The following is a 112,151-nucleotide window of genomic DNA, read 5'->3' as shown; positions in this document are numbered from 1 at the left end:
GCCGACGTCGGCCGTGCACCAGTAGACATCCGTTTCGGGGTGCAGGTCGAAGACGGCCTTGTGGGTGTAGGCGCCCTGGGTGAGGTAGCCGCCGGTGGTGTGCAGGATGCCCTTGGGCTTGCCGGTGGTGCCGGAGGTGTACAGGATGAACAGGGGGTGCTCGGAGTCGTGTCCCACGGCCTTGTGCTCGGCGGAGGCCAGCTCAACGGTGTCCGCCCACCAGTGGTCCCGGCCTTCGTGCCAGTCCACGTTCTGGCCGTTGCGCTTGACCACCACAACGTTCTGGACCGTGTGCCCGTCGGCGGAGAGGGCGTCGTCCACGGCGGTCTTGAGCGCGCTGGGCTTGCCGCGGCGGTAGGTGCCGTCGGCGGTGACAACGAGTTTGGCTTCGGCGTCCTCGATCCGGGAGCGCAGGGCGTCGGCGGAGAACCCGCCGAACACCACGGAGTGCACGGCCCCGATGCGGGCGCAGGCCAGCAGCGTGATGACGGCTTCGGGGATCATGGGCAGGTAGACGGCCACCCGGTCTCCCTTGCCAACGCCGAGGGACTCGAAGGCGTTCGCAGCCTTCTTCACTTCTTCGGTGAGCTGGGCGTACGTGTACGTGCGGGTGTCGCCGGGTTCGCCCTCGAAGTAGATGGCCACCCGGTCCCCGAGTCCGTTCTCCACGTGGCGGTCCAGCGCGTTGTACGCGGCATTGACTTCGCCGCCCACGAACCACTTGGCGAACGGCGGGTTGGACCAGTCCAGTGCCTGGTCGAAGTCTTTGCTCCAGGTGAGCAGCTCGCGGGCCTGCTTCGCCCAGAAAGCCGGGCGGCCGGCGTCGGCCTCTGCGTAATCAGCTGCGGTGACAACGGCGTCGGCAGCGAATTCGGGGCTGGGGGCGAAAGTGCGGTTTTCGTGCAGCAGGTTTTCAAAGGCGTCGCCCTGCTGGTCGGTCTGCACGGAAGCTGCGGGGGCGGTGGCCGTGGAGCCGGGAGTGTCCTGAGACATGGTGAACCTCATCATTCATCGGTCTTTTCAGCGGCTGCCGTCGCCCGGCCGTGCTCCGCCGCTTTGCGCGGCATTGGGCAGCGGCCGATCACGGACATTCCGCAAAGAGCTGTTCCGGAATCAAGCCTAATACGCGCCGGGGCCGCGATGTGTTCGCTGTCACAAAGGCGCCCGCGAACGGCATTTATTTAGCGGTGAATGGTTAAAGGACCCTGATCGCTGGCGTCCCGCCGCTGCGGATGAGCTAGTGATCGGCCATGCGGTTGGCTAGGCTGAGATTGAATTGTGACTTTCTACGGAGCTGTCGGATCCGGTGCATCACTGCCGGGCCTGGCCGTTGCCGCCGTTTCGGACGGCACAGTTTTTGGGACGGAACCGTCCCGGTGCCGCCACGCTAAGGAGTACAGAATGAACCAGCAAAGCTTCGGCCAGAAATTTGGCCGCGCAACCGAGGCAGGGCCTGGCACCACCCCGGGGGAGGGCTCGGCGAAGGGCGTGCAGAAGCCGGCCGGCGCCAAGCCAGGCACCACCAATCAGGCCGTGCTGGGTCCGTTCACGCTACGGGACCTGACGGTTTTCGCCGCCACCCTCATTCTCCTGGTCGCCTCGCTGCTGCCCATCTTCTTCGGCCGGTTTAATCTCTGGAATGCAGGCAGCCTGTTCTTCCTGGGCCTCGGCATTGTGCTGCCGCTGATTGTCACGGCACTCTTTGTTGCCCGCCGGCTCGCTCCCGCCACGAAGGTCCGCATCGGCTCGCTGTCCGTAGACCAGTTCGCGTCTGTGGTGGCTTCCTTCTCGCTGGCGTTCTTCTTCGTTTCCACGGCCGCTGCCTATGTGCCCAGCCTGTTGGTGGGCCTGGTCGGTTCCGTCGTGCTGTTCGCGGGGACCGTGCTGAGCCGGTTCATTCCGTACTTCGCCGGCGACTTCCTGAGGCGCGACGAAACCCCGGCCCACGTGATGGCGCGCGACTCGGCCGTCCCGCTGCCCAGGCCGCACACGCCCAAGGAACCGAAGCCCACGGCCGCGCCCGTCCCGGCGGCTTCCGCGCCTGCGGCCACTTCTGCAGCAACTTCTGCGCGTGCCGCCACCCCCGCCGCTTCGGCCGGGGCCTTTTCCGCCCAGACTGCCTCCGCGTCTGCCTCCTCTCCGGCCGCCACCTCCTCTCCGGCTGCGTCAGCAGCCGTCTCCTCCGCCCCGGAGGTCAACGAGTGGACCGCTGCCGGCGACCCCAGCCCCGCAACCCAGGCGGCCGACGTCGTGCCTTCCCCTTCAGCGACGGGCACCTCCGCGGCGCCCGCCGTTGCGGAGACTACTGCGGGTGACATCCCGACGGCGGCTCCTGCTGCATCTTCGCCGGCCGCTGCAGCGTCCGCCCCCGCTGCCCCTGAAGCGGCAACCCACGACGCCGGCACAGGCGTCCCTGCCTCGGCACGCCAGTCTGCCGCGGAACCTGCAGCGACGGCCGTGCATCAGCAGGTGCGCCGCGTGGAGCCCATCGGCGCCACCGTGGATCCGGCTTCCAGACCGGAAGAATCGTACGAAGAGCCGGCGCATGAGGCGTTCTGGTTTGCCGTGGCCCAGCACCGGACCGCGGTGGACCCCCAGACCGGCGCCCCCGCCTTTGTGATTGAACCGGGCGGCTGGGTGCTGGCCCTGGAAGACCGGGGCCACGAATTCCTGGTCCAGCACACCGACGGACGGGTGGGCGTGCTGCGCGACCTCAGCAACATCGAGCGCGGCTAGCCGGCCCCGTGGCCACGTCCCGTAGACCCGGATCCGGTCCGGCCACAACAGCCCCGGAGTCTTTGCTGGCGTTGAAGCGCCGGGCGCGGCGGATCAACAAGGCCCTGGCGGAGAAGTATCCCTATGCCCACGCGGAGCTGGATTTCCGGAACCCGTTCGAGCTGGTCGTGGCCACCGTGCTGTCGGCCCAGACCACCGATGTGCTGGTCAACCAGGTCACCAAGATCCTGTTTGCACGGTACCCGGACGCCCGGGCCATGTCAGAGGCCGATCCCGCCGAGCTGGAAGCGATCCTGCAGCCCACCGGCTTTTTCCGGGCCAAAACGAAGAACGTGCTGGCACTGAGCACGCGCCTGGTGGACGAGTACGACGGCGTGGTCCCCGGCCGGCTGGAGGACCTGGTGACGCTGCCGGGAGTGGGGCGTAAGACCGCCAACGTGGTGCTCGGCAACGCCTTCGGCGTCCCAGGGATCACTGTGGATACCCACTTCGGCCGGCTCGCACGGCGCTTCGGCTGGACCACGTCCGAGGACCCGGTACAGGTCGAATTCGACGTCGCTGAACTGTTTGAGCCCAAGGACTGGACCATGCTCTCGCATCGGGTGGTGTTCCACGGGCGGCGGGTGTGCCACTCACGGAAGCCAGCCTGCGGCGCGTGTCCGGTAGCGAACTGGTGCCCAAGCTATGGGTTGGGCGAGACCGACCCCGTCAAAGCTGCCAAACTCCTTAAATACGAGTTGGCGCCCGGGAGCGAGAGCCTACTGGAACGGTTGCTGGCCGAGACGCACCGTGCCGCTGAAATCCGGATGGAATCGCAGAGGCGGCTCCCGTGAGCGCGCGCCAGGACCTGATCGACCTGGTGCGCAGATCGGACAGCGGCGACGTCACGGCGCCAAACACTGCCTGGGCGGCCCTGACCGTGGATGAAACCATAGCCCGCAAGGCGGCAGTCCTGATGCTTTTTGGTGTGCTGGACGACGTTCCTGCAGCCTCCGGCAAGCCCCTGGCCGCGGCGGATCTTGATGTCCTGCTGCTGGAACGCGCGCACACCCTGGATTCCCATCCCGGCCAGGTCGCCTTTCCCGGAGGTTCCATCGACGGGGACGAAACCCCGGTTGCCGCAGCCCTCCGGGAAGCCGAAGAGGAGACCGGGCTGGACTCCGCCGGGGTGGAGATCCTGGGCGTGCTGCAGGAGCTTGGCCTGGCGCGCAGCAATTTCCTGGTGACGCCGGTGCTCGGATGGTGGGCATCGCCGTCGCCGGTGCACGTGGTGGACTACGCCGAATCCGCCCAGGTTTTCCGGATCCCCGTCCGGGACCTGCTGGACCCGGCCAACCGGGTAACAGCCACGGTCAGCCGCGATGGCAGGACCTTCAGCAGCCCCGCCTTCGCGGTCAGCGGCGTGCTGGTCTGGGGCTTCACCGGGATCATTCTGGATGGACTCTTTGAGCAGCTGGGCTGGGCCGTGCCGTGGGACCGGACCCGGCTCCACGAGGTGGTCTTCTAGACGATAGAGCTCGTATGGTCGGTGTGGCCCTGCGGGACTGAGCCCGCCGGGCTTGCACATGCGTGTGCGCCGGCTGAGCTGGCGCACACCGGCTCAGCTGGCGAGCGGCTGCTGCCGAAGATCAACAACAATGCCGGTGGCCGCGTTTTCACGGAGTGCATTGATGCCGTCCTTCAATGCACCGAGATGCTTGAAGTCGGGCGAAACCGCCACGGTATTCCCGTTTGAGTCGGTGAGCCTCAGCCGATAGCACTCGTCACTTACACGATATATTTCAAATCTGCCCGCCATATGCCGGACCTCCCCTGATATGCCTCTTTGCATGAATAGCTGAACCGTCTGCTTCAGTCCTGCTCTGATGTAACCATGGTCACAGCGCTTCGACCAGCTACTCCCGGGTAGGTTTCTTCCTGCTACCCGTGGGCCGTTGCTACTTTGCGTTGTCGTAGGAGTCCACGACGGCCACGCTGACAGGGAATTCCACCGGGATGGGGCCGAACAGCAGTTCCTTCGCGGCGGCGGCAGCCTCCTCGATGGCCCGGATGCAGGCCTGGACGCCGGCCTCGGAGGCGTGGACCATCACCTCGTCATGCAGGAAGAACACCAGCTCCGCCTGAACGGAACCGTCGGCACGCAAGGCCCGCAGCCGCCGTCGTAATTCCGCCAGCCAGCACGCCGCCCAGTCAGCGGCGGATCCCTGCACCACAAAGTTGCGGGTGAAGCGGCCGCGGGAACGGGCAATTGATTCTGCCCTGCGCTGCTCCTCTGCGGTGGCCGACTGCTGGCTCCGGAACCACCCTTCCGGCGGGGGCGGGCTGCTCCGGCCGAGCCGGGTGGTCACGGTGCCGCCGGCCTCGCCGTCGCGTGCCGCCTGCTCCACAAATCCGACGGCGCGGGGGTAGGTCCGTGCCAGCTGCGGCATCAGGCGCCCGGATTCGCCCGTGGTGGCGCCGTAAATGGCGCCGAGGAGGGCGACCTTCGCCTTGGCGCGGTCGCCGCCGAAACCCTGGGCGGCGATACCGGCGTACAGGTCCTTGTCGCGCGCTGCTTCCGCCATTTTGGAGTCCTGTGCCAGCGCCACCAGCACACGGGGTTCCAGCTGGGAGGCGTCCGCGACGATGAGCTTGTGGCCGGGATCCGCATGGACCGCGCCGCGGATCTGCCGCGGGATCTGGAGGGCCCCGCCGCCCCGCGAGGCCCAGCGGCCGGAGACCACGCCGCCCACAACATACTCGGGCTGGAAGCGGCCGTTGGCTACCCACGCGTCCAGCCAGGCCCAGCCGTTGGCGGTGTGCAGGCGGGACAGTTTCTTGTAGGCGAGGAGCGGTTCGATGGCGGGGTGGCTGGACTCCATCAGCTCCCACTGCCGCGTGCTTTTCACCTCGATGCCGTTGCGGTGCAGGGCGCGCATCAGTTCCTGCGGCGAGTCCGGGTTCAGCCCGGGCGAGTTGAGCAGCCCCCGCAGTTCTGTGTTCAGGGCCTCCAGCTTCGCGGGGCGGTGACCGGACGGAGGGCGCGGCCCGAGGTGGTCGGCCAGGATCTTCTCGTGCAGGTCCTCGCGCCAAGGGACGCCGGTGTGCTGCATCTCCGCGGCGATCATGGCGCCGGCGGACTCGGCGGCCAGCAGGAGCTGGAGCCGCTTCCGCTTGTTTTCTGCCGGAGGCGCATCGGCCAGGGCCGCCTGCTGCGCGGCATATTCGGCGCGGAGCTCCGCCAGGGTGTGACGCGGTGTCCGCTGGCGGACGTCGTCAAAGAGCGCTCCTTGCTCCGCCGGCGGGGGCGGCGGCTGCAGGGCGCGGGGCAGCTCCTGGGGATCGTCCAACGATTCCTTGTCGGCGTTCCGGGCGTACTCCGTGTGGGCGGTGAACTGCGAATACGCCAGGATACTGCCGCACAGGCTGAGGTCATAGCAGCGGTCCACCTCCACGCCCGCCGCCAGCAGCGCGGGGTACCAGTCCTGGGTCCGGTGCCAGATCCACCGGGGCGGCGCCTCGCGGGGCCGGTTTTCCAACTGGCGTACGACGCCGGCCAGCTCGCTTGCGCTGATGAGGCGAGGTTCGGGGCGGTCGGGGTGGGGGTCGCCCGCCTGGGTGACCTGCTGGAGGGCTGCGCCGTAGGCGTGGGCGGCGAGCAGCAGATACATAGGTCCAATTCTGCCCTGTGGTGGGGGCGCGAGTGGACCGATGGGGTGGGGCGTGTGCCGTGGTGTGGCTGTAGTGCGGGCTGTGACGTCAGCGCCATCGATTTGGCGGCACGTCAACATATGTTGACGTGCCTTCCAGTGTCAATTAAACTTGACGAATGGAGGTAGAGCGGATGAAAGCGCTGGTCGCATCAATGGACGGGAAAGGCCCCGCTGAAGCGCTGTACGCAGTGGCGGAACTGCAGAAGGAGGTCGGCCGCACCGAAGCAGCTCTGGTCCGCAAGGCGAGGCAGACCGGTCTGTCTTGGGAGGCCATTGCCCTGTGCCTTGGGGTCAGCAAGCAGGCCGTCCACCGCAAATACGGGAAGCAGTAACCGGTCCGGCCGTTCGGCCACGTCTTTCTGTCCGGCCTTTCGGCCGGGTGGGGGAGTTGTCCACATACGGTGGCATGGCCCTGTTTCTCCCCCTTGAGTTCGGTGGAGAGTTGCTGCATGAGCAGGCACCAGCTATCGCCACCCCCTTCCGAGCGGCCTTCCACCCAGCTGTCCCGTGCCCGGCCCTCCCCTCCCCAAGGATCTGAATCCGGTGGTTCCCAGGCCCGTGGTTCCATGTCCCGGGCGCCTGCCTCGGCACAGGCCGCGGGAGCCTGGCTGCCGGACCCCGCTGGTGCCGAGGTTCTCCTGGTCACCGGCTACGACTTTCTGCAACGCGAAGTGGAGCGGATTGTGGCTGCCGCTGGCGGCCAGCTGCGGGTGGTGGCGGACGTGGCTGATGCCGCCAAGTACTGGGACGCCGCGGCCGCAGTATTGGTGGGGAGCGATGTCCGCGAGCTGCCGCCGCGGCGACGGGCCCCTGCCGTGTTAGTGGGCCTGAACGGGGAGGGGGACAGTCTCTGGCACCTGGCCACAGCCCTGGGAGCGGAGCGGGTAGCGGTGCTTCCGGATGCCGCGGCCTGGCTGGCGGAGTACCTGAGCCTGTCGCGTTCGCCGGAAGCGGGAGGGCTGGTCCTCGGGATAACAGGCGGCTGCGGCGGTGCCGGTGCCACCACCGCCGCAATCTGGATCGCCCAGGCGGCCGCCGGGCTGGGTGTTCGCGTATTGCTGGTTGATGGGGACCCGTGGGGTGGTGGGCTGGAACTGGCGCTGGCGGCTGAGGAGACGCCTGGGCTGCGCTGGCCTGACCTGTCGGACGCGAGCGGAAGCATCGATCCCGGGCAGCTGGCCGATTCACTGCCGGTCGCCGGTGGGTTTTCCTTCCTGTCCTGGCCCGGCAGCCGCGACCGTCAGGCACCGGTGGATGCCGCCACCACCGGCAGCGTACTGGATGCGGCCCGGCGGGGCTATGAACTGGTGGTGGTGGACATCGGTCGGGGCGCCGAACCCGTGCGCATGTTTGCGTGGGACTGTGACCGCATCCTGGTGGTTGTGCCGGCGCAGCTGAAGGCCGCGGTGGCCACGGCCCGGCTGCTTCACGAACTTCCGCCGGTTGAGGCAGCCCTCCTGATCCGGGGCAAGGCCGGTGCCGCGCTGGACGCCGGACTCATTGCGGACGCCGTCGGGCTGCCCGTCCAGGGCCGCGTACCGGAGCTGCGCGGCGTTACGGCGGCCGGGGAAAACGGACGGCTCCTTGACGTTGGCAAACGGCGGAGCGTCAGGCATTTCGCCGCCTCAGTGCTCGATCTGCTGGACGGCGACATTCCCGTCGGAGACCTGCCGTGAGCGCGCGGCAGCCAGTCCCGCCGCCGTCGCCCCCGGACCAGCGGACCGGGGCACGCCGTCGGCAGGCCCGCGTCTTGGATCCGCGCTTTTTGGATTCGGCGCTGTTGGAAACGGTCCGTGAATCCGTCATGGCTGACGCCGGACCTGTCACCCCTTCCCGGGTGGCCGCCGCCGTCCAGGCCACCGGGCGGCTGCTGGGGACCGCCGGCTCCCTCGCCGCCGTGGAACGGATCAGCGCCGAGCTGAACGGGCTTGGCCCGCTCCAGGAACTGACGCGGGATGTCCACGTCACCGATATCTTCGTCAACGCCCCGGACTCGGTGTGGATCGACCGGGGTCAGGGCATCGAACCGGCAGGGGTTTCATTTTCCGGCGAGGCACAGGTGCGGGCTCTGGCATCGCGGCTCGTGGCCGCCGGCGGCAGGCGGCTGGACGACGGGTCCCCGTGCGTTGATGTCAGGCTCGACGGCGGCTACCGCGTCCACGCCGTCCTTCCGCCCATTTCCACAGCCGGCACCCTGGTGAGCGTCCGCATCCGGCGGGAGCAGGTCTTCTCCATGGACGAACTCCGTGCCGGCGGCATGTTCGGCAGCGTGGTCCAGGAGGTCCTTGAACGGGTTGTTGAGCAGCGGCTGAGTTTCCTGATCAGCGGGGCCACGGGTTCCGGGAAGACCACGTTGCTCTCCACCCTGCTGGGGCTGTGCTCCCCGGCTGAACGGCTGGTCCTGATCGAGGACGCGTCCGAACTGAACCCCGTCCATCCGCACATTGTGTCGCTCGAGTCCCGACACGGAAACCTCGAAGGCGGCGGCGAAGTGGACCTCGGCGAACTCGTCCGGCAGGCACTGCGGATGCGGCCGGACCGGCTGGTTGTGGGGGAATGCCGTGGTGCCGAGGTGCGGGAACTCCTGACCGCCATGAACACAGGCCACACTGGCGGGGGAGGGACCATCCATGCGAACGCTGCCACCGCTGTCCCGGCCCGCCTGACAGCTTTGGGAGCTCTGGCAGGCATGGGCCAGGACGCGGTCCGGCTGCAGGTAGCCAGCGCCTTGGACGTTGTGGTCCACGTGGAGCGGTCCGGCCACGGGCGGCATGTCGCCTGCGTTGGCGTGGTGCAGGACGGTCCCGGCGGACTTACCGTGGTTCCGGCGTTGGAGACCAGGCGCGGCCAGCTCGGCACCGGTCCTGCCTGGGAGGCGCTGAGCTCACGGCTGGGGCTGTCCGCCGAGGCGGGTGCCGCCGCATGACACTTCTGCTGGTCGTTGTCCTCGGGCTGGCGGCCGTGCTGCTCTTCAGCCCGCCCGGCGGTGCCTCAGGCCGTTTCCGGCGGGCCGTGGGGAACGCAGGACAAGGCCTCGCCCGTTGGGTTCGCTCCGGGGCTGGTGGCACCAGAACGGGCGGCTCGTGGCGCAAGGTGCTCCGTGCCGGACCGGAACGGAATGACCTGTCACTGACCTTTGTGGTGCAGCAGCTTGCTGCGCTGCTGAAGGGCGGCCGCACTCCGGCACGGCTATGGGATGAACTTTGGCTGGTCCACGGCGGCCGTCCGGAGCCAGGTTCCGCAAAAACGGACGCAGGCTCACGCGCGTCGCGGGACGTTGCCGGAAGGGCTGGACCATCCCGTGGGGCAGCGGACGGGCGCAGCGGTCCGAGCCTCAGCGCAGGTTCCCTGGTGATGCTTGGCGCCGTTCGGGCGGCAGCGTTCCGGGGCGCACCGGTGTCTGAGGCGATCAGGAAGGCCGCGCAATCGGAGTTTTCGCGCGCCGACGGCAGGGAGCCACGGATCTGGTGTGAGCTGGCCGCCTGCTTTGACATTGCCGAAGCCAGCGGCTGTCCGCTGGCGGATGTTCTGGCGAGGTTTGCGGCCCAACTGGAAGTGGAAGACGATGCCGAGGCCGCACGGCAGACAGCCCTCGCCGGACCCAAGGCCACGGTCAGTCTTCTGACGTGGCTCCCGCTGATGGGACTGGGCCTGGGAATAGCGTTGGGTGTGGATCCCCTGGCAATCCTGATCGGAACCCCGCTGGGACTGGCGGCGCTCGCAGCGGGCGTGGGCCTCACCATCGCCGGAAGAATCTGGTCCGCCCGCCTGGTCGGTGCTGCCGCCGGGGCCGGTGTGCCATGACGGACTTTCTTGTGCCGGGGCTTGCCTTGGCCGTTGTTCTGGCTGCTGCCGCTTGCCTTGCTCTTTCGCAGCCAAGCCGGGTCCGAAAGCGATTGCTCAGACTGCGAGGGGACGTGGGTGCCGGGCCGCATGGGACCGATGAAGCACTCACTCAAGGCGGCCCTCTTCACGGATTGCGTGACACGGCCATGATGCTTGAGCTCGTGGCCGCGATGCTGGACGCGGGGTCTGGCATTGGCCGGTCCCTGGAACTCGTGGCGGCCTCGGCCTCCACGGACTACGGCAAGGCGCTGCGTCCGGTGGTGTCTGCGCTCGCCATCGGAGCCGACTGGGAGACAGCCTGGCGCAGTTCCGAAGTCCGGCTTCCTGAAATCCTGGAATTGCGTGACGCACTGGGATTCGCCGCCCTGACCGGAGCGCCGTCGTCGGCCATCCTTTACGCGCAGGCTGCCAGGCTACGCCGGGAGAGGTTCCGCGCTGCGGAGAAACGGGCGGCCTCGCTCGGCGTGAAGCTGGTCATTCCCCTAGGCCTGTGCTCGCTCCCGGCCTTCATCTGCCTGGGCGTAGTCCCGGTCCTGCTGGCACTGGTGCCGTCCGGGTCCTGACCGTGGGATTTGCGCTACGGTCCATTCCTCCACACCCCGTCCCGTCCTCCACAATTCACTCAAAGCGGCGCTTATCCACTTACGGGATGTTTGCACTTACTGAGATCTGCGGAGCCGGGAAGAGTCGAATCAGCCGGCAACTCGGCCGGAGCACAGAAGGGAAACCGTCACCATGACCATCATCCAAAACAGCCTTTTCTCCGCCCTTGCGCCGGAGCTCAGTACTGGAGTTGCTGGTACCCCAGCAGGGGACTCCTTAGCACTTGCCAATGCAGGATTGGACGCGTGTACCTGCCAACGACAGGAGGCCCCAGAGTTCGCTGGCAACGTGGTGGAGCTGTACCCCGGTGCCAGCGAACTGAAGAAGCGCCGCCGCCGGCTCTCCGGTTCAGAAGCCGGAATGGCAACGGCCGAATATGCCATAGCCACCCTCAGAGCAGTCCCACGGGGCCTGCGGCAGCGAGACGCCTAAGTGTTGGGGAACTGCGTCTTGGCTTCGCCTCCGGGGCAGCGGTCCACATCGGTGCCGTCCACGGTCACTGTCGCGGACCAACTGAACTTGTCACCGAGTCCGGCGAGCTGTGCGAGCGGGTACCGGGCGCTGACCTGCTTGTCGGCTGCCACGGCTCCGTTGGTGATGTTCTCCTGCTTGGCCTTGCTGATGTTGAAGACGAAGTTGTCGGTTTCTTTGCCGTTCTGAAACTTGGTCCCGAACTGGTACCCCGTCTTGCCGTCCGGACTCCAGGCAGTCACCGAATACAGGACCCTGCCCGTCGTCGGAACATCAGCGACGGTGTTGAAGGTCATGAACATCAGTTTGCCGTCGCTGAGCAGCCGGACCTGGTCAATGTCTACAGTCTTGGCTGTTGAATCTGCGGCTTCGTCCTTGCAGATGGACTCGCCAATCTCGGCCTTGGTAGTCGTGGTGGGAGACGGCGCTGGTGTCTTGGCTGATGCCGACGGACTCGCGCTCGTCGCTGTCGCGCACCCCGTCAACGCCAGCACGGACACGGCCAATATCCCCCAAGTTATTCGCATGCGCTCATCCTAGCTCGGCCCAAAGGGCTATTTCGTCTTGAGGTCGGTTAAGCAGACTGCAGCAATGCTGCCAAAGGTATTGTCCTTCACCCTGGGGTCGTTGGCGCTCCCGGGGATGCACTCCAGGATGTCCATCTCGTCGATGCCGTATTCCTGGCGGAACCCTACGAGGACGCTTCCCGCTCGGCTGTAGTTCTCGTCCGTTGCAGCAGTGTCGGTGGCCGCGAACGCATTGCTCATGGCCACTTTGATTTCACTCATCGACGGGCTGCCGTTGAACGAAATCAGCATCTGCTCCAGGGGGTCGGAGGGTGGTGCCTCCTTGGCCTCCGGTTTGGCAGCACAACCGCCAACGAGCAGAGCCAGGACAGACGCGGTCACAATGAATCCCCAATTATTCATGGCCTCAGTATCGCAGGCGGGGCCGACAGATTGTGCCGCAGCCAAACTGCGTGTTCCCCTGAAAATGAAGCCAGGCCACATGGGGTCCGTCGAGGAATCGGCCAGCCCGCGCCAACCACGGCTTCACGGCAGTCGAACCGCAGCCAGCCAAGGAACCCGACGCACCAGCTGACCGAGGACCCGCAAGGGCAAGGTCCGCGAGGAGCGAAGGTCAAGGCCCGCTAGTCCTTTCGAGCCGTAGAAACAGACGCCTCAGGCGTCAACTCTTCTACTGCTCTCGAAAGGAGCACCCCATGAAATTCAAATCAGCTACTGAACGCACCCTGGCACTGGACGCAGCCCAGGAGCTTGTTGGGTCCGCACTCAAAGCCGGACGTAACCTCACCGCCGACGAGGCCGCAGAGGTCGAGGCCACCATCAAAGCAGCCGACGACTTCACCCAGGGCACCAAGGGCCGTGCGCTCCTGGACGCCATCGGTAAGTCAGGCTCCGCACCCGAGCTGGTCCGCACCCCGGACGGTGGCTACTTCACCGACACCAGCGGCCTGGGCAGCGGCGAGGTGGAGTACCTGGACCTCGGCTCCAAGGGCCACTCCAACAGCCTCCTGAACGCCATGAAAGAAAACCGGGGCTACGGCTCCAAGGCCCTCGTGACCAACGGTTCGGTGGTCATTGGGACACCGCTGATCAACCAGACACCAATCACCCTCGGTCGCCCGCTGCGGACCTTCCTGCAGAACATCCCGACCGTGCCCCGGCCCGCGTCCTACTCCTTCCTGGCGCAGGTCAGCCGGACCGACAACGCAGCGGTTGTTCCCGCAGGCGGGCTGAAGCCGACGACCGCAATGGGACTGGAGAAGAAACCCGGCAAGCTGAGCGTCATTGCCACCCTGTCCGAACCGATCGACAAGTTCGTCCTGGAGGACGACGCGGCGCTCGGCGGCTGGGTCGGAATGGAACTCACCCAGTCGGTCGCGGTCGCCCTGGAAACCCAGGTGCTGTCCGGCGACGGCGTAGGCGACAACCTGACCGGGCTGGCCAACACGTCTGGCATCCAGCTCTTCACCTCAGCCGCAGGCAACACCGACAAACTGGTTGAGATGCGCAAGGCGCTGACCAAGCTGGAGACAGTGGGCGAGACCCCGTCGGTGTTCATCCTCAACCCGAACGACTGGGAGGCCATCGCCACCAAGCGCAACACCTCGGGCGAGTTCGACACCGGCAACGCCATCGACGCCGAGAAGCGCACCGCGTGGGGAGTACCGGTAGCCATTAGTACCGCACTGGTACCCAACTCCTACTACGTCCTGGGTGAGAATGCGGTGGCCATCGGTCGCGACGGCGGAATCCGCACCGAGTGGGGAACCCCGGGCGACATGTTCCAGCGGAACCAGGTCCAGGCCCGCACCGAGGGCCGGTTCGGCCTGGAGGTCACCCGCCCGAAGGCGATCGTCAAGGGAACCTTCGTCACCGTCTAACCAGCGGCAAGATCTGGCGGGCTGACAACCCGCTGCGGGAGTCAACCGGGAGTTTGGCATTTGCCCCGGAAGGCCGCGAGAGTTCCTTCTTCGACTCAAAGACCGACCTGCTCCACCACCCCAGGAGACCCCTGGTACCAGCTCAACCGGTACCGGGGGTCTTCCGCGTATGGGAGGCATTGACGCCGCGACAGCGGCCAGTTTGGGGACAGGGCTACCGTGATAGTGTCCTCTCCCTCTCCGGCTTAGATGGGGGACTCATACGCGCGTTCGTACGCGCGAGGAGCAGATCGAACGCGCGTTTGATTGTCCGTAAGGCACTTGGAGCGACACGCGGTCTTTTCCACAACACGCAGGGCGTTAATTGTGGCTAAGTACTCCACAGGCTGTGGATTTCGTTCACGAAAACGGCAGAAAGCCGGGCCTTTTGAGGGTGCCTGCCTGTGGATTAAAAGTGCATTAATCGATGTACTTGTAATACATCATCTTGGGGTTCCGAAGAGCCGTCTGGCTTACAAGTAGTATCGGATGTACAGCAGCAATCCGGCTGCGTGTTAAAGCAACAAACCCCGTCCGAGAAGCCGCCCAGGCTGCAATCCTGGGAAGTCGAGACGAGGTATCCATCAGTCTGGAGAGCGGTTCTAACGATCGCCAACCTAACGGAGGTTATGTTGTACTCCCAAGGTAGTGGTTAAGGATCCCTATAGTCAAAGCCTTTCTTGGACTGTGCAGGAATGCGCAGGAATATCCAGGTATGGCGGCGACGGCCAGGCCCCGCAAGTTACTACTGAAGAGGTCAAATAGTGAAAATGCAATCAGCGCGTAAGAAGCGCACAGAAAACCGCCGCGCCTGGGCAAGGGCCGTTCATGAAGCGGCCGAGACGGCGAAGGACGTCACTGTCCTGGTCGTGTTCCTGAGCCCGATCTGGTTGCTGCTGCTCCAATAGCGGGGAGGTTGCGGGCAAGCCAAACCTCGTGTTCCGATTTTCGGGACGGGGTTTTCGGCCCTCAGCCCGCTGTTCTTCCCCGTCACCTTCCAGTTGCATTGGGCTGCAGCTACAGAAGACCCCCGGTGGCATCACCGGGGGTCTTCTGCTGTCCGGGGCCTCCCGTCGCCCGGTCTTGGTACTACGGAGGACCTCGCGTGGCTTCCGGGGCTACGAGTACCGCCCATGCCGTCCCAGTTCAAGGGAGGCCCGCTCTCGGGTTCCCGCGCAGGCACCACGACCCCTGGTTGTGTGGCTGGCAAACCCAGTGTTCTGATTGGGGTGTAGAACGTTCCCTCGTTCGATCCAGCGGCAGACCCGGCCCGGGGAGTGGTGACCCCGACAAACAGGCCGGGTCTCGTCGTATCTCCGAACTAGTTGCGCCGCACCCAAGACCCGTGCTTTCCTAGAAGTAGGAAGTTACAACCAAGTAACTCCACCGCTGCAACCAAGCAGCCGGTAGCACCGCGAGGTGCGAGTTCCTCGAACTGGTTAATGTCGAGGACGGTGCAAAAGGCACTCCGATCCCAAGGACGACCCACCGTCGTCCCGGTCTGGATCTTGGGGTGCCTTTGTTGTTTCACGGCACCCCTCTCAGGACGAGGGAGCAGTCGAAATGACGACTACACCAACTTCCCACAGCCCAGCCGTGGCCGTGGATTTCACCACCACTACCCAGCACACCTCCATCGAGCGTCTGCTCGAACTCCTGTTCGGGGAGGTGAAGTAATGCCCCGCCAGTACATCCCGAAGACGGACAAGCGCCTCTCGGACGAGACGAAGGCCAAAATCGCGGCTAAGGTCCGTGAGCGGAACGGGACGCCCGAGGCCCGGGCAGCAATCAGCGAGAACCTAAAGGCGTATCACGCCCGCGTCGCAGCAGCCCTTGCTCTGCTTGACGAGCAGGAGGCCAACAATGGTTAGAGCACCCTACGCTGAACCCGTCACCCGGACCCTGGGAGGAGTGGCCCTGGCGCTTGCAGCCCTGGGCTACTGGGTCTTCCCGCTGTGGCCCAACGGCAAAACACCTCTGCTCAGCAAGAAGAACGGCGCGGAGGGCTACAAGGACGCTACGACCGACCCCGGCCAGATCCGCCGCTGGTGGAACGACTACCCAAACGCCAACGTCGGAATCGCGGCTGGCCTGTCCGGTCTGCTTTGCCCCGACCTCGACGTCAAGAACGGCGAGGACGGACCCGGAGAATACGCCAAGCTCGTCGCGGGCTTGGACCTGCCTGATCCAGTCGTCGTAACGACTGCCAGCGGCGGGTTCCACTACTACTACCGGGGACACGCGGGGAGCACAGCAGGAATCCGGCCCGGGGTTGATGTCCGCTCGGACGGTGGTTACGTGGTCGCTCCTGGCTCGGTGGTCAACGGCAAGCGCTACGAGGGGGACCTCCCGCGAGTCGAGGACCTGCCCGAGGCACCAGAGGCCTTGCGGGTTCTGCTGATCCGCGAGAAGGGCCACGGGGTGACGGGGAGTGTCATTGGGCGGGCGTCGGTCGGGGAAATCCTGACCAAGCCACCCACCGAAGGTAGCCGAAACCAAGAACTCGCAAAGCTCTGCGGTCACTACGCGCCTCGGTTCGATTCCGACGAGAAGGACTTCTACCTCGCGACTATCAACACGCTGGTCAAGGACTGGGGCCTGCCGGTGGAGGAGGTCGAGAAGACCGCCGAGAGCATCTGGCACCGAGAACGGGTCAACCGGGCCGAGGTCCTGCCCGCGATTGCTGGCAACAGCCTGCAAGCGATATTCGCGGGTACAGAGGACTTCTGGAACGCCCGTCCCTCGCTCCAGTTGATTAGGCAGGCCGCTATAGGACGGCAGGTCACTCCTTGGCCAACCCTGGGTGCTGCGGCGGTAATGGTCCTGGCGCGGATTTCGCCTGATGTTGTTTTGCCACCGATCGTAGGTGGTGTGGCGTCGCTGAACTCGTTTGTTGCGCTGGTCGGTCCGTCCGGTGCTGGCAAGGGAGCGTCAGAGGCTGTGGCCCGTGACCTGCTTGGGCTGGAACCGGGAGAGCTGACCACCCTGCCGATCGGTTCCGGCGAGGGTATCTCTAAGGCGTTCGCCACCAAAGACGCCAAAACCGGAATACAAACCCAGCACGAGACCCGGGTGTTGTTCACCGCTTCCGAGGTTGACACCCTCACCGCGATTAATGCGCGTGGCGGCTCGACCACCTCAGCCACACTCCGAAAGATGTGGTCCGGGGAGCAGCTCGGAGCGCAGAACGCGGACAACACCCGCGCTGTGATCCTGGACCCGCACAGCTACCGGGCCTGCTTCATTACCGGGGTCCAGCCGGGGAGGGCCGAGGGCCTGCTGAACGACGCTGACGGAGGGACGCCGCAGCGCTTCCTCTGGTTCCCGGTGTTGGATCCAACACTGACCGACGAGGAGTGGACGTCCACTCAGTGGACTGGCGAAATCCTCTCGATTGGTAAGCCTTGGGACGTCCACTTCGGTCAAACTGAGATTCCGCTGCCCGAGTCGGTGATAGCCGGGATCAAGAAGCGCAGGGCCGATGAAGTGCGGGGCAAAGTGGCCGTCATGGGTGGTCACGCCCAACTTACCCGGCTCAAGTTCGCCGTGGCACTTGCCATCATGGACGGCCGGGAGCACGTGGACGAGGAGGACTGGCGGCTCGCCGGAGTGGTCCTGGAAGTCAGCAACCGGACACGGGCCTGGATGCAAGAACAGCTCGCGGAGTCCCAGCGGACCGAGGCGCAGAAGAAGGGCAAGATCGCCGGGGTAATCCGGGAGTCGGCTGTCGAGTCTGCCAAGCGAGAGAAGATCCAATTGACTCAGGACAAGATCCTGGCGCACGTGGACGGCGCAGGGCGTGACGGGATCTTGAAGAGCGAGCTGGTCAACCGCAAGTTCGACAGCGAGACCCGACCCCTGGCACGAGAGCTGGTCGAGTCAATGCTGGCCTCAGTCCCGCCACTGCTGGTCGAGTACTCGGACCGTGGCTCGGCAGTTCGGCTTACACGGTGAGCGGGCCATGTGGTGCGGGGGTGGAGAGGTGAAGCCTCCACCTATCCTCCATACGCCTCGTCACGGGGTGGGGATTTCGGAGACCTTTTATAACTACTACTAAACATACAAAGACCCCGGAAGGACGCGGGCGACGAGTTGAGCCAGTGACAACCATCACAGCGGACCTGCAAACACCCCATAGTGGAGCGGCTCCACCCGCTCCACCTACTCTGCAACCCATCAAGAGAGGCGCGAAAATGAACACAAAAGACCAGGACCCGGCAGCATTCTTCCCGTGGCTGGCAGGACAACCTCGGGCGAGTGTGGCTGGCCGACTGTCTCTGCGGCTCTTCGCGGACCTTGCAGCGGGCAGGCTGGCTCAGGTGCCGACGACCCTGCACGAGGTCAAGGAATGGGCCAGGACGACCCGGCGCGGGGACGCCGAGGTCCAGCAGTGGTTGCCCGTGACGATCAAGTACTGGAAGCAGTGGCTCGCGACCACCACGGTGTCAGCACTGGTCGGGGACGAAGCAAAGTGAGCACTCGCGGAGGGCGGACTGCTTCACATCAGTCCCCCCTCCGCTTCAGCCAACGGACGAACCTATTTGGGAACGAGCGAAAGAACCCGACGAAGAATTTGCCAGCGGCGGTGACCCAATTCACCACCAGCGACCCGACGATGGCCCCGACGATGTTCGAACCAAGGGACGTTTGGCTCCAAGCGAAGAAGCCGTTGATAAAAGAGAAGAAGTCCATAATTTCTATCCGTAAAGCCTGGGGATGTTGCATTTGGCGGCGATAATCCGCCGCCTTGGGGTCCGCACATACTTGTGCCGTGAAAAATTCGCGTGTTTCGATGGAATTTTTTCCCTTGACAGCCAGTCAAAATCACCACCGAGGAGCCGAAAATGACCACCAAGACCCAGACCCCCGCCGAAACCGAACTGGCCACCGGGAGCGGCAACTGCAACTGCGGATGCGGGGAGCTTGTCGGCAGGATGGGCAAGAGCCTCTACCGCCCAGGGCACGACGCACGGCACGCAGGCAACGTGGCCCGGTACGTCGCCGAAACCGGCGACGACACCGCCGTCTCCAGCCTGCCGACCGCAGCGCTCCGCAACAAAGCCGAGAACATGGTGCTGCGGCTCCGGACCAAGGCCCAGGCGCAGGCCGACCGCGAGGCCGCCAAGGCAAACAAGCCCGCCAAGGCCAGCAAGTGGGCCGACGCCGAGCCGGTGAAGCGCGGCCGCTGGACCTACCCAACCCGGACCAACGGCAAGGTCACCCAAATCAATGACAAGCGCGACGGTTCAGGCAGCTGGACCGCACTCTAACCAACCAACACCAGCAAGCCCCGGCGACAGCCGGGGCAGCGCTGTAGGAGAAGCAATGAAGGCAGCATGGTACGGGCGGGTCAGTTCACTCGGGCAGGTGGACCACGGCAGCTCCCTGCAGACCCAGCGGGAGAAGTGTGAAGCCGTAATCAAGGGCCGGGGCTGGAAGCTCGCGGGCGAGTTCGTGGACGAGGGCCTCAGCGGGGCCAAGGACGACCGCCCGCAGTGGCAGGCGCTCCTGGCCGCGTGCCGCTCCGGCGAGGTCCAGGCCGTGGTCGTGGCGTCCCTGGACCGCATGAGCCGCAGCGCCTCCCACGCCATCCGGATCACCGACGAGCTGCACCGCCTCGGCGTAACCCTGTTCGTGATCCGCGAAAACATTGACCTCTCGACCAACGCGGGCAAGCTCACCCGCACCATCCTCGCCGGGGTTGCAGAGATGGAGCGCGACCTGATCCGCGAGCGCAGCATCACGGGACAACGCGCCAAGGTTGCCCGCTCCGGCTGGCCCGGTGGCCAACCCAGCTACGGCTGGCGGCTGGAGGGCAAGGGCAAGGACGCGCGACCCGTCCCCGACACCGCAGAGCGCGACACGCTCCAGTCAATGGTGAAGTCCGCGCTCGCAGGCCGGACCACGGGCGAAATCGCCCGCGAACTAAACAGCCAGGGCGTCCCCACAAGGTCCGGTGCCGACTGGTCCCACACCGTGGTCCGCCGCATGCTCCGGAACCCGGCCCTGGTCACTGGGGAACACCGCTGGGGCCACACCGGCAAGACCGGGGACCGCTACTTCAAGACCCAGGCCGACGCCCGCACCGGCAAGCCCAAGCACGGGGACCCGGTGGTCCTGGAACTGCCCGAGCCGCCGCTGGACCGGGAGACCTTCGACGCGCTGCAGCAGGTCTTGGACGCTGCCCCGAGGTCCGGCCAGCGGCAGGACAACCAGCAGCGGCAGTGGCTCTCCACGAGGGTTCACGGGACCTGCGGGAGGCACTACCTCGGCGTCCTGGTCCTGGAGCGTTCCGGGGTCCGCAGGCCGGTTTACCGCCCGGAGTGCAAGCGCAGGCCCAAGGCAGGCCAGCCGGTGTGCGACTGCCGACAGATCGACGTCGCCAAACTGGATGCAGCGGTCTGGGCCGAGGTCGTCGGCGTCTTGGGCGATCGGGAGCGGCTGCTGAGACTGGCGGCAGAGTGGACCCAGAACGGGACCACGAGTGAGGCGGACGCGCAGGAGGTGGAGCGGCTGGGGGAGCAGTCCCGCAAGCTCACCCGGGCGATCCAAAGGGCCACGGACGAGGCGTTCATGGCGGACGAGCCGGAGGAGCTGCTGGTGCGGGTGGCCCGCTACCGCTCACAGCTCGCAGACGTGAAGGCCAAGCTGGACGCGCTGCAGTCCGCTGGCCCTGGGGCACGGGGCAACGCCCGACAGCTCACCGAGCTTGCTGCCCTGGCCGACCGGGCAGCGGAGCGGCTGCAGCACTTCGGGGACGCCGAGCGGCTGGAGCTGGTGGAGCTGCTGGCCCTGCGCGTGGAGGTGGCCGGACCCCTGGTGGGTGGCCTCCCGGAATCCGTCACCGTCCGTGGTGTCTTGGACCCACGGGCGCAGTAGCAGACCCAGTAGGACAGCTATGCTGGCCGCCGTGGGCTTCGCCGGACTTCTCGTCTTCATTCTCCGCAGCGACGAAGTACGCGGATTCCTGTTGAACCTCATCCGCACGGCGCTGGCCTTGCCATGAGCCTGCCGCCGGTAGCGCTGCAACGGGCCAATGACCGTGGCAGCGGCCGGGACCAGGGCGGGGGCAGCCGCGTGGTGCTGGGTCCGGCGGTCTCGTTCCGTCGCTGGCGCCGTGGGCCGGGGAATGCCCACGGCGCCGTGACGGCGGAGTTCGCGGTAGCGCTGCCGGCAGTTCTGTTGCTCCTCGCACTGCTCTTGGCGGGAGCCTCCGCGGGCGTAACCCAGCTCAGGCTCGAGGAGGCGGCGCGGGCCGGCGCCAGGGCGCTGGCCCGCGGCGAGGACCCGGCCGCAGTGCAGGGGATCGTCACAACCTTGGCTGGGACGTCGGCAACGGCGTCCGTTGCGGCCGAGGGCGAGTGGCTCAGCGTCACGGTGGCTGACGGTGTGGGCGGGCCGCTGGGGGCAACTGTGCCCTGGACACTCACAGCCAGGGCCACCACGCGGAGCGAAAGGCCAGCCGCCGCGGCCACTCCCCGGTTGGAGCCGGTCGTGGCCCCGGAGGAGGCAGCCGCGTGAACAGGCAACTCGAGGAAAATCCGGAGCGCGGTTCGGGAACAGTACTGGCTGCGGGCCTGGCGTTGGTTGTCATCATGGCGATGGCCCTGATGTTGTTGTTCGCACAGTCCGCGGCGATGGCCAGCAGGGCAGCGGCAGCGGCGGACCTCGCTGCCCTGGCCGCGGCCGATGCCCTGCGCGGGATCACGTCCGGAGACCCCTGCACGGTGGCCGCCGAGGTAGCAGCCCGCCATGATGCGGCACTCGTCAGCTGTACGGAAGGGGCCGGCCAGACCGTCATGGTCCGAACGGAGCTGAATGCACGCACACTGGTTGGCGCCGCAACCGGTCAGTCGCGGGCCGGACCGCCGCCCTGAGCGGCTGTGGTGCTGAATGGCTCTGTGTTGGCCAGGAATTCCGCACCGCCGGGAGGCATTTCACGCGCGTCTTTGAGGAGGACGTCGATGAGCGTGACGGCGGCAGCCTTGTCCAGCGGATTGTTCTTGTTCCCGCATTTGGGGGACTGGACGCAGGACGGGCAGCCCGACTCGCATTCACACGCCTTGATGGCGTCGCGCGTCGCGGAGAGCCACACCTTTGCCTTGTCGAAGCCGCGTTCGGCAAAGCCAGCACCGCCGGGGTGCCCGTCGTACACAAAGATGGTGGGCACGCCGGTGTCGGCGTGGATGGCGGTGGACACTCCGCCGATGTCCCAGCGGTCGCTGGAGGCGACGAGCGGCAGCAGGCCGATCGCCGCGTGTTCGGCGGCGTGCAGAGCCCCCGGGAATTGCGCCTCGACCAGCCCGGCGCCTGTCAGCGAACGGTTCTCCACCACAAACCAGACTGCCTTCGTGAACAGGTCCCGGGCGCCCAGCTCCAGCGGCTCCTCGCCCAGGATTTCATTCGAGATCAAGGCCTTGCGTTGAAAGGAAACCACCTGCGTTGTCACTTTCACATCGCCGAAGTGCACAGCGATATCGCCCCAGTGCTCGGTCCGGAGTGTTTCGAGCACTTCGATCTGGGTCACGTCCCGGGCCGTTGTGTAGTAGTCGGGGTTGGCGCGCCGGACCACCACACAGTGGTCGTCTTCGTTCAGGTCCTCCACCACATAGCTGTCGCCCTGGTGCACGTAGATGGCCCCTGTGTGCGCCTGGTAATGCGTCTGAGGCGAGTCCATCGTCCCAAGGAGGGAGCCAGTGTCGGCGTCGACGATGCTCACCGGTCCGCCTCCGTCGGCGCGAAGGTTCACCATGGCCGCAGCGCTCTGGGAGTGCGTCCAGAACCAGCCCGCCGGCCGGCGGCGCAAATAGCCCTGCGCCACGAGCTGCCCCAACAGCTTCTCTGCTGTGCCGCCGAACAGTGCCAGCTCAGCCACGCCCAACGGAAGCTCCGCGGCGGCGGCACACAGATGCGGCCCCAGCACGTACGGATTGGAGGGATCAAAGACGGTGGCCTCCACTGACACGTCGAAAATCGCCTCCGGATGGTTCACCAGGTAGGTGTCGAGCGGATCATCGCTGGCCACAAACGCGGCAATGGCATCCTGGCCCGCGCGCCCTGCCCGGCCGATCTGCTGGAACAGCGACGCCCTGGTGCCTGGCCAGCCCGCCACCAGGACGGCATCCAGCCCGGAAATGTCGATCCCCAGCTCAAGGGCGGACGTGCTGGAGACACCCAGCAGTTCGCCTGACCTCAAGGCCTTTTCCAGGGCCCGCCGTTCTTCCGGAAGGTACCCGGAACGGTAAGCGGCCACGCGTTGGGGAAGGCTGGGATCCACTTCGTCCAAAAGGCGCTTGGTGATCGAAGCGATCGTTTCCGCACCGCGGCGCGACTTGATGAAAGCGATGGTCCGGATCCGGGACGAAACCAGGTTCGCCAGCAGATCGGCCGTTTCAGCAACGGCCGTGCGGCGTTCCTTGGCGCCGTTCTCGCCCTTGAGCTCGGTCAATGCAGGTTCCCAGAAAGCAACGGTGGTGGAACCATGCGGCGAGCAGTCCTCGGCAACGGCCCGGACCGGTGCCCCGATCAGGCGGCCGAACGATGTGCCTGGCTCAGATGCTGTGGCAGACGCGGCGATGAACACCGGACCGGGATGGGTTGTCCCGGCACCGTAGTACGCGCAGATGCGTCGCAGCCGGCGCATCAGGTTGGCCACGTGCGAGCCGAACACCCCACGGTAGCTGTGGGCCTCATCCACAATCACGTACCGCAGCCGCCGGAAGAAGCTGGCCCACCAGGCATGATTGGGAAGGATGCCGAAGTGGAGCATGTCCGGATTCGCCAGGATGAAATTGGCGTGGTCCCGGATCCACCGGCGGGACGCGGGGTCGGTGTCGCCGTCGTACGTCTCGGCCCGCACGGTGGGCAGTTTCAAGGAACGGATGGCTGCGAGCTGGTCGGCAGCGAGTGCCTTCGTGGGGGAGAGGTAAAGCGTCACGGCGCCGTCGTCGTGGATTTTTCCCGGTTCGGACAGGACGCGCAGTTCGGAGCGGTGGATGGCGTCGAGCGCCGGCAGTTGGTAGGCCAAGGACTTACCGGAGGCGGTGCCGGTGGCGATGACCACGTGCTCGCCGCAGTGGGCCAGGTTGGCGGCCTGGATCTGGTGCCGGTAGGGCTTGTGGATGCCCAGGGAGCCATAAGCGGCCACAAGATCCGGATGCGCCCACGCCGGCCACGGTTCGTGGACTGCCTGGCGGGCGGGGATGGTGCGGACATGACGCAGCTGCTCCGGGTCCGGGCCTCGGCCCAGCAAAGGAATCAGGGAGTCATGGGGGTTCACCCAAACATTCTTTCACCCGGGGAAAAATCACCCCACGGAAAGGTCTGCGCCTTCATCAGACGTGGACAGCATCAGTACGCGGCAAACAGTGGACCAGCCCAGATGGGAATACAGCTTCTGGCCGTCGATGGAGGCCAGCAACAGGCCGTTCTCTACATCCGGTCCGATGGCCTGCGCAGCAAGGGCCTTCATGATGAAGCTGCCCAGGCCGCGGCGCTGGAACGCGGGTTGGACCACAATCTTGTCGAACACTGCAGTCTCGCCAACCACAAAAACCCTGCCGCTCGCCGCCACCGTGTCACCCGAGCGGACCACCGCGTGGTGGACGCCGTCGAGTTCGGAGGTGACCATGTTCAGGTCATCGTCGGAGAGCCACGGATCTTCCGTATCCTGGGTGGACATGTCCACAATCATCATGGCCTGCGATGCGGACGTAACGTTCAGTCCGTGCTGTTGGGCCAGTGCCGTGAAGCGGGCGGGATTGTTGCTGAGGATGGTCAGGACCCTGGCCGGAGCCTCCGCGGTCTTCGCAGCCAGGGCCGCGAACTCGTCATCGGAGGGGTCGTGGGCAAAATATTCCCACTCCCCGGTAGTGTCGGCCCGCAGTGCGGCGGGGAAGCGGCCCTCAACCGATATCTGGTAACCGCGGCAGCCGGCCCAGCCAGCTACCCAAACTTCAAGAAGGCGTGTGATGTCTTCAACCAAGGCGTCCGGACTCATGTCATGAGGGTATTCCAGCCCCGACACAAGCAACAGGGGTAGGGTGCCCCGATGTGACTTGATTATGGAATCGTGACCAGACAAGACTGACGGCATGCCCGCCACCAAGGATCTGTCCAAGAACATATTTCCGCTGCCCCTGCTGGTCTGTGTCGCCTTAATGGTGGCCATGGTGGGCGGCGCAAGGTACTGGGAGACGGTGGCGCGGATGCTTTCGCGGTCGCCGCGACGGCCACGGTGGTGCCCTTCGCCGTCGTCGTCCTGGGGTACCGGGCAGGTGAAACCGCCCTGAACAGGCGCGACGCCGCCACCGCAGCAGCGCAGCCTTAGCCCCGGCCAACCGGCGGGTCCGGTGCCCGGCAACCCAGTACCCTTAAATACGTGGCTTTGAACCGAATTGTGCTCTTTTACGGCTTTACCCCCATCGCAGATCCGGACGCGGTGCGGCTCTGGCAACGTGCCCTGTGCGAAAAACTCGGGCTGACCGGACGCATCCTCATTTCCAAGGACGGCATCAACGCCACGGTGGGCGGCGAAATCGGGGCGGTCAAGCAATACGTGAAGACCACACGCGAATACAAGGGTTTCCACGGCATCGACGTGAAATGGTCCGACGGCGGCGCGGAGGACTTCCCGCGGCTGAGCGTTAAGGTCCGGGACGAGATCGTCTCCTTCGGCGCGCCCGGCGAACTCAAGGTGGATGAGCACGGCGTGGTGGGCGGCGGCACTCATCTGAAGCCCGAAGAACTGCACGAACTGGTGGAGGCCACGAAACAGGCCGGCGAGGACGTGGTGTTCTTCGATGGCCGCAACGCCTTCGAAGCCCAGATCGGCAAGTTCAAGGACGCGATCGTCCCCGACGTGGCCACCACCCACGATTTCATCAAGGAGCTCGACTCCGGCAAGTACGACGCCCTCAAGGACAAGCCGGTGGTCACGTACTGCACCGGCGGCATCCGCTGCGAGGTGCTCTCCAGCCTGATGGTGAACCGCGGCTTCAAGCAGGTGTACCAGCTCGACGGCGGCATCGTCCGCTACGGCGAAACGTTTAAGGACCAGGGCCTCTGGGAAGGCTCGCTCTACGTGTTCGACAAACGCATGCACCTGGAATTCAGCGAGGACGCGAAGACCATCGGGGAGTGCGTCCGCTGTGCCGCGCCCACGAGTAAGTTCGAGAACTGCTCCAACCCGAGCTGCCGCACGCTGACGCTGTACTGCGCGGAGTGTGCCGCCAGCCCGGAGACGCTGCGATGCCCCGAAGGCTGCGCGGCCTGAACGGTGCGGCCGGTTCAAAGCTGGCAGGCACAAAAGTTCAGAGCCGGGCCAGCCGGTAGGCGAAATTGGCGGGGGACTGCGCTTCAACCTGGAAATGCAGCACCGTTTCCTTGGACAGGTAGATCACGCTTTCGCGCCGTGATCCGCAGCGGAGGCTGAGGTCCACCATGGTGAATTCGTCATTGCGGACTTTGAAGTCGACGCGCCGCTGGCTCCGGCACACCAGCACGAGGACGTAGGTTCCCGCGGGGACGGGCTCCGTGGCGTCCGCGCGGATTTCCTCCGCGCGCAACAGGCCGAATGTCCTGTGCGCCACCTGCAGGCCGGGCCCCACTTGGGACTCCGTCAGCCAGGCCTCCATTTCAGCCTCGCTGACGGGATCGTTCCGCCACAGCTCAGCGCGCGACCCCGGCACGGTCACCTCCGGCACGGCCGGGGCGTTCTCCGCGGGACGCCACCCTTCGTCGTACGTGTATTCACATCCGGCGAGCGCAGATCCGGCCATCAGGGCGCCCGCCGTCCAGAGCACGACGGCGGCCCTCACTCGGGTGCGCATGGATACCGACCGGGACGGGCAAGCACCCGGACGAGGTACCGCCCTCCGGGGCGGCGGCGCCCCCAGCGTTGCGGGCATACTCCGACTCTATGCCCGGCACGGACCCCAATCCAGAGCCTCGCGGAAGTGAGGGGAGGGCTGGTCGGGGGAGTTAGGGGCTGCTGCTTGCCGGGGCTACGGGGGCCGGACCGGCCAGCGGTCCGGCAGGAGCCTTTTCGATGCGAAGGGCGGCGACCGAGGATTCTCCGCCGCTGGTGGGCGCCAGCGTAGCCGTCACCCGTCCGGCCGTCAGCTGCACGGTGGATTCGAAGGGATCGCCGCAGAGAACCTGAAGGTCCAGGAGCTGGACACTGCCCTGCGAAACGGTGAGCTTCGCCGCGGGGCCGAGACTGGGGCTGCAGGCTACCCGAATGAGATAGGAGCCGTGGTCCGGCACCAAACCCATCAGGCTTGAGCCGGTGTTTCCCATGCCGCCCAGCGTTGACGCCACCCTGCGGTCCGTTTCCGGTCCGAGCTGCGCCTCCACCTCGGCGATTAGTTCAAGTTGGCGGGCCTCTTCTTGGGCACTGGGACTGCCTGGCCCATCGCCAGGAACCGGTGGCAGCGCGGCGGTGCTCGCGCCTGGCAGAGGTTCGGAATCCGCGTACTCGCACGCACTCAAACCGAACGCTGCCACGAGCATGCAGGCGGCCGCCGCAGCTCCCCGCGGCATGGATCGGCGCGCACCGGACTTTCCCCCAAGAAATGCCATTCCCCGAGCCTACCGCCGAGCGGCTGGCAACTAACCCGCGGTTACCAGCTGGTAGGCGTAGATCAGCGGCGCATCGACGCTGGAGGCGCTGAGCTCCAGCGGTCCGGATTCCAGGAGCGTGATCTTGATGGACTCCCGCGCGCCGTAGCAGGCCGCCCCGAGGTCGGCGAGTTCCTTGCCGCCGGACCGCACTGCGAGGAAGGCCTTGCCGCCGCCTTCGCAGACGAGTGTCAGCGTGTACTTGCCTGCCGGCACGTTTTCCGTGTGGTCAATGGGCTGGGCGTTGAGGATCTTGCCGGAATCCTCGGCAACGATGCCGCTGGCCGACGGCATCGCCGTGGCCTTCCAGGCCGGCACATCGGCGTTCTCCACCGAAAGCTGCTGCGCGCAGCCCGAGACGCCGAGGAGGACAGCTGCTGCAGCCACAGCGGAGAGGGCGCGCGCCATGGAGGAAGGAAACGGAACCATGCTTCTAACTTACCGGGCGATCGGGGCCGTCTTCACCCGGCGATCAGCTCCTGTCCTTCGCCGCGGTGCACCGCAAGGTACACCCTGTCCCGCAGGATGTTGGCCTCCCCGTCTGTCAGCGTCCGGTCCAGCGGCTGCAGCACCAGCCGCAGCAAAACGTTGACCTGCCCGGCATCCATCCGGAGGCGCTCGACGGCGGTCGGCGGCAGCTCGGCCGTCGTGGTCACGGCCACGACCTCCAAAGCCGCCAGGACCTCGGCGTCCGGACCGAGGGCGGTGCGGACAAGGTCGCCCAGGAGTTCGACGTCGGCATCGGCGGCGGTGTCCAGCACCAGCGAAAGGTCCCGCCGGATTTCCGGCATGGCGGAGACGGAACGGTACGGCGCTAGGTCAAGCATCTGCGACTGGACGTCCGGATGCCCCGAGCGCAACAGGCGGATGTCCGCGATGCCTTTCCGCAGCATCAGCGCCCGGTCCAGCCCCAAGCCGAGGGCCAGGCCCGCCCAGCGCCGCGGGTCCAGGCCGGAGCCACGCAGGACCGGAGCGGCCGCCAGCCCGCACTCCGCCAGCTCCAGCCACTCGGGGCGCCCATCCGGCTGCGTCATCAGCACGTCCAGCTGCCGTCCTGCTGCGGTATAACTGTGCCGCGCCGCGGTAGAACGCCACTGCACGTCCGGGTACAGCGCCGCGGGGAGCACCGCCTCCACCACCGCCTCCATCATCGCGTCCAGGTCGGAAGGACCAAGCAGCCCGCGCGCCTTGAGCCGCCAGAGGTCCACCTGGTGCGGGGCGCCCACATGCGTTCGGTCGATCGCATCGCGCCGGTACACCAGGCCCGGGAGCACATGCAGTTCGTCGTAGTGGCCCAGCTCGCCGCGGAGCGAATCCAGCAGCGCCGGGATGCCCGCGGACGCATGGCTCCGGAGCATCACCGTGGGGCTCACGTGGCGGGAATAGCGCGAGTCCCGGGTGACGTCGTCGGGCGAGTATCCCAGCCGGTCATAGTTGTCAGCGGTGGCCACGAGCGGGTTGAGCCGGTGCGTCCGGGACGGCACGCCCCAGAGTCGCTCCAGCGCCGCAACCAAGTCGGCCAAGAGCAGCTGCATGGCGTGCGGGCCGGCGCCGGGATCGGAAAGGTCGCGCAGGGAAAGGGCGGAGTTGAGCTGGCTGAGGGAGAGGTAAGTCTTCATGTTCGGGGGTCCTTTGGTGCATCAGGTAGGGGAGGGGGAGATCACCCTCAACCGCTGAGCCGGACGGACCCCGGCAGCGCCAGTCAGGCGCGCGATGGGAAGCCCGTGCGGCCGGTGAGCGGCCGAGGGCTGATAAATCGCTGCTGCCTATGCATGCGTCCATGATACGCCGCACCTTCCTAAGGCTCTTGACCTTGACGCTACGTCGACATCGGCCTGCTCAAGCCCAGCCGCACCGGCCACAACGGTTACCGCTACTACAACCAGGATGCGCTGGTGCAGCTCCAGCGCATCCTGCTCCTACGCGGGCTGGGGCTGGGCCTGCCGGTGATCAGCCAGGTGCTCGACGACGAAACGGACGCCGCCGAAGCCCTTACCGGGCATCTCGAATCTCTCAAGCAGGAACGGGTCAGGCTGGCGCGGCAGATCGCGTCGGTCACACAAACCATCGAAGCAGTGAAAGGAGGTGGCGAAATCATGGCAGAAGACATGTTCAGCGGTTTCGACCACACGCAGTACAAGGACGAAGTGGAAGAACGCTGGGGCAAGGATGCCTACGCGAAGGGGGATTCGTGGTGGCGCGGCATGAGCACCGAGAAGAAGGCGGCGTGGAAGCAGCGCTCGCAGCAGCTGGGCGAGGACTGGATCGCCGCCGCCACGGCGGGTATCGCACCGGACAGCGCGGCGGCCCAGGACATCGCCAGGCGGCACGTCGAATGGCTGACCGGCATCCCGGGCACCCCGGCGTCGGACGCCCGCGGCAAGGGTGACGTCAAGGCATACGTCACCGGGCTCGGCGAAATGTACGTTGCGGACCCCCGGTTCGCGAAGAACTACGGCGGCGCGGAGGGTGCCGGCTTCGTCCGGGATGGCCTGAAGATCTACGCGGCGGAGAACCTGTAGCCCGTCAGGAGGAAGCCTGCCCGCCAATAGACTTGGGCGGTGACTGATTCCACGCATTTCCTGGCCGGCAACACCCCCGATGCCCCGCGCAGCGACCTCCCCGGGCTGCTGACGGCGCTCGCCGCGGACCTGCGCCGGGTGGATTACACGCTCGACGGCGTGGCGGGGCTGCTGGGCGAGTCAGCCTACCGCGCGCTGAACCGGGACCAGATCATCCCGGCGCTGCTAGCCACCGAGAGTGCCACGGAGGGTGAGGCTGCGCACGGTGAGAAGACGACGGCGGCGCTCGCCGCCGTCGTGCGTCTCTGGCTCCTGGCGGAACCGCAGACGCGGGAAACGCTCGACGCCGCCCTGCCGGGAATCCGGGCTGACGGCCTGGTCGAGCTGGGGCTGCTCGAGCCCGTGCCCGGCCCAGATCGGCCCGGCGCTGAGCTGCCCGCCGCCGATCAGCCGGCGCAGGACTTGCTGCAGGCAAAAGCGGATCTGCGGCCGTACGGCTGGGACGCCAATGAGGACGGCAGCGGCGGCGCCGAACTCTGGGTGGCCAGCGACCTCGCCGCGCACCAGCAGGCCGGCATGCTGCGGCACGACCATGTGCTGGGGATCGGGCAGGCGTCCACCACGCTGGTGCAGACCACCGTCCGCCGCCACGTCGCCAAGGCCCTGGACCTGGGCACGGGCTGCGGCATCCAGTCCTTCCACCTCCTGCACCATGCCGAGCATGTGACGGCAACGGACATCTCGGAGCGGGCCCTGGCCTTCACCCGGTTTAACCTCCTACTTAATGCCGCGGCCCTGCACCTGGACCCGGAACACCTGGAGGACCGGGTGAGCCTTCGGCTGGGGTCGCTCCTGGAGCCCGTAGCCGGGGAGGAATTCGAGCTAGTGGTGTCCAACCCGCCCTTTGTGATCACGCCGAGGACCCTGGGCGAAGCCGCGTCCGGACAGTTCACCTACCGCGACGGCGGGCTGCCCGGCGATGACATTGTGTCCTCGCTGGTGGCGGCGCTGCCCGGTGCGCTGGCCCCGGGCGGCACCGCGCAGATGCTGGGCAACTGGGAAATTCCCGCCGGGACCGAGTGGCACGAGAGGCCCAAGAGCTGGATCGGTCCGGACGCGGATGCCTGGTTCATCCAGCGCGAGCAGGTGGGCCCGGAGCAGTACGCCGAAACGTGGCTGCAGGACGCGTCCGAATCCCGCGACCGGAGGCATTACCGAGACGCTTACGCGGCCTACTTGGCGGACTTCGGGTCCCGGAACGTGGCGGGGATCGGCTTCGGGATGATCTGGCTGCGCCGGCCGGCGGGACAGGTCGCCGGACCGGAAGCGGGACCCGGCGCCGCCTCCATCAGCCGTTTCGAGGAAATCACGTACCCCATTGAGCAGCCCATCGGGCCCCACCTGGGCGCCGCCGTCGAGCGTTCCGACTGGCTGGCCGCCAACAGCCTGGCGGACGCGCACCTGCTCGTCGCGGACGACGTCACCGAGGAACGCCATCAGCGCCCCGGCGCCGAGCACCCCGGCGTGATCCTGCTGCGGCAGGGTGCGGGCCTGCGCCGGACCAACCTGCTCAGCACCGAACTCGCCGGATTTGTCTCCGCCTGCGACGGTGACCTCTCCGGCGGCCAGATCATCGGTGCCCTCGCGGCGCTGCTCGGCGGGAGCCTCGCCGGAGAGGACGGGTTCGACGGTGACGCGTTCCGGACCAGGCTGCTCGACGACGTCGCGAACCTGGTCAGCGACGGTTTCCTGGTTCCTTCCGAGCCTGCTGAATAGTGGTTTGGCGGGCACCGGAACACCCCAAATCGGGGTCCCGGATGTGCCTGATGAGTCAACGGGTTTTCCACATGAATGCGCACTATCGTCCAAAATATGGTGAACTAGGCCAATATGGGCTCATCTGCCCGAGCAACCTTTTTCTGTAGGAGCACCGTGCCAAGCAAGGCCAAAACAGGCAAGAAACTCGTGATTGTGGAGTCTCCGGCCAAGAGCAAGACCATCGCCAAGTACCTCGGCGAGGGCTTCATCGTAGAGGCCTCAATCGGTCACATCCGCGACCTGCCGCAGCCGTCTGAGCTCCCCGCAGAACTGAAGAAAACCTCGGTGGGCAAGTTCGCCGTCGACATCGAAAACGACTTCAAACCCTATTACGTGGTGTCCGCGGACAAACGGAAAAAGGTCACCGAGCTGAAGGCCGCGCTCAAGGATGCCGACGCTCTCTATCTCGCAACCGATGGGGACCGCGAGGGCGAGGCCATCGCGTGGCACCTGCTGGAAGTGCTCAAGCCCAAGGTCCCCGTGTACCGGATGACATTCGGCGAAATCACCAAGGAAGCCATCCACCGCGCCATGGACAACCTGCGCGATGTTGATACGGCACTGGTGGACGCGCAGGAAACCCGCCGCGTCCTGGACCGCCTCTACGGCTACGAGATTTCCCCCGTGCTGTGGCGCAAGGTGGCCCGCGGCCTGTCCGCCGGCCGCGTCCAGTCCGTGGTCACGCGCATGGTGGTGGACCGTGAACGCGAACGCATGGCCTTCAAGGCCGCCTCCTACTGGGACCTGACGGGCCAGTTCGGGGCAGGTGCCGGTTCGTTCAAGGCCAAGCTCGCTGCGGTTGACGGCGCCAAGGTGGCCAGCGGCCGCGACTTCAACGACGACGGCGTTCTTACCTCGCGCAATGCGGCGCACCTCAACGAGGAACTCGCCACGTCACTGGCCGCCGGTCTCCAGGATGCGGACTTCCGTGTCCGGTCTGTGGACACCAAGCCGTATACCCGCCGTCCGGCCGCGCCTTTCACCACGTCCACGCTGCAGCAGGAGGCCGGCCGCAAGCTCCGCTTCTCCTCCAAGAGCACCATGCAGGTGGCCCAGCGGCTGTACGAAAACGGCTACATCACCTATATGCGTACCGACTCCTCGGCGCTGAGCGATGAAGCCGTCACGGCCGCCCGCCGCCAGGCCTCCGAGCTGTACGGCCCCGAGTACATCCCGGCGTCGCCCCGCGTGTACACCAGCAAGGCTGCGAACGCGCAGGAAGCCCACGAGGCCATCCGCCCCGCCGGTGACTCCTTCCGCACCCCGGCGCAGGTGGCCAAGCAGCTCTCCGGCGACGAGTTCCGCCTGTACGAACTGATCTGGAAGCGCACCGTCGCATCCCAGATGGGTGACGCCAAGGGTTCGACGGCGACCATCCGCCTGGGTGCAGTTGCCACCGATGGCCGGGACGCCGAATTCTCCGCCTCCGGCACCGTCATCACCTTCCCCGGCTTCCTGGCCGCCTATGAAGAAGGCAAGGACGAAAGCCGCGGGGACGACGACTCCGACGAAGCCCGGCGGCTGCCGAACGTGGCCAAGGACGATGCCCTCACGGCGTCGGACATTGTGGCCGTGGGCCACGAGACCTCGCCGCCGCCGCGCTTCACCGAAGCTTCGCTGACCGCCGAGCTGGAGAAGAAGGGCATCGGTCGCCCTTCAACCTACGCCTCCACTATCTCCACCATCCAGGACCGCGGCTACGTCCGGAAGCAGGGTTCCGCGCTGGTGCCCAGCTGGATCGCCTTCTCGGTGATCCGCCTGCTCGAGCAGCACTTCACGGACTATGTAGACTACGAGTTCACGGCGGACATGGAAGGCGACCTGGACAAGATCGCCAACGGCCAGGCCGTTGGGTCTGCCTGGCTCAAGCACTTCTACTACGGTGAAGATTCCGATCCGGGCCTGCTCAGCATCGTGAACAACCTGGGCGAGATCGACGCCCGGGAAATCAACTCCGTGCCCATCACCGAAGGCATCACCCTGCGCGTGGGCAAGTTCGGTCCCTACCTGGAGAGCTCCATCCCCACGGTGGACGCCAAGACCGGCGAAATCGTGGAGAACTCCCGCGCCAACGTCCCCGAGGACCTGGCGCCGGACGAACTGACGGCGGCGAAGGCCATCGAACTGATGGAAACGGCTGCGCCGGAAGAACGCGTACTGGGCGACGACCCCCACACCGGGCACAGCGTTGTCGCCAAGAACGGCCGCTACGGCGCCTACGTCACCGAAGTCATCCCCGAGATGACCGAGGAACAGCTGGCCAACCAGCCCGTTGAGTACTACAAGAACGGCAAGCCGAAACCGCCGAAAAAGCCGGTCAAGGCCAAGCCGCGCACCGGTTCGCTGTTCGCGTCCATGACCGTGGATTCCGTCACCCTGGACGAAGCGCTGCAGCTCATGAGCCTGCCCCGCGCCCTGGGCGAGGACACCGAAGGCAACCTCATCACGGTGCAGAACGGCCGCTTCGGACCGTACCTGAAGAAGGGCACGGACTCCCGCTCCATCGGCACCGAAGAGGAAATCTTCACCATCACGCTGGAGCAGGCGCTGGAGATCTACTCCCAGCCCAAGCAGCGCGGCGCCCGTGCCGCGGTGGCGCCGCTGGCCGAGTTCGGACCGGACCCCGTTTCCGAGAAGAACATCGTGGTCAAGGAAGGCCGCTTTGGCCCGTACATCACCGACGGCATCACCAACATCACCGTCCCGCGGTCCACATCCTTGGAGGAACTGACCCGCGAACAGGCCGTCGAGCTCCTCGCCGAGAAGCGGGCCAAGGGTCCGGTCAAACGCACCACAACGGCCCGCAAGGCCCCGGCCAAGAAGAAGGCCCCCGCCAAGAAGTAAGTATGGGCGGAATTGCGCCGAGCTCTCCAACGTGGTCGAGTAGATACATGACTGAACAGCCCGGCACAGCCGATCTCACGCCGCTCAACGAACTCGAAGAGAAGCTCGCCCAGGGCGGCCAGCCCGAGGGCAGCCCGGTGGACGTCATCCTGTCCTTCCTCAACAGCGAGGTCTACGTCATCAGCACCGACGGGATCGAGGGGGAGGATTCCCAGGTGGAGCCGCTGGTATTGGCGAACGCCGACGGCGAGCCCGTCCTTGCGGTGTTCTCGCACCCCAGCCGCGTTGACGAGCAGTATCTTGAGGCGGCGCCGAACGTCCTGGGGACCCAGGGTGCAGCCATCATCGCCAACATTGGCGAGGAATTGGGCATGGTGATCAACCCCGGCGCTGCGTATGGGTTTGAGATCAACCCGGAGGGCGTCGCCAACATCAAGCGCGACTTCAAGCGGGCCGATGAGCTTCCCGACGGCGCACCCGAGGACGCCTCCGCAAACTGACATCTTTAGTGCAGGTTGTGAGTAAGGGCCTGGCCGGGGGAATAATGGCAGGATGCGGCTAGGCGTCCTCGATATCGGGTCAAACACTGTCCACCTTCTCCTGGTGGATGCCCACCCTGGCGCGCGTCCGGTGCCTTTCGCGTCGCACAAACGGCCCATATCCCTGGTCCAATACCTGGATGCCGACGGCAACATCACAGACGAAGGGCAGCACGAGCTGACCGAATTCGTCCTTGAAGCCTGGGAGTTTGCCGCCAGGCACAAGGCGGACGACCTGCTGGCTTTCTGTACGTCGGCCATCCGTGAAGCCACTAACGGCCCTGCCGTGCTGGCCCGGGTCAAGCACGAAACCACTGTCACCCTGCAGGAACTGACCGGCAGCGAAGAAGCCTCCATGACCTTCTTCGCCGTCCGCCGCTGGTACGGCTGGGGTGCGGGACCGATCCTGAACCTGGACATCGGCGGCGGCTCCTTCGAAATGGCCTTCGGGCAGGACGAACTGCCCGAAGTGGCCACTTCGGTGCCGCTGGGCGCCAGCCGCCTGACCCGCGACTGGCTGGCTGAGGACCCGCCTTCCGCCAAGAGCGTCAAAGAGCTGCGCCGCTACATCCGGGCCACCCTCGCCCCGGCGGTCAGGCAGTTCGACGGTCTGGGCCGCGCCAACGTTGTGGCCGGAACCTCCAAGACCTTCCGGTCGCTCGCCAGGGTAGCCGGGGCAGCCCCGAGCGCCGCAGGGCCCTACGTGAAGCGCACCCTCAACGCCACGGATCTGGGCGTGTGGGCGCAGCGCATTTCGGCCATGAAGTCCGAGGACCGGCTCTTTCTGCCGGGCGTGTCAGAGGCCCGCGCACACCAGCTGCTCGCCGGGGCTCTGGTGGCCGAGGCTGCCTTGGAAATGTTCAAGTTCAAGAAGATCAGGATCTGCCCGTGGGCGCTGCGTGAAGGGCTGATCCTGCGCCGGCTCGACCAGTTGGTCTTTGCCGGTCCGCTGGATCCGGCCCCGCATATCGTGGAGCCCGCCGCGGCACGCCAGGCTATCGAGGCTTCACCCGCCTGAGGCCCGCCGCGGCTTGATTGAGGCCCGCTATGCCTGCGGCCTGCCTGGCCGAAAGAAACCGTTAACGCGAAAGCGCCGGCGTCCGCAGCAGGAAAATGGGGGAAAACCTGCTGCAAGCCACCGGCGCCTCGGGCAAACATCCCCATGCTTGCCGCATCACTCGCACCCTCAATGAGGTAATAACTACGTTAGGCGGCGAAGTTGTGTGCAAGCTGCAGCGAACATGGGAGTCGGCTGTGAATCGGTTTCGGCGGGTTCCCTCTTTTCCCGATTCGTTCCATTTCTGCAGCCGCCCACCCGAACTGCAATGATGGAAGCATGAGCAACCGAATCGCCTTCCTGGGCTGTGGATCCATGAACGAAGCCATCCTCGCCGGCCTCCTGGGCGGGGGAACCGACCCCGCCGACGTCGTGGCCACAGTCAGGCGTGCTGAACGCGCTGCGGAACTGGCCGTGCGTCACCACGGCATCACGGCCATCGCAGGCGAGGAGGAACCGGACAACAACAAGCAGGCAGCCAAGGGATCCGCCGTCGTAATCCTTGGCGTCAAACCGGTGGGCATCGTCGACCTGGCGCGCGAGATTAGCGGCTCACTGTCCCCGAAGGCCATCGTTGTCAGCGTTGCCGCAGCCGTGTCGCTGGCGCAACTGGAAGCTGCGCTGCCTCCCGGACAGCCGGTGATCCGCGCTATGCCGAACACCCCTGCCAAGCTGGGCCGCGGCGTCGTGTCCGTCTCACCCGGAACCAACTGCACGCCGGAACAGCTCCAGACCGTCAAGGACATCCTTCGGGCCACTGGCACCGTGGTGGAGGTGCGCGAGGATCAGGTGGATGCGTTGTCGGCCATCAGCGGCTCGGGTCCCGCCTACGCGTTCTACCTGGCCGAGGCTATGGCAGCTGCCGGCGTCGAGCTGGGCCTTGATCCCGAGTTGTCGCTGCTCCTGGCGCGGGAGACGGTCGCTGGCGCGGGCTTTATGCTTGCCGAGCCGGGCGCCGATCCTTCGGCCCTGCGCAAGGGAGTGACCAGCCCCAACGGCACCACCGAACGGGCCATCGCCACCTTCGACGACCGGGGCATACCAGCCATCATCGCCGCCGGCGCCCGCGCCGCAGCAGACCGCTCCGCGGAGATCACCAGGCAGCTCGGCTGAGCCCCGGAGCGGAGTTCTACGGCCGGGCGGCGAACCGTTCGAGCAGGTCCACGTGCCCGGACACGATCAGCATGTCGCGGGCGGACACCTTGGTTTCTGGGCGGGCGTAGGTGAAGTCCTCGCCGGGCGATTTCACGCCCACGATGGTCACGCCGTACTTGGAGCGCACCTTGGACTCATCCAGCGTGAAGCCCACAGTCTCGCGCGGCGGGTACATTTTCACGATGGCGAAGTCGTCGTCGAACTCGATGAAGTCCAGCATGCGTCCGGAGACCAAGTGCGCTGCGCGGACGCCGGCGTCCGCCTCGGGGTAGATCACGTGGTTCGCGCCGATCCGGGTGAGGATCTTGCCGTGCGACGGCGTGATGGCCTTGACCCAGAGGTGCTCGATGCCGAGGTCCACCAGGTTCACGGTGATCAGCACGGAGGACTCGATCGAGGTGCCGACCCCACAAACGGCAGAGCTGAACTCCTGTGCACCGAGCTGGCGTAGCGCATCGATATTGGTGGCGTCGGCCTCCACCACGTGGGTGAGGAGCGGTGCCCATTTCTGGACCAGGTTCCGGTCGCGTTCGATTGCGAGCACCTCGCGGCCCTGTTTCACGAGCTGCTCGGCGGTGGACGAGCCGAAGCGGCCCAGCCCGATCACCAGTACCGGCGCGTTGTGGGCGGGGCGGTTGGGGGCGCCTGAGGAATTAGCCAATGATGGGCCTCTCTTCCGGGTAGTGGTACAGCTGGCTGCGTTGGCGCAGGGCCAGGCCAGCTGCAAGGGTGACGGTGCCGACGCGGCCCGCGAACATCAGGGCGGTGAGGACATACACGCCCGACGGCGGCAGTTCGGCACTGAGGTTTGTGCTCAGTCCCACGGTGGCAAAGGCTGAAATGGTTTCGAACAGCACGCGGTCCAGGGATGCGCCGCTGATTTGCAGGAGCAGGAACGCCGAGACGGAGACCAGAGTGGCGCCCGCCACGATCACGGAGATGGCCACCCGCATGGTCCCCTGGGGGATGGTCCGGCCATACACCTTCACGTCGGAGTCGCCGCGGGCCTCCGCGGCGATGGCGAGGAACATCACGGCGATGGTGGTCACCTTGATGCCGCCCGCCGTCGACGCCGAACCGCCGCCGGCGAACATGAGGGCGTCGGTGAGCAGCATGGTGGTGGATTCCATGTGGTTCTGGTCCACCAGGTTGAACCCACCGGACCTCGTCATGACAGACGCAAACAATGAATGGGTGATCTTGTCGCCGAGGTCCATGTGGCCGATGGTCCGCACGTTGTCCCACTCCATCAGGGCCCACAGCACGGTGCCGGCGGCCAGCAGGATGAAGGACACCTGGATGGTCAGCTTGGTGTGGAGATTCCACTTCTTCCAGTTGAGCCCGTTCTGCTGCAGGACCATCACAACGGGAAAACCCAGGCTGCCCAGGAACACGCCGAGCATCAGCGGGATGAGGATCCACAGGTCGGTCTCGTACGGCACAATGCCATCCGAATGCGGGGTGAAGCCGGCGTTGTTAAAGGAGGAAATTGCGTAGAAGAATCCATGCCACACCGACTGCCAGAAGGGCTCGCCCAACGTCATAAACCGGGGGATCAGCGCCAGCGCCAGGACACCTTCGATCACCACGGAGGTCACGATGACGATCCGCAGCAGCGTACCCACTTCACCGAGCCGGCCGGCGTTATTCATGGCTTCCTGCGCGATGAGCTTGCCGCGGACGCCAAGCTTCTTGCTCACCATGAGGGCCAGCAGCGACGCGAGCGTGAGGGTTCCCAAGCCGCCCACGAAGATGCCGATCAGGATGACCAGCTGGCCGAAGAAGGACCAGTGCACCGCCGTCGAAACAACCGTCAGGCCGGTCACGCAGACCGCGGACACCGCGGTGAACAATGCCTGGTGTATCGGAGTGGCCGTACCGGTGGCGGAAGAGATGGGCAGCGAGAGGAAGAACGTGAACACCAGGCAGACCGCGCCGAAGGCGCTCAGGGCAAGCCGGGCGGGCGACGTGTTGGCAATGTCGTCGACGAAGTCGCGTACGCGGGTGAAGATCCAGAGGCCTTCGCGCTCCGGTGCGGCGGGGTGCCAGCTGGCCGGGTTCCGGGGCCTCGTCTGGCGTTGCGTCATGGGGGGCTTTTCCTCGGTTGAAACTGTTTCCTCCAGTAGTAAACCACTAATGCCCGCGTAATGGCCGGGCCGGGGCAGTGGCGTCCTCCGGTAGCCTGTCATTGATGACATTCCTGCCCGGTCTCAGCCAGCCCGCGCCACCAACGATGGTGGTGTGGAATTCGGCCATGACGGCCTACAATTTTGGCCCGGGCCACCCGATGGCTCCTGAGCGCATGGACCTGACCGCCCGGCTGGCCCGCAGCCTCGGCCTGCTGGACCTTGCCCATGTGTCCGTGGAGGCTCCGGAGGTTGCATCCGATGCCGAACTGGAAACCGTGCACTCGCCTGAGTTTGTGGCTGCGGTCCGCCGGGTCAGCGACGACCCGGCCTCGCCGGATGAAGCCCGCGGACTGGGCACCGACGACGATCCGGCCTTCGCCGGTATGCACGACGCCGCCGCGAGGCTCGCCGGCGGATCGCTGGTCGCCGCGGCCGCCATCCTGGACGGATCCGCGCTCCACGCCGTGAACTTCGGCGGCGGCATGCACCACGCTGCCCGTGACCGCGCCAGCGGCTTCTGCATCTACAACGACTCCGCCTTGGCCGTCCAGAGACTGCTCGATGGCGGCATCCGCCGTGTGGCGTACATCGACGTCGACGCGCACCATGGCGACGGGACGGAAAGCATTTTCTGGGACGACCCCCGGGTCCTGACCATCTCCCTGCATGAAAGCGGACTCACGCTTTTCCCCGGGACCGGCTTCGCGAACGAGATCGGCGGTCCGCAGGCTGAGGGCAGCGCCGTCAACCTTGCCCTGCCGTCGGGCACCGGGGATGCCGGCTGGCTGCGGGCTTTCCACGCCGTGGTGCCGCAGCTCGTGGGCGCGTTCCAGCCGGAAGTCATCGTCAGCCAGCACGGCTGCGACTCGCACCGCCTTGACCCGCTGGCCCACCTGAACATCAGTGTGGACGGCCAGCGCGAGGCAGCTACCGCCGTCGGAAATCTCGCTGCCCGGCATTGTGAGGGCCGCTGGATCGCCACAGGCGGCGGCGGGTACAGCGTCACCGACGTTGTGCCGCGCTCCTGGAGCCACCTGATCGCCATCGCCGCCGGGCGTCCCGTTCCGCTCCGGACCCCGGTGCCGGAGGACTGGCGCGCCTATGTTTCGGACAAGTTCGGGATGGAGACCCCGGGCCTGATGGGCGATGACGTGGAGCTCTGGTGGCGGTCATGGGAAGTGGGCTTTGACCCGAACGACGCCGTGGACCGCGCCGTGATGGCCACCCGCAAAGCCGTTTTCCCGCTGCACGGACTTGATCCCTGGTTCGACTGATCCTTCTTCAAGCCGCGTGGGCCGGTCACGGGCGAAATAGTTGATGCCCGGCGGCGTATATGTCGCTAGGGTGGGAGGCATGGTGACAGACGACGTATTTGCCGTCATTGCGGAAGCAACCCGGCGCGACATTTTGGTATCCCTGCGCGCCGGGGACAAGGCAGTGGGCGAGCTGGTGGAAGAACTCTCCGCGAGCCAGCCCACCATTTCCAAGCACCTGAAAGTCCTCCGCGAGGCACAGCTGGTCAGCATGCGGGCGCAGGGCCAGAAGCGCTATTACGCTCTGAACCCCAAACCGCTTGAGGGGATCGTCAGCTGGCTGGAGACGTTCGACGTCGGCCCGGCGGCCACCGTCGCCAAGTCACCCCGCGCGGAGGCGGAAGCCGGCACCGAGCGAGCCGTGGGCACCCCGCTGCCGGACAACGTAGCCGTTGCCGCCGTCCTCGATCGCCCGGGCGCCGAACTGAGCCCCGCCGTCGTGATTCCCGGCGGCACCGTAGCCCCGCTCAGCGACGACACCGTGCCGCAGCAGATCGGCCGCACTGTGGGCCGCGCCGCCACGAAGGCCGCGGACCTGCTCGCCAACCTCCCGAATCTCCCCAAGTTCGGCCGCAAAAAGTAAGCCAGCCACCGGTGATCGAGCCTGGGGCCACGACCGCAGGGTTCCCTGCCCGAGCTTGCGAGGGTGAGGGGGCGGTTGGGGAGCGAGATCCAGGTTACTGACAGGCTCAACCACCGGGCGTGCGCTACTTGTTGAGCAGGCGCACGTGGTCCGGGGTCAGCTCGGAGATCTTGCTGACGCCGAGCAGCGCCATGGTGCGGGCCATGTCCTTCTCGAGGATCTGCAAGGTGCGGTCCACGCCAGCCCGGCCGCCGGCCATCAGGCCGTAGAGGTATGCGCGGCCGATCAGCGTGAAGTCCGCGCCCAGGGCCAGCGCCGCGATGATGTCCGCGCCGCTCATGATGCCGGTGTCCAGCATGATGGCCGCGTCCGAGTTGTCCTTCGTGAACGTTTCCTTGACGCCCGGCAGCAGGTGGAACGGAATGGGCGCGCGGTCCAGCTGGCGGCCGCCGTGGTTGGAGAGCACCACGCCGTCGGCGCCATGGTCCACCACCTTGCGCGCGTCCTCAACGGTCTGGATGCCCTTGACCACCAGCTTTCCCTTCCAGGTTTCGCGCAGCCAGTCCAGGTCCTCAAACGTCAGGGTGGGATCGAACATCGAGTTGATGAGGTCGGCCACTGTTCCGGTGTAACGGGACAGCGAGGCGAAGGTCAGCGGCTCGTGCGTGAGGAAGTTGAACCACCAGGCGGGGCGGTAGGACGCGTCCAGGACGGTCTTGACGGTCAGTGCCGGCGGGATGGTCATGCCGTTGCGGACATCGCGGAGGCGGGCGCCGGCGACGGCCGTGTCCACGGTGACCATGAGGGTGTCGTTGCCGGCTTTGGCGGCGCGCTCGATCAGTTCCAGCGAGCGGTCGCGGTCCGTCCACAGGTAGAGCTGGAACCAGTTGCGGCCGTTCGGGGCGGCGGCGGCCACGTCCTCGATGGAGGCGGTGCCCATGGTGGAAAGGGTGTACGGAATGCCGGCGGCCTCGGCTGCCTGCGAGCCGGCGTATTCGCCCTCGGACTGCATCATGCGGGTGAAGCCGGTGGGGGCGATGCCCACGGGCAGGCGGGAAGGCTTGCCCAGGATGTCAGTGCTGAGGTCGACGCTGGAGACGTTGCGCAGGATGCCGGGCCGGAACTCGATGTCCAGGAAGGCCTCACGGGCGCGGTGCAGGGTGATCTCGCCCTCGGCGGCGCCGTCCGTGTAGTCGAACGGGGCCTGCGGGGTCCGACGCTTGGCCATGTCCCGCAGGTCCCAGATGGTGCTGGCGCGCTTGAGCCGGGCTTCCTTGCTGAATTCGGGCTTCTTGAACTGCATCAGCGGGGCCAGGTCCGAGTACTTGGGGATGCGGCGCTTCAGCGCAGCCGGCACCGCCGAAGCTACCGGCTTCGGCGCAGTGGCTATGGCGGCCGGGACGTCCGTGGCATCCGGGGCCGGCGTGACCTCGGGATTGTTCGGTTGGATGGTGTGGATCATGGCTGCCTCCGTTGGTGGGCCTGGCGCAGGGGATCGGGCTGTGGTCTAACCACACTCTAGGCCATGTGGTCCAACCACATCAACTACGATAGCGATATGCGTACGCACCAACTTGTCCTGACCTGGATCGAAAAGCAGCTCTCCGACGGACAGCTGAGTGTAGGCGGACGCCTGCCCGCGGAGCGGACGCTCGCTGAGCAGCTTGCAGTTTCAAGAACTTCGGTGCGCGAGGCGATCCGCATCCTGGAGGCCATGGGGGTGGTCAGGGCCGGAGTTGGCTCCGGCCCTGAAGCGGGGACGGTGGTGATTTCGGATCCGACGGCGGCGCTCGGCTCGGCGTTGCGGCTCCACGTTGCCACGCAGCATCTGCCCGTGTCCGACATCGTGGAAACGCGCATCCTGCTGGAGACCTGGGCGGCTGCCAGGGCGAAGCCCGACGCTCCGGAACTGGACCTGGCCGCCACGCTCCTGGGCGAGATGGACGCCGTCGAACGCGTTGCCCGGACGGCGGATGACTTCCTGGCCCTGGATATCCGGTTCCATCTGGCCCTCGCGGACGCCGCCGGCAATGCCGTGGTCAGCGCCATGATGGGCTCGCTGCGCGAATCCATCCAGAGGTACACCGCCCGGTTCACGGCCAATCTTCCGGACTGGGATGCCACGGCGTCGCGCCTGCAGGCAGAGCACCGTGACATTCTGGCCGCCATTAGGAACGACGACGGCGCGCGCGCGGCCACGCTGGTCGCTGCCCATATCGAGGGGTACTACCGCGAGGCAGGGGTTGGGCGCCCGGCGGAGGGCTGACCCATGGCAGTTCGCGGCAATGTCAGCGAACAACACTGCCGCGAAGTTTCATGTCGCGCGGGATTGGGCGGCGGTCAGCCGTGGGCCGCAGTACGTGGCGCCTTGGCGGGGCCGCTGCTGGCCCGGATTTCCAGGCGCGGCTGGTACCGGCTGCCCGGGGCGTCGTGGTCTTCCTTGCGGATGAGTGCCCGCAGTTCACGCCAGGCCTGGCCGCCGAGTTCGGCAATGGGAACCGCCGCGGTGGTCAGGGTGGGCGTGGTGTAGCGGGCGAAGGGGATGTCGTCGAAGCCGGTGACGGAAATGTCGCCCGGAACGTCCATGCCACGTTCGTGCAGGCCGCTCATCAGTCCCATGGCCACGAGGTCGTTGAAGGCCAGGATGCCCGTGGCGCCGCTGGCCAGGACCGAGTCCACTGCCCCGTGGCCGGTCTCGAAGTCCGAGCCGCCGTCGAGCATGGTGACGTCCACCTGCGGGTGCCTGGCCTTGAACGCCTCCAGGCCCTCGAGCCGGAGGCCGTTGGAGGCACTGCCTGCCGGGCCGGCCAGGAAGGCCAGGCGCGTATGGCCGAGGCCCACCAGGTACTCGGCGAGGTCCTGGACTCCCTGCCCGTAGTCCACCACGAGGCTCGGAATCCCGGCAGCCGCCGTCGTCCGGTTGATCAGGACCAGCGGGTGCAGCGACGGCGCGATCTCCTCGAGCTCGGCATCGCTCATACGCGGGGCGCAGAGCACCAGGCCGTCGCAGCGCCGGCGGGCCTCGCCGGCCAGGATGGCTTCCTCGCTGGAGACTTCGAAGGAATCGGCAATCAGCACGCGGTAGCCATCCTCCGCCGCAGCCCGGCTCAATCCGCGCAGGATCGCCTGGAATGTGGGGTTGGCGAGGTCCGGCACCACAATGCCGATGGTGTCCGTCTTTCCCAGCGCGAGGCTGCGCCCCACGGGATTGGGCTGGTATTTGAGTTCGACGGCGGCCGCCCGCACCCGTGCCGCGATGTCCGGGTCCACGGTGAAGTTGCCGTTCATGACGCGCGAAACAGTGGCGTGCGAAACACCTGCCTTCACGGCAACGTCCGCAATGCCGATCCTGCCGGTTGCCGATTTCCTGGCCATGGCCCTGCCTTTCGTAAGTCCCGGTACCCGTGATTACCGGCGCCCGTGGGACAGCATACAACGCTCTCGGAAACCGGTTTCCATTCCTTCGGCGCGGCGGATGATGGCTGCGCCACCGCAGAAACAGGCCTTTCAGCCAGAAAGCGCTTTCTCTTAGAAAGGATAAGGGTTGACGGGACGGCGCGCCTATTGATAGAAATCATGTAGCGGCACTGAGAAAACGCTTTCTCACCTACTGCAGCGACTTCCGGACCACGGTCCAGAGCGGCACAGGTTCCAAGCACTACAGTCCAGAGCACCCTCGCCGCTGAAGCCGCGTGTCCGTGCTGGCCGGACCGGCCGGACTGTGACGCGGCGGAAGGTGGTGTTGCCATGGGGCTCCGTTCCTGACCCGGAGGACACTAGGTTGGGCAAGCGCTTTCCCGACTCCAGTGTGCGGCATAACCGCCGTGATAGTCCAGTGTGTCTTGCGGGCCTCGGGAATCCATCGGCCCTTCCCCGTATGACCGGCCCTGCCCCGCACCGTTCGTGCGGGGCAGGGCAGCTGTTCTTCCCGGGCGGAGGCGTAGTGGGACCGTTGCCTGCCCAGTCACATGCGCAGTTACATGCCCAGTGGCGCTGCCCAGTTGCCGTTCCGTCCGCCGCCACTGCCGCCTTCCTGGTACTTACCGCAGCGTGTGCAGCGCCGGTAGCGGCCGCCGTCGTCCGTGGTTTGGATGTGCCAATCGTGGCGCAGGTTCATCTTGCACAGCAGGGTTTTGAGCATGACGTTCTCCGATCCATGACTAGGTGTTCAGTCGGGCCTGATGTTCTGGTTGAGCCTGAAGAAGTTCGTGGGATCGTATGTGCGCTTGAGTGCCTTGAGCCGGTCGTACTTGGCGGCGCCGTACGCGTGCCTGACGCGTTCCTCGCCCTCTTCCATGAGGAAGTTCACGTAGACGCTGGTGTGGTGGGGCGCCAGGGCTGACCAATAGTCCCGCGCCCACTGGCGCTCGCCGTCAAAGCCGTCGGCGGTCCTGCTGTTGCCGTTGATGTTGAATGTGAACCCGGCCTGGCGGCCGTTGAAGGCGGTGGCATCGTCGTCGATCCTTCCCACGGCGCCGCCCATTTGCCAAAGGGCGACGCTGGTGATGGGCGAAGTGATGCGCCTGCCGTGCTCCACCACGATGTCGATGACGTCGTCGCTGAGGGCCGCGACGTCACAGGACCTGACGTAGTAATGCCAGCCGTGCGGGAACGATGGATCAAACGTCTTTTGATGCTCCAGAAACGGCTTGGGTCGGCAAAAATCGAGCACGGACGATCCGAATTCCTTCAGTGGCCGCAGGACCCGTTCGCCGTCCTCGACCGGTCCCGTGTAGCAGGCGGTGACCGCAATGACGAGCCTGCCCACCAGGTCCGGCGGCACGATCGGCAGTGCCGGGGCCCTCCGCTGCACGGCGATGGTCATAAGCTCGTCGGGGCAGTCCGCGATCCAGTCCCGGTAAAAGCGGAGCACTTCTGGGGCATCTTCCATCGGCCAGAAGACGGGACCGGCCATAACGTACGGGCCCACCGGGTTCAGCCGGAACTCGAAATCAGTGACGATGCCGAAGTTCCCGCCGCCGCCCCGTACGCCCCAGAAGAGGTCGGTGTTCTGATGTTCGCTTGCCCTGACCAGCTCGCCGTCGGCGGTGACCACGTCCACGGACAGCAGTTGATCGATCGTGAGTCCGTATTTCCGCATGACCCAGCCGATGCCGCCGCCCAACGTCAGGCCCGCAACCCCGGTATGAGTGACGATTCCAGACGGAACGGCGAGGCCGAACTCCTGCGTTTCGCGGTCGAGTTCGCCCAGCAGTACACCGGCCTGGACACGGACCGTGCGCGCCTCGGGGTCCACCCGGATGCCCTTCATGGGCCCGAGGTCGATGAGCATGCCGTCGTCGCACACTGACAGCCCGGGGAAGCTGTGACCGCCTCCCCGCACGGCGGCCTGCAGGTTCTGCGAGCGGGCGAACCGGATGGCCGCGCGAACGTCCGCGACGCCGGTGCAGCGGGCTATAAGGGCGGGACGGCGGTCAATCGACCCGTTCCACACCTTGCGGTGCTCATCGTAACCAGCGTCAGCCGGGCGGACGAGGTCGCCCCGAAAGGATGTCTGTAATTCGTCGACGGCAATGCCGTCGATCTCCGTGCTTTGTGCCATTGGACTCACGGACCTCTCGCTCCTTCCAGCAGATTCCCACCGTTGGCACGAACTGGCAAGAGGAAATTGCGGGAGCTTGGGCGCCCCTGTCCGAGGCAAGCTGAGCCGCTAGCTGACCGCCTTCTTCACAAGCTCCACGATCTTCGCCTCGTCCGCGGCTGTGAGCTTGGTCAGGGCGTAGGAGGTGGGCCACATGTTGCCCTCGTCGAGGTTAGCGGGGTCGTTGAATCCGAGCGTCGGGTACCGTGCCTTGAACTTGTTCGCGGGCTGGAAGAAACAGACCACCTTGCCGTCCTTGGCGTAGGCAGGCATCCCGTACCAGGTCTTCGGCGCGAGCTCCGGCGCGTTTTCTTTGATGATGGCATGCAGCCGTTCGGCGATGGCGCGGTCCGGGTCCGACATCTCGGCGATCTTCCCGAGCACATCGCTTTCGCCATCCGGCTTAGCGGCGCGGGCACCCTTTCGCGATGCGGCCTTGAGCTCCTGGGCCCGTTCCTTCATTGCGGCGCGTTCGTCCGCATCGAAGCCGTCGTACGACTTGGTGTTGGTGGCTGGCTTCTCCGTCATTTCGGGGTTCCTTACGTTGTGGTCTGGGAACCACCCTAATCTTCAGGGGTTTCGGCAGCTTCTCCAGAACTGCTCGAAGCGGAGATCCCTAGCCGGCGGAGGATCCCGTCGCCGGGCCCGTGCTCTGGCGCACCACCAGTTCGGGAGTGAAGATGACGGCCCGGTGCTTCGGATTCTCGGACTCGAGTTCCTCGGCCAGCAGCTCGATGGCTGTGCGCCCCAGGGCTTCGGTGGGCTGCCGGATGGAGGAGAGGGGGACCACAGCGGAGATGGCGAAGTCGATGTCGTCGTACCCGATCAGCGCAATGTCCTCCGGGATCCGCAGCGTGTGCGTCATGGTCAGGGACTGCATCACACCCAGGGCCAGCAGATCGTTGGCGCAGAAGATGCCGTCCGGCAGATCGGCGCGCCCCCGCTCCACCAGCAGGTTGCCAACGCTGCGGCCTGCAAGCACTGTTTGTCCGTCGGAATCGAGGACTTCAAGAGTGGCGTCCGATTCCTCCCTCACGGCACGTTCTGCGCCTTGGAGTCGGTCCGCCACTTGGCGGATGGAGGTGGGGCCGCCCACAAAGGCGAGCCGACGGCGGCCGGTGTCCAGCAGGTGCCGGGCAGCGAGGTAACCGCCGGCGTCGTCGTCCACTGAGACGGAGCTGTACTTGCTCTCATCGGCGAGCCGGTCCACCAGGACGGTGGGGACGCCGCGCTCACGGAGCTGGTCGATGCGGGCGGTGACATCTCCAACGGGCGAGATCAGGAGGCCCTGCACGCGCTGTTCCTGGAACAAGTCGATGTAGTTGGACTCGCGGCTGGCGTTGTGGCCGCTGTCGCCCAAGAGCACGGCGCTGCCCTGGAGTGCCGCGGCGTCTTCGGCGGCCCGCACCACGGACGTAAAGAACGGGTTGCCCACATCGAGCACAATCAGCCCGATGGTCCGGCTCTGGCCGGCGCGCAGCTGGCGGGCGGCATCGTTCCGGACGAAGCCCAGCTCGTCGATGGCACGCAGGACCCGCTCCTTGGTTCGCTGCGAGACCCTGTCCGGATAGTTCAGGACGTTGGACACCGTGCCCACGGCAACACTGGCATGGTTGGCGACGTCCTTGATGCTGGCTGAGCGATTCATGATTCTCCATGCTGGTATGCCGCGTGCAGTACTTTTCGCCGGTCCAGGACCATGGCTGGGAAATTGCTTGACACCTTCTTGTCTCAAGGGTACTTTGAATCGTAATAATGAAACGATTCAAAGTTTGGGAAGTTCAGGAGAGTTGCAGATGAGGGTGTGTTTCCGCTCCTCGGTCCAGCCAGGGCTGATCGACGAATACCGGCGCCGGCATGCTGCCGTGTGGCCGGAGATGCTCCGTGCATTGAAAGACGCCGGCTGGAACAACTACTCGCTGTTCCTTGGCGAGAACGGGCTCCTCATCGGCTACCTGGAGTGCGACGATTTCGACGCCGTCCGGGCGCGGATGGCGCTGACCGAGGTCAATACCCGCTGGCAGGCCGAGATGGCCGGCCTGTCCATCTCCAAGCCGCTGCTGGAAACCACCGAAAAGGACTGGGACCTGCAGCACAACGTGATGGCCAAGGGCTCCTTCCTGGTCTCCAAGGCCGCGGCGAAGGTCATGATCGCCCAGGACATGGGCGGGGACATCATCTACATCTCCTCCAAGAACTCCGTGTTCGCCGGCCCGAACAACATCGCCTACTCCGCCACCAAAGCCGACCAGGCGCACCAGGTCCGGCTCCTCGCGGCCGAGCTGGGCGAACACGGCATCCGCGTCAACGGCATCAACCCCGACGGCGTGGTCCGCGGCTCCGGCATCTTCGCCGGCGGCTGGGGCGCCAAGCGCGCCGCTGTCTACGGCGTGGACGAGCAGGAACTGGGCAAGTACTACGCCCAGCGCACCCTGCTCAAGCGCGAAGTCCTGCCCGAGCACGTGGCCAACGCCGCCGCGGTCTTCACCAGCAACGAACTGTCCCACACCACCGGACTCCACATCCCCGTGGACGCCGGTGTGGCAGCAGCCTTCCTTCGATGAGCGCCACGCCAATTGCGGATGCCGCACCGGCCAGCGGCGGTAGCGTCTTCGCCGCCGTCGACATCGGTGCCTCTTCCGGCAGGGTCATCCTGGGCCGGGTCACCGGTTCCAGGGTGGAACTGGAAACGGTGCACCGTTTCCCCAATGGTGTGGTGGAGCTCGACGGCGGCCTCCGCTGGGATTTCGACGCCCTGTTCGCCGAGGTGCTGGCGGGCCTGACCGCCGCCGCCACCGTGGCGGCGGCGCAGGACGAAACCATCACCAGCATCGGGATCGACACCTGGGCGGTGGACTACGGCCTGGTCAACACCGCCGGGGAACTCGCGGCGCAGCCCTACAGCTACCGCGATGACCGCAGCCGGGCCGCCGTCGCCCCCGTGCATCAGAAACTGGACCCGGCCCGGCTCTACGGCACCACCGGGCTGCAGTTCCTGCAGTTCAACACCCTGTACCAGCTGGCCACGGAGCGGGACCTGGACGGGCTGCAGGCGCTGCTGATCCCGGATCTCATCGCCTACTTCCTGACGGGACAGCGGCGCACGGAATCCACCAACGCCTCAACCACCGGCCTGTTCGACGCCGTCACGGGGGAGTGGGCCGCCGGGTTCCTGACCGCCCTGGGCCTGCCCAGGAAACTGTTCCCGGCGCTGATCGAGCCCGGCGAAACCGTGGGCACCCTGCTGCCGGAGATCGCGTCCAGGGTGGGGCTGCCGGCCATCACCAAGGTAGTGGCCGTGGGCTCGCACGACACTGCCTCCGCCGTCGTCGCCGTCCCGGCCCAGGAGGAGAACTTCGCGTACATCTCCTCCGGCACGTGGTCGCTGGTGGGGCTGGAACTGAGTCATCCGGTCCTGACCGAGGCCAGCCGGGAAGCGAACTTCACCAACGAACGCGGCGTGGACGGCACCATCCGCTACCTGCGCAACATGGGCGGGCTCTGGCTGCTCAGCGAATGCCAGCGGACCTGGGCCGCCGAAGGCTACACGCCGGAACTCACTGATCTGCTCGACACCGCTGCGGCACTGCCCCCGGGCGGCCCGCAGATCAACCCGGACGATTCCGCGTTCATCGCCCCGGACAATATGCCCCAACGCATCCGCGCCACGGTCCGCCACACCGGGGACATCCTGCCCGATGACCCCGCGGCCATCACCCGTTGCATCATGGACAGCCTCGCCACCGGCTACGCGCGGGCCATCGCGGACGCCGAACGCCTGGCGGACCGCACCGTGGACGTGGTCCATGTCGTTGGTGGCGGCTCCCAGAACGGGCTCCTCTGCCAGCTCACGGCCGACACCACCGGCAAGAAGGTGGTGGCAGGACCCGTAGAAGCGACCGCCGTCGGGAATGTCCTGGTCCAGGCCCGGGCAGCCGGGTACGTCAGCGGGGGGCTCGCGGAACTGCGCCGCCTGGTGGTGTCTTCGCACGAGCTGCAGACGTTCACGCCGCAGCTCTCCCGCCTGTAACCGCCCGCCACCCAGCACCACCCACCAGCGACCATCCAGCGCGAAAGGACACTTGAGGCCCCAATCGCAGGCCCCCAACTGTCCCTTCGCGCGCAAAGAAGGTGCCGAGGAGCGTGTTGTGTGACGTAGGATCTCCGATAGCAACCCGACGAGACAGGACCGGAGTACTATGCCCCTCTTCGACCTTCCCCTTGACCAGCTCCGCGGTTACACCTCGAGGGTCACGCCGCCCGCCGACCTGCAGGACTTCTGGGACACCACCCTCGACGAAGCCCGGACCGTTCCGCTCAACGCCACGTTCGAGCCGGTGGAGAACCATTTGTCGGTCATCGACACCTGCGACGTCACGTTCGCCGGCTACGGCGGTGCGCCGATCAAGGGCTGGCTGCACCTCCCGGCGAACCGGCGCGCCGGAACCCGGCTGCCCGTCGTTGTGCAGTACATCGGTTACACAGGCGGCCGCGGCCTGGTCAACCAGGACACCAAGTGGGCGCAGGCCGGCTATGCGCATTTCATCATGGACACCCGCGGCCAGGGTTACGGCGGGATCCTCGGCGAGACGGCGGATCCCCACCCGTCTGCGGGCGAGGTGGCCTACTCGGGGCTGATGACCAGGGGCGCCGGCAGCCGCGAGGACTACTACTACCGCCGCGTGTACGTGGACGCGTTCCGGGCGGTGGAAGCGGCGCAGTCCCACCCGGAGGTGGATCCGTCGCGCGTGGTCCTGGCGGGAATCAGCCAGGGCGGGGGCATTGTGGTGGCGGTTTCCGGGCTGGTGGCGGGAAGGCTCGACGGCGTCATCGCCGCGCTGCCCGACGTCCCCTTCCTACAGGACTTCCCCCGGTCGATCGACATCGCGGCCCGCGGCCCCTATCCGGAGATCGCGGCGTTCCTGGGCAGGCACCGGGACCGATATGAGCCGATGCTCGCGGTCCTGAACTATTTCGACGGCGTCAACCTGGCCCGGGCGGCCACCGCGCCGGCCCTGTACTCGGTGGCGCAGATGGACGATGTCTGCCCGCCGTCCACGGTGTTCGCGAGCTTCAATGCCTACGGCGGCGACTCCGCGGCACAAAAGGACATTGAGGTCTACCGGTTCAACAACCACGAGGGCGGCCAGGAGCACCACTGGATCAGGCAGCTGCAGTACCTCCGCGAGCTCCTGGCCTGACACCCAAGTGACCAAGTAGGTAGCGCCATCTGTCGTTTTGGACGCTCAAAGCGACAGATAGCGCTACTCAGTTGGGGGAGCGGGCGGCTGACTTGGGCCCGGATTTACACATGTGAGGGCCGTGATTTTGCGGCGGTCACAGCCCGCGGTTATGGTTTGCCTATGACAAACCGTTGGTATGCGTATTTTTCGTTGGCTCTGGAGGAGCCCGCGTCTAACTGACACGCATCCATCTTCCTTCAGAGCCAACAGGGCAGAGATCATTCTCTGCCCTTCGCCATTTCTCCGGCGGGTTCTGATCTGGGCCCGCTTCCTATCTGGAACAGGACCCGAACATGAGCACCGCGACAGCCACTCCCTCAAAATCCACGTCCAATCTGCGCGTCAGCGAGTTCACGCCGCTGCCCACGCCACAGGAGCTCATTGCCGAGCTGCCCCTGGACGCCCGGGTGACGGACGTCGTCGAGCGTGGCCGTGACGAAGTCCGCGCCATCATGGACGGCGTGGACGACAGGCTGCTGGTCATCGTGGGCCCCTGCTCCATCCACGATCCCAAGGCAGGGCTGGAATACGCCCGCCGCCTGGTCAGCCAGGCCGAGAAGCACCGTGACGACCTCCTGATCGTGATGCGCACGTACTTCGAAAAGCCCCGCACGACGGTGGGCTGGAAGGGCCTGATCAACGATCCGCGCCTGGACGGCAGCCACGACATGGTCACCGGGCTCCGGACCGCCAGGGAGTTCCTGCAGCAGGTCACCGCGCTGGGACTGCCCACGGCCACCGAATTCCTGGAACCCATCAGCCCCCAGTACATGGCCGACCTCATCTCGTGGGGAGCCATCGGGGCGCGCACCACCGAAAGCCAGATCCACCGCCAGCTTGCCTCCGGACTCTCCATGCCCATCGGCTTCAAGAACGGGACCGACGGCGACCTCCAGGTCGCGCTCGACGCGTGCGGCGCCGCCGCTGCCGCTCAGGCATTCCTGGGGATCGACGGCGATGGCCGGGCCGCGCTGGTGGCCACCGCCGGGAACCCGGACACCCACGTCATCCTCCGCGGTGGACGCAAGGGGCCCAACTACTCGGCGGCCGACGTCGAAAGTGCTTCCGCCAAGCTCGCCGGCAAGGGGCTTAACCCCCGGCTGATCGTGGATGCCAGCCACGCCAACAGCGGCAAGAGCCACCACCGGCAGGCGGAAGTGGCGCTGGAAATCGGCGCGCAGCTGGAAGACGGCGGCGAGGCGGCACAGGCCATTGCGGGCGTCATGCTGGAGAGCTTCCTGGTGGGCGGTGCCCAGAACCTGGATGTCACCGAGCACGCGGCGGGCCGGGCGGAACTCGTCTACGGGCAGAGTGTCACGGACGCGTGCATGGATTGGGACGTCTCCGTTTCGGTCCTCGATCAGCTCGCGGCGTCTGCCAGGAAGCGCCGGACCGCTTAATGATTGCCCGGATGACTTTCACTACAGCCCCATGAACCTCTAGAGTATCTAACACATGGTTGGTGGATGGCTCAGCATCGGCACACCGCATACGAATCAAAGCTGGGGTACTGTCGTCATCCATCAGCAAAGGAATAGGGAAATGTCCGCAGAACAGAACTTCTCGAACGCGAAGTTCCTGACCGTGGCCGAAGTGGCCGAGGTCATGCGCGTCTCCAAAATGACCGTCTATCGGTTGGTCCACTCAGGCGAAATGCCCGCGGTGCGTTTCGGCCGGTCGTACCGGGTGCCGGAGAACGCCGTCGAGCAGTACCTCAAGGGTGCTGTGGTGGACGGGCACACCGAAACCGCCTGAGCATTACCTGCGGTCAGTGGGCATCGCCAAGAAGCGGTACCCTGTTAAGGAACGTTTTACGTCATTGTAAGAATCTGTCAGTTGTTTCAGTTCTGTAGCTCTGTCCACGGACCTTTTCCATCAGACAGGTACTGCATCTAGTTTGTGAGGAACTTTCGTGGGTTCAGTTATTAAGAAGCGTCGCAAGCGTATGGCCAAGAAGAAGCACCGCAAGTTGCTTCGTAAGACCCGTCACCAGCGCCGCAATAAGAAGTAGAGATACTTCAACAAGCGTGAAAATGCCCGTTGCCTCTTGGCAACGGGCATTTTTTGCGTGCCCGGCAACGGGGCGACCTTTGTCCCGCGTTCGGTCGCGATGCGCTCCTACGCGGAACACCGCGGCCGGGCAGTTGCCGCTAAGCCCGGGGGCCGCGCATCCGGGAGTACCCGCGCCAGAGCCCGTACACGGCGCCACCGGCCGTTGCTGCCTTGAGTCCCAGGGTGGCGGCGCGGCGGCCGGAACGGAAATCGTAGACCGGCCAGTTGTTGTCCCGTGCGTGGCGGCGGAGCCTGGCATCGGGATTGATGGCCACGGGATGCCCCACCACTGTCAGCAGCGGGATGTCATTGTAGGAGTCGCTGTAGGCCCAGCAGCGCTTGAGGTCCAGGCCTTCGGCGTCGGCCAGTTCCCGGACAGCCACGGCCTTGGCCGCGCCGTGCAGGATGTCACCCACCAGGCGGCCGGTGTACATGCCGTCGGCGATCTCGCCAACCGTGCCCAAGGCTCCGGTCAGGCCCAGCCTGGTGGAAATGACCGCGGCGACCTCAATGGGGGTTCCGGTGACCAGCCAGACCCGTCGGCCTACGCGCAGGTGCTGCTGCGCCAGTGCCTTGGCGCCGGGCCAGATCCTGGACGCGATCATTTCGTCGTAGACCTCTTCGCCCAAGGCTTTGACGTCTTCCACCGTGATGCCGGCGGCGAGGGTGAGGGCGGAATCGCGGACGGCGTGGACGTCGTCCATGTTCTCGCCGCGCGCCACAAATTTGAACTGCTTCCACGCGAACCCCGCAGCCTGCCTCAGTGTAAAGGCGCCGCGTTGGTGCATCTTGCGGGCAACGTGGAAAAGGCTGGCGCCCTTCATGAGGGTGTTATCGACGTCGAAGAAGGCGGCTTCGCCGGTCTGCATCACCGCATCCGGCTGGGTCACCACAGCTACGTACTTCTCCTCGGGCATGTCCACGAGTCTAGTCAATACTCGGTGGCCAGGATTTCAGTACCAGTGCCCGCCCGATGCCCGCGCCGCCGCGTGCCCCGCCGTCGGCCCTGCCCTGTTCTCTGCCCTGTTCTCTGCCCTGAAGGGCGATACGGTTAAGGCATGGCAAAACCCGAGGTAGTCCTCATCACCAAAGCAGACTGTCACCTGTGCGCAGGGGCGCGCGACGCCGTCGGACGCGTTACTGCCGCGCTGGGACTCGGGTGGACGGAACAGCCGGTGGACGAACTGCCGGAACTGCGTGAGCGGTACGCGGAGGAAATCCCCGTAGTCCTGGTGGATGGAATCCAACGCGATTTCTGGAAGATCGACGAAGCCCGGCTGGAGCGCGTCCTCCAACGAGCCTTGGCCCAATGGGAAATCGGCCTCGCAGAATGACACCGGCTTTGTTGGCACCAGCGGCGGGGCTCTAGAGTGGAGTCACGACGCGATGGGATGGAGGGGATAGTGACTTCACTGGATTCATCTCCCCATGCTGTCCACGGTACAGAGGCTGGCCACACTACACAGCCCGTCCACGGCGCCGAGTCCACCAAGGAAATACCGCCCGCGGCAGTGGCCCGGTTGACCATCTACCTGCGCGCCCTTAACACGCTGCTGTCCGACGGCGTCGAACGGGTATCGTCGGAATCGCTGGCGGAAGCGTCAGGCGTCAGCTCGTCAACCCTTCGCAAGGACCTTTCCTATGTGGGTTCCTACGGCACGCGCGGAGTGGGCTACGAAGTGCAGTACCTGAGCCGTCACATCTCCGCGGCACTGGGGCTGACCCATGACTGGAAGGTCGCCATTGTTGGCGCGGGTAACCTCGGCAAAGCCCTGGCCCGTTACGGCGGCTTCGAGTCCCGCGGTTTTGACGTGGTGGCAATTTTCGACGCCGACCAGATGGTGGTGGGCAATGAGGTGGGCTGGCTGCGTGTCAGCGACGCCGCAGACATGGAGGCCGTGCTGCAGCGGACGGGCGCCAACATGGTGGTCCTGGCACTTCCGGCCACCGTGGCGCAGGCCGTGTGCGACCGCGTGGTGGCGGCCGGTGTCCACAGCATCCTGAGCTTCGCCCCCGTTATGCTGCAGGTCCCCGAGGGCGTCAACCTCCGCAAGGTGGACATGGCCACCGAACTGCAGATCCTCGCCTATCACGCACAACGGGCGCAGACCCCGGACCAGACCGCCTAGATCTTCGGCGGCTGGTGGGGTCCACGCCCGTTCGGGTGTGGATGCGACTCGTTGGTACTACTGTCCGTAGGGGTTGCCAGGCGTGGTGCCCGGGGCGCCGTACGGGTTAGCGAACGGCTGCTGCTTGCGGAAGTACGGGGCCGCGGCCGGCAGGTAGAGCAGCACGATCGCTGCGATCCCGGCCAGCGTTCCCACGGTTCCGAGGCTCGGTGGTCCGAAGAGGCCGAAAATGGACAGTGCCGCGAAAACGGTGCCGAGGATGCGGGCCCAGTTCTTGCCCTTACGGACGAAGAACGCCACCAGCGCGTACAGCCCAGCGCCGATGATGGCGAAGACTACGAGCGACCCGGCGAGGACACCCTTGAAATCGTCGAATGCAAACTCCGTGCCGGAAGCGCCACCGCTGCGCATGGCGTCTTCGAAGGCGCGGCGCATCGCCGGGTCATCGAGCATGCCAATGCCCATGAGCAGGCTGATGACATACACGACACCCGCGCCAATCAGCAGCCAGAACGAGATGTTGACCAGCTGGGGAACCCCGTTGGATCCCGTGGCCTGCGGCTGTTCGGACGGGTACTGCGCGTAGGGGGACTGCCCGTACGGCTGCTGGCCATAGGGCGGAGGCGTGGGCTGGCCGAACTGCGGCGGGCTGTTCTGCCCGTACTGCGGGGCGTTCTGCCCGTACTGTGGCGCCGGCGGCGTGGGCTGCCCGAACTGCGGGCTGTTCTCGCCGTAGCGGGGCGCTGGCGGCTGGTTGCCGGGCTCGGGCTCGTTCGGGACGGGAGGCGGGACAGGCGTGCTCATGAGCGGTCCTTTGCAGGTCGGATGTCAGTTCGGCTGCTGGGTGCAGTCCAACTGGCCTGCCCCCCAGTACGGCTTACATCCCACCGTACCCCCGGCGGGGGTCGCGGGGGATCATTCCGGAGAGGTATTCCCACAGAACTCAGGGCGGGTCGCGCAAGACTGTGTTTCTGCTGGATCCGGTCTACGCGCGGCCCTTGACGGCGATGAACCAGGCCTGCGAGTTCGGCAGCCACATCAGGACGGTAGCCGCGGCGGAGATGAGGAAGCCGAGCCAGTTGTTACCGATGCTGCTGCCGCCGCCCACGCTGCCGCCGAGCACGGCGAGCACCAGCGAAACGCCGGCCACGATGGTGAGCGCTAGGCGCGCCCATTCCTTGCCCTCCTTCATCCTCAGGACCAGGACAACCTGGGCCGCCGCCAGGGCCAGTGCCACCAGCACCAAAACGAGGACCACCGCAGCCAGGGCGGGTGCCACGGTGAACAATGCCAGCGTGGCAAGCATCCCGAAGAGACCGCCCAACACACCGAGCATGCCGCCGATGAGCCAGATCCAGTACGACACCTTGAGCTCGGTGGGCAGCCCGGTCACGCTGAACATGCCCGAGAAACCGCCCTTGGGCATAACGTCGTTGAAGTTGCGGGGGCCGTCGGTGGGCATCGCAAATTGGAAGCCGCCCGGCTGGCCGGGCTGGTTGTACGGCTGCCCGGGCTGGCCATCCGGCTGTCCTGGCTGCGGGTAACCCTGCGGCGGCTGGTAGGCCTGTCCTGGCTGCGGGTACCCCTGCGGCGGCTGGTAGCCCGCGGGGGGAACGTTGCCGGCAGGAGGAACGTTGCTGGCAGGCGGCTGAGTGGCAGGCGGCTGGGCACCGGGCTGCTCAGCGCCGGGCTGCTGGGGCTGCTGGGGCTGTGGTACTTCACTGTTGCTCATGGGTCTCACTGTAGACCGCGTGTCCGGCTGTATCTAGGGGATAAAACAAAGCACCCCGGCCGCCAGATTCCGTGGAAATGGCGGCCGGGGTGCTTCAGGAAGAAAACTATGCTGCGGGTGCGATGAACGCGAGCTCCAGGTTGATGGCAACCTTGTCGCTGACCAGCACGCCGCCGGCTTCCAGCACAGCGTTCCAAGTCAGGCCGAAGTCCTTGCGGCTGATGGTGGTTTCAGCGGAGACGCCGGCGCGGGTCATGCCGAACGGGTCCACGGCCACGCCGTTGAACTCGGTCTCAAGGGCAACAGGACGGGTGACACCCTTGATGGTGAGGTCCCCGGTCAGCTCGTAGCTGTTGCCCTTGGCCACGAGGCCGTTGGAGACGAAGGAGATTTCCGGGAAGGCCTCGACGTCGAAGAAGTCTTCGCCGCGGACATGGCCGTCACGGTTGACATCGCCGGAGTCGAAGCTGGCGGTCTGGATGGTGGCGCTGATCTTGGAATCGGCCACGTTGTCGGCGAGGTCCAGGGTTGCCACGGCATCCTTGAACTGGCCGCGGACCTTGCTGATGCCTGCGTGCCGGACGGTGAAGGCGATCTCGCTGTGCGAGTTGTCGAGGGTCCAGGTGCCGGTGGTGACGTCTGCGGGAAGAGTCATGGTGTTTCTCCTTGGGTTTGTCGGGTGGTACTTCCGGATAGCTTGACGCTTCATCTGTTGAATCCTCAACTATCCGCTGCATTCAGTATAAACATGCGTTTGCATGTTTTGTTCCCGGTTCCGGAACATTTTTCCAAAAGTTTGAGTTCTACTGGATGTAGAAGATTTCGGATAGCACGCCATCTTTGAGAAACTGGTAAACATGCCCCAATCCACTGTCCATCTGCTCCGCCACGGCGAGGTCCACAATCCTGACCGCGTTCTGTACGGCAGGCTGCCCGAATTCCACCTCTCCGAGCTGGGCCGGGAAATGGCGCAGATGCTCGCCGACCACTTCGCCGAGCGTGCCGCGCGCGGGGCCAGGATCGTCTACCTCGCGGCGTCGCCGCTGGTCAGGGCGCAGGAAACAGCGGCTCCTGCGGCTGAGGCGCTTGGTCTGGAAATCCACACAGACGGCCGCATCATTGAAGCGGAAAACTACTTCCAGGGCATGAAGGTCACCAAGGCCGAGCTCCGGAAGCCCAAGCACTGGCCGCACCTGGTCAACCCGTTCCGGCCGTCCTGGGGCGAACCGTACAAGGCGCAGGCCGCGCGCGTCAGGTCAGCTGTTGAGGACGCCCGGCTCCGAGCCATCGAACTGGCCGCCGGCGACTACGGAACCGACGGCCCGGAAGCCATTATGGTCAGCCACCAGCTCCCCATCTGGGCCACCCGCCTCAGCGCCGAAGGCAGGCCGCTGTGGCATGACCCGCGCAAACGCGAGTGCACGCTGACGTCCATCACGTCCCTGGTGTTCGACGACGACGGTTCGCTCCTGCGCGTTGAGTACAGTGAGCCCGCTGCCGCACTTCTTCCCGGTGCCGCCAGCACCCCCGGAGCCTGACATGACGAACAACCGCACAACATCCCGTGCTGTTTCAAGCGCGACATCCCGCCGTGCCGTACTCGCTGCCGGCGGCGCCGCCCTGACCGCCCTGACCCTGGGGCTGTCCGCCTGTGCGCAGGAAGACGCCCTTGCCAAGCAGGCCAAAGCCGGCGACAACAAGAACTACGTGGCCGGGGACGGCTCGGTGACCGAGTTCACCGCCGCGGACCGAAAGGCCGCCGTCGCCATTAACGGCACGCTGTTCAACGGCACCCAGATAGCCCCAGCGGACTTCCAGGGCAAGGTGACGGTCCTGAACTTCTGGTTCGCCGCCTGCGCACCCTGCCGCGTTGAAGCACCCATCCTGGAAGAGCTGCACCAGGGCTTCAAGGACCAGGGCGTGCAGTTCTTCGGCGTCAACCTCCGCGACGAAAAAGGCACCGCAGAGGCCTTCGACAAGACCTTCAACCTGTCCTACCCCAGTTTCGACGACAAGAACGGCGGCGTGCTCCTGGCCGTCTCCGGGCTGGTCCCGCCGGGGGCAGTCCCCACCACGCTGGTCCTGGACAAGCAGGGCCGCGTGGCCTCGCGAGTGCTGGGCGAAATCCAGAAGGGCACCCTCAAAGCCCTCATCACCGCCGCTGTGGCAGAGTAGCGGCGGCCCCGGACCGTGAACAGCCCCTTCGCCGAAACCATCCTGAACGGCTCGCTCCTGCTTGCCATCCCGGTGGCGCTGCTCGCCGGCCTGGTGTCCTTCCTGTCGCCGTGCGTGCTGCCCCTGGTGCCCGGCTACCTGGGTTACGTCACCGGCCTGAGCGGCGTGGACCTGGAGAAGCAGAAGCGCGGCCGGATGCTTGTGGGCATCGGGCTTTTTGTGCTGGGATTCTCGGTGATTTTTGTGCTGCTGGGCGGCGCGTTCGGCCAGCTCGGCACCCTGATCACCGGCTCGCAGAATGCCTGGATCACCCAGCTGCTGGGGCTCCTGGTCATCCTCATGGGCGTAGTGTTTATGGGCGGTTTCGGCTGGCTGCAGCGTGATGCGAAGATCCATGCCAAGCCGCCGGCCGGCCTGTGGGGCGCGCCGTTGCTGGGCCTCACGTTCGGCCTGGGCTGGGCCCCGTGCATCGGGCCCACCTACTCTGCCGTCCAGCTCCTGAGCCTGTCCGGCGGTTCCTCCGCAGCCAAGGGTGCCTTCCTGGCATTTGTCTACAGCCTGGGCCTGGGCATCCCGTTCCTGCTGATCGCCCTGGCGGTGCGACGCGGCATGGGCGTGATGTCCTTCTTCCGCACGCACCGCCTGGCCATCCAGCGGATCGGCGGCGGGATCCTGGTGGTGCTGGGCCTGCTGATGGCCAGCGGCGTCTGGGGCACCTGGGTCACCGAGTTGCAGTACTGGTTCCAAACCGATGTGAAGTTGCCGATCTGATGAGCGAGCGCGTGAAAGCAAACAAGAAGTCCCCGGCACCCACTGCCGCAGCCAAAACTGAGGCGGCGCTGCCAGTCCTGGGGCCGGTGCAGATGCTGCGTTGGGCCTGGACCCAGCTGACCAGCATGCGCACGGCGCTGTTCCTGCTGCTGCTCCTGGCCGTTGCCGCGGTGCCCGGTTCGCTGTTCCCGCAGCGCCCGGCCAACCCGTCCATCGTGACGCAGTACATCAAGGACAACCCGGACTACGGGAAGCTGCTGGACACCCTGCAGCTCTACGACGTCTATTCCTCAGCGTGGTTCTCGGCCATCTACATCCTGCTGTTCATCTCGCTGATCGGCTGTGTGGTCCCACGCGCCATCGCCCATTACAAGGCCATGCGCTCCCAGCCGCCGCGGACCCCCAAACGTCTCTCCCGCCTCCCCGAGTACGGCACCCTGGTGGTTCCCGCCGACGCCGGCCTCCCGGCGTCGGACGCCATCCGCAGTGCCGCCGGGGTGCTGAAGAAGCGCGGCTACCGCGTTGAAGTGAGGGACGACGGCGGCGCGCGGCCGTCTTTGGGCGCCGAACGCGGCTTCGCCAAGGAAGTGGGGAACCTGGTGTTCCACACGTCGCTGATCGGCGTGCTGGTGTCCGTGGCCGTGGGCGGCCTGTTCGGCTACAGCGGCCAGCGCATCCTGGTGGAGGGCGACACCTTCGTGAACACCCTGGTGGGCTACGACCAGTTCACCCCCGGCACCAACTTCCAGTCCAGCAAGCTGCAGCCGTACTCCATCCAGCTGGACAAATTCGATGTCTTGTTTGACCGCGAATCACCAGGCAAAATCGGTCAGCCCATCGACTTCAACGCCGAAGTCACCACCCGGGAAACCCCGGACTCGCCCGCCAAGCAGGAAGTCCTGAAGGTCAACGAGCCCGTGACCCTGGGCGGCACCAGCATCTACCTCACCGGCAACGGCTACGCGCCCGTGGTGACCATCCGTGACGGCGCCGGCAACGTGGCCATGCAGGGTCCCGTGGTGGCCAAGCTCCAGGGTGACAACTACTACTCGTCCCTGGTGATCAAGGTCCCCGACGCACGGCCTGAACAGCTGGGCTTCGTGGGGTTCTTCCTGCCCACTGCGTTTGTCACCGAGGAGGGGGTGTCCTTCAGCGGCGATCCGGACCTGTTCAACCCGCGGCTGACCCTGAACTCGTACTTCGGGGACCTTGGCTTGGACGCTGGCTCGCCGCAGAACGTCTTTGAATTGGACGTCAGTGACCTCAGGCCGCTGAACGCCCGCAACCTGGACGCCGGCGGCATTACCCTGGCGCCGGGCAGCACCTATACACTGCCGGATGGTAAGGGCAGCATCAGCTTTGACAGCGTGAAGCGGTACGTGGGCGTGGACATCCACCACAACCCGGGCCAGCTCTACGCCCTCATTTTCGCGTTGCTGGCCGTGGGCGGCCTAATCGTCTCGCTCTACGTGAACCGGCGCCGCGTCTGGGTGCGGACCGGGACCCACGAGGACGGCCGGACCATGGTGGAGTATGGCTTGCTTGCCCGCGGTGAGGACCACCGGCTCGCCGCGGAAGCGGTTGCCGTTAGGAAGCTGCTGTCCGAAGAGTGGCAGCTTGCGGATTCTGATTCCGATTCCGACTCCAGCGTCACCCAGCAAACTCCCAGCCGCCAGGACGATAATGGCGCAGACTCGCTCACCTCCCCAGCTGGCCCCACCGGGCCGAAAAAGGACCAGTAATGCCGTTCGCCATCAACGAAACCATGGGCCAGTACAGCGAGCTGTTTATGCTGCTCGCCGCCGGCACGTACACCGTGGCCTTCATCGCCTTCGCCTGGGACCTCGCGAAGAGCAGCAGGGCGCTGCGCGCCGTGGACCTGAAAGCGGCCGAGGCTGCCGGTACCAAGGTGCCCGCGATGGCCGGCGCCGGTGCGTCTGTTGGCGCGTCTGCTGGCTCAGCCGGCGCAGCGGACAGGGTAGTAACGGACAGGGTGGACTCGCACCTGGCCGGACCGGTGGGACGGGCCGAGCGGCCGTCGTCGTCCGTTGCCAAGCGCGGAGGCGACGCTTCCGGGGCCGGGCAGACGGCCGACGCCGATATGCGCTACGCCGCGGAACGGCGCGTTCCGGCGCGTGTTGCCGTTGCCCTGACCGTTCTCGGCGTGCTGATCCATGCCGCCGGCGTCATCACGCGTGCCGTGGGTGCAGGCCGGGTGCCGTGGGGCAACATGTACGAGTTCCTGACCACGGGCGCTTTTGTGGCCGTGGCCGTGTTCCTGCTGGTACTGATCCGCCGTGACCTGCGGTTCCTTGGCACGTTTGTGGTGGGCCTGGCCATCATCATGCTGGTGGCCGCCTCGGTGGCCTACTGGACCCCCGTGGGCCACCTGGTCCCGGCGCTGCAGAGCTACTGGCTGATCATCCACGTCTCCATCGCGGTGCTCTCCTCCGCGCTCTTCACCCTCACGTTCGCCATGTCCGCCCTCCAGCTCGTGCAGTCCCACCGGCAAAAGACGGTGGCTGCCGGCGGCGCTGACAAGCTTGGTTTTATGCGGTTGGTTCCCTCGGCACTGAGTCTGGAAAACCTGTCCTACCGGATCAACGCCATCGCCTTCATCGGCTGGACGTTCACCCTCATGTTCGGTGCCATCTGGGCTGAAAAAGCCTGGGGCCGGTTCTGGGGCTGGGACACCAAGGAAGTCTGGACCTTTGTGATCTGGGTGGTCTACGCGGGCTACCTGCACGCCCGCGCCACCCGCGGCTGGACCGGCACCCGCGCCGCCTGGCTGTCGATCGTGGGCTACCTGTGCGTGGTCTTCAACTTCACCATCGTGAACCAGTTCTTTAATGGCCTGCATTCCTACTCGGGCCTCTGAGCAGTGGTTTCTCCGGAGTCCCCCCTCAAACTGCCTCTAATACGCCAATCGATGTACGAATAAGGGTGTTGTCGGGCAAGCGGTGATGCTACCTTGGTGGGAGTTGTCAGTGATGAAGCTCGCAGACAACTCGCTGCGTTTTGCCGAGGTGCCCATGAGCTATGTTCTCGCCGTTGATGTCGGGACGAGTTTCACCGCCGCCGCCATAGTCCGAATTGATCACAATGATTCGCGTGTTCCGGAGAGCCTGCCGCTGGGGCTCCGCGGAACGGCTGTTCCTTCTGTGGTCTACTACCCCGAGGAAGGCCCCATCCTCGTGGGGGAGGCGGCCGAACGCCGCGGCCTTGACTCTCCGGAGCGGGTGGTGCGGGAGTTCAAAAGGCGGGTCGGAGACGACGTCCCCATTGCGGTAGGCACGCTGTCCCTCCCCGCTGAGGAAATCTTCGCCACCATGGCGCGCTGGGTCGCAGACCGGGCTGAAGAGCGCGAAGGCGCGCCGCCGTCGGACATCATCCTTTCCTACCCGGCCTCCTGGGGCGCGCACCGCACGGAGCTTATCCTCGCGGCCCTTGCGGCCAAGAGCCTCGCCAACGTCACCCTGATCAGCGAGCCGGAAGCGGCGGCGCTGCACTACGCCGCACAGGTGCGGGTGGAAGATGGCAGTACCATCGCCGTCTACGACCTCGGTGGCGGGACCTTCGACACCGCAGTCCTGAAGAAAGCGGACGCTGGCCACTTTGAATTACTGGGCCGTCCCGAAGGGATCGAGGGGCTGGGCGGCGCCGACTTCGACGCGGCCGTCCTGCGGTACGTTGCCGACCACGCCGGGCAGGGCCTGGCCAATCTTGACCCGTCGGCGCCCGGCGCGCTGGCAGCCTTGGCGCGCCTGCGGCGGGAGTGTGTGGAAGCCAAGGAGGCGCTGTCTGCGGACAGCGAGGCCAGCATTTCGGTTCTGCTGCCGGGGATCCAGCAGCAGGTGCGGCTGGTCCGGTCCGAATTCGAGGCCATGATCAGCGAGCCCATCCGGGAGACAGTGGACGCCCTGGAGCGTTCGCTGCAGGACCTTGGGCTCACCCCGGCTGACCTGTCCGCGGTGCTTCTCATCGGCGGCTCGTCGCGGATTCCCCTCGTGGCCCAGCTGATTTCGGAGCAGCTGGACCGGCCCATCGCCGTGGACGCCGATCCCAAGTCATCCATCTGCCTCGGCGCCGCCATTGCCGCCCTCCGCGCGCAGCCGGAGGTGACCGCGCAGCCCGCTGCCTTGACCGCACAGCCACCCCCCGCCGTCGTCCTCACGCAGGCTGACGTGCATCCTGGAGTTGCCGGCCAACGAGCCAGCTGGTCCCGGCATGCCGACGCCGGTGCCCATGCCGCCGGTGCACACGCCGCCTGGCGCAAGGGCGGAGCGCATGGCGGCGCGCACGGACCGCGCTCGACCGTGCGGTTGACTGCGGTTGCAGCCGTGGCCGCGCTCTTCACCGGGCTCACAGCGACGGCAGCCCAGAGCCCGGACGGGCTCGGCAGCCTTACAGCGATGTTCGTCCCGTCAGCAGATGCAGCGAAGGAGACCCCAAACGCTGCTCCTCCTGGCGGAACCGGCGGTCCCGGCGCCGGTGGCCCCGCGGCAGGAGCAGGCGCGGCGCAGGCCCCGGTGCAGGGGATTGAAGCCAGCGCCAGGCCGAAGGACAGCGGTGCGGCGTCCAGTTCCGCGGGACTGGACATTGCTGCCTCGCCCACCAGCAGGCCACCTACCGAAGCAGGCCAACCAGCCGCCGGCGAGGCCGTTGCCGGGACGGGCACCTCAGGTGAGCCTGCACAGGGTTCCGGAGGCTTCACCCCGGGTCCGGTGACCAACCCTACGACGGATCCGGGACCCGGCCCTGATCCTTTGCCCATCGACCCCGTTCCGGACCCCACCACTGACCCGGCCCCGGATCCTACGACCGACCCGGTTCCGGATCCTACGACGGATCCTACGACGGATCCGACCACTGACCCGGCCCCGGATCCGACGACGGGTCCTGCGCCGGACCCGACCACCGACCCGGCCCCCGAGCCGACGACGGATCCTGCGCCGGTGCCCGAGCCGACGACGGATCCTGCGCCGGTGCCCGACCCGTTCGCGGAACCGTCACCCACCATGGATCCCGCGCCAACCACCGAGCCAGCGGTCTGAGTCATGGCGGCCGAACACACGCAGCCCGAAGGGAACCAGCCCGAGGCAGATACGTCGGCGCCCGGCGGAACCAGCCACATGGCACAGCAGCTGTGGGGCGAGAACGCGGCAGTCCGGGAACTCCTGCTGGCACTGTCCGTGGGGTTCACCTTGCCCGGCCCGCTGCCAGCGGAGCTCGACCACAAGCTGGAAAGTCCTGACAGTCCGGGCCTGGACGCGGTGGTTCAGCGTGCCGAGTCCTCGGGCCTGCTGCTTGCCGACGGGACAGTCGCCGGCCCGGCGCAGCACGCGCTCCTGAACGGCACGCCCACGGCCCGGGTTCATGCATTGCAGCGGCAACTCGTCGGTTTTGTGTCGGCCGAGGGCTGGCCTCTCGGCGACCTTGCCCGCGAACTGGCAAGAGGCGGGCTGGCCGACCCGAGGGTCGCCGCCGAACTCGAAGCCGCCGCGGACAAAGCGCTGCAGCACGACCCCGGTCTGGCCGCCCAGTTATACAGCGAAGCGCTGCTGGCAGGGGCGGATGAACTGCGCACCGCTGCCCGCCGCGCCCAGGCCGCAGCCGCAGCGGGCGACCTCGACGCCGCCGGCCGAATTATTGACGGTCTCCTGGTGAGCTCCGATCCGCCGGACGTCAGGCTGGGCGTGGATGTTGCCGCTTCCGTCTGGGCCCAGCGCGGGCTGTTGGTCCGCAGCGCCGACCTCTATGCCTGGCTTGGTCCGGCGAACATGGGCCGGTCCGCACCGCTTGCCGCGGTGGCCATGATCGGCAGCGGCAACCGGATGGGCGCGGAAGAGGCCTTTCCCGCCGGGTCGGCATCGGTGTCGCCCACCCTAGTGGCGGTGGCGCTTTCGCAAACGGGCAAGGGCGTGATGGAGTCGATGGAGCGGGATCCACACAAGGGCCTTCCCCTGCTGATCCATGCTTCGGACATGCTCAACGCGTCCGGTTCGGCGCTACCCCTTCCGGACACCCCTGGAGCGTTGGCCGCGTTGCTGGCCCTCCACAGCGGTGAACCCCACGTAGCGGACACCATCATCCGCTCCGCTGTCGCCGCGAGGCAGGGCGGTGACGCCGCCAGGCCACGGCTCCACCTCTTGCAGGCGTGGTCGGCCATGCAGCAGGACGATGCTGGCGAAGCACGGCTGGCCATCAACGAAGCTTCCAAAGCTAACCACTGGCCGCTGGTGCCCAGGGACGAGTTCCTGTGCGCGGCCCTGGAAGTGGGCCTTGCGCGGCGCAGCGGCGACGTCCATGACCTGGTGATGGCCTGGGAGCGCGCCCGCGAAGCGATGCTGCACACCGCCGTCGACCTTTACAGCCTGCTGCCGTGGGGCGAACTGATGATTGCTGCCGCCCGGTTGCGGGAGACACGGCGCGTCGCGCATTATCTGGATGAAGCGTGGGCTCTGCTGACCAAGCTGGGGGAGCCGCCCCTGTGGGCCGTTCCGCTTCACTGGGCGGCAGTCCAGGCTGCCCTGCTGAACCAAAGCCCGGCCGACCTTGCCCCGCATGCAGCAGCGCTGGTGCGGGCCGCGGACTACAGTCACATGGCCGCTGTGCTCGCCGCCGCCGGCAAGGCCTGGGTCAGCGTCCTGGCCGGCCGGTTCCAGGCGACGGATGTGGAGAACGCTGCCCGGGGACTGAAAGTGGTGGGCATGCCGTGGGAAGGGGCCCGGCTGGCAGGACATGCGGCCGCGCAGGCAGACGAGCGCAGGGACATGGTGCGGCTCCTTGCCTGCGCCAGGGACCTCCACCCGCAGGGCGGAACCACCGGGCCACCCGCCGGGCTGCCACCGCAAGTACGCCGCAGCGCCGCCGAGAACAACCATGGCGCGCATCCGGACGCCTCGGGGCTCAGCGAACGCGAAAAGGAAGTGGCACGGTTGGTCCTGGAAGGGAAGACCTACCGGGAAATCGGCGAAGCCATCTACATTTCCCCCCGGACCGCTGAACATCACATTGCTAGGATGCGGCGGAGGCTTGGGGCCGAAAACCGCTCCGATCTACTGGTGCGCCTGAGGCTGGCGCTAAGTGCAGATCATCCGGGCCCGGACTGAGTCCCTACTGCCCCTAGCCACGAAACAGGGAAACCCCTAATGCGGGGCATCCGGATACGGGGACACAACCCGATGCCCGGCCCCTACCAAGGACCTTAGGTTTGATTTAAGCCCGGCACCGAGGCCTGGCGTTCCACAACTCAGAGAAGATTTGAGGACCATCCAATGCCTACACTCGCAAACCAGCTCGTCCAGTTTCTGATGGGACTATTCAACAACCCCGCCGCTGCCGAGGAGTTCCTGAACGATCCGGAAGGATCACTCGAGGATGCCGGGCTGCGCGAAGTCTGCTCGGCCGATGTTGACGCCGCTATGCCGGTTGTCCTGGACTACGCACCCATCACCGTCAACGCTTCTTCCTTCGACCGGGAGTACAACACCGGCGGGAACACCTCGTGGACCGGCGGCAACGGCGGCGCCGGCCACACCCCGCCACCGGCGGGCGGCGGCGCAGGCCACACCCCGCCACCGGCGGGGCACGACCACCATGACGACCACGCCCACGCCGTCCAGCAGCTGCACCACGTGGTGAACAACTACTCCTACACGTCGACGGTGGACGACCGCGACACGATCACGGACCAGTCCGTGAACCAGAACATCTGGGCCGACGGCGATGTGAACCAATGGTTCGACAACGAGGCTGTCATCGCATCCGGCGATCAGGCCCTGGCTGCCGGCGACGACAACAACGTCCGGGACTCCTACAACACCACGGACTCCTACAACACGGACAACACCACGGACAATTCCACGGACAACTCGATCACGGCCGGCGGTGACGTCAACATCGGCAACAGCGACCTGGATGTGGACGATTCGTTCAACACCGACGTTGACCTTGATGTCGCTGATTCGTTCAACGACAACTCCGATAACTCCGATAACTCGGATAACTCCGATAACTCGGATAACTCCGTGGACAACTCGGTGGAGATCGAGGATTCCTTCCAGGACAACTCCGACAACTCGGACAACTCCGACAATTCGGACAACTCGACGAACACCGATGTTGCCGTGGAGATCGAGGATTCCTTCCAGGACAACTCCTCCGTGGACAGCTCCACCAACACCGACGTGGCGATCGAGGATTCCTTCCAGGACAACTCCTCCGTGGACAGCTCGACCAACACCGATGTTGCGGTTGACGTGGCGGACTCCTTCAACGACAACTCGCAGACCGAGACCACCGAGGTGGAGGTTGTTGATTCCTTCAACCCGGTTGAGGTCGAGGTCGAGGACTCCTTCCAGGACAACTCCACCGAGGACAACTCGACGAACACTGACGTGGCTGTGGACACCGACGTCGCGGTCGAAGATTCGGAGATCAACCTCTAATCATCAAGTTCCGGGTACCGGGAGCGCCCGGCAGGAGGCCATCCACCTCCTGCCGGGCTCTTCGCGGATTATCCCCCGTCCCACCCGCACCCCTGCTGCAAAGGACAGATTATGGCTGAATCGCAACGACCGGGAGGCCCTGGACGTACGCCGGTGCCGATGAACGCCGGCCAGCTGGCGTTGCTGGTGGAGCAGGGCATCGAGCTGGTGGGGACAGGGGACCGCGCGGACCTGCGGAAACGCCTGGACCAGACCCTGCGCAGGCTGAAGGATCCGAGTATCCGCGTGATCGTGGTGGGGGAATTCAAGCAAGGAAAAAGCAAACTTATCAACGCCCTGGTGAACGCCCCGGTGTGCCCTGTCGACGACGACATCGCCACGTCGGTGCCCACCGTGGTCCGCCACGGGGAACCCGCGTCCGCCGCCATCCTGCTGCCCAAAGCCGGCACAGAGCCCGGCGACGAAGCCGCACTGGAGCGGCAGCCCATCAACATAGCGGACCTGGCGGCTTACGTTTCCGAGCGGGGCAACCCCGGAAACGTCAAGAAGCTGGTAGCGGCCGAAGTTTTCCTGCCCCGCAAGGTCCTGGCTGGCGGGCTGACGGTCATCGATTCCCCGGGCGTCGGAGGACTGGGGTCCTCGCACACATTGACCACCCTCACAGCCTTGCCCACAGCGGACGCCATGCTGCTGGTTTCAGATGCCTCGCAGGAATACACCGAGCCCGAAATGCGGTTCCTGCGCCAGGCCATGCGGATCACCCCGAGCGTTGCGGGCATCCTGTCCAAAACGGACCTGTATCCGGACTGGCGGCGTGTGGAGGCCATGGACCATGCCCAGCTCGCGCAGGTGGCGCCGGACATCCCACTGTTCGCGGTTTCCTCAGATCTCCGGCTGGAGGCTGCACGCCTGCAGGACAGCGAACTCAACGCCGAGTCGGGTTTCCCCGTGCTGATCGGCCACCTCCGGAATGAAATTGTGGGCAAGGCGGAACGGCTGCAACGGCGCTCCGTCAGCCAGGACCTGCTCTCCGTGACTGAGAACCTGCGCCTGTCCTTGCGGTCCGAACTGGGAGCGCTTGAGGATCCTGGGGGGACGCCGCGGATGATTGCAGGGCTGGAGGAGGCGAAGACACAGGCCGATGAGCTGCGCAAACGTTCCGCCCGGTGGCAGATTACGCTCAACGACGGCATCGGCGACCTGATCGCGGACATGGAGTACGACCTCCGGGACCGCCTGCGGCGCATCCAGCGCGAAGCCGAGGCTGCTATTGACCAGGGCGATCCCGGCCCCACCTGGACCCAGTTTTCCGCGTGGCTCGAGGAGTGCGCCGCCGCCGCGATCTCGGACACGTTTGTGTGGACCAGCGAACGCGCGCAGTGGCTGGCCGCGCAGGTGGCGGAGCATTTTTCAGAGGACGAAGTGGCCCTGCCGGTGCTTCACGTTTCGGACACCGGCGACGCGTTGGACCCGGTGGACAACATGCCAAGGCTCGACGACGGGCACGTGAACCCCCTGCAGAAGGTCCTGATCGGCATGCGCGGATCCTACGGGGGCGTGCTGATGTTCGGGCTTTTGACGGGAATCTTCGGTATGGCCCTGATCAATCCCCTGTCAGTGGGCGCGGGCCTGCTGCTGGGCCGCAAGGCGTACCGCGAGGACAAGGAAGCACGGTTGAAGCGCCGGCAGGCCGAAGCCAAGGCGCTGGTCCGCCGGCAGCTGGACGATGTCACCTTCCAGGTGGGCAAACAGCTCAAGGACCGGCTGCGGCTGGTGCAGCGCTCCACCCGGGACCACTTCACGGAAATCGCGGACGAACACCACCGCTCCCTGGCGGATTCGGTGGCGGCGGCCCAGAAGGCAGCCACCACCTACACGCTGGAAAAGGACATCCGCATCCGCGAGATCAAGGCCGAGCTCAAGAAGGTGGACGCCTTGCACCATGCCGCCGGCCTGGTGGCCGCCGAAGTGGCCCAATCCCCGGGGCCGCAGGCCTCGCAGTCTCCGGCCGGGCGCGGCACGGCGATGGGAAACCCGGCGTCGGGAAGTCCGACGACGGGCGGCCAGTCGGCGGGCACGGCGCCGGTGGTTGCGGCGGCCAGATGAAGGAGTCCATCAGCGCGGGAGTGGCGGACCTGATCCAGGACGCCCTGCTCGTGTATGCGGACGACCCCGCTGCGGCTGCGGCATTGGAGACTTATGCCCGGCGGCTGTCCGAGCCCCTCAGACTCGCTGTGGCAGGCATGGTCAAGGCGGGAAAATCCACGCTGCTGAACGCCATCATAGGGGAGGAGATCGCCCCGACCGACACCGGGGAATGCACAAGGATTGTGACCTGGTACCGCTACGGGCACACGCCGCGGATCACGGCCTACCCCATTGCCGGTGAACCGCATATCCTGCCGCTGAAGCGTGTGGACGGCCGCCTGGTGTTTGTCCTGGGCAACGCCCGCGCCGAGGACGTGGAGCGGCTGGTGGTGGAGTGGCCCTCGCCGGCCTTGCGCGAGCTCACCCTGATAGACACCCCGGGAATCGCCTCGTTGTCCGAAGACATCTCTGCCCGGTCCACCGATTTCCTCATCCCCGTGGACGCGCCCTCCGAGGCTGATGCCATCATCTACCTGATGCGCCACATGCACGCCTCGGACCTGCGGTTCCTCGAATCCTTCAGGGATACCGAGGCGGGTAGGTCGGGAACCGTGAACGCCCTTGCCGTGCTGTCCCGGGCCGATGAGATCGGCGCTGGCCGCATTGATTCACTTCTCTCAGCCGGTGAGATCGCCGAGCGTTATCGCCGGGACCACAGCCTGCGGAAGCTGGCGTTGGGCGTGGTCCCAGTGGCGGGGCTGCTGGCGCAGAGTGCACGCAGCATGCGCCAGTCGGACTTCGAGTCTCTGCAGGTCCTGGCCGGCATGGAGCGGTCCGCCCGGGAGCGGATGCTGCTCTCGGCGGACAGGTTCATCAGGGCCTCTGTCCCGCAAAGCCTGGGCGCTGAAGCCCGGGCCTCCCTCCTTGAGCGGTTCGGGCTGTTTGGGATACGGCTGGGCGTGGTGCTGATTCGGAGTGGCTTCACGGAACCCACGCCACTGGCGCATGAACTGGCCCGGCGCAGCGGGCTGGACCCCTTGCTGCACCTTGTGGCCCGGCAGTTCCAGGCCCGCGGGGATGCCCTCAAAGCCCGCACTGCCTTGGTGGGAGTGGAAAGCTTGCTGCGCACCGCGCCCAGGGAGGGGGCCGGCCGCCTGGCCGCAGCCTTGGAACGCCTTCAGGCCAACGCCCATGAGTTCCGTGAGCTCCGCCTGCTCGCCACGATCCGTACCACGGGGGTATCCCTCAGTGATGAATTGGCGGCGGAGGCTGAAAGGCTGGTCGGAGGCTGGGGTGCGGCGCCCGCCCTGAGGATGGGGCTGGCTCAGGATGCCGGACCGGACGTAGTCCTGGCCGAAGCCCGCCGCTGCCTAAACCGGTGGCGGACGGTATCGGAAAACCCGCTGACGGAGCGCTCAGCCGTGGAGGCCTGCCGCGTGGTGATGCGCAGCTGTGAGGGCGTCGTGGCTGAATGCTCGGCCCGGCAGCTGCACCCGCAGTCCGCCTGAGGTCAGCCCTTATTGCCGCGTCCGCGCCGGCCTGACCTGCGCCGACTGGATCCGCGCTGCCTTGAGCCACCTGCCTGCCGACGGCACAAAAACCGCTGCCAGGCCGAAGAAGGCCAAGCCCGACTGGGCTCCCCAGAGCAGGACAACATAGCTGCCGGCGTCGCCCTCGGGGACGAGGAAAGCCGCGGCCACCACCATGACCAGTACCTGCCCGGCCAGCAGCGGGATCATGAGCCAGCGGGACCAGCCGCGGCGCGCTGAGAAAATTGCCAGCGCCGCCGCTTCGAGCAGGATCACCAGCAGCAGGGCGCCCAGGCTACCCCAGAAAACAATGGTCGCGGATGTGGTTACAGCGTCAGGTCCGCCGCCGGGGGACATCTGGTCCACCACAGTGCGGAGCCGCTCCAGGTGTGAGTCGCGGGTGAGGAAGGAACCGATGAGTACGGCCAAGCCGGCAACGAAGCTGAGTAGCCAGAGTGTCCGCGCCAGGCGGACACTCCGCGGTGCGGGCGGAATGACCAGGATGGGCGCCGGTGCGGCGTAGGACAGCCCGGGCCGTGGCGGCGGCGGAGGAGGCGCGGCAGCCCCGGCGGGTGCAACTGGCTGTTGGGATTCTCCGTCGGGGTGCTGGGCCATGTTTCTCCTACTTCACGTCACCGGTATCGTGGGTGTCCGCGTCTCCTGTGCTGGCATCGCCGTCGGCCTTGGTCTTCGCCTCAAGGTCATCCTTGAGCTTCTTGAGGCGGGCGGCTTCGGCCTGGTTGCGGCGGCGCATTTCCAGGTTGCGGAGGAAATCGGGATCATCATCCGGGGCGGTGGGATGGCTGCGTGTTTGGCGGACCGGGGCTGAGTCACGCGGGCGGCCGATCAACAGCCACAGGATGGCGCCAACCACCGGAAGGACAATCATCACCACGATCCAGGCCGGCTTGGAGATCCCGCGGGTGAGGCGGCCGTCAGTGCGGATCACGTCCACCAGGCCATACACAAAGATGACGAGAACGGCGACGGCGAGAACCACACGGAAGAGCATGCCATTAAGTCTATCGTCCGCAGGCCGGGGGCGTTCAGGCAGGGCGGCTAAACTTGTACCGTGGCTTTTCTGAAATACTCCCTGATCCGGCTGGCGCTGTTTGCGCCGCTCTTTGTGCTCTTTATGTTCCTGAAGCTGGGGGCGGTGCTGTCAGTCATCTGCGCAGCGCTGATCGCGTTTGCGGTCAGCTACCTTTTCTTCCAGAAACAGCGCGACGACGCCGCTGCCGCCATTCACGGACGGCTCTCCGGCAAGGCCAAGCCGCTGCGAAGTGAAAGCGAGGTGGCCGACGCCGAAGCCGAGGACAGCCTCCTGGACGCCAACCCGGACATCACCATCCGGAACAGCGGCCCGAAGGCACCCGAAACGAAGGCGCCCGAGGCCTAGAATCCGTGGCTGAGCACCAGTCCCAGTGAGAACAGCAGGCTGTAGCCGAGGTTGATCAGGCCGGTCTGCTGGAGCACGGGAATGAGGCTCTTGCGCTTGCGGCCGTTGATCATCAGCCAGGCGGGCATCAGGCAGGCCGGGATCAGCAGCAGCACGATCAGCATCCACGGCCGCCCGGGAGCCAGGATGACCACCAGCAGGATGGCCACGGCGAGCATCAGCACGTAGCTTTCGCGGGCGTGCTTGTCGCCCAGGCGCACGGCCAGGGTCTTTTTTCCGGCCTGGATGTCGGTGGGGATGTCGCGGACGTTGTTGGCCATCAGCAGGGCGCAGGCAATGAGACCGGTGCCGATCGCGCCGATAACGGCCGGCAGGTTGACCTGGCCGGCCTGGGTGTAGGTGGTGCCGAGCGTTGCCACCAGGCCGAAGAAGACAAACACAAAGACGTCGCCCAGGCCCATGTAGCCGTAGGGGTTCTTGCCGCCGGTGTAGCCCCATGCGGCCATGACGCAGCCGACTCCCACCAGGATCAGCCACCAGCTCTGGGTGATCACCACCAGCGCCAGGCCGAACAGCATGGCCACGGCGAAGGCGCCGAACGCTGCATATTTGACGTGTTCCGGCCGGGCGGCGCCGGAGCCCACCAGCCGCAGCGGTCCAACGCGGTCCTCGTCGGTGCCGCGGACGCCGTCCGAGTAATCGTTGGCGTAGTTCACGCCGATCTGCAGGAGCAGCGCCACCAGGGCGGCCAGCACGGCATTAACGGGGCGGAACGAATCCAGCTCGTAGGCCGCGGCGGTGCCGATCAGTACCGGGGCGATGGCGGCCGGCAAAGTGCGGAGGCGGGCGCCTTGGATCCATTGTGCGGCTGTGGCCACGGTCAGTACCTCTGTTGGGTCGGGAGAACGGTGAAACGGTAGTGGCGGCCGCGAATGGGCCACCGCTGCAGGTCTACTCTACTTTCCCTGATGCAGCGAGTTGAGCCGGTCGATCATCGCCAGGCGGTCCGGCTTGCCGTTGGGAAGCAATAGCAGTTCCGGGGCAGCCAGCACGGTTTTCGGTGCCAGGAGGCCCAGCCGCCGGTGCCATTCCTCTTTGAGTACGACGGCGTGATCCCCGGTTGTGCTGCCAGTGGCACCCGAGCCCGCGGCTGAGGCAGCGCCAGCGGTGCCGGCGTCGAGCGCAACAAACGCGGCAACAGCCTGGCCCCATTCCGTGGACGGGACGCCCGCCACAAAAGCCGCCGCGACGCCGTCGGACTTTTCCAGCTCTTCCTGCACATGCGCGGCCGAGACCTTAACGCCGCCGGTGATGATGACGTCGTCGGCACGGCCCAGCACGGTGAGCCGGCCGTCCGCGTCCAGGGTGCCGAGGTCATTGGTGCGGTACCAGCGGACGCCGTCCTCCTCGAAAAACGTGTCCGTCGCTTCCGGCGCATCCACATACCCGGCGGCCACGGTGTCGCCGCCCAACAGGATACGGCCGTCATCGGCCACCCGGACCTGGACGCCTTCCAGCGGCACGCCGTCGTACACGCAGCCGCCGCAGGTTTCGGCGGACCCGTAGGTGGTGATCACCCTGACGCCGGCCTCGCGGGCGGCGTCCAGCAGCCCGGCCGACGCCGGTGCGCCGCCCAACAGGATGCCGTTGAACCGCCGCAGGACGGCCAGGGTCTCCGGCGACGGTGCCTCCAAGAGGCGTTGGAGCTGTGTGGGGACCAGCGAGGTGAAGCGGAACTTGTCGGTCAGCTCCAGGGCACCGGCCGTGAACGCCTCGGGGGTGAAACCGCCGGACATGTCCATCACCCACGGGCGTGTGCCGGCGAACAGCGACCGCACCAGGACCTGCACGCCGGCCACGTACTGCACGGGCAGCGCCAGGAGCCACTGGCCCTCACCCTCGAGCGCAAGGGCGGTGGCCATGGATGAGGCCGCCAGCGCCTCGACGGTCAGGATGGTGGCCTTCGGCGCGCCCGTCGAGCCGGATGTGCGGACCACCGCCACGGCGTCATCGCAGCCGGGCGTCTCAGTGTGTCCCACCACCAGTTCGCCGTCGGGGCCCACGGAAAGTTCGACGGCGGGTCCCTCACCGTGGAGGGCGGCGGCCAGGGCTTTGAGCACCGGGTCGATGTCCGTGGGACCGATGGTCTGGGTTCCGAGATTCATGTGCCGTCCTGCCTTTGAAGTCAGCCGGGGCTTGGAGGCCGGCCGGCTTGAAGTGGTGCCTAGAAGTAGTGCGGGAAGCGGGACCAGTCCGGGTCCCGTTTCTCCAGGAAGGCTTCCTTGCCTTCCACCGCCTCGTCTGTCATATAGGCCAGGCGCGTGGCTTCGCCGGCGAAGACCTGCTGGCCGGCCAGGCCGTCGTCGGCAAGGTTGAAGGCGAATTTCAGCATGCGGATGGCCTGCGGTGACTGCCGGGCGATGTCCGCGGCGTATTCCAGGGCCACCTCTTCGAGGCGCTCGTGGTCCACGGCCTCGTTCACAGCGCCCATGCGGACCATGTCGTCCGCGGAGTACTCGCGGGCCAGGAAGAAGATCTCGCGGGCGGACTTCTGGCCGATCTGGCGGGCCAGCAGCGCCGAGCCGTACCCGGCGTCGAAACTTCCCACCGTGGCGTCTGTCTGCTTGAACTTGCCGTGCTGGCGGGAGGCGATGGTGAGGTCCGAGACCACGTGCAGGGAGTGCCCGCCGCCGGCGGCCCAGCCGTTCACGACAGCGATGACCACCTTGGGCATGGTCCGCATGAGCCGCTGGACCTCGAGGATGTGGAGGCGCCCGGCGCGGGCGGGATCGATGGTTTCCGTGGTCTCACCGTCTGCATAGCGGTACCCGTCCCGGCCGCGGATCCGCTGGTCCCCGCCGGAGCAGAAGCTGTGTCCGCCGTCCTTGGGGGAGGGGCCGTTGCCGGTGAGCAGGACCGTGGCGACGTCCGGGGTCATGCGGGCGTGGTCCATGGCGCGGTAGAGCTCGTCCACGGTGCCGGGGCGGAAGGCGTTGCGGACTTCCGGGCGGTTGAAGGCGATGCGGACGGTGGGCAGGTCCCTGGTTTCCGTTCCGGTTGTTGAGCCCGTCGAAACACGCTCTACCTGCCGGTGGTAGGTCATGTCCTGGAAATCGTCGAAACCCGACACGGTGCGCCAGCGGGTGGGGTCAAAGACGTCGGACACCTTGGCGGGAATTTGGTTGCTCACCGGACAAGTCTAGTAATCGGGTCAGCTGATGCAGAACCCGTTGCCCTCGGGTACGGCAGCTGTCAGGGCTGGACCTGCTGCAACTGCTCGAATAGCTCGGGCGGGATGGCGTAGATGAAGATGACCGCCAGCAGGTTCTTCGCCGCGTGCACAAAGTAGGAGAACATCAGGTTTTTCCCGGTCCACACGTAGACAAATACCAGCGTGGCGCCCATGGCCAGATAGGGGAGCAACGCACTGAGCGTGATGGCTTCCTGGCCTGCGATATGGATGCCAGCAAAGAGGACCACAGAGAGGGCACAGCACAGCCAGATGTTGAGCTGGCGGCTGAGCTTGCCGATCAGCAGGTGCCGGAAGATGTACTCCTCCACAAACGGGCCCACCACCACCAGGACAGGCACCATCAGCCAGGCAGGGACCTGTTGCATCAGCGCCTGCAGTCCGGCTTGGTTTGCCGACGTCTCGACTCCGCCAGCGGCCGACACCACCACGGCCGTGAGGATCATCATGGCCACCACCGCCGCGGGCACCATCAGCAGCGTGAACCACGGACGGGTGGCCAGCACGCGCAGGTCCCGGGCCGCCACCCGGCGGGCGGCGGCCAGCGCCAGGATCCCGATCGAGCCATAGAAGATGAGGTTCACGCCGTACGACGCTGCGGCCGGGCTGGGGGCAAACTGGCTTATGAACGGGACCAGCAGTTCCCCGGCCACGGCGAAGAGCCCGGCCGCGGCCACATAGAGGCCGACGGCGGTGAAATCAAGGGCGGAAGACCGGTACAGCTCGGGCTGCGGCGCGGGTGGTTTCCGGTGTGTGGTGGCCATGTCTTCAGCCTAGCTCCACCCCAACTAGGTAGCGCTAACTGTCGTTTTGAGGCCCCAAAGCGACAGTTAGCGCTACCTAGTTGGGGCGGGTCGTGCTGGTGGGCGTCACATTGCGGGGCCAGATCGGCGTCCGGTAGAATATTCGGCATGCCTAACTTTTTGTTTCGGCGCGCCAAAGTAGCCATCCGAACCCTCGCCCGGGGAACGGCGGCGTTCCGCGCTGCCGGCGCCGCCGCCGTCGTCCTCCTGTCACTCTCCCTTACCGCGTGCGGGGGTGACGCGTCAGGCAACAGCGACAGTGACAAGCCGGTGGTCCTGACCACCTTCACGGTGCTGGCCGACGTCGCCCGGAACGTTGCGGGGGACAAGCTCACCGTGGAGTCGATCACCAAGGCGGGCGCCGAAATCCACGGCTACGAACCCACCCCCGGCGACATACGCAAGGCGGCCAAGGCGGATCTCATCCTTGACAACGGCCTGAACCTCGAAGCCTGGTTCGGGCAGTTCGTGGAGGGCCTGGACGTGCCGCACGCCGTGGTCAGTGACGGTGTGGAAGTCATGTCCATCAGCGAGGACTCCTACCAGGGCAAACCGAACCCGCATGCGTGGATGTCGCCGGTGAACGTGCAGATCTATGTGGACAACATGGTGAAGGCGTTCAGCGAGCTTGACCCGGAGAACGCCGCGGCTTTCAAGGCCAACGGTGACGCGTACAAGGCCGAACTGCAGGGTGTGCAGGACGAGATTAAGGCAAGCCTCGCTGGCCTCCCGGAGAACCAGCGCGCCCTGGTGACCTGCGAAGGCGCCTTCTCCTATCTGGCCCGCGACGCCGGGCTCAAAGAGGTCTACATCTGGGCGGTCAACGCCGAACAGCAGGCCACGCCGCAGCAGATCACCCGCGCCATCGAGTACGTCAAGGCGAACCAGGTTCCCGCCGTGTTCTGTGAATCAACGGTGTCCGATGCCCCCATGCAGCAGGTGGTGGGCGCCACCGGCGCGAAGTTCGGCGGCACACTTTATGTGGATTCGCTGTCCGAAGCCGACGGTCCCGTACCCACTTACCTGGACCTGATCAGGCACGACGCCGATGTCATCACCAAGGCCCTGGCCGGCACCTCAACCGGCACCTCCACCGGCTCCGCAGCAGGGGCGAAGTAATGAGCACCCCGGCCATCCTGGTTGAAAACGTCACCGTCCACTACGGCGAGGTCCTGGCGCTCGATTCCGCCTCGCTCACCGTGGACGCCGCCCGGATCTGCGGCCTGATCGGCATGAATGGGTCCGGGAAATCCACCCTGTTCAAGGTGATCATGGGAATGATCAAGCCCGACGCCGGCCGCGTGCTGATCGGCGGACAGTCACCCACCAGGGCGCGCAAGGAGGGCGGGATCGGCTACGTGCCGCAGAGCGAGGATGTTGACTGGCAGTTCCCGCTGTCTGTCCGCGATGTGGTGATGATGGGCCGCTACGGGCACCAGGGCTTCACCCGGCGCCCCTCCAAGGCCGACCGCGCCGCCGTCGACCAGGCACTGGACCGCGTGGAACTGGGCGAGTACGCGGAGCGGCAGATCGGGCAGCTGTCCGGCGGGCAGAAGAAGCGTGCTTTTGTGGCCCGCGGCATCGCCCAGGGTGCCACCATGATGCTCCTGGACGAACCGTTCGCCGGTGTGGACAAGCGCTCCGAGGCCACCATCACCCGGCTGCTGCGCGAGCTCGCCTCCGACGGCTGCACTATCCTGATCTCCACCCACGACCTCCACGCCCTGCCCAACCTGTGCGACGAAGCCGTACTCCTCATGCGCCGGGTCCTGATGCACGGCGCCCCGGAACTGGTCCTGCAGCCGGAGAACCTCGCCATGGCGTTCGGCCTGGATGTGCTGAACCGCGAGCTCCCGGAACCTGCCCACCCCGCCACCACCAGCGCGGCTACCCACGCCGGCACCGAGAGCAGGGGCTGACCCATGGAACTCCTCGACATCCTGCTCGAACCGCTCAGCTACGACTTCATGGTCCGCGCCATCATCACCACCGCGCTCGCCGCCGTCGTCTGTGCCGTCCTCAGCTGCTGGCTGGTGCTGATCGGCTGGTCCCTGATGGGCGACGCCGTCTCCCACGCAGTGCTGCCCGGCGTAGTGCTGGCCTACATAGTTGGCGCCCCGTTCGCGCTCGGTGCGCTGGTGTTCGCGCTGATTGCGGTGACCCTGATCGGCGTCGTCCGCAACACCAGCCGGGTGAAGGAGGACGCCGCGATCGGCATTGTGTTCACGTCGCTGTTTGCCCTTGGCCTGGTGCTGATCTCGGTCACACCCAGCCAGACGGACCTGAACCACATCATCTTCGGCAACCTCCTGGGCGTCAGCATCCCGGACCTGATCCAGGTGCTGGTGCTGGGCGTCGTCGCCTTCGTCATCCTGATCCTGAAGCGCCGCGACCTGACCCTCTATGCGTTCGATCCCACGCACGCCCACGCGATCGGGCTCTCCCCGAAACGGCTGGGGGCGCTGCTCATGGGGCTGCTGGCGCTGACGTCGGTGGTGGCGCTGCAGACAGTGGGTGTGGTGCTGGTGGTGGCCATGCTCATCATCCCCGGCGCCACGGCCTACCTGCTCACGGACCGCTTCAACCGGATGCTGGTCATCGCCCCGGTGATTTCAGCGGTGTGCTCCATCGCCGGCATCTACTTCAGCTACTACCTGGACACGGCTTCGGGCGCCATGGTGGTGCTCACGCAGGGCGTGGTGTTCGCCGCCGTCTACCTGTTCAGCCCTCGGCAAGGACTGATCGGCACCCGGCTGGCGAAGGCCCGCCGCAGGAAGGCCGCCGCGCTTCTGGTTGGCTAGGCCCGGACGGACTTGCGGTTGTGATGACCGTTTGGGTGCCTGCCATGACTTTTCCTTTGCAGAGGTCATGCCTGGTGTGGTTCTTTACCTGGTGGAGTTTTACCGCGTGGGAACAGGGGAACGCCGCACGGTGATATCGCCGTAGGCGCTGCGGGCGCGGATCTCCACTTTGGCGTCCGTCTCGCTTGGCCCGGTGGTGGCGTCGAGTCCGTTGCGGACGCGCCCGTACTTTGTGCTGAGGTCCAGCCACGCGGCGCTGCCTTCGCGGACGCCGATGGCCAACGAACCCGCGGCGGTCTGGATGGTCAGGATTCCGCGGGCCACCTCGCCGACCGTGATGTCGCCGTTGGAGGCCTTGATAGTGGTGGTGTCGCCGGCCCGTTCAACGGCGACGTCCCCGTTGGCGGCACTGACCTTGAGTTCACCGGCGGCATCCACGATGTACGTGCTGCCGTTGCCGTTCTTGACGCTGGCGGTCCCATCGATTTCCCGGATCCGGATCTTGCCCGAGCCGGTCTTGATCTCGGCCCGCCCCGCGACGCGTTCCACGGTCACATCGCCCATGCCCGTGTGGACCCGGAGTTCCGTGCAGTGATCGAGCTGGACGTGGCCCATTTCCGTCTTCAGTTCGGCGGAGCTGAATTCACCTTCGCAGCGGAGGTCGCCCATGCCGGACTTCAACTCCAGGCTGCAGCCGATGGGCACTTCAACGGTGATGTCCACGGCGCCGCCGTCGCCGAACCAGCTGTGGCGGCGCTGGGATCGCAGCCGTACCTGCAGGCGTCCATCCATGTAGTCCACGGTGGTCTGCTCCGCCGCCTTGATGTCCAGGGCCCGGGTTACCTCGCGGGGCCGGATGTTGACTACGGTGTCGGTGCGGTTGCCGGCGACAACCAGAATGTCGGCACGGACGGACACGTCCACTACGACGGCGATTGGTTGGGGGGTCTCGAAGATTGTCATCAGCGTGCCCATCCTGTGAAGTTCTGCTCGCCGGGATCGCGGCGAATGGTCCGATGGGTGGATTGGCTGCCGTTGAGCGCGTCCGCGACGGCCCGGATCAGCCAGGAGTTCACGGACAGGCCTTCAAGGCCGGCGGCCTCTTCAACCTGCTGCTTGAGGTGGTCCGGAAGGCGGAGCGTCGTGCGCGAGGTGCTGGCGCCGTCGAACTCTTCCGGGGCCTGCCGGGCCGGCTGGCTGGAGCGTTCAGTCACCAATTCGAAGTCGCTGGCGGCGGGCGGGCTGGTAACCACAAACTCCGGATCGCGGCCCCGGAGCCGTACCTCCACCGACGCCGGGGCCAGCTCGAGGGTGATCTCGCTGGCGGCGTCGGAGAGGGCTTCGAGGAGGACGAGCCGGACAGTGGAGTCAAGCGCGGCAGTGAGGCGTTCGCTGAGTTCCCGGGCCTCAGGGCCACCGGCTTCGGCGGCAACACCCAGCTGATGCTGGACGGCGGAGACGTATTGGTTGAGTTGCATGACACCATGCTGACGTCATTTTGGTGTCACGTCAATACTTTCTGGCGAATAATGGCGTCACCGGTGGTGTCCCGGCTTGACGTTGCGGCTTCCGGCGGGGAAGCTGGAGCGATGAAGTCCTGAGCAGCAGCCCGGCAATGCCGGACTGTTCCCCCGAATCCAGGGCCGCCGTCGAGCACCAGTTCCGGCGGCCACACTGCGGAATCTTGCGAGGACTTGTCTTGACTGAACACCTGAACCTTTCCGGCGTCTCCCACGGCTACGGCGACCGGCAATTGCTGGACGGAATCGGCCTGGTCATCACGGCCGGCGAGCATGTTGCCATCGTCGGCGAAAACGGTGCCGGCAAATCCACGCTGCTCCGGATCCTGGCCGGGCTGGAAGCGCCCGACGAAGGAACTGCGGTCAGCCACGGCCGCGTGGGCTACCTTGCCCAGACGCACGGCCTGCCCGAATCCTTCACCGTGGGCGCCGCCGTCGACGCTTCCCTGGCCTCGCTGCGCGCCCTCGAAGCCGAACTTGACCGGCTGGAGGCCGGCCTCGCCGATGCCGAGGACGACGAGCTGGAAACCTACGGCCGGCTGCAGACCGAGTACCAGCTGCGCGAGGGCTACGCCGCGGAATCCCGAGTGGAGGCGGCGCTCGACCGGCTGGGCCTGGGTGGCCTGGACCGGAAGCGAACGCTGGGATCGCTCTCCGGCGGCGAGCAGGAGCGCGTGGCGCTGGCGTGTGTCCTGGCCGATCCGGCGGACATCCTGCTCCTGGACGAACCCACCAACCATCTCGATGCCCGCGGAACCGCCTGGCTGGAGGACCGGCTGGCCGCCCATCGCGGGACAGTGGTGGTGGTGTCCCACGACCGCGTGCTGCTCCGCAAGGTGGCCAGTACCGTGATTGAGGTTGATGCCGAGCGCCGTACCGTGACCCGCTACGGCAACGGCTACGACGGCTACCTCCGCGAGAAGGCCGCCGAACGCCAGCGCTGGGTCCAGCAGTACCACGAGTGGATCGACGCGATGGAGGCGGAGCAGCGGCAGGCGGACACCGTGACCGACAGGATGGGCTATGCCCGCAAGCGCGACAACGACAAGATGGGCTTCGACTTCAAGGCCGGCACCTGGCAGAAAGCGGCGACCAGCAAGGTCCGCAACGCGCAGGAACGGCTCCGTCGGCTGGAAGCGAGCCCCATTGACCGCCCGCCGGTGCCGCTGCGGCTTGCGGCGGAGCTCGCCGTGGATCCGCAGGCTCTGTCTGTGGCGCCTGCGGGGCCCGGGGCAGCTGCCGCACCCGGGGATGACTCGCTCTTGACCGCGTCGGCGGTCCTCATGGCCCGAGGCGTCGCAGTTCCCGGCCGCCTGGGCGTCACTGATTTCGTGGCCCGCACGGGCGAGAAGATCCTCATCACGGGTCCGAACGGCGCCGGCAAATCCACGCTGCTCTCCGTGCTGGCGGGAACCTTGGAGCCCGCCGAAGGGTTGGTTCAGCGGCCTGCGCGGATCGGCTACCTGCAGCAGGAACTCGAACTGCCGCAGCGGCCCACGCTCCGCCTGCTGCCGGCCTTCGCGGCCGGCCTTGGCGGCAACATCGATGAGCACGCCGAGGCACTCCTGCGCCTGGGGCTGTTCCGCACCAGCGAGTTCCACGTCCCGGTGGGCAGCCTGTCCGCGGGCCAGCAGCGCAGGCTTGCCCTGGCCCGGCTGCTGCTGGGCGGCTACGGCACGCTCATTGTGGATGAACCCACCAACCACCTGGCACCGGTTCTGGTGGAACAGCTCGAGGAGGCGCTCGCCGGCTTCACCGGGACCCTGGTTATGGTCAGCCACGACCGCGCCCTTCGGGACTGGTTTGCCCGGTGCGCGAAGAAGACCGACAACTCGCGCACGGACGAGGCCGGGCGCTGGATCCGGTACTCGATGGACAAGGGCGTGCTGGCTGCGGCCTGAAGCAGCCAAGACACACCACCGTCCTTGGGGGCCACGACTGCCCGTGCCCGAAACGGCGCAAGAGCCCCGGCGGCGGCGCGGAAACGGTGAGTTTTGCGTAAAAAGATTGTTACCCACCGACCGGCAGGCGGAAACATCGGCGGCGGAAGATAGGCCTATGCCAGTCTCCCGCCGGCCGAAAGGATCTGTCCGTGATCACCAAGAACCTTTTCCTGCAGGGCATCTTCCCGTTTGTGGGCACGGGGCTGGAAAAACCCGTCCCCATCCACAGCGAGCTCTCGCACTACGTTCCGGATGGCGTCATCAACCAGACGCTCTACTTCCGGGGCGGCAACTCGAGCAGTGAGCTCATCACGGTGGTCCTGATGCGGAACGGCGTGCCCATGCGGTACTTCCCCATCGGTGCCAAGAGCGAGGTCCATGTGCCGCTGCGGGTGGTGGAGGACATCGACGGCGGCTCGGTGGTGGAGCTCTATCTCGCCGCCCCGGATGGTGTTGGGGGATCCGTGGTTGTTGATCTGGGCATGGTGGAACACTGATGACCAGCGTGCTTGACCGGCCGCAGGGGAGGCACACAGGCGCCGCGCCTCGCCGTCGGCTGGTGGTGGTGGGCAACGGGATGGCCGGCGCCCGGGCGGTGGAGGAGATCCTTGCCCGGGGCGGCGCGGACCAGTTCACCATCACCATGTTCGGGGACGAGCCGTACGGAAACTACAACCGGATCATGCTCAGCCACGTCCTCTCCGGCGAAGAATCCGACGCGGATATCTTCCTGAACGCCCTGCCCTGGTACCGCGAGAACAGCATCACGCTGCACGCCGGGGTCCGTGTTGACCGGATCGACAAGTTCACGAAGCACGTCTTTTCCAATGACGGCCGCGTGACACCGTACGACACCCTCATCATCGCCACCGGGAGCCGCTCCCACATGCCGCCGATGGACGGGTTGTACACACCTGGCGGGTCTGTGAAGCACGGTGTGTTCGGGTTCCGCACCATCGATGACACCCGCAGGATGGTCCAGCATGCCCAGCAGGAGCATCACCGGCGGGCGGTGGTGATCGGCGGCGGCCTGCTGGGCCTCGAGGCGGCCTACGGGCTGAAAAGCCACGGGATCGAGGTGGAGGTGGTGCACTCGGGCGGGCACCTCATGAACGCGCAGATGGGGCCCGACGGCGGTGCGGTGCTGCGGAGGAGCGTGGAGGCCCTGGGCATCCGGGTGCACACGTCCAGCCGCACCACTGCTGTCCTCGGTACGGACCGGGTCAGCGGCGTCAGCTTCCGGGACCGGGAGGACATCGCCTGCGACATGGTGGTGGTGGCCGCCGGCATCCGGCCGAACGTGGACGTGGCCGTGCTGAGCGGGCTGCCGGTGGAGCGGGCCATTGTGGTGGATGACAGGCTCCGGGTCCAGGACGAAGACGACATCTACGCCGTGGGGGAGTGCGTCCAGCACCGCGGCGAGGTTTATGGGTTGGTTGCGCCGTTGTGGGAGCAGGCCGTGGTGCTTGCCAACCACGTGACCGGCGCCGATACGTCGTCGGCCTACCTTGGCTCGCGGACCGCCACCAAGCTGAAGGTTGCCGGCGTCGACGTGGCATCCATAGGACTGCACGGCCCCGAGCTCGACACGGACGAGCACATCGTCTTCTCGGAGCCCAGCCGCGGCATTTTCAAGTCCATCGTGGTCCGCGACAACAAAATGGTGGGCGCCACGCTGCTGGGCGACAGCCGGAAGGTGGCCTACCTGACGCAGGCCTACGACCGCGGGCTGCCGTTGCCGGAGGAGCGGATCGCCCTGATGTTCGACGTCGGCGGGCCGGGTGAGGAGGTGGGCGTGGCCGAGCTCGACGACGGCGCCCAGGTCTGCAACTGCAACGGCGTCAGCAAGAAGGCCCTGGTGGACGCCGTGAAGGGCGGCTGCACCACGGTGTCCGGCGCCATGGACGCCACCCGCGCCGGCAAGGGCTGCGGTTCCTGCAAACTCCTGGTCAAGCAGGTGGTGGAGTGGGCCGCGGACGGCGCAGTGGAGGAGGACCCGGCCGCCAGCTACTACGTGCCCGGGATCCCGCTGGACAAGCCGGCCCTGATGGCCGCCATCCGGAAGCTGGGCCTGCGCTCTGTGTCCCAGGTGTTCACGGCCCTGGCTCCGGGGAGCGCCGAGGACGCGAAATCCAAGATGGGCCTGGCCTCGCTGCTGAAGATGATGCTCGCCGACCGGTACATCGACGAGCGCGACGCCCGATTCATCAACGACAGGGTGCACGCCAACATCCAGCGCGACGGCACGTTCTCCGTGGTGCCGCAGATGAAGGGCGGCGTCACGTCCGTCCAGCAGCTGCGCCGGATTGCCGACGTCGCCGAAAAGCACAACGTTCCCCTGATCAAGCTGACCGGCGGGCAGCGGATCGACCTGCTGGGGATCCCCAAGGAGGACCTCCCGCAGGTCTGGGCCGACCTGGACATGCCCTCGGGCTTCGCCTACGGCAAGAGCTTCCGCACCGTGAAGACCTGTGTGGGCAAGGACTTCTGCCGGTACGGCACCGGTGATTCCACAAAACTGGGCATCGAGATCGAGGCACGGTTCCAGGGCATCGAGTCGCCGGCCAAGCTGAAGCTGGCTGTGTCCGGTTGCCCGCGGAACTGCGCGGAATCGCTGGTCAAGGACGTGGGCGTGGTGGCGGTGGAGGGCGGACGCTGGGAACTCTACGTGGGCGGCGCGGCGGGCGCCCACATCCGCAAGGGCGACCTGCTCGCCACCGTGGACGACCCCGAGGTGGTCAAGCTGCTGGCGGGCCGGTTCATGCAGTACTACCGCGAGCAGGCCAACTGGCTGGAACGGACGTACTCCTTTGTGCCGCGGGTGGGCATCGAGCATCTCCGCGCGGTCATCGTGGAGGATTCCGAAGGTGTCGCCGCGCAACTGGACGCCGCCATGCAGGCATCCGTGGACAGCTACGTGGATCCGTGGAGTGAACGCGACGATCCACTCACACCGGGCCAGTTCCGCACCTCCCTGCCCCTCACCGTCCTGCCCCAGGTGCCGGTCCGATGAACGCCGATCCGATCAGCACCGAGCCCGTCAGCACCACCAGCCACATCCTGGGCCCGGTGGACCAGATCCCGTTCGGTGAGGGGAGGGCCTTCGGGGTGGACGGCGAGCAGGTGGCGGTCTTCCGGCTGCGGGACGGGACCCTGCGCGCCCTGTCCGCGGTCTGCCCCCACCGCGGCGGCCCCATTGCGGACGGCACCATCGACCGGGAGGTGGTGATGTGCCCGCTGCACCAGCACGCGTTCAGCCTGGAAACGGGCTGCTCCAGCACCGGCGCCGAACCTTTGCGCACGTACAGCGTTCAGGAGGATGCCGAACAGAACATTGTTCTGAAGTATCCCCATATTCGTGGCAATAGTTTGGCTTAATCGGGCCCGGGTGTAGCCCTCGTCACTTGCTGCGGTTTGAGTCTTGTAGGATAGACAGGCCGCGCGAACTTCGACGTACTGTGACTTTCCATACAGAAAATTCCTTGAAACATCAAGAAACAGAATTTTCGGGATGGAGAAGTCCCTGCCAAGGGTGCCGGCCAATCCCCTACCCACAAGGAATTGTTGTGCCTCAAAGTACCCCCACAGAACTCGAGAGCCCCACGGCGCAATCCGCCGTCGTCGACTCCACCCTCAGCGCCGAGGGCTACAAAAAATCCCTGAGCGGACGCCAGGTCACCATGATTGCCATGGGCGGCGCCATCGGCGTCGGCCTCTTTATGGGTGCAGGCGGACGCCTGGCCTCCACTGGCCCCGCCCTCATCTTCTCCTACGCCATTGCCGGCGTTATCGCCTATCTGCTGATGCGGGCCCTGGGCGAGCTGATCATGTACCGCCAGACGTCGGGTTCCTTCGTCAGCTACGCCGGTGAGATGTTCGGCAAGAAGGGCGCGTACCTGTCCGGCTGGATGTACTTCATCAACTGGGCCATGACCGGCATCGCCGAACTCATCGCGATCGGACTGTACTTCCAGTTCTTCTTCCCCAACGTGCCGGTCGAACTCAGCGCCATCGCCGCGCTGCTGCTGCTCGTGGGCGTCAACCTCATGAGCGTCAAGGCATTCGGCGAGTTTGAATTCTGGGCCTCCTGTCTCAAGGTCGGCGCCATCGTGATCTTCCTGGCCGTGGGCACTTTCATGGTGGTCACCAACGCCCAGGTGGGCGACGGCAACGCCTCGGTGAACAACCTCTTCGCAGCCGAAGGCGGAATGTTCCCCAAGGGTGCGCTGGTGATGATCCTCGTCCTGAACGCCGTGATTTTCGCCTACAACGGCATTGAACTCGTCGGCATCACGGCCGGTGAAATGCAGGACCCCGCCAAGGAAGTTCCCAAAGCGATCCGCGCCGTCGTCTTCCGCATCGTGGTGTTCTACGTCGGTTCGGTGACGCTCCTGGCGATGCTGCTTCCCTCGGACCAGTACGTGGCCGGCACCTCGCCGTTCGTCACTGTGTTCGGCCAGATGGGCCTCGGCTGGATGGGCGATGTTATGAACATGATCGTCATTACCGCCGCGTTGTCCTCCTGCAACTCGGGCCTGTACTCGATCGGCCGGATCTTCCGGACCATGGCCAACAACGGGCACGCCCCGGAGTGGCTGACCAGGATGTCCAAGAGCCACGTGCCGTACGCCGCCATCCTGGCCATCGGCGCCGTCTACCTCGTTGGCATCCTGCTGAACATCTGGCTGGGCGGCTCACACGCCTTCGACCTCGCGCTCAACTCCGCATCGATCGGCGTGATCTTCACCTGGGGCGCCATCTTCGCCAGCCAGATCGCGCTGCGCCACAAGAAGGGCAAGGTCTCCTCCCTGCCCGCGCCCGGCGGAACCTGGAGCAGCTGGGCCGGACTCATTGCGCTGCTGGCCATCACCGTACTCATCGGCTTCGACACCATGACCAGCAAGACCGGCGAGGTATTCCACCTCGGTCTCTGGACCCTGGCCACCATCCCGTTCTTCGCCCTGGTCCTGTGGCTGGGCTGGCAGAAGGTCAAGCACAACGAGCCCAAGAGCGAGCTCTTCTGCTAGGTCTTTTCGCCTCAGCAGCCGGATGCTCAGCAGCCGGACGCAAAGAAGTACGACGACGGCGGGTCACCCTTTCGGGGGCGGCCCGCCGTCGTCGTTTCTTCCCTCCATCGATTGCTCCGTAACCGCCCTTTTGAGCGCTCAAAAGGGCGCCTACGGAGCAGCCGATGGGTTACGCGCGGCGTCCACGCTCTTGAGGTGCCGGGCGAAGTGGTCTTCGATTCGCTGCCAGGCTTCGGGGGAGGACTCCGGGTCGGGGCCGATGCCCATGACCCGCATCAGTGGCCTGAAAACCGCGGGGCCCAGGTCGATTTCGTTGAGGAACGCGTGACCGGCGGTGGGAAATTCCTTGACGCTGTTTTCGATGCCGAGGTTGTCCAGGGCGGTCTCGAGCTTGCCCGCTGCACCCTTGAGGGTGAGGTCCCGGCCGCCGAAGTTGGCCACGATGGGGCAGGCGCCGCGGAGGGTTTCCTCGAGATTGCCGGGCAGGCGGCCGTAGTTGACCGAGGCCGCGTCGAAGCCGTCGCGGGCCACCAGCAGCGCGAAACCGCCGCCCATGCAGAACCCGATCACCCCGGTCTTGCCGGTGGACAGCGGCGACGTGGCCAGCCAGGTCCGGGCGGTGGCGAGGTCGGTGAACGCGCGGCCGCTTCCCCGGAGCATGCTCCGCATGGTGCCGACCAGGCAGCGGCGCGGGCCGCCGTCGCTGAACAGGTCCACCGCCAGCGTCAGGTACCCGGCGTGGGCCATCCGGTCTGCGTGGCCGCGAACGAGGTGGTTCAGGCCGAAGGCTTCGTGGATCATCAGGACCGCGGGAAACGGGCCGGTGCCGGACGGTGTGGCGACATATCCGCCGAGCGAAGGCGAACCGCCGGCAGCGGCACTCTGGGCACTCAGGTCCACATACGTCATGGGCCAAGGGTAGCCGCCGCCGTCGATCCCCTCCATAGACTGCTCCGTACGGGCCCTTTTGGGGCGTCAAAAGGGCGCCTGGGCCCACGCCGGCAGGGTTCCCTGGCCGAGCTTGCGAGGCGAGGGGGTCGGTGGGGAGCAACGGATGGCGGTGGGCGGGCACGAGAACGGCGGCGGATCCCCCATGGGAATCCGCCGCCGCTCGAATATGGGAGGACTAGTTCTTGAAGGTGTCCTTGACGTTTTCGCCGACCTTCTTGGCGTCAGCCTTGACCTGGTCCGCCTGGCCTTCGGCTTTGAGTTTGTCGTTGTCCGTGGCGTTGCCGGCCGCTTCCTTGGCCTTGCCGCCCAGGTGCTCTGCTTCGTTACTGATCTTGTCTCCGAGGCCCATGAGTCTGGCCGCCTTTCGTTTTCAGGGGATCAAACAATGCCGTTTCAGAATAACACAAAGCATGCTTACCATTTCAAGGGGCCCCGATATCAGCGGCCTGTCGAATGTCAGCGCCCCCGACTAGGCTCGATGCATGGAACACAGCACAAGCCTGACCCGGCACATCCATGCCACGCCCGAAAAGGTCTGGGCGGTCATCTCGGACATCCCCGGTTCCGCCGCCACCCTGTCCGGCATCGACGCCGTGCAGATGCTCAGCGACGGGCCTTATGGCGAAGGGACGCGCTGGAAGGAAACGCGGACCATGATGGGCCGCTCGGAGACAGTGGAGATGTGGGTGGCGCAGGCAGATCCTCCCCGTAGCACCACGGTCAAGGCCCTCCAGGGCGGCGCTGACTACACCTCGCGCTTCAGCCTCGCCGAGCGCGACGGCGGGACGGACCTGACGCTGACCTTCGGCGCCGACGTTGTCAAACCCACTCTGCTCAGCAAGGTCAGCATGACCCTCTTCGGCAAGCTGGGCATGAGCATGACGCGCAAGGCGCTCACCAAGGACCTGGCGGAAATCGCGGCCAAAGCGGAATCCCTCTAGTGGCGGCAAAGGTCCATAAGGTAACGGCTCCCCGGCTCTCGCCGGTCAGCCTGGAGGACCTGACTGAAGATCCGGCCCCGGACTTCCGGCGTGGTGAAAGGTACGACGGCGTCCGGTACAGCCGGGCGGCCGCCGACGGTCTGGAGCTGAGCGGCACGGATTTCGCCGAGTGTGAGTTCCAGGGCGTCTCCTTCAACGACACCCAGCTCCGCGGGGCCACCTTCCGGGACTGCATCCTGTCCGAGCTGTACGCGCCGGTGTTCCGGGCCGCCCGCTCCACGTGGCGGGACGTGCACCTGAATAATCCGCGGCTGGGCTCGGCTGAGCTGTATGAGACCGGTTGGCAGTCGGTCCGGATCGACGGCGGCAAGCTGGACTTCCTGAATCTGCGCGGGTCCAAGCTGACGGACGTTGTCATCAGCGACTGCATCATCAGCGAACTGGACCTCGGTTCCGCCTCCGGGACGCGGGTGGCGCTCAAGAACTGCACCATCGGCACCCTGGATCTCACCGGCTCGCGGCTGAAGGACTTTGACCTTCGCGGCACGGACTTCCGGACCATCAGCGGCCTCGGCAGCCTGGCCGGCGTGGTCATCGACGACTACCAGCTGAGCCTGCTGGCGCCGCTCCTGGCCGGGCACCTCGGCGTCCTTGTCCTGTGAGTGTAGTCTTTATAGAACGAACGGTCGGTAAATAGGGCGGTCACTGGACGGCCCCGAAGATTCCGGCTCCCTGGCGTAAAGGATTTGTTCTTATGGTCGAGGCTTTTCTTGTTGGCGGCGTCCGCACTCCCGTGGGCAGGTATGGCGGTGCGTTATCGGCGGTTCGCCCGGATGATCTGGCTGCACTGGTGGTCCGCGAGGCCGTGACCCGTGCCGGGCTGGATCCGGACAGTATCGAGGAAGTCATCCTGGGCAACGCAAACGGCGCTGGCGAGGAGAACCGCAACGTGGCCCGGATGGCAGTCCTGCTGGCCGGGCTTCCCCTCCACATCCCCGGCATCACGGTCAACCGGCTGTGCGCCTCCGGGTTGAGCGCCATCATCCAGGCCAGCCACATGATTAAGTCCGGCGCCGCGGACGTAGTGATCGCTGGCGGGGTGGAGTCCATGAGCCGGGCACCGTGGGCCCAGGAAAAACCCGCCACGGCGTTCGCCAAACCGGGACAGATCTTCGATACGTCCATCGGCTGGCGCTTCGTCAACCCCCTCTTCCAGAAGGGCGGGCTGGCGCGGGACGGCAAGATGACGTACTCCATGCCGGAAACCGCCGAAGAAGTGGCCCGCGTGGACGGGATCAGCCGCGAGGACGCCGACGCCTTCGCGGTCCGCTCCCACGAGCGTTCCCTCGCCGCCATCGCCGCGGGCCGGTTCAAGGACGAGATCGTCCCGGTGACGGTCAAGTCCCGCAAGTCGGAAACGGTGGTGGACACCGATGAAGGCCCGCGCGCCGGCACCACCCTGGAGGTCCTCGCCGGACTCCGCCCCGTAGTCCCGGGCGGTTCCGTGGTCACCGCCGGGAACTCGTCCACGCTGAACGACGGCGCTTCGGCCATCATCGTCGCGTCCGAGGCCGCCATCCAAAGGCTCGGCCTGACACCGCGGGCCCGGATCATCGACGGCGCCTCCGCCGGCTGCGAACCCGAAATCATGGGCATCGGCCCGGTCCCGGCGACGCAGAAAGTGCTCGCCCGGAGCGGCCTCAGCGTTGTTGACCTGGGCGCCGTCGAGCTTAACGAAGCGTTCGCCACACAGTCGCTCGCGAGTATGCGCCGGCTCGGGCTGGACCCAGGCATCGTAAATAACGACGGCGGCGCCATCAGCCTGGGGCATCCGCTCGGTTCCAGCGGGTCACGGATCGCCATCACGCTGCTGGGCCGGATGGAGCGCGAGGACGCCAAAATTGGCCTGGCAACGATGTGCATCGGCGTGGGCCAAGGCACCGCGATGCTGCTGGAGCGTGTCTGATGCCCGCCCCGGACAGCGCGAACGGACAAAGCGCGAACGGACACTTAAGCACCCTTGACTTCGGCACCCTCCTGGTCGAGGAGCGGGATGACCGTGTGGTGGTCCTCCTCAACCGCCCCGAGGTCCGGAATGCCATTGACCAGCAGATGGTGGACGAACTGCACGTGGTCTGCGCTGCGCTGGAGCAGAATCCCAAAGTCCTGATCATCTCAGGGGTCGACGGCGTCTTTGCCTCGGGTGCGGACATCGCCCAGCTGCGCGAGCGGCGCCGCGATGATGCCCTGCAGGGCATCAATTCCACTATTTTCGTGCGGATCGCGAAGCTGCCCATGCCGGTCATTGCCGCCCTGGACGGGTACTGCCTGGGCGGCGGCGCCGAGCTCGCCTACGCCGCCGACTTCCGGATCGGAACGCCCAGTGTCCGGATCGGCAACCCTGAAGCAGGGCTGGGGATCCTGGCCGCCGCCGGGGCCAGCTGGCGCCTCAAGGAGCTAGTGGGGGAGCCATTGGCCAAGCAGATCCTGCTCGCGGGCCTGGTCCTCCGCGCCGAGGAGGCTCTGGCTGCCAGCCTCATCACCGAAATCCACGAGGCGCCGGAGCTGATGGATGCCGCGCACAACCTGGCGGACCGGATCGGACGCCAGGACCCGCTGGCCGTGCGGATTACAAAGTCGGTTTTCCACGCCCCGGCCGAAGCCCACCCGCTGATTGACCAGCTGGCACAGGGGATCCTTTTTGAATCCCAGGCCAAGTTTGACCGCATGCAGGCTTTCCTCGACAAAAAAGCAGGCAAGAAATCAGGCGACAACGAGACAGAGAAGAAACAACCATGACGAACCCGAACCTTCCCGCAACTGTCGGCGTCCTGGGCGGTGGCCGCATGGGCGCGGGGATCGCCCACGCGTTCCTGATCAACGGGGCCAACGTCTTGGTGGTGGAGCGCGATGAAGCGTCCGCCGAAGCCGCCCGGGAACGGGTGGAATCCGCTGCCGCCAAGACGATCGAACGCGGAGCCACCGACGTCAACCTTGATGAGATGGTGTCGCGGCTCGCTTTCACGGTGGATTATGACGACTTCAAGGACCGCCAGCTGGTGGTCGAAGCCGTTCCCGAAGAGTGGGGCCTGAAGGTCACCTCGCTCCGCGGCATCGAGGAGCGCCTGGCCGATGACGCATACCTGGCCTCCAACACGTCGTCCCTGTCCGTCAACGGACTGGCCCGCGAACTCAAGCGGCCGCAGAACTTCCTCGGCCTGCACTTCTTCAACCCCGTCCCCGCCTCCACCCTCATCGAAGTGGTGCTCGGCGAGCAGACGTCCCCGGACCTGGCTGCGGCGGCGAAACGGTGGGTCGAGGCACTCGGCAAGACCGCCGTCGTCGTCAATGACGCACCCGGCTTTGCCTCGTCACGGCTGGGTGTGGCCATCGCGCTGGAGGCGATGCGCATGGTGGAGGAGGGGGTGGCGTCCGCGGCGGACATCGATGCTGCCATGGTCCTGGGCTATAAGCACCCCACGGGCCCGCTGAGAACCACGGACATAGTGGGCCTGGACGTGCGGCTGGGCATTGCCGAGTACCTGCATTCGACGCTGGGGGAGCGGTTCGCGCCGCCGCAGATCCTCAAGGATAAGGTGGCCCGCGGAGAGCTTGGACGGAAAACCGGCAAGGGATTCTTCGACTGGGCTGAGTAGGATTTCCGGGTGACCCTCTTTGAACCCATCACCCTGACCGGCCGGCACGTGATTCTTGAGCCGCTGAAGCGAGATCACCATGACGGTCTGGTGGCGGCCGCGCAGGATGGCAACCTGTGGAAGCTCTGGTACACGTCTGTCCCGGCGCCGGACGGGATGGCCGCGGACATCGACCGCAGGCTGGCGATGCAGGATCAGGGGTCCATGCTGCCGTTCACCACGCGACTGATCGATCCTGCCACCGGCGGCCCGGGCCGGATCATCGGCATGACCACTTACTGCAATATCGACGCCGGCACGCCCCGTGTGGAGGTCGGTTACACGTGGAACGCCGCGTCGGTCCACGGCACCGGCACCAACCCCGACTCCAAACTCCTGCTGTTGCGGCACGCGTTCGAAACCCTGGGCTGCGTGGCCGTGGAGTTCTGTACGCACTGGCTGAACCTCCAATCCAGGGAAGCGATCGCCAGGCTGGGTGCGAAGCAGGACGGCGTGCTGCGCAGCCACCGGCGGACCAGCGACGGCGTCCTGCGCGACACCGTGGTGTTTTCAATCCTGGAGCACGAGTGGCCCATGGTCCGGAACGGGCTGGAGCACCGACTCGCCAAGCACGCGTAACGGCCGTACCTCCGAGTTTTTGTCCAGATAAACCCCTCAAACCGTCTGCTAAATGGCGATATCTGGACAAAAAACCGGGAGGGGCTAGCTCAGAACGTAGGCGCGTTGGCTGACCAGTGAGGCATAGTAGCCCAGCCGGTAGCCCTCCCCGGTGGGATGGAAATTGGCGGGGTCCAGGATGTTGGCGGCGTTGAAGTTGATCCATGGCGCGGCAGAACCCACGCCGTGGCCTGCAAAGGCGCCCGTGACGTCGACGAATTGGGATCCGGTTACGCCGGCGACACCTGCGATGACGCCGTTAAGCCCGTCCACCATGGGGTTGGCCACCGGGGCGAACGGGTGGTCAGGGGCGAAGAGTCGCGGATAGCCCGTCAGGACGATCTTGGCGTTGGGCGCCTGGGACCGGATGAAGCTGACCATTGTGAACAGTGACGTGGCCAGGGTACCGTCCGTCAGTTTTGCCTGCGTGGCACCGAGGGCGCCTCCGCACTCGGCTGACGACGGCGCCGGGAGGCAGGCCAGAAGTATTCCCGTGGTGCCGACGTCGTTTGCGCCGACCGTAATGGTGATGACCTCTGCGCCAGTGACGCTGGACGGCAGGTTGCCGGCCACTGCTCCAGATGTGTACCCAGAACACCCTGCATTCGCGTTCAACTGGACACCCTTCAGGTTGTCCGCAATGACTGGATACCCCCTGCGGCTCACAAAGCACGTCCGGTCCGTGTAGGGTGCCGCACCTTGCCCGGCGGCGTAGGAATCGCCCAGCGCCACATAGTCGGTTAGTGGCGACTGCGCCGCTTCGGCCGGGATGGCTGCGAAGCCCAAAGCCATTGCCATGGTGGCGAGGCCGGCCGCAAAAGCTGAGCGCCGCCGTCGTACTGTTGAAATTGCCATCGAATTTCCCCTTTTGACTATCAATTGGACCAATGAGACGGGCATGTAACAGCCACGGTACGCCTAGCGCAAGGGCCCCGTCACGGGCCCGGAGTACGCGTTTTTGTGCGCGGCCACCTGCCCGCGGTACCTGTTCCACTACGTGCCAATCGCGTGCCGGCGGCGGCTTTTGTGGTTAGCTGTCCGGGTGGAGACGACAGGCGGAGCCGTGGGCTGGGACGGGGCTGTGAATGCCTGGCACGTTGCCGGCCGCGTCTATCGGATGGGGCGCCGCGAATGGCTCACCGAGGCAGGATGGCGGCAGGCGCACGACGACGGCGTCCGCACCGTGATTGATCTTCGTAACTCCCGTGAAGCGCAGCGCCGGGATGCCGACCCTGCCGTGGCCGAAGCGGCCTGGTCCGGCGTCACGATCGTCGCCGCACCCACTGAAGAACCTGATGATCCGCGGTTCACCGCCGTCTGCGGACCGTACCTTAATGATCCCGCCCACTATCTGCACAATGTCAGGCTCTACCCGGAGAAGTTCGTGGCGGTGTTCCGAGCTGTCGCCGCAGCCGAAGCCGGCGCCGTCGTCGTTCACTGCGCGGCGGGCCGGGACCGCAGCGGCATGGTCGCGGCCATGCTGCAGGACCTCGCCGGCGACACGGACCAGCTCATTGCGGACGGCTACGCCAAAGCCGCCCGAGGCATCAACGAACGCTTCCGGACGCACGGCCCGCCCCATGCTGGCGAACGCTACATCGACGACGCTGAGCTGGCACCCCTGCTGGAGCGGCGCGGCCGGACCGTGGTGGAGTTTGTCCGGGAGCTGGAAACACGCACCTTCCTGCTGCGCAACGGCCTGTCCGAGGCCGAACTAGAAGCGGTCTCAAGCCTGCTCGGCAGCCGGGTGTCGCCATGAATTCCATGAAGTATGTGGCGGCGTCGCTCGCGGTAGCAGGAGTGGTGATGCTGGTTGCCGGGCCGTTGTGGGCCGTCCTCGCTTCAGACTTCGGGACAGCGGAGGAGAACTTCGGGCTCGGCGACGGGACCGTCGACGGCGCGTGGCTCCCGGGCCAGATCTTCCTGATGGTGGGCGGGGCAGTTTTGTGCCTGGCCGCGGTGGTCGCCGCGTATAGGGCACGGCGGAGGGATACAGATGAATAGAACGAAAGCGACGGCACACAGGTTGAAACGCGTATTTGCAGCAGCAGCGGCTGCCGGAGTGGCACTTTCCGTGGGGCTCGGAGCCGTGCCGGCCTGGGCGGCTGAACAGCCGGCCGTTGAGCCGCCGCCGATTGCTTCGCCGGCCGCTTCGCCGCCGGACGCTGTGGAAAGCCCGACGGCGGGTGGTTCCGGAGTCAGTGACGTCCAGCCGAGCGACGCGAAGCCCAGCGACGCCGGCCTTCGGGAAGCCGCCCTCCGCGATCTTGGCCTCACCCCAGACGAGTTCGCGGCTGCCGGCCAGCTGGGCAAGCAGGCCGCAGGCGTTGCGGCGGCCCTGCGGGACGTCCCCGGCTACCTCGGAACCCGGCTCCACGGCGGCAGCATTCTGGTTGCCGGCACGGGGGCCGAGCTGGAGGCGGAGGTGGCCCGGCTCAGCGTGACCATCCCTGCCGTGACCCTTGAAGCGACTCCCGCCGCGCCGCCGTCGGACGCTCCCACTGAGGAAACCGACGCGCCGGCCGCAAGCGGCACCCAGTCGACCGGGACCGAACTGGCTCGGAGCACCCAGGAGCTGTACCAGGCGTACCTCCGCGACGTGGGCGCGGCAGGGTTGCAGGCCGTGGCGTACACGGGGAGCAGGTTCGTAGTCCGTACGGGCGGAATCAACGGGTCCGAGGCGACGGTGCCTGATTCGGCCAATGCCGGAGATTCGAGCCTCTCCAGCCCCAACCCGGACGGCAAGATCTCGCCCGCCGAGTTTGTGGCCCGTTACGCCAACGTGGAGCTCGACGCCGGGGCGCCGCTCGCGCCGCAGGCCGACCTTTCCGGCGGCCAGGGGTACTTCACCGACATCGGAAAAATCTGCTCCGCCGGCTTCTCAGTCTTTGACCCGGCAGGCCTGCCGGGCGTCCTCACGGCCGGTCACTGCGCTGACGACGGCGCCGCGGCAACGGCCACCGTGGAATTTCCGCAATGGAACCGTGGCGGCCTGCTGGGGACCTTCGGGTTCAGCCAGTTCGGCGGACCCGGAAACTCCACTGTGCTGAATCCGCTGGACCTGACCAACCCGGGCAATGTGGGCACCGATGTGGCCGCGATCGGATCCATCCGCGCAGACCTGGACCCGCTCCCCGCCGCCAGTACGTGGAACGATCCTTCTCAGGCCGGCCTGGACGTCAAGATCATCGGGGCGGCCAACCCGGTGGTGGGCCAGCCGGTCTGCCGCTCCGGCCGCACATCAGCATGGTCCTGCGGAACCATCGACGAGGTGGGGATCTACGTGGTCCAGGGCATCACGTCGGCCCCCGCAGACCTGCGGGCCTTCAACGGTTTCCTGTCCTTCGATGTCCAGTCCAGCGGCGGCGACTCGGGCGGGCCCTGGGTCAGTGGGAACTACGCGGTGGGCACGCACTCGGCCGGGGACACCCCGGATGAGAATGGCAACTTTGTCAAAAACTTCGCCGTGGCCGCCACCCTGCAGGACTCATTGGCCGTGCTTCCCGGCTACCAGCTGGAACTTTTCCTCAACAAGCCGACGGTGACGTCGCCCGCGCCGGGGGCAACGTTCGACGCCGGCCAGACCGTCACCGGCACGGTGGCCGCGGCTCCGGCGGCGGCTGTCGCGGCGGGTTCGAAGGTCAGGATCACCGTGAGTGGCCAGGCGCCCATTGAGGTTCCCGTGGATGCCGGCGGTGCGTGGTCCTTTGCTGCCCCCGCGGTGGCCGGTCCGCTGCGTTTCACGGCGGAAACGGTCAATGGCTTCAGCACGTCCGGCGCCGCGGCCTTCGACTTCGCCCCCGTCAGCCAGCCCTCCCAGCCCTCCCAGCCGGCCCCGCAATCTCAGGCCCCGGCTGAGGTGCCGGCCACGAACAGTGCGGTGCCCCCAAAAGGTGACAGCGCCGCCGTCGTACGTCCGCTCGGTGACAGCAGAGCGGCAAACCTGGCCAACACCGGAACGTCCGGACTGATTCTGCTCGCCGGCCTCGCGGCTGGTGCGCTCGCCGTCGGCGGTGTGTTCCTGGTGTTGGCGAAGCGGCGGAAGCGGCAGCGCCCCACCCCAACTAGGTAGCGCTATCTGTCGTTTTGACCGCTCAAAACGACACTTCGTGCTACTTACATGGGGTGGAACGGCTACTTCTTCGGCTTCATCAGCAGGTTGGTGATGCGCAGCGTGCAGAGGCGCTGGCCGGCGTCGTTGGTGATCAGGACCTCGTGCGTCGTCAGGGTGCCGCCGAGGTAGATCGGCGTGGCGGTGATGGTGATTTGGCCCTCGCGCGCGGAGCGGTGGTGCGTCGCGGAGACGTCCACCCCCACGGCAGTTTTCCCCAACGTGCTGGCGTGGATCACGGCCGCCCAGGAGCCCACGGCCTCGCCCACCGCCAAGGACGCGCCGCCGTGCAGCAACCCGAACGACTGCCTGTTGCCCTCCACAGGCATCGTCGCCACCACGCGCTCGACCGATTCCTCCAGGATTTTCACGCCCATCTTCTCGTCGAGCTCGCCGAGGACGATCTTCCACGGCGTGGCGCCCGGCGTGGCGCCCGGCGTGGTGTCCGGCGCAGCGTCGTCGGGGGATAGGGCGGTCATGGGTCTCCTTTGGCGAGGCGGAACTTCCAGTGTGCGGTACAGCACAGTCATGTACTGTAGACATATTACCGAACGGACGGTCAGTAAAGCCCTGGCCGCGTTTTGTCCCCGCCTTGGAAGGACCCGTCAACGATGACCACCACTGCAGAAACCACAGTCGACACCGTCCAGACCGTTCCCAGTTTCATCCAGGATTCCTGGTGGACTCCCGACGCCGGTTCGGCAGCGTCCGCTGTTCCCGTGCGGGATGCGAGCACCGGGGAAGTCCTGGCCAAGGTGAGCACCGACGGCCTGGACCTTGCCGCCGTCGTGGATTACGGCCGCACCACGGGACAGGCGGAACTGGGAAAGCTGACCTTCCACCAGCGCGCGCTCAAGCTCAAGGAGCTGGCGCAGTACCTGAACGCCCGGCGCGAGCATTTCTATACGTTTTCGGCCCAGACCGGTGCCACGAAGATCGACTCGATGATCGACATCGACGGCGGCATCGGCGTCCTCTTCACGTTCGGCTCCAAGGGCCGGCGCGAGCTGCCCAATTCGCAGGTAGTGGTGGACGGTCCCATGGAGGTGCTGTCCAAAGATGGCTCGTTCGTGGCCGAGCACATCTACACGCGCATCCCCGGCGTCGCCGTGCAGATCAACGCGTTCAACTTCCCGGTCTGGGGCATGCTGGAGAAACTCGCGCCAGCATTCATCGCCGGGGTCCCCACCATCGTCAAGCCGGCCACCCCCACCGGCTACGTGGCCGCGGCCGTGGTGAAGGCGATCATCGAATCCAACATCCTGCCGAAGGGCTCGCTGCAGCTGATTTCCGGCTCTGTCCGCGGCCTTCTGGATGTGCTGGACTACCGCGACCTGGTGGCCTTCACCGGCTCCGCGTCCACCGCGCTGTCGCTGAAATCGCATCCCAACGTGGTGCAGGGCGGCGTCCGGTTCACGTCCGAAACGGACTCCCTCAACGCCGCCATCCTTGGTCCCGACGCGGTGGAGGGCACCCCGGAATTCGACGCTTTCATCAAGTCAGTGGTCACCGAAATGACGGTCAAGGCGGGCCAGAAGTGCACGTCCATCCGCCGCGCCATTGTCCCGCAGGAGCTGGTGCCGGCGGTGATCGCCGCGATCGGCAGGCGCGTGGACGAGCGTGTGGTGCTGGGGGATCCCCGCGCCGACGGTGTCACCATGGGCGCTTTGGCGTCGCTCGAGCAGCTCACAGACGTCCGCGCCGCGGTGCAGTCAATGCTCGACGCCGGCGGTGAAGTTGCGTACGGGACGCTCGATTCGCCGTCGGTCACCTCTGCCGGCGGCGCCACGGGCGTAGTGGATGCTGGCGCCTTTATGTCGCCGGTGGTGCTGAGCTGGGCTGACGCGGAGACTGACGCGATCCACTCCCTGGAGGCGTTCGGCCCGGTAGCCTCCGTGATCGGATACACGGACCTGCCCGACGCCGTCCGCCTCGCCGCCCGGGGCGGCGGCTCCCTCGTGGCCTCGGTGTGCACCAACGATCCGGCCGTGGCCCGCGAACTCGTCACCGGAATCGCCGCACACCACGGCCGTGTCCTCATGCTCAACCGCGAGGACGCCCGCAGCTCCACCGGGCACGGCTCACCCGTCCCGCACCTGGTCCACGGCGGTCCCGGCCGCGCCGGCGGCGGCGAGGAACTCGGCGGCATCCGCTCGGTCATGCACCATATGCAGCGCACCGCCATCCAGGGTTCGCCCAACATGCTCACCGCCGTCACCGGCCTCTGGCACACCGGGGCGGACCGGAACTTCACGGTGGAGACGGAAGGCACGCACCCGTTCCGGAAGTCGCTGGCTTCGTTGCGGATCGGGGACGCCGTCCGGTCCGAGCTGCGTCAAGTGTCGTTGGCGGACATCTCGGCGTTCGCCAACTCCACCGGCGACACCTTCTATGCCCACACCAACCAGGAGGCAGCCGAAGCCAACCCGTTCTTCCCGGGCATCGTGGCGCACGGGTACCTGCTGCTGAGCTGGGCCGCCGGGTTGTTCGTGGAACCGGCGCCGGGCCCGGTCCTGGCCAACTACGGCCTGGAGAACCTCCGCTTCATCACGCCCGTTGCCGCGGGGGACTCCATCCGGGTGACCCTGACGGCCAAGAAGATCACGCCGCGCGAAACCGACGAGTACGGCGAAGTGGCCTGGGACGCGCTCCTGACCAACCAGAACGACGAGATCGTGGCCACCTACGACGTCCTCACCCTCGTCGAAAAGTAGCCCCCAGACGCTCTCTCACTTCCTGCACGTTTTTCCCCAACGCTCTCGCACTCTTGATTAAGGGGTGAGGGAGCGTTGGGGGTTTTCCTGCAGGAAGTTAGAGAGCGTTTGGATCTTTCCGGGTTGCCGCGGCGTAAAATTTCCACCGTAGGAGGTGGCCAAATGAACCTAGCCCTGAACACAGCCACAACCATCCTGCCTGTCGATGACGCAGCGCGTGCCCGCAGTTTCTACACCGAAAAACTGGGCCTCCCGCACCGCGGAATGACAGACGATGGAAGCGAATTACTCGGTAGCGACGGCGGCCCGATGCTGCAGTTGTTGCCGGTCTCGGACGGGAAGCACTCCGAGCACACCGCCCTCAGTTTCGAGGTGCGAGACATTGAGCGGATCGTGCAGGACATGGAGGCCAAGGGCGTCCGGTTCCAGGATTACGATCTGCCCAACCTCAAGACCGAGAACCACATCTGCACCACGGACTCCGAGAAATGCGCCTGGTTCATGGACACGGAGCACAACATCCTCTGCGTTCACGAGACGTTGGGTATGCAGGCCGAATACCAGCTCTGACCGCCTCAGCAGGTCGCACTAAGCAGGCAACAGCATTCCCTAGTGCTGCGCGTGGAGCCCGTCGAACGCGATGGTGATGACGTCGTCGGCCAGTTTTTCCGGCGTGAGGGAGCCGCCCGGTTTGTACCATTCCACGATTGAGTTGATGGTGCCGAACAGCAGGCGCGTAACGGTGCGAGGATCGATGTCCTGGCGCAGCGAGCCTTCGTCGCGGGCTGCGGAAATGAGGGCGGCCACCTCGTGATCAAACGCGCGACGCCGTTCCAGGGCGTCGCGCTCAATGTCGGTGTTGCCCCGCAACCGGAGGAGCAGCGTGACAAACGGCAGGCGCTCCACCAGCACCGCCACGGTCTGCCGCAGGACAAATTCCAGCCGTGCATCGGCGGCGCCGCTTTGCGCCCCGGGCTGTTCGAGGATTGATTCCAGGCCACCGAGCGCATGATCGAGCGCGAGCTTCAGGAGGTCGCCCTTGGACGGCACGTGGTGGTAGATGGCCGATTTCGAGATGCCCAGGTTCTCGGCGAGGATGCCCATGGAGGTGGCGTCATAGCCGTGCCGGTTGAAGACGTCGACGGCGATGAGCAGCACCGACTGCTGGTCGTAACCGGGACGGCCGCGCTTGCTGGGGACTGCTGTAGTGGGCATACCGGCTATTTTCCCACGAACGTTCGGTAATCCCTGCAGCGCCGCAGCCCAACACGTTCGCCCACGACGCTACTGGGCCCTACGCCTTGGGCCGCAGGTCGTAGATCCGCCGCAGTTTGCCGTTTGACCGCTCCAGTGAACCCGGCTCCACCACGTCAACGGCGCACGAAGAACCCACGTGGATCTTGATCTGCTCCTGCAAGGTGCGTGCCGCCGTCGTACTCTGCTCAGCTGTCACCGTGTCCCGGCGCTCGATCTTGACCGTCAGCTGGTCCATCCGCTGGCCCTCGGGGCGGGTGAGTTCGAGCTGGAAATGCGGGCTGAGCTCGGGGATGCGCAGCGCGATTTCCTCGATCTGGGACGGGAACAGGTTGACGCCGCGGAGGATGATCATGTCGTCGCTGCGGCCGGTGATGCGGCCCATCCGGCGGTGCGCGGGGCGGGCGGTGCCGGGCAGCAGACGGGTGAGGTCCTTGGTGCGGTAGCGGATGATCGGCAGGGCTTCCTTGGTGAGCGACGTGAAGACCAGTTCGCCATGTTCGCCATCGCGCAGCACGTTCTCCTTGCCCACTGAGGGGTTGAACGCGTCGATGATTTCGGGGCGGAAGTGGTCCTCCCAGATGTGGCTGCCGTCCTGGGTTTCCACGGCTTCGCCGGCGACGCCCGGGCCCATCACCTCGGACAGGCCGTAGATGTCGCAGGCCTTGATGTTCATGGTGACTTCGAGTTCGTGCCGCATCTCCTGCGTCCACGGTTCGGCGCCCAGGACCGCGTACTTGAGCGAGGTCGACGTCGGGTCGATGCCCATGTGCGCCATGGCATCGGCGATGGTGAGCAGGTACGTGGGCGTGGCCAGGATGGCGTCCGGCTGGAAGTCCTGGATGAGCTGGATCTGGCGTTCGGTCTGCCCGCCGGACATCGGGATGACGGTGCAGCCCAGTGCTTCGGCGCCGGCGTGCGCGCCAAGGCCGCCCGTGAACAGGCCGTAGCCGTAGGCGTTGTGGACCTTCATGCCGGGCCGGACGCCTGACGCGCGGAGGCAGCGCGCCACGAGTTTGGACCAGTCGGCCAGGTCCTGTTTGGTGTACCCGACGACGGTGGGCCGGCCCGTGGTGCCCGAACTTGCGTGCACGCGGGCTACTTCGCTCTGCGGCACGGCGAACATGCCGAACGGGTACTCGGCGCGCAGGTCTTCCTTGGTGGTGAAGGGGAAGTTGCCGAGGTCGCTGAGTTCGCGCAGGTCCGCTGGGTGGATGCCGGCGTCGTCGAATTTGCGCTTGTAGAGCGGCACGCGGTCGTAGGCGTAGGCCACGGTGTGCTGCAGGCGGGTGAGCTGAAGGGCTTCGAGTTCGTCGCGGGAGATGGTCTCCTCGCGGTCCAGGATGGGATCTGTGCCCTGGGCGGTGGACTGAGGGATGGGGGTTTCGGGGGCGTGGAGGGTCATGGTGTCCTACTTCTTGGGGATGGTGCGGCTGCGTCCGCGGAACTCGGCAATGAGTTCCCCAGGGTTGCCGGAGCTGGGTAGCGAATCGGGCTGCGCACCGGGCTGCGCGTCGGCGTCGGCGGCGAAAATCTGGATGTCGTAGAGTCCGCTGCGCCCAGAGCTGGAACGGCGGTCCGCGACGGCGGTGATCACCTGGCCGCGGTAGGCGGGCTTGAGGAAGTTGATGTCGACGCCGGCGGCAACGGTGATGCTGTCGGCCTCTTTCGGGGTGGGATTGACCGGGTTGCAGGCCAGGGCGAAGGCGGAGTCGGCGAAGGCGAAGATCATTCCGCCGTGCGCCATGCCGAAGCCGTTGAGCATTTCCTGCCGGAGGGTCATGCGGATGGTGGCGTGCCCGTCGCTGACGGCGAGGACCTCGATGCCCATCCATTCGGAGGCGTAGTCGTTTTCCAGGATGGGGTGGGTGGCCCCGGAGAGTGCTGCTTCAGCCATGCGTCATTGCCTCCAGCTTTATATACCGAATGTTCATTAGGTAATCCCAGATGCGGGGCCTGTGTCAAGGGCTGGGCCTCTCCGTGAGATGACATTTGGCGGCAGTCGTGACCTCGGACGTTGCCACCACGTGCGATCTCGCGGGCCTGGCGCCCGGCGCAGGGTTCGGCCGCCACGCGCTGCCAGGGAAGTGCAAGGATGGAGGGACCGGCACCACGCACAGCAAAGGGCGGACCATGGCCAAAGGCATCTACGTCAGCGCTACCACCCCGGGGTCGGGCAAATCGCTCGTGGCCCTGGGCCTCGCGGACACGCTCCACCGGCACGCGGACCGGATCGGCTTCTTCAAACCGGTGGTCCACGGCCCGGACGCCGCCAACGACCCCATGGTGGCGCTGATGAAATCACGCTTCGCGCTCGACGACGACCGTTGCCGTGGCGGCCTGACGTCCACCGAAGTGCGTGCCCTCCTGGCAGACGGAAAACGCGCTGACATCGATGCCCGCTGCGTGGAGATCTTCGCCGAGATTGCCAAACATTGTGACGTGGTGATCGTGGAGGGGACGGACCTCACCGGCCAGGACGCCGCCGTCGAGTTTGATCTCAACGCCCGGCTGGCCAACAACCTGGCCGCGCCGGTGGTTGCCGTGGTGGGCGCCAAGGGGCTCAGCGTCGCGGAGGCAGCGGCCGCCGTCGAGGTTGCCCGCAAGGAGCTGGTGGCCGAAAAGTGCACGCTGCTGGCCATCATGGTGAACCGCGCGGACCCGGACTTGGTGGAGGAAATCGCGGCCGCCATCAAACCGGGTGCATCCAATCGGCCCGTGTACGTCCTGCCGGAGCTTGAGGAGATCGCGCGGCCCACCACCGGCGAGGTAGCCACGGCCCTCGGGGTGCGCCAGATCGCCGGCCTCGCGGATATGGAACGCGACGTGCGGGACATTAAGGTGGCCGCCATGAATGTGGGCAACTTCCTGAACGTGCTGGACGAGGGTGCCCTGGTGATCGTTCCCGGCGACCGCGCGGACGTGATGGTGGCCTGCCTGGCGTCGTCGTTCTCGCCGGAGTTCCCGGTGCCGTCCGCGCTGATCCTGACCGGCGGCCTGTCCCCGGACGCCAACATCTACCCGCTCCTGGCGCAGGCGCCGTTCCCCGTGTTTGCCGCCAGCGAGGACACCTACACCACGGCCAAGCGGGTCTCCGAGGTCCGCAGCGAGATCTGGTCCGGGCACCGCCGCAAGGTGGCCTCCGCGCTGGGCCTGTGGTCCAAACGGGTGGATGAGGCTGAACTCGTGGAGCGCCTCCACCTGCCGCGCCTGGAACGGATGACCCCGCTGCGGTTCCTGCACGACCTCATCGAACGGGCCAGGGGGCAGCGCCGGCACGTGGTGCTGCCGGAGGGAACGGACGTCCGGATCCTGCAGGCCGCCGAAATCCTGCACCGCCGCGACGTCTGCGACCTCACCCTGCTGGGACCGGATTCGCAGGTCCGCGAGCTGGCAGCGGCAAACGGCATCGACCTCGCCGGGATCAACATCGTGGACCCGGCCACCTCGGAACTGCGGCAGGGGTTCGCGGAGAAGTACGCCGAGCTGCGCGCGCACAAGGGCGTGGACCTGCCCAAGGCGCTGGAAATCATGCAGGACGGCAGCTACTTCGGCACCATGATGGTCCAGCTGGGCGTGGTGGACGGCATGGTGTCCGGCGCCGCCCACACCACGGCGCACACCATCCGCCCGGCGCTGGAGTTCGTCAAAACGCGCGACGGCGTGAAGATCGTGTCCTCCGTGTTCCTGATGCTGATGCCGGACCGCGTGCTGGTCTATGGCGACTGCGCCGTGAACCCGGACCCCAACGTGGAGCAGTTGGCGGACATCGCCCTCGCCTCCGCCGAAACCGCCGTGCAGTTCGGGGTGGAGCCGCGGGTGGCCATGCTGTCCTACTCCACCGGCGGCTCGGGTTCCGGGGAGGCCGTGGACGAAGTCCGACTGGCCACCGAACTGGTGCGTAGACGCCGCCCGGATCTCGCCGTCGAAGGCCCCATCCAGTACGACGCCGCCGTGGACGCTTCCATCGCGGAGTCCAAAATGCCCGGCTCGTCGGTGGCGGGGCAGGCGACGGTGTTCATCTTCCCGGACCTGAACACCGGCAACAACACGTACAAGGCGGTGCAGCAGAGTTCCGGGGCGGTCGCCGTCGGGCCCGTCCTGCAGGGCCTGCGCAAGCCGGTCAACGACCTCTCGCGCGGCTGCACCGTGGAGGACATCGTGAACACGGTGGCCATCACGGCCATCCAGGCGCAGGTGCCGTCCCCGGCAGCGGTCTAATACCGGTGGTTGAGCCTGTCGAAACCCCTCGACTCGGTTTCGACAGGCTCAATCACCGGTGTCGGAGCCGCGCTGGCTTAGCTGTTTTCCGGCTTGGCCAAGCTGTCCGGGTCTTCTTCCTTGGCGGGCTCGTCGGAGAGTCCTTCGGGAGTAAGGTCCAGGTTTTGTGGATCCTTGGGTTGCTCAGGCGCCTCGCCCACTTCCGAGGCTTTGGGCTTTCCGGTATCGTCCAGGGCCGGGTTGGCGCCCTCGACGACGGTGGGGTCCTTGGTGCCGGAGCCTGTGGTGCTGGGCTCGGTGCCGGGGGCGGGTTCTTCCGTCTCGGGTTCGGTGTTGTCGGGCTGAGTGGTGTCGTTCGGCATGGAAGTCCCTCTCTGCGTAGTGCAACGTGTCCGCCGACTCTAAGCGCCTGCCGCGGCTGACGCAACGGCAGGCGCGGGGTGAGCCGGTCTGTAGCCTCAGCCCTGACGGGCCTTCATCCGCGGATTCTTCTTGTTGATCACAAAGGTGCGGCCCCGGCGTCGGACGATCTGGGCGCCGGGAACCTTCTTCAGGGCGCGGAGGGAGTTTCTGACTTTCATGGGCTTGCTCCTTGTATTAGTAGCGGTTTTGACGGTTGCGGGTAGGTGCAGTGTGAAGCCGGGGCCGTTCAGAACGGGGCGGGGTCGAGCTGGAACGGGTCGGTCAGACCGGCGAACCCGGCCTCCATCTCCGCGTCGGTGAGTTCGCAGGCGGAGAGCAGCTGCGCAATTTCCCCCGGGTCCATGCCCTCTCCGGTCGCGGCCAGCACGCTTCCGCGGTCCCCGTGTTCCGGATGCCAGTCCAGGTGGGCGTCCACATGGTTGAGGGGATCGGGCGCCGCACCGGCGTCCTGGTCTGCCAGCCACGGTCCGGTATTTTCGAGCCAGACACGCGGGCCGATGCCCTGGATGGCGATCCGGCACTGCGGTGCGGCGGCGATCCACAGGCGTCCCCGCAACCAGCAGCACCCTTCCGCGAGGGACGCCAGGGCGTGCCGGAACCGCTCAGGGTGCAGCGGCCGTTGGGCCCGGTGCGTGACGGTAGTGAACGGTGACGTTGAGGACGACGCCGGGATCCGCACCGAACCGGGGACCGTCCGGCTCAGGGCGTCGTGGTAGTTGTGGCGGCCTGGGCGGATGAGGCGGGCGTTTTCCGCCACGTCAGCGTGAGGGGCCAGTTCCCTGACCAGTTGCACGCCGCGAACACGCAGGGCGGGGTCGGCCGGAAATAGGTCCACCTCCGCCAGCAGGACGGTGTCATTGAACGACAGCTCGCCGATAAGGAATTCACCAGCAGTGCGCTGGTCCTCCGGGACCGGCGTGAACCCGGACTCAAACAGGGTGTGGTGGTCCCAAATGTGGTCCTCAAGCGTGTCAGGGGCGCAGGCAAGGACAGCGGAATCAATCGTCACCGGGCGGGAAAGGCCACGCCGCAGGGCTCCGATCGCGGCCTCCGCAGACACGGCCGGAGGGAGCCCGATGATGGCTTGGGTCTCCCCGCGTTCCAGCAGCCGCTCGATGGTGGGCACGAGGTCCAGCCGCACGGTGCAGCTCAGGCAGCCGTGTTCCAGCTGCGTCTCGGCGCGCTCCACAAGCCCGGACTGGCTGGAGATCCTGCGGATGACCACGCCGTTCTCCAACAGGTCGTGCAGGACCACCACGGCGCCGGGATTGGCCGCGGCCGCGTCTTGGCAGGCTTGCTGGCGGCACAGGGCGTCCAGGGAGCTGATCACAGTGATATGCATGGCGATCACTCTAATGAGAATCATTATCATTTGCAACCGAAGTATCCAAGGGGCAACTTATAGAGTGGATCCCGGGGAGCGCTGCGCCAGGCTCCAGCACCACCCCTCGTCAGCTGTGCCAGCGGCACCAAGGCTTCAGGAGGCCCCCATGCTTGTGCTCGTTATCAATTCCGGTTCGTCCTCGCTCAAGTACCAGGTCCGGGACGTGGCCGCCGGCATTGTGCTGACCGAAGGGATGATCGAGAAGATCGGCATGGGCAACGGCGGTGATGGCGACGGCGAAATCGAGGGCCCCCGGGACCATGCGGAGGCGCTGGAACTGGTAGATGCCGCGATCCATGCCGAGCTCGGGGACCTCGAACTGGCGGCGGTGGGCCACCGTGTGGTGCACGGCGGCGAGAGGTTCGCCGAGCCAGTGCTGATCGACAACGAGATCACCCGTGCCATCGAGCGCCTCAACCCGCTGGCGCCGCTGCACAACCCCGCCAACGTCCTGGGCATCCGCGCCATCAGCAAGAAGTGGCCGGACCTGCCGCAGGTGGCCGTGTTCGACACAGCTTTCCACCGCACCCTGCCCGAGCACGCCTGGCGCTACGCCGTTCCGGACGAGCTCTACACGAACCACGGCATCCGCCGCTATGGCTTCCACGGCACCTCGCACGAGTACGTCACGCACCGCGCCGCCGCGCTGCTGGATCTTCCCGTGGACGAGTTCGACGGCGTGATCGCCCACCTGGGGAACGGCGCCTCCGTCACGGCCATCCGTCGCGGTCATTCGGTGGACACGTCCATGGGCTTCACGCCGCTGGAGGGCCTGGTGATGGGCACCCGCTCAGGCGACCTTGATCCCTCCATCCTGGTATTCCTCGGCCGGTACGGGTGGACGCCGGAGGACATCGACACCATGCTCAACCGCGAATCGGGGCTGAAGGGGCTCGCCGGGAACAACGACATGCGCTCGGTGGTGGAGGCGTCAGAGGCCGGCGACGCCAAGGCTTCGATGGCGCTCGCGGTCGCGTCCTACCGGCTGGCCAAGTACATCGGCGGCTACCACGTGGCCGTCGGGGGTGCCAAGGCACTCGTGTTCTCGGCCGGGATCGGCGAAAACTCGCACCAGTTCCGCGCCCTCGTGACTGACAGGCTGCACGCGCTGGGCATAGAGCTCGACGCCGGCCTGAACAGTCAGCGGTCCAAGGAACCGCGGGTGATTTCCTCGGCAGCGTCCGTCATTCCCGTTTTGGTGGTGCCCACCGACGAGGAGCGCGCCATCGCAGAGGCAACTGCCGCCGTCGTCCACTCCGCTGGTACCCGGTGATCGAGCTTGTCCGCCCCGGTGTTTGAGCCTGTCAAAACCCTGACAAGCTCGATCACCGGGCTGCGGGGTAGCCTCAGTCCATGCCTGAGATCACTTTACCCATCCGCACCGAGCGGTTGATCCTGCGCCGGTTCGAAGCTGCGGACCTGGACACCTTCCATGCCTACCATTCGCTGCCTGAAACGGCTCGCTTCCTGCCGGGGGAGGCCAAGAGCTACACCAAGTGCATGGAGTCCGTGGGCAAGTACGCCAACTTCGTCTTCGAGAAGGAGGGCGACTGGATATGCCTGGCCATCGAGGCCGTGGACGGCCCGGGACTCCTCGGCGAGGTGGTGCTGAAGTGGCTGCCGGGCAGCGGGCAGGGCGAAGTCGGATGGAGCCTGGCGCCGGCCGCGCGGGGCAACGGCTACGGGGCCGAGGCCGCGGATGCGGTGCTGATGCTGGGATTCGACGAACTGGGGATGCACCGGATCGAGGCAAAGCTCGACGCCCTGAACACCGCCTCCGCCGCCTTGTGCGAACGGCTGGGCATGCGGTTGGAAGCCCGTTTCATCGACAAGTGGCATTACAAGGGCCAGTGGGCCACTGAGCTGATGTACGCGATCCTCGAGGACGAATGGCGCGCGCTCCCGGTGATCGAGCCTGACGGTGATCGAGCCTGAGCCCGTCAGTAATGAT

General features: G+C 66.3%; 109 protein-coding genes and 3 pseudogenes (1 of these 112 running past the window's edge). 71 read left to right on the top strand and 41 right to left on the bottom strand.

Annotation, left to right across the window (positions count from 1 at the left end; all coding sequences use genetic code 11):
- Nucleotides 1–993: the 5' portion of an acetate--CoA ligase gene (gene acs, locus NG701_RS20310; protein ID WP_252570365.1), read on the bottom strand. Its footprint begins 1,017 nt before the window's first position; the window shows 993 of its 2,010 coding nt (coding positions 1–993); the start codon lies at nt 991–993; the stop codon falls past the left edge of the window.
- Nucleotides 994–1,401: 408 nt separating this feature from the next.
- Between acs and NG701_RS20305 the strand changes: the two genes are divergently transcribed.
- From NG701_RS20305 to NG701_RS20295, 3 genes are read left to right on the top strand one after another with little or no spacing between them, the layout of a single operon-like run.
- Complete coding sequence (locus NG701_RS20305) at nt 1,402–2,736, top strand: hypothetical protein (RefSeq protein WP_252570364.1); 1,335 nt, start codon at nt 1,402–1,404, stop codon at nt 2,734–2,736.
- A gap of 8 nt (nt 2,737–2,744) precedes the next feature.
- Nucleotides 2,745–3,569 carry an endonuclease III gene (gene nth / locus NG701_RS20300; RefSeq protein WP_252570362.1) on the top strand — a complete coding sequence of 275 codons (825 nt, stop codon included), beginning with the start codon at nt 2,745–2,747 and terminating at the stop codon, nt 3,567–3,569.
- Entirely contained in the window at nt 3,566–4,243 is a 678-nt protein-coding gene (locus NG701_RS20295; RefSeq protein ID WP_252570360.1) for an NUDIX hydrolase, read from the top strand. Before nth ends, NG701_RS20295 begins: the two co-directional genes overlap by 4 nt.
- Before the next feature lie 93 nt (nt 4,244–4,336).
- On the opposite strand, the gene NG701_RS20290 is transcribed toward NG701_RS20295, so the two are convergent.
- Nucleotides 4,337–4,534, bottom strand: a complete 198-nt coding sequence (locus NG701_RS20290; RefSeq protein WP_252570358.1) for a YegP family protein — start codon at nt 4,532–4,534, stop codon at nt 4,337–4,339.
- Between the two features lie 139 nt (nt 4,535–4,673).
- Entirely contained in the window at nt 4,674–6,386 is a 1,713-nt protein-coding gene (locus NG701_RS20285; RefSeq protein WP_252570356.1) for a bifunctional 3'-5' exonuclease/DNA polymerase, read from the bottom strand.
- 158 nt (nt 6,387–6,544) lie between these two features.
- Here NG701_RS20285 and NG701_RS20280 point away from each other — a divergent pair, with 158 nt between their 5' ends.
- From NG701_RS20280 to NG701_RS20260, 5 genes are all read left to right on the top strand, one after another.
- Nucleotides 6,545–6,760: a death domain-containing protein gene (locus tag NG701_RS20280; protein WP_252570354.1), complete on the top strand. Its 216-nt coding sequence runs from the start codon at nt 6,545–6,547 to the stop codon at nt 6,758–6,760.
- 234 nt (nt 6,761–6,994) lie between these two features.
- Nucleotides 6,995–8,104: a septum site-determining protein Ssd gene (gene ssd / locus NG701_RS20275; RefSeq protein WP_374208725.1), complete on the top strand. Its 1,110-nt coding sequence runs from the start codon at nt 6,995–6,997 to the stop codon at nt 8,102–8,104.
- Complete coding sequence (locus tag NG701_RS20270) at nt 8,101–9,354, top strand: TadA family conjugal transfer-associated ATPase (RefSeq protein ID WP_374208722.1); 1,254 nt, start codon at nt 8,101–8,103, stop codon at nt 9,352–9,354. The genes ssd and NG701_RS20270 overlap by 4 nt, the downstream gene beginning before the upstream one ends.
- A complete protein-coding gene (locus NG701_RS20265; RefSeq protein ID WP_252570350.1) occupies nt 9,351–10,232 on the top strand; it encodes a type II secretion system F family protein in 882 nt (293 codons plus the stop codon). Before NG701_RS20270 ends, NG701_RS20265 begins: the two co-directional genes overlap by 4 nt.
- A complete protein-coding gene (locus NG701_RS20260; protein ID WP_252570349.1) occupies nt 10,229–10,837 on the top strand; it encodes a type II secretion system F family protein in 609 nt (202 codons plus the stop codon). The genes NG701_RS20265 and NG701_RS20260 overlap by 4 nt, the downstream gene beginning before the upstream one ends.
- 468 nt (nt 10,838–11,305) lie before the next feature.
- Here the strand turns inward: NG701_RS20260 and NG701_RS20255 are convergent, their stop codons facing one another.
- On the bottom strand, nt 11,306–11,875 hold the full coding sequence (locus tag NG701_RS20255) for a hypothetical protein (protein ID WP_252570347.1): 570 nt from the start codon (nt 11,873–11,875) through the stop codon (nt 11,306–11,308).
- A gap of 27 nt (nt 11,876–11,902) precedes the next feature.
- Entirely contained in the window at nt 11,903–12,277 is a 375-nt protein-coding gene (locus NG701_RS20250; protein WP_252570346.1) for a hypothetical protein, read from the bottom strand.
- Nucleotides 12,278–12,570: 293 nt separating this feature from the next.
- Here NG701_RS20250 and NG701_RS20245 point away from each other — a divergent pair, with 293 nt between their 5' ends.
- From NG701_RS20245 to NG701_RS20200, 10 genes and pseudogenes are all read left to right on the top strand, one after another.
- Nucleotides 12,571–13,755, top strand: coding sequence for a phage major capsid protein (locus NG701_RS20245; RefSeq protein WP_252570344.1), 1,185 nt, complete (start codon nt 12,571–12,573; stop codon nt 13,753–13,755).
- 809 nt (nt 13,756–14,564) lie between these two features.
- Nucleotides 14,565–14,702 carry a hypothetical protein gene (locus NG701_RS20240; RefSeq protein WP_252570342.1) on the top strand — a complete coding sequence of 46 codons (138 nt, stop codon included), beginning with the start codon at nt 14,565–14,567 and terminating at the stop codon, nt 14,700–14,702.
- Nucleotides 14,703–15,470: 768 nt separating this feature from the next.
- On the top strand, nt 15,471–15,665 hold the full coding sequence (locus NG701_RS20235; protein WP_252570340.1) for a hypothetical protein: 195 nt from the start codon (nt 15,471–15,473) through the stop codon (nt 15,663–15,665).
- Nucleotides 15,658–17,748 carry a bifunctional DNA primase/polymerase gene (locus NG701_RS20230; RefSeq protein ID WP_252570338.1) on the top strand — a complete coding sequence of 697 codons (2,091 nt, stop codon included), beginning with the start codon at nt 15,658–15,660 and terminating at the stop codon, nt 17,746–17,748. Before NG701_RS20235 ends, NG701_RS20230 begins: the two co-directional genes overlap by 8 nt.
- A gap of 239 nt (nt 17,749–17,987) precedes the next feature.
- A complete protein-coding gene (locus NG701_RS20225; RefSeq protein WP_252570336.1) occupies nt 17,988–18,269 on the top strand; it encodes a hypothetical protein in 282 nt (93 codons plus the stop codon).
- Nucleotides 18,270–18,638: 369 nt separating this feature from the next.
- Nucleotides 18,639–19,064 carry a hypothetical protein gene (locus NG701_RS20220; RefSeq protein WP_252570334.1) on the top strand — a complete coding sequence of 142 codons (426 nt, stop codon included), beginning with the start codon at nt 18,639–18,641 and terminating at the stop codon, nt 19,062–19,064.
- 55 nt (nt 19,065–19,119) lie between these two features.
- On the top strand, nt 19,120–20,673 hold the full coding sequence (locus tag NG701_RS20215) for a recombinase family protein (protein ID WP_252570332.1): 1,554 nt from the start codon (nt 19,120–19,122) through the stop codon (nt 20,671–20,673).
- A gap of 16 nt (nt 20,674–20,689) precedes the next feature.
- Nucleotides 20,690–20,800 (top strand): annotated as a pseudogene (locus tag NG701_RS20210) (DUF4244 domain-containing protein); the annotation flags it as partial.
- The gene (locus NG701_RS20205; protein WP_252570330.1) at nt 20,797–21,315 is read left to right on the top strand and encodes a TadE family type IV pilus minor pilin; all 519 of its coding nucleotides are present in this window, start codon (nt 20,797–20,799) and stop codon (nt 21,313–21,315) included. The pseudogene NG701_RS20210 and the gene NG701_RS20205, both read left to right, overlap by 4 nt.
- A complete protein-coding gene (locus NG701_RS20200; protein ID WP_252570328.1) occupies nt 21,312–21,671 on the top strand; it encodes an Rv3654c family TadE-like protein in 360 nt (119 codons plus the stop codon). The genes NG701_RS20205 and NG701_RS20200 overlap by 4 nt, the downstream gene beginning before the upstream one ends.
- Here the strand turns inward: NG701_RS20200 and sftH are convergent.
- Both sftH and NG701_RS20190 read right to left on the bottom strand, forming a co-directional pair.
- Nucleotides 21,644–24,073: a DEAD/DEAH box helicase gene (sftH, locus tag NG701_RS20195; RefSeq protein ID WP_252570326.1), complete on the bottom strand. Its 2,430-nt coding sequence runs from the start codon at nt 24,071–24,073 to the stop codon at nt 21,644–21,646. The genes NG701_RS20200 and sftH overlap by 28 nt on opposite strands.
- A gap of 27 nt (nt 24,074–24,100) precedes the next feature.
- A complete protein-coding gene (locus tag NG701_RS20190; RefSeq protein WP_252570325.1) occupies nt 24,101–24,793 on the bottom strand; it encodes a GNAT family N-acetyltransferase in 693 nt (230 codons plus the stop codon).
- 94 nt (nt 24,794–24,887) lie between these two features.
- Between NG701_RS20190 and NG701_RS20185 the strand changes: the two genes are divergently transcribed.
- Together NG701_RS20185 and trhO are read left to right on the top strand one after the other, a co-directional pair.
- Complete coding sequence (locus NG701_RS20185; RefSeq protein WP_252570323.1) at nt 24,888–25,085, top strand: hypothetical protein; 198 nt, start codon at nt 24,888–24,890, stop codon at nt 25,083–25,085.
- A gap of 89 nt (nt 25,086–25,174) precedes the next feature.
- A complete protein-coding gene (gene trhO, locus NG701_RS20180; protein WP_252570321.1) occupies nt 25,175–26,068 on the top strand; it encodes an oxygen-dependent tRNA uridine(34) hydroxylase TrhO in 894 nt (297 codons plus the stop codon).
- Nucleotides 26,069–26,105: 37 nt separating this feature from the next.
- On the opposite strand, the gene NG701_RS20175 is transcribed toward trhO, so the two are convergent.
- From NG701_RS20175 to srmL, 4 genes are all read right to left on the bottom strand, one after another.
- The gene (locus NG701_RS20175) at nt 26,106–26,624 is read right to left on the bottom strand and encodes a DUF6023 family protein (RefSeq protein ID WP_252570319.1); all 519 of its coding nucleotides are present in this window, start codon (nt 26,622–26,624) and stop codon (nt 26,106–26,108) included.
- Nucleotides 26,625–26,775: 151 nt separating this feature from the next.
- Nucleotides 26,776–27,375 carry a hypothetical protein gene (locus NG701_RS20170; RefSeq protein ID WP_252570317.1) on the bottom strand — a complete coding sequence of 200 codons (600 nt, stop codon included), beginning with the start codon at nt 27,373–27,375 and terminating at the stop codon, nt 26,776–26,778.
- Between the two features lie 30 nt (nt 27,376–27,405).
- The gene (locus NG701_RS20165) at nt 27,406–27,843 is read right to left on the bottom strand and encodes a DUF6023 family protein (RefSeq protein WP_252570315.1); all 438 of its coding nucleotides are present in this window, start codon (nt 27,841–27,843) and stop codon (nt 27,406–27,408) included.
- Nucleotides 27,844–27,875: 32 nt separating this feature from the next.
- Nucleotides 27,876–29,033 (bottom strand): PheS-related mystery ligase SrmL, encoded by a 1,158-nt coding sequence (gene srmL / locus NG701_RS20160; RefSeq protein WP_252570313.1) that lies wholly within the window; start codon nt 29,031–29,033, stop codon nt 27,876–27,878.
- Nucleotides 29,034–29,243: 210 nt separating this feature from the next.
- Here srmL and NG701_RS20155 point away from each other — a divergent pair, with 210 nt between their 5' ends.
- From NG701_RS20155 to proC, 6 genes are all read left to right on the top strand, one after another.
- A complete protein-coding gene (locus tag NG701_RS20155) occupies nt 29,244–29,936 on the top strand; it encodes a MerR family transcriptional regulator (protein WP_252570590.1) in 693 nt (230 codons plus the stop codon).
- Nucleotides 29,937–29,975: 39 nt separating this feature from the next.
- The gene (locus NG701_RS20150) at nt 29,976–31,712 is read left to right on the top strand and encodes a DUF7059 domain-containing protein (RefSeq protein WP_252570311.1); all 1,737 of its coding nucleotides are present in this window, start codon (nt 29,976–29,978) and stop codon (nt 31,710–31,712) included.
- Between the two features lie 156 nt (nt 31,713–31,868).
- Nucleotides 31,869–34,598: a type I DNA topoisomerase gene (topA, locus tag NG701_RS20145; protein ID WP_252570309.1), complete on the top strand. Its 2,730-nt coding sequence runs from the start codon at nt 31,869–31,871 to the stop codon at nt 34,596–34,598.
- A gap of 47 nt (nt 34,599–34,645) precedes the next feature.
- Nucleotides 34,646–35,098, top strand: coding sequence for an SseB family protein (locus tag NG701_RS20140; protein WP_252570308.1), 453 nt, complete (start codon nt 34,646–34,648; stop codon nt 35,096–35,098).
- A gap of 52 nt (nt 35,099–35,150) precedes the next feature.
- Complete coding sequence (locus tag NG701_RS20135; protein ID WP_252570305.1) at nt 35,151–36,155, top strand: Ppx/GppA phosphatase family protein; 1,005 nt, start codon at nt 35,151–35,153, stop codon at nt 36,153–36,155.
- A gap of 318 nt (nt 36,156–36,473) precedes the next feature.
- Nucleotides 36,474–37,307 (top strand): pyrroline-5-carboxylate reductase, encoded by an 834-nt coding sequence (proC, locus tag NG701_RS20130; protein ID WP_252570304.1) that lies wholly within the window; start codon nt 36,474–36,476, stop codon nt 37,305–37,307.
- Between the two features lie 16 nt (nt 37,308–37,323).
- On the opposite strand, the gene NG701_RS20125 is transcribed toward proC, so the two are convergent.
- Together NG701_RS20125 and NG701_RS20120 are read right to left on the bottom strand one after the other, a co-directional pair.
- The gene (locus NG701_RS20125; RefSeq protein ID WP_058931335.1) at nt 37,324–38,010 is read right to left on the bottom strand and encodes a potassium channel family protein; all 687 of its coding nucleotides are present in this window, start codon (nt 38,008–38,010) and stop codon (nt 37,324–37,326) included.
- Entirely contained in the window at nt 38,003–39,436 is a 1,434-nt protein-coding gene (locus NG701_RS20120) for a TrkH family potassium uptake protein (protein ID WP_252570302.1), read from the bottom strand. The genes NG701_RS20125 and NG701_RS20120 overlap by 8 nt, the downstream gene beginning before the upstream one ends.
- Nucleotides 39,437–39,540: 104 nt before the next feature.
- Here NG701_RS20120 and NG701_RS20115 point away from each other — a divergent pair, with 104 nt between their 5' ends.
- Entirely contained in the window at nt 39,541–40,752 is a 1,212-nt protein-coding gene (locus NG701_RS20115) for an acetoin utilization protein AcuC (RefSeq protein ID WP_252570300.1), read from the top strand.
- Nucleotides 40,753–40,831: 79 nt separating this feature from the next.
- Nucleotides 40,832–41,374: an ArsR/SmtB family transcription factor gene (locus NG701_RS20110; RefSeq protein WP_252570298.1), complete on the top strand. Its 543-nt coding sequence runs from the start codon at nt 40,832–40,834 to the stop codon at nt 41,372–41,374.
- Between the two features lie 124 nt (nt 41,375–41,498).
- On the opposite strand, the gene NG701_RS20105 is transcribed toward NG701_RS20110, so the two are convergent.
- Nucleotides 41,499–42,836 carry an alpha-hydroxy acid oxidase gene (locus NG701_RS20105; protein WP_305884427.1) on the bottom strand — a complete coding sequence of 446 codons (1,338 nt, stop codon included), beginning with the start codon at nt 42,834–42,836 and terminating at the stop codon, nt 41,499–41,501.
- A gap of 96 nt (nt 42,837–42,932) precedes the next feature.
- On the opposite strand from NG701_RS20105, the gene NG701_RS20100 reads away from it, so the two are divergent.
- A complete protein-coding gene (locus NG701_RS20100; protein WP_252570296.1) occupies nt 42,933–43,640 on the top strand; it encodes a FadR/GntR family transcriptional regulator in 708 nt (235 codons plus the stop codon).
- Nucleotides 43,641–43,714: 74 nt separating this feature from the next.
- Here NG701_RS20100 and NG701_RS20095 read toward each other — a convergent pair whose 3' ends face one another.
- From NG701_RS20095 to NG701_RS20075, 5 genes are all read right to left on the bottom strand, one after another.
- Nucleotides 43,715–44,749, bottom strand: a complete 1,035-nt coding sequence (locus NG701_RS20095; protein ID WP_252570294.1) for a LacI family DNA-binding transcriptional regulator — start codon at nt 44,747–44,749, stop codon at nt 43,715–43,717.
- A gap of 601 nt (nt 44,750–45,350) precedes the next feature.
- Entirely contained in the window at nt 45,351–45,515 is a 165-nt protein-coding gene (locus NG701_RS20090; RefSeq protein ID WP_252570293.1) for a hypothetical protein, read from the bottom strand.
- A gap of 27 nt (nt 45,516–45,542) precedes the next feature.
- On the bottom strand, nt 45,543–46,937 hold the full coding sequence (locus tag NG701_RS20085; protein ID WP_252570587.1) for an FAD-binding oxidoreductase: 1,395 nt from the start codon (nt 46,935–46,937) through the stop codon (nt 45,543–45,545).
- 108 nt (nt 46,938–47,045) lie between these two features.
- Nucleotides 47,046–47,504: an iron chaperone gene (locus tag NG701_RS20080; RefSeq protein ID WP_252570291.1), complete on the bottom strand. Its 459-nt coding sequence runs from the start codon at nt 47,502–47,504 to the stop codon at nt 47,046–47,048.
- Nucleotides 47,505–47,592: 88 nt separating this feature from the next.
- Nucleotides 47,593–48,624, bottom strand: coding sequence for a LacI family DNA-binding transcriptional regulator (locus NG701_RS20075; protein ID WP_252570289.1), 1,032 nt, complete (start codon nt 48,622–48,624; stop codon nt 47,593–47,595).
- 148 nt (nt 48,625–48,772) lie between these two features.
- Here NG701_RS20075 and NG701_RS21500 point away from each other — a divergent pair.
- From NG701_RS21500 to NG701_RS20040, 7 genes and pseudogenes are all read left to right on the top strand, one after another.
- A pseudogene (locus NG701_RS21500) lies at nt 48,773–49,018 on the top strand (L-rhamnose mutarotase); the annotation flags it as partial.
- Nucleotides 49,010–49,540: pseudogene (locus NG701_RS21495) on the top strand (SDR family oxidoreductase); the annotation flags it as partial. The pseudogenes NG701_RS21500 and NG701_RS21495, both read left to right, overlap by 9 nt.
- Nucleotides 49,537–51,006: a rhamnulokinase gene (locus NG701_RS20060; RefSeq protein ID WP_252570287.1), complete on the top strand. Its 1,470-nt coding sequence runs from the start codon at nt 49,537–49,539 to the stop codon at nt 51,004–51,006. The pseudogene NG701_RS21495 and the gene NG701_RS20060, both read left to right, overlap by 4 nt.
- 169 nt (nt 51,007–51,175) lie before the next feature.
- Complete coding sequence (locus NG701_RS20055; protein ID WP_252570286.1) at nt 51,176–52,177, top strand: acetylxylan esterase; 1,002 nt, start codon at nt 51,176–51,178, stop codon at nt 52,175–52,177.
- Nucleotides 52,178–52,512: 335 nt separating this feature from the next.
- On the top strand, nt 52,513–53,619 hold the full coding sequence (locus tag NG701_RS20050; protein ID WP_252570284.1) for a 3-deoxy-7-phosphoheptulonate synthase: 1,107 nt from the start codon (nt 52,513–52,515) through the stop codon (nt 53,617–53,619).
- Between the two features lie 142 nt (nt 53,620–53,761).
- Nucleotides 53,762–53,974 carry a helix-turn-helix domain-containing protein gene (locus NG701_RS20045; protein ID WP_043452394.1) on the top strand — a complete coding sequence of 71 codons (213 nt, stop codon included), beginning with the start codon at nt 53,762–53,764 and terminating at the stop codon, nt 53,972–53,974.
- Between the two features lie 157 nt (nt 53,975–54,131).
- On the top strand, nt 54,132–54,230 hold the full coding sequence (locus NG701_RS20040; protein ID WP_003792170.1) for a 30S ribosomal protein bS22: 99 nt from the start codon (nt 54,132–54,134) through the stop codon (nt 54,228–54,230).
- Nucleotides 54,231–54,369: 139 nt separating this feature from the next.
- Here NG701_RS20040 and NG701_RS20035 read toward each other — a convergent pair whose 3' ends face one another.
- Nucleotides 54,370–55,188: an HAD family hydrolase gene (locus NG701_RS20035; RefSeq protein ID WP_252570282.1), complete on the bottom strand. Its 819-nt coding sequence runs from the start codon at nt 55,186–55,188 to the stop codon at nt 54,370–54,372.
- A 141-nt stretch (nt 55,189–55,329) separates the two neighbouring features.
- Here NG701_RS20035 and NG701_RS20030 point away from each other — a divergent pair, with 141 nt between their 5' ends.
- The gene (locus NG701_RS20030; RefSeq protein WP_252570280.1) at nt 55,330–55,605 is read left to right on the top strand and encodes a glutaredoxin family protein; all 276 of its coding nucleotides are present in this window, start codon (nt 55,330–55,332) and stop codon (nt 55,603–55,605) included.
- Between the two features lie 69 nt (nt 55,606–55,674).
- Entirely contained in the window at nt 55,675–56,400 is a 726-nt protein-coding gene (locus NG701_RS20025; protein WP_374208721.1) for a redox-sensing transcriptional repressor Rex, read from the top strand.
- 57 nt (nt 56,401–56,457) lie between these two features.
- On the opposite strand, the gene NG701_RS20020 is transcribed toward NG701_RS20025, so the two are convergent.
- The 3 genes from NG701_RS20020 to NG701_RS20010 all read right to left on the bottom strand — a co-directional run bounded on the left by NG701_RS20020 (nt 56,458) and on the right by NG701_RS20010 (nt 58,787).
- Nucleotides 56,458–57,204 (bottom strand): hypothetical protein, encoded by a 747-nt coding sequence (locus NG701_RS20020; protein ID WP_252570276.1) that lies wholly within the window; start codon nt 57,202–57,204, stop codon nt 56,458–56,460.
- 181 nt (nt 57,205–57,385) lie between these two features.
- Nucleotides 57,386–58,132: a hypothetical protein gene (locus NG701_RS20015; RefSeq protein WP_252570274.1), complete on the bottom strand. Its 747-nt coding sequence runs from the start codon at nt 58,130–58,132 to the stop codon at nt 57,386–57,388.
- Between the two features lie 106 nt (nt 58,133–58,238).
- On the bottom strand, nt 58,239–58,787 hold the full coding sequence (locus tag NG701_RS20010; protein WP_252570272.1) for a YceI family protein: 549 nt from the start codon (nt 58,785–58,787) through the stop codon (nt 58,239–58,241).
- Between the two features lie 202 nt (nt 58,788–58,989).
- Here NG701_RS20010 and NG701_RS20005 point away from each other — a divergent pair, with 202 nt between their 5' ends.
- From NG701_RS20005 to NG701_RS19960, 10 genes are all read left to right on the top strand, one after another.
- Nucleotides 58,990–59,670 carry a histidine phosphatase family protein gene (locus tag NG701_RS20005; RefSeq protein ID WP_252570270.1) on the top strand — a complete coding sequence of 227 codons (681 nt, stop codon included), beginning with the start codon at nt 58,990–58,992 and terminating at the stop codon, nt 59,668–59,670.
- 1 nt (nt 59,671) lies between these two features.
- A complete protein-coding gene (locus tag NG701_RS20000) occupies nt 59,672–60,307 on the top strand; it encodes a TlpA family protein disulfide reductase (RefSeq protein ID WP_252570268.1) in 636 nt (211 codons plus the stop codon).
- 15 nt (nt 60,308–60,322) lie between these two features.
- Nucleotides 60,323–61,078 (top strand): cytochrome c biogenesis CcdA family protein, encoded by a 756-nt coding sequence (locus NG701_RS19995; RefSeq protein ID WP_252570266.1) that lies wholly within the window; start codon nt 60,323–60,325, stop codon nt 61,076–61,078.
- The gene (gene resB / locus NG701_RS19990; protein ID WP_252570264.1) at nt 61,078–62,820 is read left to right on the top strand and encodes a cytochrome c biogenesis protein ResB; all 1,743 of its coding nucleotides are present in this window, start codon (nt 61,078–61,080) and stop codon (nt 62,818–62,820) included. The genes NG701_RS19995 and resB overlap by 1 nt, the downstream gene beginning before the upstream one ends.
- Nucleotides 62,820–63,956, top strand: coding sequence for a c-type cytochrome biogenesis protein CcsB (gene ccsB, locus NG701_RS19985; RefSeq protein WP_252570263.1), 1,137 nt, complete (start codon nt 62,820–62,822; stop codon nt 63,954–63,956). The genes resB and ccsB overlap by 1 nt, the downstream gene beginning before the upstream one ends.
- Before the next feature lie 154 nt (nt 63,957–64,110).
- Nucleotides 64,111–66,132, top strand: coding sequence for an Hsp70 family protein (locus NG701_RS19980; RefSeq protein WP_252570585.1), 2,022 nt, complete (start codon nt 64,111–64,113; stop codon nt 66,130–66,132).
- A gap of 3 nt (nt 66,133–66,135) precedes the next feature.
- Nucleotides 66,136–68,190 (top strand): LuxR C-terminal-related transcriptional regulator, encoded by a 2,055-nt coding sequence (locus tag NG701_RS19975; protein WP_252570261.1) that lies wholly within the window; start codon nt 66,136–66,138, stop codon nt 68,188–68,190.
- Nucleotides 68,191–68,355: 165 nt separating this feature from the next.
- Nucleotides 68,356–69,528 carry an IniB N-terminal domain-containing protein gene (locus NG701_RS19970; RefSeq protein ID WP_252570259.1) on the top strand — a complete coding sequence of 391 codons (1,173 nt, stop codon included), beginning with the start codon at nt 68,356–68,358 and terminating at the stop codon, nt 69,526–69,528.
- A gap of 159 nt (nt 69,529–69,687) precedes the next feature.
- A complete protein-coding gene (locus NG701_RS19965) occupies nt 69,688–71,634 on the top strand; it encodes a dynamin family protein (RefSeq protein WP_252570583.1) in 1,947 nt (648 codons plus the stop codon).
- Nucleotides 71,631–73,124, top strand: a complete 1,494-nt coding sequence (locus NG701_RS19960) for a dynamin family protein (protein ID WP_252570258.1) — start codon at nt 71,631–71,633, stop codon at nt 73,122–73,124. Before NG701_RS19965 ends, NG701_RS19960 begins: the two co-directional genes overlap by 4 nt.
- Nucleotides 73,125–73,133: 9 nt before the next feature.
- Here the strand turns inward: NG701_RS19960 and NG701_RS19955 are convergent, their stop codons facing one another.
- Complete coding sequence (locus tag NG701_RS19955) at nt 73,134–73,760, bottom strand: hypothetical protein (protein ID WP_252570256.1); 627 nt, start codon at nt 73,758–73,760, stop codon at nt 73,134–73,136.
- A 7-nt stretch (nt 73,761–73,767) separates the two neighbouring features.
- Entirely contained in the window at nt 73,768–74,157 is a 390-nt protein-coding gene (locus NG701_RS19950) for a PLD nuclease N-terminal domain-containing protein (protein WP_252570254.1), read from the bottom strand.
- A gap of 60 nt (nt 74,158–74,217) precedes the next feature.
- Here NG701_RS19950 and NG701_RS19945 point away from each other — a divergent pair, with 60 nt between their 5' ends.
- A complete protein-coding gene (locus NG701_RS19945; protein WP_252570252.1) occupies nt 74,218–74,544 on the top strand; it encodes a DUF4229 domain-containing protein in 327 nt (108 codons plus the stop codon).
- Here the strand turns inward: NG701_RS19945 and NG701_RS19940 are convergent.
- The 4 genes from NG701_RS19940 to NG701_RS19925 all read right to left on the bottom strand — a co-directional run bounded on the left by NG701_RS19940 (nt 74,541) and on the right by NG701_RS19925 (nt 78,558).
- Nucleotides 74,541–75,422 carry a 1,4-dihydroxy-2-naphthoate polyprenyltransferase gene (locus NG701_RS19940; protein ID WP_252570250.1) on the bottom strand — a complete coding sequence of 294 codons (882 nt, stop codon included), beginning with the start codon at nt 75,420–75,422 and terminating at the stop codon, nt 74,541–74,543. The genes NG701_RS19945 and NG701_RS19940 overlap by 4 nt on opposite strands.
- A 78-nt stretch (nt 75,423–75,500) precedes the next feature.
- On the bottom strand, nt 75,501–76,709 hold the full coding sequence (locus NG701_RS19935; protein ID WP_252570248.1) for an AMP-binding protein: 1,209 nt from the start codon (nt 76,707–76,709) through the stop codon (nt 75,501–75,503).
- Between the two features lie 59 nt (nt 76,710–76,768).
- Complete coding sequence (locus NG701_RS19930; RefSeq protein WP_252570246.1) at nt 76,769–77,734, bottom strand: 1,4-dihydroxy-2-naphthoyl-CoA synthase; 966 nt, start codon at nt 77,732–77,734, stop codon at nt 76,769–76,771.
- Between the two features lie 62 nt (nt 77,735–77,796).
- Nucleotides 77,797–78,558 carry a CPBP family intramembrane glutamic endopeptidase gene (locus NG701_RS19925; protein WP_252570244.1) on the bottom strand — a complete coding sequence of 254 codons (762 nt, stop codon included), beginning with the start codon at nt 78,556–78,558 and terminating at the stop codon, nt 77,797–77,799.
- A 147-nt stretch (nt 78,559–78,705) separates the two neighbouring features.
- Between NG701_RS19925 and NG701_RS19920 the strand changes: the two genes are divergently transcribed.
- Genes NG701_RS19920 through NG701_RS19910 form a run of 3 tightly spaced genes read left to right on the top strand, consistent with a single transcriptional unit; the run spans nt 78,706 to nt 81,398 of the window.
- Nucleotides 78,706–79,716, top strand: coding sequence for a metal ABC transporter substrate-binding protein (locus NG701_RS19920; RefSeq protein WP_252570242.1), 1,011 nt, complete (start codon nt 78,706–78,708; stop codon nt 79,714–79,716).
- Nucleotides 79,716–80,516: a metal ABC transporter ATP-binding protein gene (locus NG701_RS19915; RefSeq protein ID WP_252570240.1), complete on the top strand. Its 801-nt coding sequence runs from the start codon at nt 79,716–79,718 to the stop codon at nt 80,514–80,516. Before NG701_RS19920 ends, NG701_RS19915 begins: the two co-directional genes overlap by 1 nt.
- A gap of 3 nt (nt 80,517–80,519) precedes the next feature.
- Nucleotides 80,520–81,398, top strand: a complete 879-nt coding sequence (locus NG701_RS19910; protein WP_252570238.1) for a metal ABC transporter permease — start codon at nt 80,520–80,522, stop codon at nt 81,396–81,398.
- Nucleotides 81,399–81,497: 99 nt separating this feature from the next.
- On the opposite strand, the gene NG701_RS19905 is transcribed toward NG701_RS19910, so the two are convergent.
- Both NG701_RS19905 and NG701_RS19900 read right to left on the bottom strand, forming a co-directional pair.
- On the bottom strand, nt 81,498–82,361 hold the full coding sequence (locus tag NG701_RS19905; RefSeq protein ID WP_252570236.1) for a DUF4097 family beta strand repeat-containing protein: 864 nt from the start codon (nt 82,359–82,361) through the stop codon (nt 81,498–81,500).
- A complete protein-coding gene (locus NG701_RS19900) occupies nt 82,361–82,876 on the bottom strand; it encodes a histidine kinase (protein ID WP_252570234.1) in 516 nt (171 codons plus the stop codon). The genes NG701_RS19905 and NG701_RS19900 overlap by 1 nt, the downstream gene beginning before the upstream one ends.
- 221 nt (nt 82,877–83,097) lie before the next feature.
- Here NG701_RS19900 and NG701_RS19895 point away from each other — a divergent pair, with 221 nt between their 5' ends.
- The 5 genes from NG701_RS19895 to NG701_RS19875 all read left to right on the top strand — a co-directional run bounded on the left by NG701_RS19895 (nt 83,098) and on the right by NG701_RS19875 (nt 89,888).
- Nucleotides 83,098–84,819 (top strand): ABC-F family ATP-binding cassette domain-containing protein, encoded by a 1,722-nt coding sequence (locus NG701_RS19895; protein ID WP_252570233.1) that lies wholly within the window; start codon nt 83,098–83,100, stop codon nt 84,817–84,819.
- Nucleotides 84,820–85,010: 191 nt separating this feature from the next.
- Nucleotides 85,011–85,358 (top strand): molybdopterin oxidoreductase, encoded by a 348-nt coding sequence (locus NG701_RS19890; protein ID WP_252570231.1) that lies wholly within the window; start codon nt 85,011–85,013, stop codon nt 85,356–85,358.
- Complete coding sequence (nirB, locus tag NG701_RS19885) at nt 85,358–87,874, top strand: nitrite reductase large subunit NirB (protein WP_252570230.1); 2,517 nt, start codon at nt 85,358–85,360, stop codon at nt 87,872–87,874. The genes NG701_RS19890 and nirB overlap by 1 nt, the downstream gene beginning before the upstream one ends.
- Entirely contained in the window at nt 87,871–88,239 is a 369-nt protein-coding gene (locus tag NG701_RS19880; protein WP_252570228.1) for a Rieske (2Fe-2S) protein, read from the top strand. The genes nirB and NG701_RS19880 overlap by 4 nt, the downstream gene beginning before the upstream one ends.
- Nucleotides 88,240–88,427: 188 nt before the next feature.
- Entirely contained in the window at nt 88,428–89,888 is a 1,461-nt protein-coding gene (locus NG701_RS19875) for an amino acid permease (RefSeq protein WP_252570226.1), read from the top strand.
- 150 nt (nt 89,889–90,038) lie between these two features.
- Here NG701_RS19875 and NG701_RS19870 read toward each other — a convergent pair whose 3' ends face one another.
- Together NG701_RS19870 and NG701_RS19865 are read right to left on the bottom strand one after the other, a co-directional pair.
- Nucleotides 90,039–90,797: a dienelactone hydrolase family protein gene (locus NG701_RS19870; protein ID WP_252570581.1), complete on the bottom strand. Its 759-nt coding sequence runs from the start codon at nt 90,795–90,797 to the stop codon at nt 90,039–90,041.
- 217 nt (nt 90,798–91,014) lie between these two features.
- Nucleotides 91,015–91,188, bottom strand: a complete 174-nt coding sequence (locus NG701_RS19865) for a CsbD family protein (protein WP_252570224.1) — start codon at nt 91,186–91,188, stop codon at nt 91,015–91,017.
- A gap of 133 nt (nt 91,189–91,321) precedes the next feature.
- Here NG701_RS19865 and NG701_RS19860 point away from each other — a divergent pair, with 133 nt between their 5' ends.
- The 6 genes from NG701_RS19860 to NG701_RS19835 all read left to right on the top strand — a co-directional run bounded on the left by NG701_RS19860 (nt 91,322) and on the right by NG701_RS19835 (nt 96,054).
- The gene (locus NG701_RS19860) at nt 91,322–91,780 is read left to right on the top strand and encodes an SRPBCC family protein (protein WP_252570223.1); all 459 of its coding nucleotides are present in this window, start codon (nt 91,322–91,324) and stop codon (nt 91,778–91,780) included.
- On the top strand, nt 91,780–92,442 hold the full coding sequence (locus NG701_RS19855) for a pentapeptide repeat-containing protein (protein WP_252570221.1): 663 nt from the start codon (nt 91,780–91,782) through the stop codon (nt 92,440–92,442). Before NG701_RS19860 ends, NG701_RS19855 begins: the two co-directional genes overlap by 1 nt.
- 92 nt (nt 92,443–92,534) lie before the next feature.
- Nucleotides 92,535–93,746 carry a thiolase family protein gene (locus NG701_RS19850; protein ID WP_252570219.1) on the top strand — a complete coding sequence of 404 codons (1,212 nt, stop codon included), beginning with the start codon at nt 92,535–92,537 and terminating at the stop codon, nt 93,744–93,746.
- Nucleotides 93,746–94,579, top strand: coding sequence for an enoyl-CoA hydratase/isomerase family protein (locus NG701_RS19845; RefSeq protein WP_252570217.1), 834 nt, complete (start codon nt 93,746–93,748; stop codon nt 94,577–94,579). Before NG701_RS19850 ends, NG701_RS19845 begins: the two co-directional genes overlap by 1 nt.
- Complete coding sequence (locus tag NG701_RS19840) at nt 94,576–95,436, top strand: 3-hydroxyacyl-CoA dehydrogenase family protein (protein WP_252570215.1); 861 nt, start codon at nt 94,576–94,578, stop codon at nt 95,434–95,436. Before NG701_RS19845 ends, NG701_RS19840 begins: the two co-directional genes overlap by 4 nt.
- Nucleotides 95,437–95,445: 9 nt before the next feature.
- A complete protein-coding gene (locus tag NG701_RS19835) occupies nt 95,446–96,054 on the top strand; it encodes a GNAT family N-acetyltransferase (protein WP_252570213.1) in 609 nt (202 codons plus the stop codon).
- A gap of 84 nt (nt 96,055–96,138) precedes the next feature.
- On the opposite strand, the gene NG701_RS19830 is transcribed toward NG701_RS19835, so the two are convergent.
- On the bottom strand, nt 96,139–96,948 hold the full coding sequence (locus NG701_RS19830) for an SGNH/GDSL hydrolase family protein (protein WP_252570211.1): 810 nt from the start codon (nt 96,946–96,948) through the stop codon (nt 96,139–96,141).
- 208 nt (nt 96,949–97,156) lie between these two features.
- Between NG701_RS19830 and NG701_RS19825 the strand changes: the two genes are divergently transcribed.
- Genes NG701_RS19825 through NG701_RS19815 form a run of 3 tightly spaced genes read left to right on the top strand, consistent with a single transcriptional unit; the run spans nt 97,157 to nt 100,165 of the window.
- The gene (locus NG701_RS19825) at nt 97,157–97,852 is read left to right on the top strand and encodes a tyrosine-protein phosphatase (RefSeq protein WP_252570209.1); all 696 of its coding nucleotides are present in this window, start codon (nt 97,157–97,159) and stop codon (nt 97,850–97,852) included.
- Nucleotides 97,849–98,097 carry a hypothetical protein gene (locus NG701_RS19820; RefSeq protein WP_252570207.1) on the top strand — a complete coding sequence of 83 codons (249 nt, stop codon included), beginning with the start codon at nt 97,849–97,851 and terminating at the stop codon, nt 98,095–98,097. Before NG701_RS19825 ends, NG701_RS19820 begins: the two co-directional genes overlap by 4 nt.
- Before the next feature lie 22 nt (nt 98,098–98,119).
- A complete protein-coding gene (locus NG701_RS19815) occupies nt 98,120–100,165 on the top strand; it encodes a trypsin-like serine protease (RefSeq protein WP_252570205.1) in 2,046 nt (681 codons plus the stop codon).
- A 62-nt stretch (nt 100,166–100,227) separates the two neighbouring features.
- Here the strand turns inward: NG701_RS19815 and NG701_RS19810 are convergent, their stop codons facing one another.
- Nucleotides 100,228–100,683: a PaaI family thioesterase gene (locus NG701_RS19810; protein WP_374208718.1), complete on the bottom strand. Its 456-nt coding sequence runs from the start codon at nt 100,681–100,683 to the stop codon at nt 100,228–100,230.
- Between the two features lie 132 nt (nt 100,684–100,815).
- Here NG701_RS19810 and paaZ point away from each other — a divergent pair, with 132 nt between their 5' ends.
- Together paaZ and NG701_RS19800 are read left to right on the top strand one after the other, a co-directional pair.
- Entirely contained in the window at nt 100,816–102,918 is a 2,103-nt protein-coding gene (gene paaZ / locus NG701_RS19805) for a phenylacetic acid degradation bifunctional protein PaaZ (RefSeq protein ID WP_252570203.1), read from the top strand.
- Between the two features lie 162 nt (nt 102,919–103,080).
- On the top strand, nt 103,081–103,488 hold the full coding sequence (locus NG701_RS19800; protein ID WP_252570201.1) for a VOC family protein: 408 nt from the start codon (nt 103,081–103,083) through the stop codon (nt 103,486–103,488).
- A gap of 39 nt (nt 103,489–103,527) precedes the next feature.
- Here NG701_RS19800 and NG701_RS19795 read toward each other — a convergent pair whose 3' ends face one another.
- From NG701_RS19795 to NG701_RS19785, 3 genes are all read right to left on the bottom strand, one after another.
- Nucleotides 103,528–104,133: a TetR/AcrR family transcriptional regulator gene (locus NG701_RS19795; protein ID WP_056346431.1), complete on the bottom strand. Its 606-nt coding sequence runs from the start codon at nt 104,131–104,133 to the stop codon at nt 103,528–103,530.
- 79 nt (nt 104,134–104,212) lie between these two features.
- The gene (gene paaK / locus NG701_RS19790) at nt 104,213–105,577 is read right to left on the bottom strand and encodes a phenylacetate--CoA ligase PaaK (RefSeq protein ID WP_252570199.1); all 1,365 of its coding nucleotides are present in this window, start codon (nt 105,575–105,577) and stop codon (nt 104,213–104,215) included.
- Nucleotides 105,578–105,583: 6 nt separating this feature from the next.
- Nucleotides 105,584–106,069 carry a hotdog fold thioesterase gene (locus NG701_RS19785; protein WP_252570196.1) on the bottom strand — a complete coding sequence of 162 codons (486 nt, stop codon included), beginning with the start codon at nt 106,067–106,069 and terminating at the stop codon, nt 105,584–105,586.
- Nucleotides 106,070–106,305: 236 nt separating this feature from the next.
- Between NG701_RS19785 and pta the strand changes: the two genes are divergently transcribed.
- Nucleotides 106,306–108,393, top strand: a complete 2,088-nt coding sequence (pta, locus tag NG701_RS19780) for a phosphate acetyltransferase (protein ID WP_252570579.1) — start codon at nt 106,306–106,308, stop codon at nt 108,391–108,393.
- A gap of 77 nt (nt 108,394–108,470) precedes the next feature.
- Here pta and NG701_RS19775 read toward each other — a convergent pair whose 3' ends face one another.
- The 3 genes from NG701_RS19775 to NG701_RS19765 all read right to left on the bottom strand — a co-directional run bounded on the left by NG701_RS19775 (nt 108,471) and on the right by NG701_RS19765 (nt 110,158).
- Nucleotides 108,471–108,755 (bottom strand): hypothetical protein, encoded by a 285-nt coding sequence (locus NG701_RS19775; RefSeq protein WP_252570194.1) that lies wholly within the window; start codon nt 108,753–108,755, stop codon nt 108,471–108,473.
- A 96-nt stretch (nt 108,756–108,851) separates the two neighbouring features.
- On the bottom strand, nt 108,852–108,974 hold the full coding sequence (ykgO, locus tag NG701_RS19770) for a type B 50S ribosomal protein L36 (RefSeq protein WP_058931424.1): 123 nt from the start codon (nt 108,972–108,974) through the stop codon (nt 108,852–108,854).
- Nucleotides 108,975–109,042: 68 nt separating this feature from the next.
- Nucleotides 109,043–110,158, bottom strand: a complete 1,116-nt coding sequence (locus tag NG701_RS19765) for a GTP-binding protein (protein ID WP_252570191.1) — start codon at nt 110,156–110,158, stop codon at nt 109,043–109,045.
- A 148-nt stretch (nt 110,159–110,306) separates the two neighbouring features.
- On the opposite strand from NG701_RS19765, the gene NG701_RS19760 reads away from it, so the two are divergent.
- Both NG701_RS19760 and NG701_RS19755 read left to right on the top strand, forming a co-directional pair.
- Nucleotides 110,307–111,473: an acetate kinase gene (locus tag NG701_RS19760; RefSeq protein WP_252570189.1), complete on the top strand. Its 1,167-nt coding sequence runs from the start codon at nt 110,307–110,309 to the stop codon at nt 111,471–111,473.
- 80 nt (nt 111,474–111,553) lie between these two features.
- A complete protein-coding gene (locus tag NG701_RS19755; RefSeq protein WP_252570187.1) occupies nt 111,554–112,135 on the top strand; it encodes a GNAT family N-acetyltransferase in 582 nt (193 codons plus the stop codon).
- The last annotated feature ends 16 nt before the right edge of the window (nt 112,136–112,151 follow it).

This window comes from Pseudarthrobacter cellobiosi (assembly GCF_023913815.1).
GTDB lineage: Bacteria > Actinomycetota > Actinomycetes > Actinomycetales > Micrococcaceae > Arthrobacter > Arthrobacter cellobiosi.
Note: the sequence above shows the minus strand (reverse complement) of the source record. Positions and strands in the feature narration are given on the sequence as shown.

Excerpts from the sequence above, each read along its gene's own strand:
- NG701_RS20305 (WP_252570364.1), top strand. The coding sequence starts at position 1,402 with ATGAACCAGCAAAGCTTCGGCCAGAAATTTGGCCGCGCAACCGAGGCA.
- NG701_RS20290 (WP_252570358.1), bottom strand. The coding sequence starts at position 4,534 with ATGGCGGGCAGATTTGAAATATATCGTGTAAGTGACGAGTGCTATCGG.
- NG701_RS20285 (WP_252570356.1), bottom strand. The coding sequence starts at position 6,386 with ATGTATCTGCTGCTCGCCGCCCACGCCTACGGCGCAGCCCTCCAGCAG.
- NG701_RS20280 (WP_252570354.1), top strand. The coding sequence starts at position 6,545 with ATGGAGGTAGAGCGGATGAAAGCGCTGGTCGCATCAATGGACGGGAAA.
- ssd (WP_374208725.1), top strand. The coding sequence starts at position 6,995 with ATGTCCCGGGCGCCTGCCTCGGCACAGGCCGCGGGAGCCTGGCTGCCG.
- NG701_RS20265 (WP_252570350.1), top strand. The coding sequence starts at position 9,351 with ATGACACTTCTGCTGGTCGTTGTCCTCGGGCTGGCGGCCGTGCTGCTC.
- NG701_RS20260 (WP_252570349.1), top strand. The coding sequence starts at position 10,229 with ATGACGGACTTTCTTGTGCCGGGGCTTGCCTTGGCCGTTGTTCTGGCT.
- NG701_RS20255 (WP_252570347.1), bottom strand. The coding sequence starts at position 11,875 with ATGCGAATAACTTGGGGGATATTGGCCGTGTCCGTGCTGGCGTTGACG.
- NG701_RS20250 (WP_252570346.1), bottom strand. The coding sequence starts at position 12,277 with ATGAATAATTGGGGATTCATTGTGACCGCGTCTGTCCTGGCTCTGCTC.
- NG701_RS20245 (WP_252570344.1), top strand. The coding sequence starts at position 12,571 with ATGAAATTCAAATCAGCTACTGAACGCACCCTGGCACTGGACGCAGCC.
- NG701_RS20240 (WP_252570342.1), top strand. The coding sequence starts at position 14,565 with ATGCAATCAGCGCGTAAGAAGCGCACAGAAAACCGCCGCGCCTGGGCA.
- NG701_RS20235 (WP_252570340.1), top strand. The coding sequence starts at position 15,471 with ATGCCCCGCCAGTACATCCCGAAGACGGACAAGCGCCTCTCGGACGAG.
- NG701_RS20230 (WP_252570338.1), top strand. The coding sequence starts at position 15,658 with ATGGTTAGAGCACCCTACGCTGAACCCGTCACCCGGACCCTGGGAGGA.
- NG701_RS20225 (WP_252570336.1), top strand. The coding sequence starts at position 17,988 with ATGAACACAAAAGACCAGGACCCGGCAGCATTCTTCCCGTGGCTGGCA.
- NG701_RS20220 (WP_252570334.1), top strand. The coding sequence starts at position 18,639 with ATGACCACCAAGACCCAGACCCCCGCCGAAACCGAACTGGCCACCGGG.
- NG701_RS20215 (WP_252570332.1), top strand. The coding sequence starts at position 19,120 with ATGAAGGCAGCATGGTACGGGCGGGTCAGTTCACTCGGGCAGGTGGAC.
- NG701_RS20205 (WP_252570330.1), top strand. The coding sequence starts at position 20,797 with ATGAGCCTGCCGCCGGTAGCGCTGCAACGGGCCAATGACCGTGGCAGC.
- NG701_RS20190 (WP_252570325.1), bottom strand. The coding sequence starts at position 24,793 with ATGAGTCCGGACGCCTTGGTTGAAGACATCACACGCCTTCTTGAAGTT.
- NG701_RS20185 (WP_252570323.1), top strand. The coding sequence starts at position 24,888 with ATGCCCGCCACCAAGGATCTGTCCAAGAACATATTTCCGCTGCCCCTG.
- NG701_RS20175 (WP_252570319.1), bottom strand. The coding sequence starts at position 26,624 with ATGCGCACCCGAGTGAGGGCCGCCGTCGTGCTCTGGACGGCGGGCGCC.
- NG701_RS20170 (WP_252570317.1), bottom strand. The coding sequence starts at position 27,375 with ATGGCATTTCTTGGGGGAAAGTCCGGTGCGCGCCGATCCATGCCGCGG.
- NG701_RS20165 (WP_252570315.1), bottom strand. The coding sequence starts at position 27,843 with ATGGTTCCGTTTCCTTCCTCCATGGCGCGCGCCCTCTCCGCTGTGGCT.
- srmL (WP_252570313.1), bottom strand. The coding sequence starts at position 29,033 with ATGAAGACTTACCTCTCCCTCAGCCAGCTCAACTCCGCCCTTTCCCTG.
- NG701_RS20140 (WP_252570308.1), top strand. The coding sequence starts at position 34,646 with ATGACTGAACAGCCCGGCACAGCCGATCTCACGCCGCTCAACGAACTC.
- NG701_RS20135 (WP_252570305.1), top strand. The coding sequence starts at position 35,151 with ATGCGGCTAGGCGTCCTCGATATCGGGTCAAACACTGTCCACCTTCTC.
- proC (WP_252570304.1), top strand. The coding sequence starts at position 36,474 with ATGAGCAACCGAATCGCCTTCCTGGGCTGTGGATCCATGAACGAAGCC.
- NG701_RS20120 (WP_252570302.1), bottom strand. The coding sequence starts at position 39,436 with ATGACGCAACGCCAGACGAGGCCCCGGAACCCGGCCAGCTGGCACCCC.
- NG701_RS20115 (WP_252570300.1), top strand. The coding sequence starts at position 39,541 with ATGACATTCCTGCCCGGTCTCAGCCAGCCCGCGCCACCAACGATGGTG.
- NG701_RS20110 (WP_252570298.1), top strand. The coding sequence starts at position 40,832 with ATGGTGACAGACGACGTATTTGCCGTCATTGCGGAAGCAACCCGGCGC.
- NG701_RS20105 (WP_305884427.1), bottom strand. The coding sequence starts at position 42,836 with ATGATCCACACCATCCAACCGAACAATCCCGAGGTCACGCCGGCCCCG.
- NG701_RS20100 (WP_252570296.1), top strand. The coding sequence starts at position 42,933 with ATGCGTACGCACCAACTTGTCCTGACCTGGATCGAAAAGCAGCTCTCC.
- NG701_RS20095 (WP_252570294.1), bottom strand. The coding sequence starts at position 44,749 with ATGGCCAGGAAATCGGCAACCGGCAGGATCGGCATTGCGGACGTTGCC.
- NG701_RS20090 (WP_252570293.1), bottom strand. The coding sequence starts at position 45,515 with ATGCTCAAAACCCTGCTGTGCAAGATGAACCTGCGCCACGATTGGCAC.
- NG701_RS20085 (WP_252570587.1), bottom strand. The coding sequence starts at position 46,937 with ATGGCACAAAGCACGGAGATCGACGGCATTGCCGTCGACGAATTACAG.
- NG701_RS20080 (WP_252570291.1), bottom strand. The coding sequence starts at position 47,504 with ATGACGGAGAAGCCAGCCACCAACACCAAGTCGTACGACGGCTTCGAT.
- NG701_RS20075 (WP_252570289.1), bottom strand. The coding sequence starts at position 48,624 with ATGAATCGCTCAGCCAGCATCAAGGACGTCGCCAACCATGCCAGTGTT.
- NG701_RS20060 (WP_252570287.1), top strand. The coding sequence starts at position 49,537 with ATGAGCGCCACGCCAATTGCGGATGCCGCACCGGCCAGCGGCGGTAGC.
- NG701_RS20055 (WP_252570286.1), top strand. The coding sequence starts at position 51,176 with ATGCCCCTCTTCGACCTTCCCCTTGACCAGCTCCGCGGTTACACCTCG.
- NG701_RS20050 (WP_252570284.1), top strand. The coding sequence starts at position 52,513 with ATGAGCACCGCGACAGCCACTCCCTCAAAATCCACGTCCAATCTGCGC.
- NG701_RS20045 (WP_043452394.1), top strand. The coding sequence starts at position 53,762 with ATGTCCGCAGAACAGAACTTCTCGAACGCGAAGTTCCTGACCGTGGCC.
- NG701_RS20035 (WP_252570282.1), bottom strand. The coding sequence starts at position 55,188 with ATGCCCGAGGAGAAGTACGTAGCTGTGGTGACCCAGCCGGATGCGGTG.
- NG701_RS20030 (WP_252570280.1), top strand. The coding sequence starts at position 55,330 with ATGGCAAAACCCGAGGTAGTCCTCATCACCAAAGCAGACTGTCACCTG.
- NG701_RS20020 (WP_252570276.1), bottom strand. The coding sequence starts at position 57,204 with ATGAGCACGCCTGTCCCGCCTCCCGTCCCGAACGAGCCCGAGCCCGGC.
- NG701_RS20015 (WP_252570274.1), bottom strand. The coding sequence starts at position 58,132 with ATGAGCAACAGTGAAGTACCACAGCCCCAGCAGCCCCAGCAGCCCGGC.
- NG701_RS20010 (WP_252570272.1), bottom strand. The coding sequence starts at position 58,787 with ATGACTCTTCCCGCAGACGTCACCACCGGCACCTGGACCCTCGACAAC.
- NG701_RS20005 (WP_252570270.1), top strand. The coding sequence starts at position 58,990 with ATGCCCCAATCCACTGTCCATCTGCTCCGCCACGGCGAGGTCCACAAT.
- NG701_RS20000 (WP_252570268.1), top strand. The coding sequence starts at position 59,672 with ATGACGAACAACCGCACAACATCCCGTGCTGTTTCAAGCGCGACATCC.
- resB (WP_252570264.1), top strand. The coding sequence starts at position 61,078 with ATGAGCGAGCGCGTGAAAGCAAACAAGAAGTCCCCGGCACCCACTGCC.
- ccsB (WP_252570263.1), top strand. The coding sequence starts at position 62,820 with ATGCCGTTCGCCATCAACGAAACCATGGGCCAGTACAGCGAGCTGTTT.
- NG701_RS19980 (WP_252570585.1), top strand. The coding sequence starts at position 64,111 with ATGAGCTATGTTCTCGCCGTTGATGTCGGGACGAGTTTCACCGCCGCC.
- NG701_RS19975 (WP_252570261.1), top strand. The coding sequence starts at position 66,136 with ATGGCGGCCGAACACACGCAGCCCGAAGGGAACCAGCCCGAGGCAGAT.
- NG701_RS19970 (WP_252570259.1), top strand. The coding sequence starts at position 68,356 with ATGCCTACACTCGCAAACCAGCTCGTCCAGTTTCTGATGGGACTATTC.
- NG701_RS19965 (WP_252570583.1), top strand. The coding sequence starts at position 69,688 with ATGAACGCCGGCCAGCTGGCGTTGCTGGTGGAGCAGGGCATCGAGCTG.
- NG701_RS19960 (WP_252570258.1), top strand. The coding sequence starts at position 71,631 with ATGAAGGAGTCCATCAGCGCGGGAGTGGCGGACCTGATCCAGGACGCC.
- NG701_RS19955 (WP_252570256.1), bottom strand. The coding sequence starts at position 73,760 with ATGGCCCAGCACCCCGACGGAGAATCCCAACAGCCAGTTGCACCCGCC.
- NG701_RS19950 (WP_252570254.1), bottom strand. The coding sequence starts at position 74,157 with ATGCTCTTCCGTGTGGTTCTCGCCGTCGCCGTTCTCGTCATCTTTGTG.
- NG701_RS19935 (WP_252570248.1), bottom strand. The coding sequence starts at position 76,709 with ATGAATCTCGGAACCCAGACCATCGGTCCCACGGACATCGACCCGGTG.
- NG701_RS19925 (WP_252570244.1), bottom strand. The coding sequence starts at position 78,558 with ATGGCCACCACACACCGGAAACCACCCGCGCCGCAGCCCGAGCTGTAC.
- NG701_RS19920 (WP_252570242.1), top strand. The coding sequence starts at position 78,706 with ATGCCTAACTTTTTGTTTCGGCGCGCCAAAGTAGCCATCCGAACCCTC.
- NG701_RS19915 (WP_252570240.1), top strand. The coding sequence starts at position 79,716 with ATGAGCACCCCGGCCATCCTGGTTGAAAACGTCACCGTCCACTACGGC.
- NG701_RS19910 (WP_252570238.1), top strand. The coding sequence starts at position 80,520 with ATGGAACTCCTCGACATCCTGCTCGAACCGCTCAGCTACGACTTCATG.
- NG701_RS19905 (WP_252570236.1), bottom strand. The coding sequence starts at position 82,361 with ATGACAATCTTCGAGACCCCCCAACCAATCGCCGTCGTAGTGGACGTG.
- NG701_RS19900 (WP_252570234.1), bottom strand. The coding sequence starts at position 82,876 with ATGCAACTCAACCAATACGTCTCCGCCGTCCAGCATCAGCTGGGTGTT.
- nirB (WP_252570230.1), top strand. The coding sequence starts at position 85,358 with ATGACCAGCGTGCTTGACCGGCCGCAGGGGAGGCACACAGGCGCCGCG.
- NG701_RS19880 (WP_252570228.1), top strand. The coding sequence starts at position 87,871 with ATGAACGCCGATCCGATCAGCACCGAGCCCGTCAGCACCACCAGCCAC.
- NG701_RS19870 (WP_252570581.1), bottom strand. The coding sequence starts at position 90,797 with ATGACGTATGTGGACCTGAGTGCCCAGAGTGCCGCTGCCGGCGGTTCG.
- NG701_RS19865 (WP_252570224.1), bottom strand. The coding sequence starts at position 91,188 with ATGGGCCTCGGAGACAAGATCAGTAACGAAGCAGAGCACCTGGGCGGC.
- NG701_RS19860 (WP_252570223.1), top strand. The coding sequence starts at position 91,322 with ATGGAACACAGCACAAGCCTGACCCGGCACATCCATGCCACGCCCGAA.
- NG701_RS19850 (WP_252570219.1), top strand. The coding sequence starts at position 92,535 with ATGGTCGAGGCTTTTCTTGTTGGCGGCGTCCGCACTCCCGTGGGCAGG.
- NG701_RS19845 (WP_252570217.1), top strand. The coding sequence starts at position 93,746 with ATGCCCGCCCCGGACAGCGCGAACGGACAAAGCGCGAACGGACACTTA.
- NG701_RS19840 (WP_252570215.1), top strand. The coding sequence starts at position 94,576 with ATGACGAACCCGAACCTTCCCGCAACTGTCGGCGTCCTGGGCGGTGGC.
- NG701_RS19830 (WP_252570211.1), bottom strand. The coding sequence starts at position 96,948 with ATGGCAATTTCAACAGTACGACGGCGGCGCTCAGCTTTTGCGGCCGGC.
- NG701_RS19820 (WP_252570207.1), top strand. The coding sequence starts at position 97,849 with ATGAATTCCATGAAGTATGTGGCGGCGTCGCTCGCGGTAGCAGGAGTG.
- NG701_RS19810 (WP_374208718.1), bottom strand. The coding sequence starts at position 100,683 with ATGACCGCCCTATCCCCCGACGACGCTGCGCCGGACACCACGCCGGGC.
- paaZ (WP_252570203.1), top strand. The coding sequence starts at position 100,816 with ATGACCACCACTGCAGAAACCACAGTCGACACCGTCCAGACCGTTCCC.
- NG701_RS19800 (WP_252570201.1), top strand. The coding sequence starts at position 103,081 with ATGAACCTAGCCCTGAACACAGCCACAACCATCCTGCCTGTCGATGAC.
- NG701_RS19795 (WP_056346431.1), bottom strand. The coding sequence starts at position 104,133 with ATGCCCACTACAGCAGTCCCCAGCAAGCGCGGCCGTCCCGGTTACGAC.
- paaK (WP_252570199.1), bottom strand. The coding sequence starts at position 105,577 with ATGACCCTCCACGCCCCCGAAACCCCCATCCCTCAGTCCACCGCCCAG.
- NG701_RS19785 (WP_252570196.1), bottom strand. The coding sequence starts at position 106,069 with ATGGCTGAAGCAGCACTCTCCGGGGCCACCCACCCCATCCTGGAAAAC.
- pta (WP_252570579.1), top strand. The coding sequence starts at position 106,306 with ATGGCCAAAGGCATCTACGTCAGCGCTACCACCCCGGGGTCGGGCAAA.
- NG701_RS19775 (WP_252570194.1), bottom strand. The coding sequence starts at position 108,755 with ATGCCGAACGACACCACTCAGCCCGACAACACCGAACCCGAGACGGAA.
- ykgO (WP_058931424.1), bottom strand. The coding sequence starts at position 108,974 with ATGAAAGTCAGAAACTCCCTCCGCGCCCTGAAGAAGGTTCCCGGCGCC.
- NG701_RS19765 (WP_252570191.1), bottom strand. The coding sequence starts at position 110,158 with ATGCATATCACTGTGATCAGCTCCCTGGACGCCCTGTGCCGCCAGCAA.
- NG701_RS19760 (WP_252570189.1), top strand. The coding sequence starts at position 110,307 with ATGCTTGTGCTCGTTATCAATTCCGGTTCGTCCTCGCTCAAGTACCAG.
- NG701_RS19755 (WP_252570187.1), top strand. The coding sequence starts at position 111,554 with ATGCCTGAGATCACTTTACCCATCCGCACCGAGCGGTTGATCCTGCGC.